This is a genomic window from Ruegeria sp. CL7 (assembly GCF_056536445.1).
Genome location: NZ_JBQFPQ010000001.1, coordinates 1 through 111,238 on the forward strand (window position 1 = coordinate 1; position 111,238 = coordinate 111,238).

Below are 111,238 nucleotides of genomic sequence, written 5' to 3' on the forward strand. Positions count from 1 at the left end.
GTCGGTCAGCCAAAACAGATCAGACATGTTCACCGCCCGTTTTTCGAACCGTGAGTCACGCAACCCCGCTGAAATCAATGGGTCCTGACCCTAGCTCGAGATCTCGACCCGACATTCGAGACCACCGAGGGTACTGGAAGCGCCCAAAATCAGATGGGTGTCATAAGCTTTCAGCAAATCGACTGCTATCGTCAGTCCTAGCCCGCTGCCGGTGACCGATGTGTCCAAACGACCGCCGGACCGAAGTGCATCGCGGCGGGCGTCTTCCGGAATCCCGGGGCCGTCGTCTTCGATGCTGATTTCGATGCAACCGGGGTTGCGCTTGGCCGTCAAGCGTACACTTTTCCGGCACCACTTGACTGCGTTGTCCAGCAAGTTGCCCAACACCTCTTCAATATCTTGTGCATCCATGCGTACCCAGAGACCGGGGTCACGCACGATCTGCAGAGATTTGCCTTCGCGATCCGCTATTGTTGCAAACAGCCGTTCCAGCCTGTCGATAGCGTTTGTCAAATCCGTTCTCGAATGGGTTAAGTCCGCGGTATGCAAGGCTCTCAATCTGGCGAGAGATCGGCTCAATTGAGCATCGATCCGGTCCAACGCCTCCCGCGCGGTGCCCGTTGCAACTCCTGCACCGGAAAGCGTTTCCAGTTCGTTCCGCAAAATTGTGGCAGGAGTTTTCAAAGCGTGGGCCAAGTCGGCTGCCTGACGGCGAGATCCTGACACGATCTCACGATTCCGACGCAGAAGTTTGTTCAGGTCTTCAACCAGTGGAGCGACCTCTTCCGGATAATCAGCTGGTCTGAGATCTTCATCCTGATCCCAGCGATGCGCGACATCGGAACGCAATCTTCTTAAAGGCCCAAGTATGATAGTCATCAATAGAAGAGATCCGGCCACCCCTATCAGACCGACAAGGGCAAATACGGGCAATAGGCTTTGTTGTGCGGCACGGCGTTCGGCGGCAAGTTGAACCCGACTTTCGGCGACACTTACGCCCCAGACAGAGCCGTCTTCGTATGTGATTTTTTGAAAGGCACTGCGCAGGACCTCACCTTCGGGGCCATTCGTAGTCCACAGCGTTGGCGTATCTGGGTTGCCGGAAGGCTCGGCGATAACTTCGTCAAACAGTGACGCAGACGTAAAGATTTCTCCTTCGTCGTTGCTAACTTGCCAGTATCTACCAGAGTATGGAGAACTGTAAGCCGGATCGAACATCAGATCCCGGAGTGAATCGGGGCTTTGGGTGGTGACGCTCAATCCCACTACAAGCTGTGTGTGGCGGTCCAACAAAGCAGTGTCGAAGCGATCTGATACGCGGTTGTTGATGTAAGAAAAGACGGCAAGTGTACCTAATCCAACAGACACGGCTCCGGATGCAAAGCCTCCTAACAATGCCCGTTGACGCAGTGACAACATCAGGCAGAGTCAATCATATATCCGCGGCCCCGTACCGTTGTAATCAAGTCGGAGCCAAGTTTTTTGCGCAGACGGGTTATGAAGACTGCAATGGTATTGGAATCCCGGTCGCCGTCGTATTCATAGATATGTTCAGAAAGCTCGGTTCTTGAAATCATGCGCCCGGCATTGAGGGCCAGATAGGTAAACACAGCGATTTCCTGAGCCGTTAGATCGATCGGAACGCCATCAACCGTCACTCGCCCGTTGCGCGTATCCAGAACGACGTTACCCATCTCGATCACCGGGTTCAACTGGCCACTTTGCCGCCGCAAAATGGCGCGGACCCGGGCCGCCAGTTCTGGCATGTGGAACGGTTTGGTCATGTAGTCGTCCGCACCGGCATCAAGCCCGTCGACACGCTCACTCCAGCCATCGCGGGCGGTAAGTATCAGAACCGGGGTTTGCACGCCCGAACCACGCCACTCGCGCAGCACCGAGATACCGTCCCGTTCCGGCAGGCCGATATCCAGAATGATCACGTCGTACGGTTCGGTCGCGCCCAGATGTAACGCGTCGAGACCGTTGTTCACCACATCCACTACGCGACCTTCGGCATTCAACAGCTTTTTGATCTGATCGCAGAGGTGCGGTTCATCTTCTGCAAGCAAAACTCTCATGCACCAGCACTATATGCGCGTGTCTCGAAGTTTAAACATCATCTTTTTCCGCCGCTGTTTCCCCCGCCATTACCGCCGGAGTTTCCACCACCGTTGCCGCCGGAGTTTCCACCACCGTTGCCGCCGCTGTTTCCCCCGCCATTGCCGCCGGAGTTTCCACCACCGTTGCCACCGCTGTTTCCCCCGCCATTACCGCCGGAGTTTCCGCCACCGTTGCCGCCGCTGTTTCCCCCGCCGTTACCGCCGGAGTTTCCGCCACCGTTACCACCGCTGTTACCGTTGCCGCCACGGTTTCCATTGATGCCATTGTTCGCCGACTTCCCTTGCGATGCAGCAGCAGGATTGCCTGGCGCTGTCTTGGCAGCTTCAGTTACCTGCCGCCCAACACTTGACCGATTGGGTACAACAACACCAGTTTTTGCATTGACGATAACGCTGATTATCTTTCCATTCGGCTTTTTGACCAGAATTCGATAATAGACTTCATCTGTCTGAAAGGCACGCGCATTAACTGGGGTGCCGCCAAAAACTCGCTCTACACCCTTGATAACCTTTTTAAGCCGAATGGCTTGTCCCGAACTTGTCGCCTTGCGTAACTCCGCCTGCTTCAGTTCGCGGGCAGCCGCATCGCTTTCTCCGGGCTGGAGAACCGCGAAAAGGCAGGCAAGGATCAAAAGCTTTTTCATCTTCGGTACTTTTTACGGCGCTGACGCCCGATCAACCTAACGAAGGTTACATGAACCGTTGATGAACGACCAGTTTCCCGTGGGTTCAACATCAATGGGGTTAGATGACAAAAACTAGGACAAGAACCCGGCAAGGACATACGGCCTGTCGGAATCAAGTTTGTAATAGCGCTGACGACAGAAACTCAAAATTGAACAACGAGAAACGCCATGAAAAACACAATGACCGGATTGTTGAAAACCTCAGCTGTTGCCATCGCCCTGATGAGTTCCGCCGCGCTCGTTGGGGCGGTCGCCTTTCCTGATTCTGCCTACGCGAAAGGCGGCAACGGAAAAGGCGGCGGCAACGGCGGAGGAAACAGCGGCGGCAACGGTGGCGGCAACGGAGGTGGTAACGGAGGCGGTAACGGTGGCGGTCACGGCGGAGGGAACTCTGGCGGTAATGGCGGTGGGAACGGAAATGGCCATGGTAGCGGAAATGACGGAGCCGGAAACAGTAGTGGCAAAGGTTTAGGAAAGGGCGCATCCAAAAATGCAGGAAAGTCTGCAACTGGCAAGACAAGTAACAAAGCAACTGGAATCTCAGGATCGCGATCCCAATCTTCAAAAGGGAAAAAATTCTCTTTGAAAGAGATATTTGGTGGCAGGAAGTCCAAGGCCAATAAACCCAAATCCAAAGCAACGAAAACCGCGCGAACAATCACGTCATCGCCTACGGTCACCAGTTCAGTGCGCCCGGAAAAGCGTCCGACAGGACACAAAATGGCTTTGTTACTTGGGGCTCATCCGTCAGAGTTGGGCGCGTTGAACGCAGCAAATGCGAGTGAGACGGCCCTACTGAACGCCGCACCCAACTCACGAGTCGGCCGAATTGCTACTTATCGTGAAACGGTATTGGCTGGCGATGATCTGCGGGCGGCGCTGGAGGAGCAGCAGGATCTTCTGGACGGGATGACGCCGCCAGATCGTTCTGTTTCTGAAATCGAACAGGATCTTGAAGCGGCACAAACTGATGTTCAGGAAAAGCAGGATCGTGTGACCGAACTTGAAGAGGCGCTGGAAGACGCTGGTGGCACCGACCCAGACATCGAGGCAGCGCTTGAGGAAGCAAACAACGATCTACAGGACGCCATCGACACGGCTGAAAGTTTGGAAACCGAGAAACAGGATGCTGTCGAATATGAAGAAGCGGTTGCTGAGGTCGAGGACTTGACTGAGGCCGTTGAAGATCAAGGGCTGACTGAACGCGAAGCACTGGAAAACGCGGCAAACAAGCCCGTTACAGACGAGGTTGAGGCGGCAGTAAAATCACTGCTTGGGTTAGATGGCTAACAGTATTGGCTTGTTATTCTGCAAGCCGATGGTGGCCGGGTCGACCATGTCTTTACCACGAGCATGGCCGGCCCGGCGTCGTGTCGACACCACCTGATTAGATGGATGGAGATACGCTTTTAGCGTCGTGAACGCATTGAGGTTTCTCAATAATAGACCCGCTCCGATACGGAGCGGGCTTTGCAGTATCCTGATTTGGTCGCCGTAACCTGGAAGCGTGATGGCTTGTAATCGTCGTTTCAGGCGTCCTTGTTTGTCTCATCCAGTCGCTTGTTGTTAATGATGTCAGTTAGTGCATTCTCGATAGGAGGGAAGCGATTGGTGCTCGATTTTTCGGCGTTGGAACGCGCGCCGTGAACGGCGACATTTGAGGACTGCATAGTTGCAGGAACACAAGGCTCAACCCCAATGGCAGACTTGATCATTCTTTTCCCCTTCGACAAAGACGGGCTTTTTTTAGATAGCCCTGCGGGGAGTAGTATGAGCTAAACACTTTGAACACTCAGAGAATACATTGTTCACGTTCGGTTAATGTTGTCGCCCCGGTGTGAACAAAAGGTTGGGGGTAATCTTGCTGCTTGGAATAACCCGCCAATCAGGCGAACCCATCCAGCAGTGGCATTATTTGAGCAGGACGGTTCAAAGAATGCTGTTGTTTTTAATCGGTATTGCGCTTCTTAGCTGGTACCGTTGTTCTGGATTCATGGAAACCGCCTTGCCAGCGGTGACATGTTTATTCGAGATGCTGCGGTATTTTATGTGGTACTCTTAGATTCAGATTATTAAAAATCTAATAAAAACATAAAATTATGATATTAATTCGAAGACTCCTCGGTCCGCCACTGGTTTCCTCTCGCCCAACGATTGGCGGCGACTTGCTGCGCCCAAATTCACAAGGCGCTGTTCTGCCTGTTCCTAAGCAAGTCCGGTGGCCAATCTTTGCAGGGCCGTCTCATTTTGATCTTTGTCAAGGTTGAACGCGGGCCGCCGAGATACAGTCACCAATGTATCAGGAGGTCTTGCATGGAAAGACTGGTCGAAATTGGGCGGACATTTGTTCAGGCGATGCGTGATCGCAATGGCTTGGCAAGTGTTGACGAGATGTACGCGGAAAACGCTCAGTCCATAGAGGCGGTTGTGCCTCCGGTGCGGCAATTTCGGATTACAAAGGGTCGCGACGCCATCAAGGCAAAGCGGGAAGATTGGCTGAAAACGCATGAAATCCAAACGCTTACGGCAGATGGCCCTTTTGTTCATCCGCCCAATCGCTTTGGGGTGCGTTTCAATGCCGAGGTCGTGCAGAAAGACACCGGACAACGAATGAACCTTAGCGAAATTGCCATTTATTCAGTTGAGGATGGCAAGATTGTATTGGAAGAGTTCTTTATGTTGCCAAAATAGCGAACGGTACCTGGCAACACGGCTTCCCAAGCGCTCGCTGCCATTTCAGGAAGCCTCGCCAGGTCCGGCGCTGCAATCAAGTACGTCCAATCAAAATGGGCGGTTGACTGGTCGGTCCGGGGCCTGGTGGGCAGATGGAATTAGGTTTGCAGCATACTAGCACTCTGCCCGGATCGGAGAACCTAGATGACCGAACTCTCACTTGACAAGCTGTCTGCCGAGGTCGGGGTTTGTGCGGCAGATACCGACGAGAATGCCCCGCCACACCCCTATGAGAAACTTGACCGCGCAACGCGCGCGGCCCTTGCCCGTGCCACCGCCGGTGTTTCCCCGCATTCGATAATGGCCACCTGGATCGATTGGGCCCTGCACCTGGGTCGTTCCCCCGGACGCCAGCTTGAACTGACAGAACGCGCGGCACGTGATGCGGCCAAACTCTGGGTCTATGCCCGCGAGATGGCGACCGGCGCGAAGGCCACTCCGCCTTTTCAGCCATGTAAGCAGGATCACCGTTTCAATGCGCCCGGCTGGCAGAAGGCGCCGTTTTCCCTTTGGCAGCAGGCCTTTCTGAGCGCGCAGGATTGGTGGCAGGCCGCAACGGACGAAATGCCGGGCATCGCCCCCCGCGACGCCGAACGCGCGCAATTTCAGATTCGCCAGGCGCTTGATCTTGTCTCTCCTTCGAACTTCCCGTGGTCAAACCCGGAAATCATCAATCGCACCTTTCAGACCGGCGGTCGCAATTTGATAGAGGGCGCCGCCCATTTCCTTGAGGATGTTGCCCATACCATAACGCAACAGCACGAACCTGCCCCTGAGGGTTATGAAATCGGTAAAGACATTGTCGCGACCCCCGGCAGGGTTGTTTATCGCAACGCGCTGTTCGAGCTGATTCAATACACACCAAGCACCAAGCGCGTGCAGGCGGAACCGATCCTTTTCGTGCCTGCATGGATCATGAAATATTATGTGCTCGATCTGTCCCCGGAAAACTCCATGGTGCGGCATCTGGTCGAGCAGGGCTTTACCGTGTTCATGATTTCCTGGGTCAACCCCACCGCTGATCAGGCTGATCTCAGCCTCGAGGATTATCGCCTGAACGGTGTCATGGCCGCGATCGAGGCCATCGAGAAAATCGTTCCGGGCCAAAAGATCCACGCCAATGGGTATTGCCTTGGCGGCACACTTCTGGCGGTTGCTGCCGCGGTGATGCAACGCGATGGCGATGACCGGCTTGCAAGCGTTACGCTGATGGCGGCGCAGGTTGATTTCGCCGAAGCCGGTGAGCTTTTGCTGTTTATCGATGACAGCCAGGTCGCTTTTGTAGAAGACCTGATGTGGTTGCAGGGCTATCTTGATCGCCCTCAGATGACACGAACTTTTACGACAATCCGCGCCGAGGATCTGATCTATGCCCGGGCTGTCCGTCGCTATTTTCTGGGTGAAGACGACCTGCCTACGGATCTGACCGTCTGGAACAATGACACGACCCGGATGCCGGCGCGAATGCATTCCGAATATTTGCGCGGTCTGTTCCTGGAAAACCGGCTGAGCGCTGGGCGCTTTTCTGTCGAAGGTCGGGTCGTTGCGCTCAAGGATATACGCGTACCCATGTTTGTGGTCGGAACGGAATCCGACCATATTGCCCCGTGGCGATCAGTGTACAAAATTCGGCTGTTTACCGACGGAGACCTCACCTTCGTGCTGACCAACGGTGGTCACAATGGCGGCATCCTGAGCGAGCCGGGGCACAAGCACCGCCACTATCGGTTGGGCCACAGGCCGGCGGACGCGCTGTATACCTCGCCGGATGAGTGGTTCGAGTCGGCCGAAGTAAAGCAAGGTTCCTGGTGGCCTGCGATGGTGGATTGGATCAAAGACCGTTCATCGGGCGAAACCGCGCCGCCGCCGATGGGCGGAAAGCGAAGGGGGGCTGAAAACCTGCCCAAAGCGCCGGGCAGCTGCATTCTTCAGGCCTGAAACCGGCGGCGAAGGTCAGACCCGTCAGTGCCCTGTCCATCTCCTTTGGACATCCTGCGCAAGCCCTTCAGGTGAAGTTGCGATTTTGGTCGCTCGGTTGGATCTGGGACTTTGCGATGGATCAAGCCTTGCTGCGGCGCAGGTGTGTTATCGTGCAGGTCGTCGAAACCCTGTGCCACATTTGCGGGTTAGTCGAAGGCCAAGCCCGCAATATGCAACGAAAAGAGGCAATACACAGATGATTTCGGGCGGATGTATCTGGAGAGTTGGACCATGACACGCGCAATGGTTTTGAACGAGGCCGGCCGCGCGCTGAGACTGGAAGACATGGAACTTCCGACGCCGGGCCCTCATGATATCGAGATCCAGATCGAGGCTTGTGGTGTTTGCCGAACGGATCTTCACATCGTCGATGGTGACCTCGAACATCCTGAACTTCCACTGGTTCCGGGCCACGAAATCGTTGGGCGGATCGTGCGAAAGGGGGATGCCGTTACAGGGCTGGATGCCGGTCAGCGCGTGGGTGTGCCATGGCTTGGATCCACATGTGGGAAATGTCCGTATTGCCATCGCGCACAGGAAAACCTATGTGACGCGCCGGTGTTCACGGGATACACGCGAAACGGAGGATTTGCCGAAGCCTGCCTTGCGGATGCACGGTATGTCTTTGCCCTGCCAGAGGTTGCCGATCCGGTTGCACTGGCGCCGTTGTTATGTGCCGGGCTTATCGGGTTTCGCTGTCTGCGAATGGCCCAGGATGCCAAGAATATCGGCTTTTATGGCTTCGGAGCTGCCGCGCATATCCTTGCACAACTGGCCGTCTGGCAGGGCCGGAATGTATATGCGCTGACCCGGCCCGGCGATATCGAGGCACAGGAGTTTGCGCGTGACCTTGGCGCGGTTTGGTCTGGTGGGTCTGACGAGCGACCACCGGTGGAACTGGATGCTGCAATCATATTCGCACCTCTCGGGACCCTTGTGCCCAAAGCGCTTCAAGCTGTCCGAAAGGGCGGCCGCGTGGTTTGCGGCGGAATTCACATGAGCGACATTCCGTCCTTTCCCTACAGCGATCTTTGGGGGGAACGCCAAATCCTGTCTGTCGCAAACCTGACGCGTCAGGATGGTGAGGCGTTTTTTGCAATGGCCCAAGCCGCTGGCATCCAGACACGGATCCAAAGATATTCACTGAAGGACGCCAACACAGCCCTCGCGGATCTGAGCGCCGGACGATTGCAAGGGGCAGCGGTTTTGGTTCCCTGACCAATGGTCTGTCGCGCCCCGCACCGGCTTGACAAGTCACAGCGGACGTCAGCATCCGAAATTAGGGTGGTGCCTTAGGCAAACGGATCCTGATCGTGGAATGGACGAAACACCGGAACACGAAAGACCGCTCAGCGTACTGGGATGTCGCCCACGCGTGCAGGATATGATCATACCGGCGGACTCGTGGACGATCATGCGCCAACAATCAAACTGGACCGTCAGATGAGCGAAGAGCTTGTTTCCATTCAGCGTGTTGAAAATGCTGGCTTTGTATTGCAAATCGGCTTTTGGTGCCGCAGAGAACGAATATTGGTGTCATGCCTGACAACCGTGTCATTGATATTTACATTTAAATATATGAAAAATATGTATTTAAATTAAATCAAACAAAAAAGTTTTTCAAATGATCTTGGTTTTCGTCAAGACGTTTACAAAATTTTGTTTCAAATCCAGTAATTTGTTGTGAAATTTTCCACCGCCTTTCCATTATTGAAATGCACATAAGTGCGCTTTCGTCTGCTGGAAGAGGAGCCAGACGACGAGAGAAAGGGAAATGGGAGGAATTAATGACCAATAAATCTGTCACACGCCGCGGCGTGTTGAAGTCTGGTGCCGTTGCAGGCACCGGTCTGGCCCTGCCTACGATCTTCACGGCTTCGTCGGCGGCCGCTTACACCAACGAACCAACCGGAGGGTCCGTGACCCTGGGCTTCAATGTTCCCCAGACCGGGCCGTATGCGGAAGAGGGCAATGACGAGCTGCTGGCGCAACAGCTGGCGGTGGAACACCTGAACGGAGAGGGTGACGGCGGTTGCCTGAACACCTTCACGTCGAAGGCGCTGAAGGGCAATGGCATCCTCGGCAAGAAGGTCGAGTTCGTCACAGGTGACACCCAGACCAAGTCAGACGCCGCACGTGCGTCCGCAAAGTCGATGATCGAAAAAGACGGTGCGATCATGATCAACGGCGGGTCGTCCTCGGGCGTGGCCGTTGCGGTTCAGGGCCTGTGTCAAGAAGCGGGTGTGATCTTTATGGCGGGTCTGACCCACGCCAACGACACGACCGGCAAGGACAAGAAGGCCAATGGTTTCCGCCATTTCTTCAACGCCTACATGTCGGGCGCTGCGCTTGCGCCGGTGCTGGCGGCCGAGATGGGCAACGACCGCCGCGCCTATCACCTGACGGCGGACTACAACTGGGGCTGGACCCAGGAAGAGTCGATCGTCGCCTCGACCGAAGCCCTGGGATGGGAAACGGTCAACACCGTCAAAACGCCGCTCGCGTCAACAGACTTCTCGTCCTACATCACTCCGGTTCTGAACTCGGGCGCGGATGTTCTGGTTCTGAACCACTATGGCGGCAATATGGTGAATTCGCTGACCAACGCGATTCAGTTCGGCCTGCTCGACAAAGTTGCCAACGGCAAGGACTTCAAGATCGTCGTGCCGCTGTATTCGGAGCTGATGGCCGCCGGTGCGGGCGAGAACATCAAGGGCGTGCTGGGTTCAATGAACTGGAACTGGCAGTTGCAAGATGAAGGCACAAAAGCCTTCGTGAAATCCTTCGGCGAGAAATACGGCAAGCCGCCGTCCAACTCGGCCCAGACCTGCTATGCCCAGGTTCTGCTGTACGCGGATGCGTGCGAGCGCGCCGGCACCTTCAACCCATGCGGCGTCGTCGAGGCCCTGGAAGGCTTCGAGTTCGACGGGCTGGGCAACGGTCCGACCCTGTACCGCGCCGATGACCACCAGTGCTTCAAAGACGTGCTGGTCGTGCGTGGCAACATGAACCCGACCAACGCCTATGACACGCTGGAGATCGTCGAGATCACCCCACGCGCGCAGGTCGAATACGATCCGGAGCATCCGATGTTTGCCGGTGGCGCACTGGGTGAGTGTAACCCGGGCGCATAAGACCGCGTATCAAAGTCTGGCTGCCAAAATGGTGGCCAGACATCTACAGCAGGGTTGATCCTGTTGTGCCACTCAATTCACACTGACCAACCCTGAGGTGGGCCAATGGACGCCATCCTATTGCAAATTCTGAACGGTCTGGACAAAGGGTCGGCTTATGCGCTGATTGCGCTGGGGCTGACGCTTATTTTTGGGACGCTCGGCGTTGTGAACTTTGCCCATGGGGCCCTGTTCATGATCGGTGCGTTCTGTGCCGTCACTTTGCAAAAGCTCATGAACCTGAGCTTTGTAACCATCGACGAGAGCCAAACCGACTTTCTTGGCAACCCGCTGAAAGTGGAAACCCCTTATGTCGAGGCATGGTTCGGCCCGGAGTTTGGTGCGACGATCATCGACTGGTCCGTTCCATTGGCAATCCTGTTTGCGATCCCGATCATGCTGGCGGTTGGTTATGTGATGGAACGCGGGCTTATCAAGCATTTCTACAAGCGCCCTCACGCGGACCAGATCCTTGTCACGTTCGGCCTGGCGATCGTGTTGCAGGAAATCGTAAAGTACTTCTTCGGTGCCAACCCCATTCAGACGCCGCCGCCCGACGCGCTGAGTGGCTCTATCGACCTTGGCACGATGATCGGGTTTGATCCCAACGCGATCATCTACCCGATCTGGCGCCTGGTCTATTTTGGCTTTGCGGTTGCCATTATCGGTGCCGTCTTCTCATTCCTGCAATTCACCACCTTCGGCATGGTTGTGCGCGCCGGCATGGCGGATCGCGAAACTGTGGGTTTGCTGGGGATCAATATCGACCGGCGTTTTACGATCATGTTCGGTATCGCTGCCGCGGTGGCCGGTTTGGCGGGCGTCATGTACGGGCCGCTCAACCCACCAAACTATCACATGGGGATGGATTTTCTGGTCCTCAGCTTCGTTGTGGTTGTCGTTGGTGGCATGGGGTCTCTTCCCGGCGCGGTGCTGGCTGGCTTTCTGCTGGGCATTCTCGAAAGCTTCGCCTCTACGACCTGGGCCACAACGACGATCCCGGGCATCAACCAAATCATCATCTACCTTGTTGCCATTATTGTGCTGCTCACACGCCCGCGCGGTTTGATGGGACGCAAAGGCGTGATGGAGGAATAATCGATGTTGGGACTGAACAAAAAAGACACCAGCCTGCTGATCATCGTCGGCATCCTGACGATGCTGGCACCCTTCATCCTGAATCCGTTCCCGGAAGGCAGCGCCATGGCGCAGTTCAACGCGGGCTATCCGGATCTGATGCAGCGTTTTGTGATTTTCGGCATCTTTGCCATCGGCTTCAACATCCTGTTCGGCCTTACCGGATACCTGTCATTCGGACACGCGGCCTTTCTGGGCGTTGGATCCTATTCCGCCGTATGGATGTTTAAGCTGCTGAGTTACAACATCATCCCGGCCATCGCACTCAGCGTTGTGGTCGCCGGGGTATTCTCATTGCTGATCGGATTTGTCAGCCTGCGCCGGTCGGGCATCTATTTTTCGATCCTCACGCTGGCCTTCGCCCAGATGAGCTTTGCGTTGGCTTACTCGGTGTTGTCCAACCCCAAGTTCAACTTGACGAACGGGGAAACGGGATTGCAGGTTTACGCGGATGATCCACAGATTCTGCAAGGGGCGAACTCGCCGGACCTGCCGCATCTGTTCGGGTTGCCGATGCGCGCAACCTACACGCTGGACGTGGGCGCATGGAGTTTTGATTTCAACGCGGGATACTATCTGTGTGCGGTGATCATGATGGTGGTATTCTATCTGTCCATCCGAATTTTTCGTTCACCTTTCGGGATGATGCTGCGGGCCGTCAAATCAAACCAGCAGCGGATGAACTACACTGGCCTGAACTCGAAACCGTACACGCTGGCAGCTTTTGTCATCTCGGGCATGTATGCCGGCCTGGCTGGTGGGCTGATGGCCGCAATGGACCCGCTGGCAGGTGCCGAACGCATGCAGTGGACCGCATCGGGCGAGGTCGTTCTGATGACGATCCTGGGCGGCACCGGCACACTGATCGGGCCGGTGCTGGGTGCAGGCTTCATCAAGTACTTCGAAAATATTTTCTCGAAGATCAACGACAACGTGTTGCACAGCTGGTTTGCATTCCTGCCTGACGGGCTGGAGGACGCTGTGGTTTTCTTGATCCATCCGTTCATCGGCAAGGGATGGCATCTGACGCTGGGCATTCTTTTCATGCTTGTCGTTATCTACTTGCCGGGTGGTCTTGTCGAAGGTGGTCAGCGTTTGCTGAACCGGCTCAAGCGCAAGAAATCAAAATCCGACGACGCGACGTCGGGCAAAACGGAACCGGCGGAATAAGGGGCGAGCCATGGCAATTCTAAGAGTCAAAGACGTCAGCAAGCGCTTCGGCGGCCTCAAGGCGCTCACGGATGTGAATCTCAGTGTCGAGGAGAATTCGGTTCACGCAATCATCGGGCCCAATGGTGCGGGCAAGTCGACCTTGCTGAATTGTCTGGTCGGCAAGCTCATGCCAGATACCGGGTCCGTATTGTTCGACAACGCATCGGTCTTGGGGCTTGAACCCTTCCAGATCAACCAGATGGGCATAAGCCGCGTGTTTCAAACACCAGAGATTTTTGGTGAATTGACGGTGATGGAGAACATGTTGATTCCGATCTTCGCCATGCGGGATGGCGCGTTCCGGATGCATGCATACGAGACCATCGCCAACGAAAAAGCTGTTGTTGAACAGGCCGAAGCCATGCTGGAAGAGATGAACATGGCCGACAAGCGTGAGATGCATGCGGCCTCGCTGTCGCGCGGCGACAAGCGCCGGCTCGAGATTGGCATGTGCCTCAGCCAGAATCCGAGGCTGTTGCTGCTGGACGAACCGACGGCGGGGATGGCGAGGGCGGATACCAACAACACGATCGACCTGCTGAAACAGATCAAGGAAGAACGCGACATCACCATCGCGATCATCGAGCATGACATGCATGTTGTCTTCAGCCTTGCCGAACGCATCACTGTTCTGGCCCAGGGGACACCCCTGGTTGAAGATACTCCTGAAAACATCCGCGGAAACCCAAAGGTTCGCGAAGCCTATCTGGGCGAGGCTGCGTAAGGAAACGCTATGAACGAGAAACCTGACTTTTCGAAAAACGCCAATCTGGCCAGCACCGCCCCTGCGTTTCTTTCCGTTTGGGATATGCACTCCTATTACGGAGAAAGCTATATCGTGCAGGGTGTCAGCTTCAATGTGCATGAAGGCGAGATTCTTGCTCTTCTTGGGCGAAACGGTGCGGGCAAAACCTCGACACTGCGCTCGATTGCAAGGGTCGCAGAACCCGAAGTAAGACATGGCGAAATCTGGTTGGACCACAAACCGCTGCACAACATGACAAGCTATGAAGCAGCAGCGGCTGGCCTTGGCCTTGTACCGGAAGACAGGCGCATTATTCCCGGCTTGACAGTCGAAGAAAATCTGCAACTTGCACAGATTGCTCCTCCGATCGGATGGTCCCTTGAACGGCTTTACGAGCTGTTTCCGCGTCTCGGTGAGCGCAGGAAGCAGGAAGGGATTACATTGTCGGGTGGCGAACAGCAGATGCTGTCAATCGCCAGAGCGCTTGCCAGGGACATCAAGGTACTGCTTTTGGATGAGCCGTATGAAGGTTTGGCGCCTGTTATCGTCGACGAAATCGAAAAAACCCTCATACATGTCAAGCAGCAGGGTATGACCACGATCATCGTTGAACAGAACGCCGTGCGCGCTTTGGAGTTGGCGGACCGCGCGATCATTCTTGACACCGGTACCATCGTGTTCGACGGAACGGCAAAAGAAGTGCTTGAGGACACCAGTCTTCGTGAGGAGTATCTGGCGATCTGAGCGTTGTTCTGATTGGCAAACAGACCCGATGGGTATCACCAGTTCGTGGCTCACCATGACCCGCGTTCAGGGCAGATACTGCCCATTCGCGCGATCAAAGGTGTTTCACCCCAAAAAATGATGATCGTCGGCTCAAACCCGAATGCGGGTTTGCGGCATTAGGTTCTGTCGGGCCTGCGCTGAATGCGCGCCTCATGCAACGCGCCCCAAAGGACGAGGGGCAAGTTTGCAATGCTTCGCGACATCCGCCACTGCGCCGACCAGAAGATTGCGCCGCGGTGTTCCAGGTCGTTGTGCAATGGATAAGAAAGTCAGGCTCTGCCCCTGGGCTGCCAGTGCCTTCGCCGCAGGGGCCTGCAAGCCGAACCTTCCCCAAATCATTTCGGGCAACCGTTTGATCGTGTGCCCATGGTTTCGATCGATCTGCAAACGCGCCGACGAAATCTGTGCCCGGAGTTGGGCAGTGGGTCTCGCTTTACTTCCGGCTTGTACTATCCGGCTGGCCCATTTCGGCTTCCGGTTCCCAGCACCTTCACTTCCAGCCAGTGGAACATCAGGGCAATAATACCGGCAACGAGAATGTAGAATACGGCCAGCAGGATGAGCGGCTCGTAGATGATGAACGTGTCGGACCGCACCCGCGATGACACGGCATAGATATCAACCACCGTAATCGTGGCGACCAAGGGCGTCGCCTTCAACTGGAGGATGGTTTCACCGCCCAGGGTTGGCAGAACGTTGCGGATTGCCTGCGGTAGCCAGATGCGGCGGAACATTGTCAGCCTGGGCATGCCAAACGCCCTTGCCGCCTCCAGCTGACCTTTGGCGACGCCTTTGAAGGCTCCGCGCATTACCTCACCTTCGTAGCCGGCATAAGAAAGCGTTAGTGCCAGCACCGCATAAGGCCAGGCCTGACGCAGATACGGCCAAAGCTCGGACGATCGTATCCAGGGGAATTGAGGGAACAATGAGCCGAGGCCATAATACAGCAACCAAAGCTGCAAAAGCAGGGGTGTGCCCCGAATGATGGTGCAAAACGCCTTGGCGGGGGCCGCAAGGTACCAGGGTCCAACGGCCTGGGCCAACCCGAGTGGTACGGCCAGCAGAAATCCGAGAACGACGGTGACAACAAGCAGCCAGAGCGTGGTCCAGATTCCCTGCAAGGCAAGCGGGGCGTATTTTGGCAACCAGTCCCATCGCAAAGACATGGCACACCAGATTACGATCCCGGAAAAGATCAGCATCATCACGATGCGATGGGGTTGCATCAAAGACCTGAGATCGATCATCTGCCACCTCCTTTCAGAGAAGGTTGACCGCGACGCGCCCATTTTTCGATCCGCGCGAAGATGGCGCCCGAAAACAGGGTGACCATGAGATAGAGAAAACCCGCCGCCAGAAAGAAGGTGAAATAGGCGCGTGTGCTGCTGGCGGCCTGCCGGGTTTCCAGTGTCAGTTCGTTGAATCCCACGACCGCGAGCAGGGCGGTGTCCTTGGTGGCGATCAGCCACAAGTTGGCCAGGCCGGGTACGGCAAAGCTCATCATGGCGGGGATCGTCACGCGGCGCATGGTCATGAAGGCGGGCATCCCGTAGGATTTGGCGGCCTCGATCTGTCCGGGTGGAACCGCCTGTATGGCTCCGCGCAGGATCTCGGTTGCATATGCGCCCTGTACAACGCCCAGAACCCAAATGCCCGCAGCGACGCCATTGACCTCGACCCGACCTCCACCCATTGCAGCAGAGATTTTGTTGATGATGTCAGATCCCACGTAATACAGGATCAGGATCAGGACCAGTTCCGGCACGGCCCGGATCACGGTCGTGTAGATGGCAAGAAGATCGCGCGTGACCTTCCCGCCATAAAGCTTGCCATAGGCTCCGAACAATCCGATCACGAGGCCGAGCGCATATGCACCAAAAGCGATCTGCAATGAGTGGGACAATCCGCGCAGCAGATTGCCCCCCCAACCCGGTGGCGACAGCGACAGAAGCTCTGCGCTCTGCGCCAATCCAAGCGATTCCAACAGTCCGGTCACGGCAGCCGCTTAGTAGATGCTGGCCGAGAAATAGTTCGAAGTGATCTTCTCGTGCGTTCCATCGGCAAGAATTGCCGCGATGCCCTTGTTCAGCGCTGCAAGCAGGTCATCGTCGCCCTTGCGAACACCCGCACCAACACCCCGGCCCAGGATGGCCGGATCATCTGCGACGGCGCCTTTGATTTCACAGCATACCCCGGCATCCGAGTTCACGAAGTCCGCCATGGCGATACTGTCGGCCTGAGTGGCGTCAATACGACCTGCGAACAGGTCCTGGTTGGCCTCATCCTGAGTTTGATAAACCTTCAGTTCGGAATCCTTGAAATATTCCTGCGCATAAGCCTGGTGGATGGTCGACGCCTGAACGCCGACAACCTTACCGGCCAGCGACTCGGGGGTCGCTTCGATATCCATCGATTTGTCCGCGACGATGACGGCAGGTGTGTTGTAGTAAGGATCGCTGAAATCAATGGTTTTCAGCCGCTCTTCGGTGATCGACATAGACGCCATGATGGCGTCGATCTGCTGTCCGGTCAGCGACGGGATGATACCATCCCAGGCGACCGGCGTGATAACACAGTCAAGTTCCGCAGCAGCGCAGACAGCATTGATGACATCGATCTCCCAGCCGACCCAATTGCCTGAACTGTCCAGCGACGCGAATGGCGGGTAAGGTTCGGCTGCGATGCCGATCTTGACCTCTTCTGCACTGGCGATACCAGCCGAAAGGACAGCGGCGGCAAGGCCGGACGCGAGCAGTTTCTTGACGTTCATTTTGATACTCCCTTTTGGTTCATTTTGTTTTTTAGGTTCAGGCGACCGAGCTGAGGAACTGCTTAAGGCGCTCTGATTTTGGGTTTCCGAAGACCTCGGCAGGTGGGCCCTGCTCTTCGATGCGGCCCTCGAAGAGATAGACAACGTGGTCTGCGACTTCGCGTGCGAATTTCATTTCATGGGTGACAAGCAGCATTGTGCGCCCTTCGGCGGCAAGATCGCGGATCACGGTCAGAACTTCGCCAACAAGCTCGGGATCAAGCGCCGACGTCGGTTCATCGAAAAGCATCACCGAAGGATCGACCGCAAGCGCCCGGGCAATGGCGGCGCGCTGTTGCTGACCACCCGAAAGATAGGCCGGATAGGTGTCAGCCTTGTCGCCAAGGCCCACCCGCGTCAGCAATTCATGCGCCCGTGCGATCGCCTGGGCCTTTGGCACCCTGAGCACATGCACTGGCACTTCGATCACGTTTTCCAGAAGCGTGCGGTGTGTCCACAGATTGAACTGCTGGAAAACCATGGCCAGACGCGTGCGGATACGTTCGATCTGGCGGCGGTTGGAGGGGCTGCCATCGGTGTGCATTTCAACGGGTTCCCCGCCGATGGTTATCTTTCCGGAACTCGGCGTTTCCAGAAAGTTGATGCAGCGCAGCATGGTGGATTTTCCAGAGCCTGACCCCCCGATAATGGCAACAACATCCCCCTTGTTTGCGGTCAGGGATACGCCTTTCAAAACCTCCAGCGTGCCAAAGGATTTGTGCAGATCCTCAACCTTGATCGCTTCGTCGGGCGTGGTTGTTTCGGGTGCGGGTGAAACTGCTTTGGCTGTGTCCATATCCAAGAATCTTCTGATTTCAGCTTGCAGTAAGCCCCGAATCTCGCAATTATGCAAGTGTATAATAACTCCGTGCCATGGATGACACTGACGTGCAGGACGAAAGCCGCAAATTCAAACGTGAGTCTGCCGAGGTTCGCCGCGAGGCGCTGATTCTGGCGACTTTGGACCTGATCGCCGAGATGGGCGTTCGGGGTGCCACGGTGCGCGAGATCGCAGCCCGTGCGAATGTGACCCAAGGTTTGATCCGGCACTATTTCTCATCCAAGGACGAACTGGTTCAGGCGGCATATGAGCACCACATGAATACGCTGACGGACCAGACAGCGGCGTCATCAGGAACCGGAAGCGCGGTTTCTCAGTTGACCAACTTCGTCGACGCGTCACTGCGACAGCCGATCGTCGATCCAAGCGCCGTGGCGTTGTGGGCGGGTTTCCTGAACAAGGTGCAGCATGACCCGAAAATGCAGCGCATTCACCAGCGAACCTATGACTATTTCCGGGATCACCTCGAGAAGCTGATCGTCGCGGCATTGCAGGAAGCCGGGCGTTCGGTTGACGCGTCAGAGGCAATGCAACTGGCCATCGCCTGCAACGCGGTGATCGACGGCCTGTGGCTGGAAGGGGGCGCGCTTCCGGATGCGTTTTCCGAAGGCCAGCTGGCGCGGATCGGTTTGGATTCCGTCAGCGCCATCGTCGGGATTCCATTGACCAAAGGGGTGGAGCAGTCATGAAGACCACATCGGTGACAGAACGGTTGGCGGGCTTGGGTGGCGCCAAATGGGGCGTACATCTGAAAGCCCGCGACCTTATCAAGGCCGGAGCGGACATCGTCGAAATGACGATAGGAGAACCGGACGTTCCGGTGCCGGACGTGCTGGTCGAAGCCACCGTTGCATCATTGCGGGCGCAGCGGACAGGGTACTCCAACGGGCGCGGTGAAGCAGGGCTGCTTGACGCTCTGGCTGCGCGCTATTCTGCCTCTCGCGGGCGGGCTTTCGAGCCCGGGAATTTTCTGTGCTTTCCCGGCACGCAAACCGCCCTTTTCGCAGCCATGGCCGGGGTCGCCGAGGCGGGCGACGAAGTTCTGGTCGGCGATCCGATGTACGCGACCTATGAAGGTGTCATTCGTGCATCCGGGGCCGAGATGGTACCCGTACCGCTGCGGCCCGAGAAAGGGTTTCGCATGCAGGCCGCAGATATCGCGGCCCGCATCACTCCGCGCAGCCGCGCCATTCTTCTGACAACACCGCATAACCCGACTGGCGCGATCCTGACCGCCGCGGACATTGCCGAGATCGGGCAGCTGGCGATTGCGCGTGATTTGTGGATCATCTCGGACGAGGTCTATGAAGAACTGATCTTTGACGGTGCACGATTTGTTTCACCATTGGCAGATCCGGAACTGGCGGATCGTGTCATTGGCGTATCATCCATCTCGAAGTCTCATGCCGCTCCGGGGTTCCGCAGTGGCTGGTGTGTCGGGCCCGCCGCGTTCTGCGAAGCGCTGCTGCCCTATTCCGAGACCATGCTTTTTGGCAATCAGCCGTTCATCGCGGACATGACCGAAAAAGCGATCCGTGACGGGTCCGAGGTTGCCCCCGGGATGGCCGCCCGCTTTTCTGGCCGCGCCACCCTGTTGGCCGATCGTCTTGAAGCTGAAACGGATCTGATTGTTCACCGGCCCGAAGCGGGAATGTTCGCACTCATTAATGTCTCTGCCACCGGGCTGGATGGCGAAGCCTATGCCTGGGATCTGCTACAGGCCGGGGTGGCCGTCATGCCGGGATCCGCCTTTGGTGACAGCCTGAAGGACTGGGTGCGGGTCGCTTTGACTATCAATGACACGGATTTTGGTACTGCGGTTTCCCGTATCATCGATCACGCCAACAGCAAATCACGCGAGGTCGCATGAGCAGTATGACAGTTGGCGAAGCTCTGGTTGCCGGGCTGCGCCAGCGGGATGTGACCTGCGTCTTCGGAATTCCGGGCGTTCACACGGTGGAACTGTACCGAGGGCTTGCGGCTTCGGGCATACGACATGTGACGCCCAGACACGAACAGGGGGCGGGTTTCATGGCCGATGGCTATGCCCGTGTGTCGGGCAAACCGGGTGTTGCCTTTGTGATCACCGGCCCCGGATTGACCAATACGCTGACGCCGATGGCGCAGGCGCGGGCCGATTCAATACCGATGCTGGTGGTGTCCGGCGTCAACAAAACCGGATCGCTTGGCAAGGGCTTGGGGCATCTGCACGAATTGCCGGACCAAATCGGGCTGGCGAAAACGGTTGCGTTGGTGTCCGAACAGGTCACCGGCCCCAGCGCTCTGGCCCCGGTTTTGGACCGCGTTTTTCACGGCCTCAGCAATGGTCGCCGCGGGCCGACGCATATCGAGGTTCCGTTGGATGTCGCAGCGGCGGACTATCAGGAAACAGCAGTCGAGACGCCTGACCCTGATCCTCCGGTCAGCCCGGAATTGATCAGACAGGCTGCAGGGCAATTGGCTGAGGCAAAGAAAGTCGTCATTCTGGCGGGCGGCGGCGCGAAACGTGCCGAGGCGGGATTGCAAGCACTGGCCGAAGCTCTGGGTGCCCCTGTTGTGCAAACCGTCAACGCGCGCGGCCTGATGCACGGACATGCCCTGACCGTTCCGGCCAGCCCCAGCCTGAACGCGGTGCGCGCATTGTTGGAAAGCGCCGATTGCGTTCTGGCCTTGGGAACCGAGCTGGGGCCGACCGATTATGACATGTATGCCACCGGCCAGTTTGCGAAACTGCCAAACCTGATACGGGTTGATCGGTGCAGCGATCAGCTTTCGCGGCACGAGGCAGCGATTGCCATTCAAGGTGACGTAGGCTTGGTTGTGCCAGCGCTGTGTAAGGCCTTGCCGCAGAGGGCACGGCAAAGCGACGGTGCGGACCGTGCCAGAAAAACGCGCGATGCGGCCTGGCAGGAGATTGGTCCGGATTATCGCCAACAGGTGGAGATACTGAATGCGATGCGCTCGGCGTCTCCGGATGCTCTGATGGTCGGGGATTCCACCCAGCCAATTTATGCCGGCAATCTTTACTATGACCACGACCGGGCTGGCGGCTGGTTCAATGCGGCAACGGGCTATGGTGCGCTTGGTTATGGCATACCCGCAGCCATCGGTGCGTCGATTGCCGATCCAACGGCGCGGGTAATATGCATCGTCGGTGATGGCGGGGCGCAGTTTTCTATGCCGGAAGCAATGGCCGCAGTAGACGAAAACCTGCCGGTCACGTTCGTGATCTGGAACAATCACGGGTACCGGGAAATCGCCACATCGATGCAGGATGCAGGCGTGACGGTCATTGGATGTGACCCCACACCCCCCGATTTTGCAGCAACGGCCAGATCCTTTGGCATTCCACACACCAGGGTTCCCGATAAGCCGCAGTCCATCGCGCAAGCGTTACGCGAAACGGCGTCCATGGGCGGGCCCGCGATGATCGAAGTCACCGCCCGAAAATTCGAACCTCAGAGAGATTGAAGCATGTCAGACCCAACTTTTGAGTTTTCCCGCGCCATCACCCGGCGCCCGGCACCGACCATCGCTGACGGATTGCGCGCAGAAGATATCGGAAACCCGGATTTCGATGGGATGACGGCCGCGCATGGGGCATACGTGGCAGCACTGAAAAGCACCGGGGCCGAGGTGATCGAGCTTGATCCCCTGGATGCGTTCCCTGACGCACAGTTTGTGGAAGATACGGCCCTGTGCCTGCCGCAGGGTGCTGTGCTGATGCGGCCGGGCGCGCCTTCGCGGATGGGGGAAGTGGCCGAGATCGCCCCGGCACTGCGGACCTGCTATGAAACGGTCACACAGATCAATGGTCCCGGCCATATCGAGGGTGGAGACATCCTTGTAACCGGCCGCGAAATTCTTGTGGGCCGGTCAGACCGCACTGACGCGGAAGGTGTTGAAGAACTGGCGAAAATCACCTCGGAATGGGGACACAAACTGCGGGAAGTGTTCACACCCGAGGGCGTTTTGCACTTCAAAACGGATTGTTCGCTGATGGATGCCGAGACGATCCTTGCGACCCGGCGATTGGACGCTTCGAGCTGTTTTGAAGGCTTCCGGGTGCTGCATGTAGCTGACGGCGAGGAGGCGGCGGCAAACGCGATTAGGTTCAACAATCTGGTGCTGATGGCCGCTGGGTTTCCGCGCACCGCAGAGATGCTGGACCGCGAAGGCTATGAGGTCGTTGAAATTGACAATACCGATTGTGCAAAGCTTGATGGTGGCATGTCCTGTCTTTCATTAAGGTTCTGAGGGGCAGCTGCAGGGTTCAGACCCCAGTGAATTCGGCAGGTCGCGTGTTGATGGTTCGAAAGACAGGCGGTGAGCAAGCTTGATTTCTTACGGTTGACCGGCGGGCAGGTGGCACTGTTTGAACCCTGTTTGCCAAAGCCCAATGGCTAGGCCCCACGGCAAGGGTCGGCAGGCCCTGAGTGGGATTGTCTTCCTTGTTCGCATCGGATCGTGCACCGCCGCTGCCGTTGCTGCACACTGCGCGCGCACCGGTGTCTGGCCCGCTCTAATGGCCCGAATTCGGAAGCGCCAGAACACTCGTGAGTGTTGCCGTTGTTGCCAGTACCACCAACACCATCAATGCCTCAACCTGGATGGAGCGGGCGAGGCGTTGCGCTGCATTGACCTCTCCACCTTGCATGGCCGGAACAAATCGGAGCTTGTTTGCGGCGGCAAGAAACAACAGCAGCGCCACAAAAAACACTTTGAGCAACAACGCCTGCCCGTAGCCAGTGAACAGCAGCTCTTGGACATTGCCGACAAGCAACCAGGCCATCCAAAGGCCCGCCACGATCAACGCCGGCACAAGCCAAGTGGCAGCTTGCCCAAAGACATGACCGAGTTCAGCAGCATCCTTCAGGTGTTCAGGAGCAAGGGCCATATTCCGCAGCGGGCTGAAGATGCCCACCCAGAAAGCTACACACAACAGGTGCAGCAGGAGCAGGAGCTGGATACCAAAGCTCTCCAGTTCCGGCACGTGCCCGATCTGCGCAAACGACCACAGAGCGATCGTGCCACCCAACAGCGCGATCCACTGACCAAAGCGAGGAACGGACAGCCCCACAAGGATCAACGATGCGCCAGAAAGGCGATAAACAAGTGCGTCGCCCACGGATGTCTGCCACAGCAGGCCAAGCATCTTCGGATCGACCATGCCGTCAACCCCGCCTGTCAAGGCGGCCCCACGAAGCAAGAAGCCAACTGCTGTCGCGACAAGAGCAAGCCATGCCAAGGCCCTGGCATGGCGCGTCATCGCAAGGTTCACCGGCGCGACAAGGCCGGAATAGAGGCATCCAACAATCACAAGCCCGGCGGAGCCCGCAAAGCCAATGTAGAGCACCAGCTTTGCGAGGATCGCGCCAATCGCCCAGATGTCTGGCATGCTCAATCCACGGTAAAGGAAAACGCGCCCTGCATCGCATGGCCGTCTTCACCCAAACCGCGCCATTCGATGACATAGGTGCCCGTTCCATTGCTCGGCAGTGGGATCGTGAACGCCTGACCAAAATTTGTCTGGTCACCCAAATCCAAGCTTACTGCCGAGTGTTCTTCATGGGCCATCTCTATCCGTGTCAGCCGGATGTTTTTTGAGAAGTTGAGGCCAATTTCAGCAGGCACATCCGTTATCCTGGAGCCGTTGGCAGGGGTTGTTTCTTCGACCTTGGAATGCGCCAGTGCGCCGTTGGCAAGCGCAACCATAAGCGCAAATGTCATGATCTTCTTCATTGGGTTACCCTCAGTTTATTCCGTTGGCACGCTGGATTTCGCGAATGTAGGCGATCACCATGGCAACGTCACCTCGTGTCAGCCCCTCCACGGGCGGCATGTCGCCAAATTGCCAATGGTGGCTTCTTACACCTTGTGAAACCGCCCTCTGAAAGGCTTCATCCGCATGGTGACTGGGTTCGTATATTTTGTGGATCAGGGGCGGCCCCGCACCCTCTACACCGACCGCGTTGGCGCCGTGGCATGACGCGCAGGAGACCTCAAAAACACGCTGGCCGATTGCGGCATTGCCTTCGATGGTCGGCATCCGAATTGCGACCATGGCGTCGCCTATGCGTGTTTCATGCGGTGTGGCTTCTTCGATTCCGCCGGGGCGAAGAGTTATGAAAGCGGCGACCGCAGCGACAGTGCATGCGCCGATTAGAAAGTGACTTTTATTCATGGATTGGTCCTGACATTTTGGAAGCTGGTAACGCTGCGGCACATCGCGAACAGCCGCACGTGCTGGTCGCGTACATCCGCAGGGATTCGTGCTGCTTCAAAGGTCAGGGGGCCTGTAGATTGCGCCCGGTTCACTCAGCTTGACTTGGGTTCCAGCATGGAGCTCCGGGTCAGTATCACGCCGACCCTTGGCATCTTCACTGACTTGGAACGGCAATGCAACGGCTTGGCAGATAAAGGGATTGCACTCTCCGGTTTCGGAACTCTCCGGATCATGATGATGACCTGAAGCCAAGACGTCTTCGCTCATTGCCAATGCAGAGTGTTCGGAAGGTTGCGTATGGTGCTCACAGTGAAGGCCCACGCAGCCCTTCGACAGCGCGTGCGCAACACCGCCAATGCCGGTCAGGATGACCAGAACGCCAACCAATAGAACAAGTGAATATCGCCGGATGACCATGGTGCAGGACGCTAATGCACGGGAGCGCCCGTGACAACGCCATACAGTTCATCCCCCCCGGAACAAGATCGCTTACTGGTGGTCTGAGATGCAAAAAAGCAAACCGTGTCTGCGATGCGGTTTTGTGCGCTGCATTCTCACCTTAGTCTTCATGGCCCAATTCGCAGTATCGAATGGTATCAATCATGCGCTCCCTCTGAGACTCATTGAAAAGGCTGAATTTATCCCACGCGCCTTTGTCCTTGCCAAAGCACTCTTGAGTTCCCGGGCATTATTGTGCGTAGTTCATGCCCGACTGTTATTTGTGCTTTTTGTCTGACGTCAGCGCCAATGGGACAGTTTAGGTCGATTTGATAAGAGAGGGTTTCTGGCACATTGTAACCACCAAGGAGTGGAGATGAGACAGAAACCCGGAACCAAGCAAAGCCACGGTGAGAAGGTCGTCAAAGACATCCGTCGCGCCACACGCAAACAGTATACAGCGGAGGAGAAGATCAGGATCGTGCTGGTCGGCCTGAAGGGCGAGGATAGCATTGCTGAGCTATGCCGCCGCGAAGGCATTGCCCAGAGCCTGTATTGCAGGGAATTCCTTGAGGCTGGAAAGAAGCGTCTGGCTGGCGACACGGCCCGTGCAGCTACTTCGACCGAAGTCAAAGACCTGCGTCGGGAATCCCGCGATTTGAAAGAGGCCGTCGCTGAGCAGGCCTTGGAACTTCGACTGCTCAAAAAAAAGCATGATTGCGCCCTCTCGGCAGCATACTTTGCATGCGCCTGTCAGGTGACAGATGGGGGCGACGACGAATGAGGTACCCCGCATCTGAGAAACTGGAGATCATCCGCCTCGTCGAAGGCTCGCACCTGCCGACAGGGCGCACGTTGGACAAGCTCGGTATTCCTAGAACGACCTTCTATCGCTGGTACGACCGGTATCTGGCCGGTGGCCCCGAAGCGCTTGAGGATCGCAGTCCCAAGCCATCGCGGGTCTGGAACCGCATTCCCGAGCCGGTTCGTGAGAAGGTCAAGGACCTGGCCCTGAAGGAAAGCGATCTGTCGCCACGTGAGCTGGCCGTGCGCTTCACCGACGTGGAAAAGTATTTTGTGTCAGAGGCTTCGGTCTATCGCATCCTCAAGTCCTACGACCTGATCACCAGCCCAGCCTATGTGGTTCTGTCCGCCGCTGACAAGTTCCACGACAAGACCACACGGCCGAACCAGCTCTGGCAGACCGACTTCACCTACCTGAAAGTGATCGGCTGGGGCTGGTTCTACCTATCGACGATCCTCGACGACTACAGCCGTTACATCATCGCGTGGAAGCTCTGCACGACGATGAAGGCCTGCGAAGTAACCGACACGTTGGACCTGGCGCTGCAAGCCTCAGGGGCGATCAGGCGACGGTCCTGCACAAACCAAGGCTGCTCAGTGACAACGGGTCCAGTTACATCCCCAGCGAGTTAGCCGATTGGCTGGAAGATCGGCAGATGGATCATGTTCGAGGTGCCCCGTATCACCCGCAAACTCAGGGGTAGATCGAGCGATGGCATCAGACTTTGAAAAACCGCATCCTGCTGGAAAACTACTACCTGCCCGGTGATCTCCGGCAAAAGATCGATGCCTTCGTCGATCACTATACAGTGACCGTTGTGAAAGGCAGCTTTGACGGGCCGCATTGCAGCATTACCCAAGCGAATCCAAAGTATGCTATGGGCCGGCCACAGAACTTTGCGGAGCCCGTTAGACGCCCGGCGGATCGGCGTCGCGAGAGTGAGGTAACGATAAACAGTGATCCCCTGACCACATGTGAAGCCATCCAGATGGCAACCTGTGTCGAATTCAGAATTTCACTGTCGCAATTCACCGGCGCCGGTCGGACAAGGGATGTGACTGTTCAACGCCTTCTCCCGGCCCGGATGATCAGGGCGCGAACAAACACGAGCCTACCAGAGATTCCAATGGCGTCTGGCTTCACCTCTCTCGGGTGGAGGTGGGTGGCGAAATCGGTCAGATCGGCATTGCCACGGTGCCCGAGTAGTTGGCTATCGAGAAGGAATTGATTTAACTGATTTCGATCTGCGTCATTCGCTTGCACAATTTGACCGATCGGCGTTGAATTTCACACATTGAGGTGAGTGGATTAAAAGCCTTGTCCTGGTGACTCTTTCGACTCGGGACTGGTCGCATCCGCAGAATACGGCCTCGGTGTTGTCTGGTTCAACGGGAACAGGCCCGATGGATTGTGGGCCGGCGTTTAGTGTGTAGCGATTTGCCACATCGTTAGAGTTCACTAAGCAATCAGGAAACCTTTTCATGAAAACGTCAAGAAGCTGCTCTGGTTCAACTCCGTCGGTTTTGAAATCCGAACAAAACAACAATGCAGTAGGTTTCCCAGACTCCCAGTCGACCGCTACTCCCTCGGAACGCATCAATGCCAACATATCGTTCGCATACGCATAACCGGGCCCGCCTTCTGAAACATCTCGGAATCGTGGATCGTATTGGGGCGGTTCCGATGGAAGAAGCAGTGCAAGTAATCCAGCTACTGAAGACCCCCCATAGAGAAAGAACTTTATAACTTCTTTGACGGCGTCATCTCTAATGTCCTGAAATATTTTGACTATGTACCAAATAAGGCGCTTGAACGGATTGCTCCAACTTGGGGGGGGATCGGGTGCGTGGTCTCCATCCCCGCCACCGTTACCATTGTCGCCACCCCCACCGTCGCCGCCGTGGCTAACTTCGTCTCGATCTCCTGTATCGCCGCTACCGCCTGTTTCACGGTCGGCTAATTTGGGGTTTTGTTCGATCGCATTGGGTTTCGACTTTTTTTCGTCTTCATCAGTCATCGGGAATTCTCTACCGGCAGGAAAAGGATTTCGACTGAACTTCCGCGCTCATTCACAAATACCAGTTGAGGTAGGAATAACTCTTCAACGGTCACATTGCCTTTCAAAAAACTGTTTAAGCTCTCCAAAGCATCCGGGGGAGACGCCACCCACGCACATCGTGCACCGAAAAAAGACAAGTCCGCATCATGGGCGTCTCCAAAGAAGATGGCTTGACCTTCCTTTAACGCAGTCATGCGAATGCAGGCTTCTATACCTTCTTGGGCTTCGCTCGTTAGTAGCTCGTCGTCAGGCGTATCCTCTGGTGATGCGGCAGCCAGCAACAGCGCGATGCTTTTTGCAATGTCTTCGGAGTTCGTTGAACTCCCACTCGAAATAGCGTTTCTAGCTAAATCGAGAGCATTGAATACCTCCGATTGGGGAGGGCTCCCTGCCGTCACACCTTCTACCGAGAAGCGACATATCTTACTGCTGGTATCGACGGCTATAGTCATGGAAAGACTGTCCGGCCATCCGATCCTTGCTTCACTGTCCACAGCATTGCACACGTCTCGGGCGGCATAAGCCTGGTCAAAGAAGATCGTAGAAAAAATAATTGTTAAGAGTCCAAAACAATATCGATACATTTAATCACCCAAAAAACAAAAAATTCTTAATTGCCTGAAATTACCACAAAACTCGGTAATTTGACACTTTCATCAGAGGACACCGTTCGTGACTGGCATCGTTTAAGGTTAACCTTGATAAAAGGAGTCCTGCCGATTCATAACTTGGCACAATAGAGAGGTGCACCCTACAAGATGTAGTGGCGCATTTTACGTTTCAGGGAGGCAGTTATGCACCCGCGCCGGGGAAAGCCCGACAATCCGAAATTCTCAGATTTCCATGGGGACGCGCCTCGGACAGTCCGTGGTCACAGATTCTCCGGGCGCGCAGGTAGAGTGGGCGACGGCCCTAGGTGCCAGAGGGGACGTGAAACAGGTCAGTAGGCACAGGTTGCTGGTTCAAGTCCTGCTCGCCATGGCGGTAGCTTAAGGGGATAGAGCGGTGCTGAATACCTGCCCATGAATTCCACCCCAACTAACTTGTTTGGGGTAGCCCGTCAGCCCTGGTTGGCGGGTTTTACTATTCAAAGCCAACCCTCCGGATTCTTCCCCTAGGTCACTGAGAACTGGCTTTGACTAACACAGTTGCGGGTCGCATGCAGCGCCCGAAAGGTCGCGTTGGCCAGAAAATGGAAGAAACACGCGAGTTAATGGAAGAACTATGGAGAGTTTTTCAAGTGCGGGATGGTGGAGCCTAGGGGAGTCGAACCCCTGACCTCTTGCATGCCATGCAAGCGCTCTCCCAACTGAGCTAAGGCCCCATCTAGGTACCGCTGATGCGGTGGACGGACGTTTAGGAGACAGTGACGACGAGTGCAAGTCCAAAAATGGAATCGAACGCGAATTTCCGCACTAAGCTGTCCGTGGAACGAAAAAGGCGACCCTGTGGTCGCCTTTGACTTGATCAGTTTTCGTCTTCCGAAGACATGTCGGTGATATCATCCAGCGACACGTCATCACTGGTGTCATCATCGTCATCCAGCAGATCGTCATCCAGTTCGACGTCGACAGAGTCGTCGTCATCCAGAACCAGGTCCTCTTCCGACGCGTTTTCACGCGCTTTGACCGAGGCGGCATCTTCTGCATCCGCCGCGATCATGCGGCTTTTGGATGTTTCAAGCTCCACGATCTCGCCAGTGTAGGGGCTGATGATCGGGTCCTTGTTCAGGTCGTAGAATCGCTTACCGGTGGTCGGGCAAACGCGCTTTACGCCCCATTCTTCCTTGGGCATGTCAAATCCCCTTGATATCAGGTGAGTCGTCTAAATGATTCAGCTCACCTGCCACAGGCAGAGAGCACTGTCAAAGTCTTTGCGCAAGAGAGGTCGCGATATGGGAGAGCATGCACTGCCAGGGACACCACCGGTGCCGCTGAGGCTGCGCAAATCCGCCCGGGCGCGGCGCATCAGTTTGCGAATTTCTCAACTGGATGGCAGGGTTACGCTGACCTATCCGGTCGGTGTGCCTGAATCCGAGGCGCTGAGTTTCGCACGTACCAAGGAAGAGTGGATTCGCCAGCATTTGCAGGACAGGCCGGAAACGGCCGTGGTGCAGTTCGGACAGAAGATACCGATTGAAGGCGTTGTCCGGCGAATCGTGCCCGCCAAGGGTCGGCGTGTTCAGTTGATGGCGGATGAGGTCGCAGTGCCCGAAGGGGCCGAGGCACGCAGATTGGCCCGGTTTCTGAAGGAATTGGCGCGGGACCGATTGATTGGCGCGTGTGATGATTACGCGGCAATGCTGGGGCGGTCGTACAGCACGCTCGGCCTGCGCGACACGCGGTCACGTTGGGGATCATGCAGTTCACAGGGTGGATTGATGTTCTCGTGGCGGCTCATTCTCGCGCCGTCCGAGGTGCTGCACTATGTGGCCGCGCATGAAGTGGCGCATCTTGTCGAGATGAACCACTCGCCCGCGTTCTGGGAACAGGTGGAAAGCATTTTCGGCCCCTGCCAGCAACCCCGCCGCTGGTTGCGTGACAATGGGGCAGAGCTGCATCGTTACAGGTTTGACGCAAAGCCGAGTTGACCTTGCACTGTTTTGTGATCACATAAGCGGATGTTGAGCACACGCCCGTCTGACACCCAAACTGCCACTCATGACCGGGTGTACCGAGCCCTGAGGTCTCGAATCATGCATGGTGAGATGGCGCCGGGACAGGCGCTGACCTTGCGTGGCATCGGCAAGGAATTCGGCGTCTCGATGACCCCGGCGCGAGAGGCCGTGCGCCGTCTGGCCGCCGAGGGGGCTTTGTTCCTGTCCAATTCCGGCCGGGTCTCGACACCTGAGTTGACCAACGACCGGATAGAAGAATTGGCGGCGTTGCGCGCGTTGCTGGAAGTCGAGCTGGCCAGCCGGGCTTTGCCCCGGGCGCATATTGCGCTGATCGACCGCTTGCAGACCATCAACATGACCGTTGCCGAGATGGTGACCAAGCGGGACGCGGTTGGGTACATCCGTTCAAATCTGGAATTTCACCGCACCCTTTACCTGCGCGCTCAGGCGCCCGCGATGTTGGCCATTGCCGAAACGGTCTGGCTGCAACTCGGGCCGACGATGAGGGCGCTTTACGGGCGTCTCAGGCGCACTGAGCCACCGCATTATCACAAGCTGATCATTGCGGCCCTCAAGGCCGGTGACGAACCGGGCTTGCGCCTGGCGGTCCGTTCGGACGTGACGCAGGGATTGCGCTTGCTGGTGAGCTGAGCGGCATCCCGCCGACATTCCCGCGCCTACTGCTCAAGGTTTCACCGTTCTGGCCTGTTCAGTCCGACTGGGTTACTCTTGAGGCAAATCACAAACAAGAGCAGACCACAGCCATGATCACTCGACGGACTTTTTCCATTTGCCTTGGATCAACATTGTTGGCCGCCTGCACGGGTGGCGGTGCGCCATCCAGCGCGCCTGCATCGCGTATGCGGGCTGTTCCCAATGCGGGTTGGGATGCCTGGGTTGCCGGGTTCAAGGGCAGGGCGGCATCGCAAGGTATTTCACAATCCACGATTGACCGCGCCTTTCAGGGGGCAGGGTATCTGCCCGATGTGATCGAGCGCGACCGCAATCAGGTAGAGTTCAAACGCTCGCTCGAAGACTACCTGGCCATTGCCGCCTCGGACGAGCGGATCAGCACCGGCCAGAAGATGCTGCGGCAATACAACGGGACGCTGTCGCAGATCGAGGCGCAGTACGGGGTGGACAAGGAAATCGTCGTTGCAGTGTGGGGGCTGGAAAGCCGCTATGGCGCGCGTCGCGGCGATGTGCCCGTTGTGTCAGCCCTGTCGACGCTGGCCTATGACGGGCGGCGTGGTCAGTTCTTTGAAAGCCAGTTGATCGCGGCGCTCAAGATCCTTCAGAATGGTGACACCACGCCAGACAGGATGACCGGCAGCTGGGCCGGTGCGATGGGGCACACGCAGTTCATTCCAACCTCTTACCTGGCCTATGCCGTGGATTTCACCGGCGACGGGCGGCGCGATATCTGGTCGGACGATCCGACGGATTCGCTGGCTTCGACCGCTGCTTACCTGTCGCGCGCAGGCTGGGTGCGGGGGCAGCCTTGGGGGGGCGAGGTCGGAACCGTTTCCGGCACGCCGGTCGCCGTGCTGCAACCGCAGAAACCCGGGCCGCGCATTGCCGTCTTCCGCAATTTTCAGGTCATCAAGCGCTATAACAATTCGGACAGTTACGCGATCGGGGTCGGTCATCTGGCGGACAGAATCGCCGGTGGCGCGCCGTTTCAGGCCTCGTTCGGGCCAGATGCAAACGGTCTGACATTGGACGACCGCAAGGAATTGCAACGGCGGCTGACATCCCAAGGGTATAATACGAAAGGCGCGGATGGGGTGATCGGCAAAAACACGACGTCTGCTATCAGCGCGTATCAAAGCGCCAATGGCCTGGCGGTCACCGGAGAACCCTCGGTTGCGTTGTTGCGCAGGTTGGGCGGCTGACGGTTACGCCGCCAACCCTTTCGAGCCGATATCGAGGAATTTTTGACGGCGGTCCTGTATCAGGGTCGCCGCGTCTTTGCCGTCCAGTTCCGCCAGCATATCGGTGAGAGCCGCGCGTACAGCCTCGACAGCGGCCGGACGATCGCGATGCGCGCCGCCCTTGGGTTCAGGGATGATCCGGTCGCAAACGCCAAGCTTGTGAAGATCCTGAGCGGTCAGACGCAGCGCCTCGGCCGCTTCACGCATCTTTTCTGCATCTTTCCAAAGAATCGATGCGCAACCTTCCGGCGAGATCACCGAATAGACCGAGTGTTCCAGCATTGCCACGCGGTTGGCGGAGGCAAAGGCCACGGCCCCGCCCGAGCCGCCTTCGCCGATGATGACCGACACCAGGGGCACGCCGATCTTCAGACACATCTGGGTCGAGCGGGCAATCGCTTCGGACTGACCGCGTTCCTCGGCGCCTTTGCCGGGATAGGCGCCCGCGGTGTCGATCAGGGTGATCACTGGCAGGCCGAACCGCCCGGCCATCTCCATCAGGCGCACGGCCTTGCGATAGCCTTCGGGACGGGCCATGCCGAAATTTCGTTCGATCCGCGATTTGGTGTCGCTGCCTTTTTCATGGCCGATCACCATGACGGGTTGATCGTTGAAACGTGCAAGCCCGCCGATCACCGCCAGATCATCGGCAAAATTGCGATCTCCGGCCAGAGGGGTGAATTCGGTGAACAGGGCATTGACGTAATCGTTGCAATGCGGGCGTTCCGGGTGTCGGGCGACCTGGCATTTCCGCCATGGGGTCAGGTCGGCATAAAGCTCATCCAGAAGCTTGGCGGCTTTGGCGTCCAGCGCGGCGGCTTCTTCGGTTACGTCCATCTCTTCGTTGGTGCGGGCCAACGCACGCAGTTCTTCAGCCTTGCCTTCAATTTCAGCCAGCGGTTTTTCGAAATCCAGATACTGGGTCATGACGCCTCTCAACGCGAAAGTTCCCTGCTATATGGCCTGACGGTGCTCCGGATGCAACTCGGCAAGATCCGAGTGGTGAAGATGTTCGATTTCAGATGGGTGAATGGAAAACCGGATACTGATGGCCACCGCCAAGAAAGACCCCGCGCTGCGCGCTCTGGCCTGCACCCACGACAAACTTACGCGGCGTCTGACCCTGTACCCACCCGACACCGCGCCCGAGGATGTGCTGGCCGAAACCTGTCTGGGTCAACTGGGCCAGAGAACGGGATAGAGCGAGGCCACAAGCAGCACCGCCATTGTCCAGTTGAACGCAACCAGCCTGCGCGGGTTCGTCAGCACCCGCGACATCTGCTGCCCGAGAAAGGTCCATGTGCTCACCGATGGCAGGTTGACCGCCCCGAAAACCAACGCCACAAGCGCAATCGCATGCAGGGTCTGATTGGGCGTGTAAGCGGTTGTGGCGGTCAGGGCCATGGCCCAGGCTTTGGGGTTCACCCACTGAAAGGCGGCGGCTTGCAAAAACGTCATGGGTGTCCCCGCTGCCAAATCGCCTGCGGCTGGCGCGGCATGCGCGATCTTCCATGCCAGATAAAGCAGATAGATCACCGATACGACCTTCAGCACTGAATAGCTGACCGGGTACTGGTCAAAGACCTGAACCAGCCCTGCACCGACCAGCAGCACCATGAGCGTGAAGCCAAGGCCAATGCCCAGCATATGCGGGATCGAACGCCGAAAGCCGAAATTCGCACCCGATGCCATCAGCATCAGATTGTTCGGCCCGGGCGTAATGGATGTCACGAAGGCAAAAGCGATGAGCGCCAGAAGGATGTCGTAAGTCATGCTGCGAAGTATCGTCTGACCGGCAGCAAATGAAATTGCTTTTTCGTGCGCATTTCCGCTATTTCTGCAACTTATGATGAAGAATGATCGGATAAATCGCCAGATATTGCACGAACTGACCCGTGATGGGCGCATCAGCAATCTGGAGTTGGCCGAACGGGTCGGGCTGTCTCCGTCCGCCTGCCTGCGTCGCGTTCAAGAGCTTGAGAAGGCCGGCGTAATCACAGGCTATCGTGCGGTTCTGAAACCGGCCGCGATGGGTGTCGGCTTTGTCGCCTATATCGGGGTCGGTCTTGGTGAACACACGAAAGCGGCGCAAGAGGGGTTCGAGCGGGCCCTGCAACAAGCCCCCGAAGTGGTCGAATGCCACAACATAACCGGTACAATCGAATACCTGCTGCGTGTCGAATGCGCCGATCTGCCGTCCTACAAGACCTTCCATACCGAGGTGCTGGGAACGCTGCCTCATGTCACGTCGATCACATCCTATGTGGTCATGGGGTCACCCAAGGATCTGCGTGCTTAACCACTGGAAATGTGAAGCCACACTCTCTTGCAGCGCAAATTTTCAGGGCCTAGTGTCATTGTAATGACGTTGCCAGGGGAAACGCCCAGCCAAAACGGTACGCAAACAGGGAGATTACGATGAAACTCGTTCGAACAGTGGCGACCGCAGTTGCCATCTCGGTCATTGCCGGGGCTGCTTTGTCTGCCCCGTTGAAACTGCAACCTGCCAATCCACAGCCATCTCCGAAGGCGGGGTTGAATGTCAAATACTCTGGTACAGGCAATCAACACAAGAAGATCCGGGATCTGAGTCAGGCAAAAAGCATGCTGTCTAAGGCGAAGCCCGGAAAGCCGTTGCGCGGGTTGGACTACAGGGACACCAGCAAGGGTGAGGATGTCTTGACCTTCGACCAAGCCTACAACGTTGCCGCCGAGGTCACAGGCTATATGCGCTTTGACTCACCTGGCGTTTACGAGCTGGAAACCTGGTCGAATGACGGGATAGAGGCTTGGGTTGGCGGTCAGCAGATTGGCCGGGTAAATGGCATTCAGGGCTGTGAAGCCAATCAACGCACCGAAGTGGAAGTGCCCAAGGCGGGCTGGTATCCATTGAAGATCGTCTATTTCCAGAAACTGGGAACCTCTTGCCTGATGATGAAGTCAGGAAAGAAGGGGGAACGCTTCACATGGACGCCCAATGACGTTTTTGGCCGTTGAAGAATTTGAAAGGGGCGCTCGATGGAGCGCCCTTTTTATGGCTTAGCAGCCCGCCGCAATCAGTTCGGCCTGCGCCACGATGACTTCGGCCTGCTTGATTGAGGCGATGTCGACAAGGCGGCCTTTATAGACGGTTGCACCCTCACCGTTGGCTTTGGCCTGTTCCATTGCGGCCAGGATTTCGCGCGCCTCGGAAACGGCCTCATCCGACGGGGTAAAGACCTGATTGGCCAGTGCAATCTGCTTGGGGTGGATCGCCCATTTGCCGACCATGCCCAGCGTGGCCGAGCGTTTCGCCTGAGCGATGTATCCCTCATCATCGCTGAAATCCCCGAATGGCCCATCCACTGGCAGCACCCCATGGGTGCGGCAGGCGGCAACGATGGCGGCTTGGGCCCAGTGCCACGGATCGGACCAGTGTTTTTCACCCTCGCGCAGCATGTAATAGTTTTCCTGTGTGCCGCCGATGCCCGTGGTCTGCATTCCCATCGAGGCCGCAAAATCTGCGGCTCCAAGGCTCATGGCCTGCAAGCGGGGAGAGGAGGCTGCGATCTCTTCCACATGCGCGATACCGGCTGCGGATTCGATAATGACCTCGAAGCTGATCGGTTTGGTCCGGCCCCTGGCGCGTTCAATGGCGGTGACAAGGGCATCCACGGCATAGACATCCGATGCGCAGCCGACTTTGGGAATCATGATCTGGTCCAGACGGTCGCCTGCCTGCTCCAACACGTCGACAACGTCACGATACCAATAGGGGGTATCCAATCCGTTGATGCGAACGGACATGTATTTGTTGCCCCAATCAACAGTGTTCAGGGCTTCGATGACATTGGCGCGGGCTATGTCCTTGTCCGAAGGAGCAACCGAATCCTCAAGGTCAAGGTTGATCACATCCGCAGCAGAAGCTGCCATTTTCGGGAACAGTTTGGTATTCGATCCCGGACCAAACAGTTGGCAGCGATTGGGTCGTGCAGGCGCGGCGGGTTGGATGCGAAAGCTCATCTGGACCTCGTGTGGGTAATGAAATTGCGATATTCTCGCCCAATGAGGTATTAAATTGCGCAACCTGGCGCAAGGGAGATTGTGCATCTGCGGCAATGCGGGTGCAGAATGCTGCGTGTCAGCAGCTGGGAAGTGGTGATTAAAGTTTAATCATTTTAAAAACTTCGAAGAATTTTGCGTCTTTTGTGTCCGTGGCGCAAGAATGTCGCGTACCTGCCGTGTTTGGCGGACCAAAACGCGAAACGCTCGTTTAAACGCTTCTCTAGCTTAGGCCGGAATCAAAGGAGTGACCGCAATGATCGAGACACCGTACCTGCTGTTTTTGGGCGATGCGCCCGACCAATTGGCGGCCAAAGTGGCTGTGGGCATCAAGGATTGGCGCCCGGAAAACGCCGTCGGCCAATATCGTATGGACGGCTGCAAGGCTGATCTGGGTCTGAAGGATATGACCCTGACCGAGGCCAAAGCGGCCGGCGCTAAAACGCTGGTTATCGGTGTCGCCAACCGTGGCGGTGTGATCAGCAACGCCTGGAAAGAAGTTTTGATTGAAGCGCTGGAAATGGGCTTTGATCTGGCTTCGGGCTTGCACAACCTGCTGCGCGATGAAGGTGATCTTGTTGCCGCGGCACAAACGCATGGTTGCACCTTGCATGACGTGCGTGTGCCGACTGTCGGATACCCGATCGCAAATGGCCGAAAGCGCACTGGCAAGCGTTGCCTCGCGGTCGGAACCGATTGCTCGGCCGGCAAGATGTACACGGCGATGTCGATGGATGCCGAGATGCGCAAGCGCGGCATGAAATCCACATTCCGTGCCACAGGCCAGACAGGCATCCTGATCACCGGGCAGGGTGTTCCGCTGGACGCGGTCATTGCAGACTTCATGGCTGGCTCGGTCGAATATCTGACACCGGACAATGACGAGGATCACTGGGACCACATTGAAGGGCAGGGGTCGCTGTTCCATGTCTCTTATTCGGGTGTGACCATGGCGCTGATCCATGGCGGGCAGCCCGACGCACTGATCCTGTGCCACGAACCGACCCGGACCCATATGCGTGGTCTGCCCGAGTATTCCCTGCCGACACTGGCGCAATTGCGTGACACGGCCCTGCCGCTGGCGCGGATTGCAAATCCGGCCTGTCAGGTTGCGGGTGTGTCGGTCAACACGCAGAACCTGAGCGAAGACGACGCCAAGGCTTATCTGGCCAAGGTCGAGGAAGAGCTGGGTCTGCCCGCAACCGACCCGTTCCGCTTCGGTGCCGGTAAGCTGGTGGACGCGCTGGCCGCAATGTGATCTGAACAATGCGCCGGTGGCGGGGGTGTTTCGCCTCCGGCGTGAGTATTCCGGAAAAGATGAAGGAGCGGGTGCGTGCAGATAGAGGTCTCTCGCGATGTGTTTCAGTTGGCGCAGGTGTTTACCATCTCGCGCGGGTCACGGACCGAAGCAAAGGTGCTGACGGTGCAGGTGTCGGACGGAACGCATCAGGGCTGGGGCGAATGCGTCCCTTATGCGCGTTATGACGAAACGCTCGAGTCGGTCGAGGCCGAGATCGCCGGTCTGCCTGCTGAGTTTAGCCGTCGGTCGCTGATGGACCTGCTGCCTGCCGGTGCCGCCCGGAACGCCGTGGATTGTGCTTTGTGGGATCTGGAAAGCAAGCGCGCAGGAAAACGCGCCTGGGATTTGGCGGGCCTGCCGGTGCCCGGACCCGAGATCACGGCCTATACTCTGTCGTTGGATACTCCGGAGGCAATGCAGTCTCAGGCGGCCGAGAACGCGCACCGCCCGCTTCTGAAGATCAAGCTGGGCACGCCAGATGACATGCCCCGGCTCGAGGCCGTGCGCGCAGGTGCTCCGAACGCCAGGATCATCGTGGATGCGAACGAAGGCTGGTCGGCCGAGGTTTACGCCGACCTCGCCCCGCATCTTGTGCGTTTGGGCGTGGCACTGGTCGAGCAGCCATTGCCGGCCGGTGACGACGACGCTTTGATCGGAATGGACCGCCCGGTGCCCGTCTGCGCCGACGAGTCCTGCCATGATCGCGCCAGCCTGCCCGGGCTTAAGGGGAAATACGATGTCATCAACATCAAACTCGACAAGACCGGTGGCCTGACCGAGGCGCTTGAACTGCGCAAAGCCGCAATCGCGGAAGGGTATGACATCATGGTCGGCTGCATGGTTGGCAGTTCGCTTGCCATGGCACCCGCGACACTGTTGGCGCAGGGTGCGGTGGTGACGGACCTTGACGGCCCGCTTCTGTTGGCCGAAGACCGCGACACCCCGCTGATTTTTGACGACGCCGGAGTTCACCCGCCCGAAGCGGCGCTCTGGGGCTGAGGAGACAAACATGACCCGAACCGTTTATGTAAATGGCGAATACCTGCCCGAGACCGAGGCCAAGGTATCCATCTTTGACCGTGGCTTCCTGTTTGCAGACGCGGTTTACGAAGTGACCAGTGTGCTGGATGGCAAGCTGATCGATTTCGAGGGTCACGCGGTGCGCCTGAAGCGGTCTCTGGACGAGCTGGAGATGGCCGAGCCCTGCACCAAGGAAGAGCTGCTGGAAATCCACCGCAAGCTGGTTGATCTGAATGGCATCGAAGAGGGCCTGGTTTACCTTCAGGTTTCGCGCGGCAGTGACGGCGACCGGGATTTTGTCTTCCCTTCGGCCGATACCAAGCCAAGCCTCGTTCTGTTCACCCAGAACAAGCCCGGGCTGGCTGACAGCCCGGCGGCACGGAAAGGTGCCAAGATCATCTCTATCGAGGACATCCGTTGGGGCCGCCGCGACATCAAAACCGTGCAACTGCTTTACCCTTCGATGGGCAAGATGATGGCCAAGAAAGCGGGGTGCGACGATGCATGGCTGGTCGAGGACGGCTTTGTAACCGAGGGCACCAGCAACAACGCCTATTTCGTCAAGAACGGCAAGATCGTGACTCGCCCGCTGTCCAACGACATCCTGCACGGGATCACTCGCAAGGCCGTGCTGCGCATGGCGGCCGAAGCACAGATGGAAGTTGAAGAGCGGCTGTTTACCATCGACGAAGCCAAAGAGGCTGATGAGGCCTTCACGACCTCGGCCAGTGCTTTCGTGATGCCGGTGGTTGAAATTGACGGAGTCACGCTGGGTGATGGTACACCCGGTCCGATTGCCAAACGCCTTCGTGAAATTTACCTGGATGAAAGCCGAAAGGCCGCGATCTGAAGAAATACCACGTTGGACGGCGTTGCGGTAAATTGCTGCGGCGCCGTGTCGACATCAGTCGGGTCCAAGGGGCCGTGAATTTCGCTGTAAATCCCGCCAAGCATGAGCAGTTCACATACGGCTTTCGGCCGAAAGGCAGGTCACTTACAAGGTTGAGCCGGAACACTGGTATTATCGTCGGACCAGTTCCTGCTGTGTCACAGGAATATGGTTGAAGGCGGGGTTACCCGACCTTGAAAGGGCTCAGGCTTTCCTGAAACTGTTCGATGAATTCCAGTGTTACCAATGACGGTTGCTTCAAAATTGGACGCACCAACGAGAGGGTATGCGTCAAGGACGGCTTGAACGGCCGATAACTCAATCCCCACGACGTGTATTGGACAGCATCCAGTTCGCTAACGACCGAGACACCAACACCTTCCAGCGCCAATTCACATGCTGCCGTGAACTGCCTGACCTCGATATGCGAGTTCAATTCGACATTGGCATGTTGAAACACTTTTGAAAGCCGCCCGAAAAAGTCGCTGTCGCGTCGGGTGTGGATGATTTTGCTGTGTGCAAGATCCGCCGGAGTAATTTCGGACAGGCCTTCCAACTCGTGCCCAGTGGGGAACACGCACACCGTGCGAACGTCGATGTTCCTGCTTTCTACGGCCGGATGACCGTGAAAGCTGTCAGTGATTCCGAAATCATACTGCTCGCCGATCATCCATTCCAGAATGCGTTCAGGTCTGTCAGGTTCGATCGTCAGGGTGACACCGGGCCGATCCTTCAGGAAACCGGCGACGACTTTGGGCAAATGGCTGGTGGCAAATCCCGGCAGGCACGCGACACGGATGTGCCCTGCTTTGCGTTGCGTGATATCCTGGCTGACATCCGAAATCTGTCTCATCAATTCGAGAACGCGCTCGACACTTGGCAAGAGATAGCGAACCTCCTGCGTTGGCACCAATCGGCCTTCCCGGCGGTCAAAAAGCTGAAACCCAAGCGATTTTTCAAGATCGGACAGCAATCTGCTGACAGCTGGCTGGGTCACGCCCAGATCAGCCGCTGCGGCCGTGACAGACCCGTTGGTGGTCACGGCCATCAGGGCCTCCAACTGCCGAACTCTCAGAATTTGACTCATTGCTGATCCCGATCTGCTGCGCCATTTCATAACACTATGTTATTTTTTCACCAAGTAGATAGGCCTTGAATTATATTTTTGTAACGTTAACGTCGTGAAATCGTCATGTGGGCCGTTTACGCGTTGCGGTCGGTATTCAACGAAGCATCAACCCTGATGCATGGGAGGAATCATGAAAAAGAATCTGCTTGGCGCTCTTGCCATCACCACGGCCTTGTCCCCCTTGGCGGCAATGGCGCAAACCGAAGTCCAGTTCTGGCATGCCTTCACCGGTCGCCTTGGGGAACTTGTCAAAGGACAGGTTGAAGAATTCAACGCCAGTCAGGATGAGTTCGTCGTGGTCGAAAGCCACAAGGGCAACTACTCGGAAACCCTGAATGCCGGGATTGCTGCATTCCGGGCCGGTGAACAACCACATATTCTGATGGTGTTCGAAGTCGGCACAGCGACAATGATGTCAGCCAAAGGGGCGATCAAGCCGGTCTATGAAGTGATGGCCGAAAGCGGCGCGTCTTTTGATCCCGACGCGTATATTGGCGCCGTCAAAGGCTACTACACAACCACTGACGGAGAGATGCTGTCGCTTCCCTTCAACTCCTCGACGCCGGTCCTGTGGGTCAACCGCGATGCCATGCAAGCGGCGGGTGTTGATCCGGACACGGATCTGTCCACTTGGGAAAAAGTCGGCGAAGTGCTCGAGCAGCTGAAGGCAGGTGGCGAGGATTGCCCGCTGGTGACAGCATGGCAAAGCTGGATTCACCTTGAAAACCTTTCAGCCTATCACGATGTTCCCTTTGCCTCACGGGACAACGGATTTGCCGGTCTGGATACCGAGCTGATGCTGAACGGTCCGGTGCAGGTTGCACATCTGACCGCGATGGGTGACTGGGCCAAGGACGGCAAGTTCATCTATACCGGCCGCAGAAACGAAGGTGGTGCGAACTTCCGGTCAGGCGAGTGCGCATTGTTCACCGAAAGTTCGGCCGGATACGCCGGCATCAAGGCAGAGGCCGAGTTCGATTTCGACGTGCGTCCGCTGCCCTATTGGGAATCCGTAACCAGTGAGCCGCAAAACACCATCATCGGTGGCGCGTCTCTTTGGGTAATGGAGGGTCATGAGCCGGAAGAGTACAAGGGCGTCGGAGAGTTCCTGAGCTTCCTGTCATCACCTGATGTACAAGCGGCCTGGCACCAGAACACCGGTTACCTTCCAATCACGACAGAAGCGGGTGAGGTTACGCGTGCCGCCGGTTTTTATGACGAAAACCCGGGCACCGACGTCGCAGTGATCCAGATGACCACGAAAGAGCCGACCGCAAATTCGAAAGGCTTGCGCTTGGGATCGTTCGACCAGATCCGGGGCATCATCGACGAAGAGCTTGAGGCGATCTGGTCCGGTGAGAAGACCGCTCAGGAAGCGATGGACAGCGCGAAGGAGCGCGGCGATGCGTTGCTGCGCCGGTTCGAATCCGCCAATCAATAAGTCGTAACGTCATGCGGGCCCTTTCGGGGCCCGCATTTTCTTTCTTCGGTGGGTTTTCAGGATGGAAAAACGCGTCACCTTTCGCGGCTGGCTGTTGCCATTGGCGTTGATCGCCCCTCAGGTCATCATTTCCGCTGTTTTCTTTTTCTATCCCGCCGGTCAGGCCATCTGGCAGTCGCTGTTCATACCTGACCCGTTCGGGCTGTCGTCCCAGTTCGTGGGGCTCGGCAACTTTGAATTCCTGCTGAGTGACAAGTTTTATCGCGCCTCCTTCGTGACGACGGCGGTGTTTTCCACGCTGGTCACGTTGTGCTCGATGATCCCTGCCTTGTTTCTTGCGGTCATTGCGGATCGATTGATCAAAGGGTCCGGGGTCTATCGGACGTTGCTGATCTGGCCCTACGCTGTTGCCCCTGCGGTTGCGGGCGTTCTGTGGCTGTTCATGTTCAACACGCGCGTCGGCGTCGTGTCATGGTATCTTGGCCAGCTTGGATATGACTGGAACCACGTTCTGAACGGCACCGAAGCCATGGGGCTGGTGGTCGTTGCCTCTGCCTGGGGGCGCATAAGCTATAACTTCCTGTTCTTTTTCGCTGCCCTGCAATCCGTTCCAAGATCCGTGATCGAGGCGGCGGCGATTGACGGCGCGCATTTCTGGCGCCGATTCTTCACGATCGTGCTGCCGCTGCTGTCGCCGACGGCGTTCTTCTTGCTGGTGGTGAACGTCGTTTATGCCTTCTTCGAGACCTTTGGCGTGATCCACACGATCACCGGCGGCGGGCCGCAACAGTCGACGACAATCCTTGTCTACAAGGTATTCTCGGACGGGTTTGTGGGGCAGGACCTCGGCTCGTCTTCGGCGCAATCGGTCATCTTGCTGATCGTCGTCGGCCTGTTGACGGTCATCCAGTTCAAATACGTGGAAAAGAGGGTGCATTACTAATGGCGGCCCAACAGCACGGAATGGTCGAAAAACGCGGCGCGGGCATCTGGTTGTCCCATGCCCTTATGATCCTCGGTGTCCTGATCATATTTTTCCCGATATGGCTTGCCTTCGTGGCTTCGACCGTGACCCAGGCCGAGATCGTCTCGCCACCGATGCCTGTCGTGCCCGGCGATCAGTTCTGGGTGAACTACAAGGCGGCGCTGTTTTCGGGGGTAAATGTGCCGGTTGCCACGATGCTGTTCAACAGTCTGGTGATGGCAATCGGAATTGCAGTCGGCAAAATCATCATCTCACTGCTGTCCGCTTTCGCGATTGTCTATTTCCGCTTTCCCGGACGAACGACGTTCTTCTGGCTGATCTTCCTGACCCTGATGCTGCCGGTCGAAGTCCGCATCGTTCCGACGTTCGAAGTTGTCGCCGGGTTCGGCATGCTCAACAGCTATTACGGGCTGATCTTTCCCCTGATTGCCTCGGCCACGGCAACCTTCCTGTTCCGTCAGTTCTTTCTGACCATCCCCGATGAGCTTGCCGAGGCAGCCCGGGTCGACGGCGCGCGACCGATGCGGTTTTTCATCGATATCGTCGTCCCCATGAGCCGGACCAACATCGCCGCACTGTTCGTGATCCTGTTCATCTATGGGTGGAACCAATATCTTTGGCCGCTGCTGATCACGACCGATCCCGAAATGAATACCATCGTGATGGGTATCAAGCAGATGTTCCCGTCCGGTGACGACTTTGCGCATTGGCCGACGATCATGGCGACGTCCATTCTGGCGATGATCCCACCGGTCATCGTGGTGGTGTCGATGCAAAAGCTCTTTGTCCGTGGCCTTGTCGATAGCGAGAAGTAAGAAATGGCAACAGTTACCCTAGAGAATGTCAAAAAGAGCTTTGGCCCGACGGATGTGATCCACGGCGTGGATGTCGATATCGCCGATGGAGAGTTCATCGTGATCGTCGGCCCGTCAGGCTGCGGCAAGTCCACATTGTTGCGGATGGTGGCGGGGCTGGAAACGGTCACGTCCGGGGAAATCCGGATCGGCGGTGAACGCGCCAATGACAAAGAGCCCATGGATCGCGACATCGCCATGGTGTTCCAGAACTACGCGCTCTATCCACATATGTCCGTGCGTCAGAACATGGGGTATGGCCTGAAGATCGCGGGGCTGCCCAAGGCTCAGATCGATCAAAAGGTGACCCAGGCGGCTAAGCTGTTGCAGCTTGAACCTTTGCTGGATCGCAAGCCCAGGCAATTGTCCGGCGGTCAGCGCCAGAGGGTCGCGATGGGCCGGGCCATTGTCCGCGAGCCCGCTGTTTTCCTGTTTGACGAGCCGCTCTCGAACCTGGATGCCAAGCTTCGTGTTCAGATGCGTCTGGAAATACGCGAACTTCAGGAAAAACTTGGGATCACGTCACTTTACGTCACGCATGACCAGGTCGAAGCAATGACGATGGCGGACAGGATGATCGTGATGAACGGCGGCATCGCCGAACAGATCGGCACGCCGCTCGAGGTCTATGAAACTCCACAAACGCTGTTTGCCGCGCAATTCATCGGCAGCCCGGCAATGAACATATTCGAAGCACGGCGCCAAAACGGGGCGGTCAAGATCGGAGAAATCGAAGTCGGCCCCTCTGGGGGTCCGGACTGCGCCGTGAAGCTTGGCATAAGACCGGAGCACCTGTTGTCGGATGACAACGGCCCGCTTGAAGCCGCGATTCAGATGGCTGAACCGCTTGGGGCCAACACGTTGCTGCACGGTCACCTGTCGGGCTCTGAAAGCGCGATCACGGCAAGCCTTCCCGGTGTCCACCCGATCGAAGGACGCCATCCGATTATGCGGTTCTCGGTGGCACCTGAGAACATGCATTTGTTTGACCACGCGACAGGCAAAAGGCTGGAAGGCTGATGGCGTCTCAACAGGTTGAGGCCTTTCGCGGCGGGGAGAACCTGATCCGGGTCGTGGGGCATCGAGGGGCACGGGGCGTGTTGCCTGAAAACAGCATGATCGGCTTCGACTTTTCACTTTCCATCGGCGTCCCGCTTCTTGAATTTGACGTTGTCCTGACAGCCGATGATGTGCCGGTCATTACGCACAATCATCGTCTGCATTCGGCCAGTTTCCGTGATTGCAATGGCCTGTTTCTGACCGGGGAAGAGCCAAAAGTTTCCTCGCTGACTTACGAACAGATCCGACAATTCGATATTGGGCGTCTGGACGGCCATTCCGCCTATGGCCAACGCTTCCCGGATCAGGCGCAAATAGACGATGTTCGTGTTCCAAGGCTGTTGGATCTGCTCGATTTGGTCAATGACCCGAATTACAGTGATGCCCATTTGATGCTCGAGCTGAAGTCGGACCCCGACGTGGCCCATGATGCGCTTTACCGGGAAAACTTTGTCCGCAGAGTACTTCGGGATGTTCGCGGCAAGGGTTTATCTTCGCGCGCGGTGCTTCACAGTTTTGATTGGAACCTGTTGGCGGAGTGTCAGAGGCAAGCTCCGGAAATACCTTCATCCTACCTAACGCAACTTCCAGATAATGCCGACGATGTTGGCGAGGATTCCTCAAAATCCGTTTGCCCGGACTTTCGTGGCCGTCGCGACGAAATTCCAAACTTGGTAAAGCAGGCTGGCGGTTTGCTTTGGTGCCCGTACTTTGCGGATGTAACACCCGAAAACGTCAAGCGCGCAAAAGAGCTGGGCCTGTGCGTCGTCGCGTGGACAGTCAATGAACACGAAGATATCGGCAGGATGATCGATCTGGGAGTGGACGCAATCGTATCCGACTATCCCGGGCGGGTTCAAAGACAACTGTCGGAGTCAGGCTTCCGTTGGCAGTAGCGTACCGGTGATTCCGGCACCCCGAGGGTGACGTGGATGAATTTCTTGCGCCGATTGAAAATTGCTTCAAACAAAGGCCCTTCAGCCCGTTATCGCTCAGGATCAGTATGTTTTTTCAACATGATTTGATGAGAGCCTTTGCTCAGGACACCGTTCTTGGGCCCGCGGCTGACGGAAATCCGGAACGCTGCCCCCATTTCTCTGAGCGTCACGCTTGCGGTTGTCGGGATAGTGTTCCGTACCATTGGGCGATGAAGAAGAATTGATACCTGCACATCAGTTCGTTCAATGCCATCAGGTTTTTTGGTATTGGTTTCGCCCATCGCTGGTCACAACCGTCATCGACGGGCCGGCGCCCCTGACGAACAGCGCCAAGAATTGAGTCACATTAACAACAATCTTGGGTTTGCTACAGTTCTGTCTCTTTTCCGCCGGAATTTGTGCTGATAAGGAAAAAATTGAGTGTTGGGGTGTTGGTAAGTGCGAGTGGGCAGATGAGAGCCGGAACAAACGGTCAAATAGCTATTACTTGGTGTCAGACGGAAATTGATGGGCTAGAAGACGCGCCCCTTTCCTGTATGACGGTCGGAGCAGCATGGTCATGGCGTGGACAAGCAATCGTCATGAGTGAGACTGCCGAGCAAAGCATCGGAAAAATCGGAAATGTCGGGGGCCTTTCCAGCCCGGTGACCAGCCACTTTCCTATTGTCCGTGAGATTTCGGGCGATGTGACCGGAACCCTTACCCTTACCAACGGTGCGCAGAAGTTCTCTGCCAAGCTTGTTGCCGATGGCAACGATACGTCGCGGGCTCTTGTGTTCGAAGGCGCTTGCCCGCCACGGGACGAAGAGTTCTGGATTGTCGAAGTGACCGAGCTTGCGATGATCCCAAACCCCGCCGCGAAAAGCGGCGCGACGGTAGTTTCTTTCCCGACCTCAAACTAGGACTTCAAGCCGCCGCCTTGCGGTTTGGGTGCGGAGCCCGGGCCGCTGGTTGTCTGCCCTGATCGTTTTTCTGAACTTTGCGGGATGTTGTATTGACTCCGCCAGCATTGCGGATATAAGCGCGGCTTCATTGGTGTTGGTGGCCCCCGCAAGGGGATGCCTGTCATGGGGGAGACCTCAAGAGGACAACGCCCTTCATAGTGGCCCGTCAGGGCTTCGACCTAACGAAGGAGATCAGCCGTGACCAAACGCACGTCTGCCAAGTACAAAATCGACCGCCGGATGGGCGAAAACATCTGGGGTCGTCCGAAATCCCCGGTCAACCGTCGCGAATACGGCCCCGGCCAGCATGGCCAGCGCCGCAAGGGCAAACTGTCTGACTTCGGTCTGCAACTGCGCGCCAAGCAGAAGCTGAAAGGCTACTACGGCGACCTGACTGAGAAGCAGTTCCGCCGCATCTACGCTGAAGCCGAGCGTGTAAAGGGCGACACTGGTGAGAACCTGATCGGCCTGCTGGAACGCCGCCTGGACGCTGTGGTCTACCGCGCCAAGTTTGTCGCAACTGTTTTTGCCGCGCGCCAGTTCGTGAACCACGGCCACGTCAAAGTGAACGGCAAGCGTGTCAACATCCCGTCCTACCGCGTCAAAGAAGGTGACGTGATCGAGGTGCGTGACAAATCCAAACAACTGGCTGTTGTCCTGGAAGCCGTCGCACTGGCCGAGCGTGACGTTCCTGACTACATCGACGCCGATCACTCGAAAATGACCGCGACGTTCGTGCGCGCGCCGGGCCTCAGCGATGTGCCTTACCCGGTCGTCATGGAACCGAACCTGGTCGTCGAATTCTACGCGAAGAACTAAAGTTCTCAGCGCAAAATTTGCGTAAAGCATTGGAAAGCCTCTCGAATTTCGAGGGGCTTTTTCTTTTGTTAGCGAAATGGTTAGCGTTTCGTGCAACTGCAAGTGGAAATCCAGAATCAAACCCCATTGATCCCCGAAAGGCGGTCGATAATTATTATCGACCGTAACCAATGGGGACCCGGACCCGATAAGCGCGGGGACCGTGGGAGACGCCGGACAGTGGGCCGGATCAAGCGCGGGGGCAGGGAAGGCGGCGAACCCGTCTGAGCCTGCTAGGGCGGCTGAGTTTTCGCTGCCCGTCAACCCTCTGTTGTTGCAGGCGAATAACCGCCTGTCGCGCTTACTACAGCCCCTTGTATTCGGTAAAATCTAAGAGGTAACGACAGGGGGAACCATTGATAGCTGAACTCCTGCTCACCGAAACCCGCGAAACAGTGGCCGACGCCATCGCGGATATGTACGGCTTAGTGATCCTGCGGCCTGATGATTACGACGCCCAAAAGGTCGTGTCGTACCTGTACCTTTGGGTCAACTGGACGCGCCTAGAAGCCCAAACCCCGCCATATCTGTATATCGGGTCGCGGAGGTTCGATGGTGATCCGTCAACCGACAACTATCGGGGGTCGAATGTCGATTTGAACCACGATCAGGATAAGGGTGACGACTTCGACCGATACATTATTGCGACCTTTGAAAGTGATCCGGGGAAAGAGGCGTATCAGCTTGAAGAGGTGATCTTGTGGGACATAGACGCAGCCGGATCAGCGGAGTTTTACAACCTTCGAAATGACGCTGATGGGTTTACGTCTGATGGTGCTCGGTTGCTGAATGAAAAGACTTGGTTTGGACCCGGCAATGAAGAACGCAGGGCGAAGATGTCAGCATTAAAGAAAGCAGCTCACGCCGACCCGAACTCAGCCTACAACTCGGATGAATACAAGGCGAAGAAGTCAGCAGCACAGAAAGAAGAAATGAGCAGGCCAGAACGCAGGGCGAAGCATTTAGCAGCAATGAAGGCATTATACGCCGACCCGAACTCAGCCTACAACTCGGATGAATACAAGGCGAAACATTCAGCAGCATTGAAAGAAGCAATGAACAGGCCAGAAACCAAGGCGAAGGTGTCAGCAGGGGCGAAAGAAAGCTGGCAAGACAAAAAGATAGCAGCCGCCAGAAACCGAACCTTCAAAGACGACCCATTTATACAGGCCCACATCCGATATTATCCAGAGTTCATCGAACGGGCCGAGACAGGCGATTTCGAACGCTGTGACGATTGCGACGCGGCGATCATTGTCGAACCGACCCGGAAAGATGGCCGGGTAATCTGTTTTGACTGCAACCCATTGTAAATAATAAATAAATCGCTCTGTCGCGCTTCCCGCAGCCTATCTTTACCCGATAAGATACCCCTAGGGCGGTTTAGCGTTCTAGGCGGGGATAGGTCCGAAAGGGGCTGTTCCCCCGTCTACGCGCGTTTCTAGGCCCCCGGAAACCGGGACAATCCCGTCCCGGTAAACGTAGGAGTTACAATGATAGACGAAGAAGAACTGACAGAAGCAGACCTGCGAGACGCAGCAAAAAAACTGTACGAAAAAGCAGCAACTGCCGAACTCACAGAAGATAGTCGCCAGTTTATGAGACGGTACGCAGCAGCCCTCGAAGATGTAGCTAATGATTTCGATAGCTGGCGTCCACGAGAATGCCCATTTACAGAAGAAGAACTGCGGGAAGCAGCAAAGAAAATTCTCGAAAAAGCAAACTGCGACTGCGGAGATACCGAAGGCCACAATCGAATGCGAGGGACTGCAATGAACTTAATCGGGGTAGCAGACGCAATAGCAAAAGGCCACGATATTCCACCAGAGGTCGTAGATGCGGTATTGCATCTAATCGCAGCCTACGAGTAAGAAAATAGCGTGCAGGGTGTGGGGTAAAGGCCAGGTGCAGTCCTACCCCCCATCAACCGTCAGGTAACGCGCCTACGCGACGTATATCCCTGTTCGAGCGATCTGCTAAAGGTTCCACTGCCTGTCTGCATATCTTTCGAATACTCGGTTTTCACTGCCGCCACACTCTTGCTGACAGCGATTTCGATCAACTCGTCATCTGCCCGTACAACCGACACATCGACGCCCGCAGTGTTGTTAATCGTAATGTTGGGTCCAGCCACGCCCAAATTACCTTGGCTATCCCGGCCCAAAGGCATAATCGCTTCAGGTCCAGCCTCACCCATCAGACCAGTCCGCCCACCGCCCATCGGGAAAGTCATCGGCCCGTTTACGACACCGCCTTTGGCGAAGGCTGCGGTGGGTTCGGCGGACGATGAAGAAACGATGCCGCCAGCGCCGAACGGGATTAACCCGCCTGCGCCACCTAATGCTTTCATTACTGTATTCAAAAGGACCGTTTGTAGGATCATCTTCGCCATATTCCGCAAGAAGTTCTTGGCGAAATCTTCAAAGGATGTATCCGCCGTGGCAATCCAATCGACAAAATCCGAAATGCCGCCTTCGACAACGCTTTTGAATCCGGAACCGAGATCATCGCGGATCGTTTCGGCAAGCGTCTTGTAATCGTCAATCGCCTTTCGGACCAGCGGAAGAAGGCGTTCAATTTCTTGCCGTTGCTTGTCGATTTCACTTGCGCCGCCGCCGCTCGATGCGCTCTTGTCCTCCGGCAGCTTGTATCCTTCTTGGAGCAGTTTGCGGGCCGCAGCTTGACCAGCGCCGTAACTTTGGCTGTCGAGTTGCTGTTGATAGCCGCCGATGAGTGCGCCTTCGGCTTTCGCGCGATTAACGACTGCTGTCACTTGTTCTTGCAGAACACCCAAAATCTTCTGTTGGGTTTCCAGTTCTGATGCGTAGATGTCGTTAAGTGCTTCGTTCGCAGCCGCCAAACCCTCAGTCGTGCCAGAAATATCGTTCAGTGCTTCCTTCTCGCGCTCAAGGAAGTCTCTGGTTTTGGCGATTTCCTTTAGGCGCTTCTGGATTTCGGCGCGTCGTTCCTGTTCGCTGCCGACCATTTCCTGAAGGATTTCATTAATGTCTTCCAGATCGGATTTGCTGCCGGAAAATCCCGAACGGACAGAAGCAATGACGCGTTCCAATTCTTCCAGTTCGCGCGTCAGGGCTTCCGCTTCGCGGCCCAGTGCGATTTCCTGTTCGGATGGCCCAAAGCGAAGTTCGTCAATTTCCAACCGCAGACTTTTAAGAGCATCCTCCAACTCTTTGGCGCCGTTTGCGTTCTGGAGGAAGGTGCTGAGCAGAAGGCCACCGACAGTGATAACGCCGCCGATCACAGCACCCAAAGGACCGAATGCGCCTGCCAGCTGCCCGCCTTGGATGGCGAAGGCGCGCAAGGCATCTTGGCCCTGCTGCATAACGATGGCGAAGTCGGCCACCTGAAACGATGCTTGCCCAATGTTCCTACGCCAAGTGTTCATATTGGCAGCTTGGGTCTTTGCCGCGCGTCCCATAGCTGCTGCTGATGCGCCCGTCTGGACCATCGCTTTGTTTTGCTTATTGATCGCGGCTTCGAATTGGCGGGCTTGGGTTATCGCTTGGGAGTTGTCGAGGCGGAACCGTGTTAGCAGGACTTGATTGGTCATTTAGTTCAGCCTTCCTTTAAACGTTGAGAGAAGGTATTCGTCTCGAATGGTAAGCAGGGCTTTGTGTACTGCGTTGGAAACCCGCTGGTCGTGGATAAGATCATCGGTCAAAGTTCCGGTCTTTTCGGCAAGCGCTGTTTCCGCACCGAACCTACTGGCTTCGGTTGCGATGTTGACCAGTGCGCTCTGGATTGCGTCCATATCCATCTTTGCCCCTTTCTTCGGCCAGTATTTCCTTCACCTTCCGTTCGACGTATTTCTTTGTGGCATTACGAAAGGACTTCGTGGGTCTTGTTCTGCGGGTTTTCACAGGCATTCAAATCCCTATAAAACTGACGTTTCTCTAACCTGCCACGCACCGATCTTGCCGCGATTTTCAGTCCAGCTTCGAACAAATCGTCTGCCCGCTTCGCTAACTCTGCGTCGGAAAGGTCGTCTAAGGCGCTGAGCGGGAACGGGTGGCCGTGGGCGATGGGTTTTCTCATTTGGCAACCTCCAAAAGCCTGTCTGCTTCGACTTCCGACCGGATCAGGGCCAAAAGTTCTTCCCTGCGCTCATTCAGCGGCCCATTGTCGACATCCTTGCCTTCTTTGGCGAGGCTGTATCCGTCTAAGACTGCCTGAGAGACTAAGCCCAAAATGGCGTCGTTTATCAGCGCATAGTCGATCACGGCGTCAAGTCTCCGGGTTTCACGTAGATGGGCCACCAATCGGCATCATCAGACCGTCCGTGGAGACTTTGGGAGCGGCCAAGCTGCACCATTTCAGTACCGGGAACAGTCTTGGATAGATCGAACATCGTTTCGTCTACAGGGTAATTTTGTTTCACCCCGAATTTGCTATACCTGTCGATCACGTTGTCACCTCCGCAGGAATAAGGTTTCGGGCGAGGATTTTGTTGTCCACGCCGTTGGCATTCTGGACGAAAATGATGGCTTCGGGAGATACACCCAAATTTCGCAGGGTTTCCCCAACAGTGTCGGCGTCGGATAGGGCGGCAATCGTTATCCCGTCCTTGGCGATGGTTACTGAACCGTTTCGGGAATGGGTTACTGAGATCATTGGGCATTCCTCTCGCGTTGGATTTCGGCCCAGTCGCTGTCCGCGATGAAACAGCCCAAATACTGATCGTTTATGTCGAGGGCTGGGGCGATGTGGACGGTTTGGTTGTCCTTTGTCACTATCGGACGGGTGAGAGGGCCGATGTCGAATATGCAATTCGAGGCTATGGCCCGTTTGAAGGCTCCGAACTTGGTATATCCAACGACAACTTCCGGCATTACCACCCCACACCCGTCAGATAGGCTGTGCCTTTCCGAACCTCACCCCAAGAGACGGGCAGGACGAACCGAAGCGCAGTGGCGGCTGTCTGGAACATTGACCGGACCTCAGTTGCCGGGACGGTCCCGGCTGCGTCGGAAACGTGAACGGAACCCGCGTTGTCTACTGCGTCGGCGGTTGTACCCGTCGCGGTCATCGTTGGGGCTACCCCGTCCGCGTCAAGCATTGCTAGGGTGACGGTTTGGGACGCGACAAATTCGGGCATATCCCGCGCCAGCATCAACGAACCAGCGTCCACGATAATTGCTTTGTCGGCGGGAACAGTGTCCGAGACGATCAGCGGAACCCCGAACAGATTTCCGTTTGCGATCATTGCTGCGAACGGGAAGGTGCCGCTGGCGCTGTCGAACAACATTTCGAGGCCCAAAGCGCGAAGTGTATTCAGGATCAGCACTGGCTTACGCGCGGCAACCTTCACCATTTCCCCGCGCAGGAATGCAAGATCAGTGGCGATGTTGGCCGGGGTGTTCCCGGCTGACGCTTGGTTCGGAGCGCCGTTCAGAAGTCCACCGGGGCGCAATGCCGGAACCGGGCCATTGTCGTCCAACAGGTATTCATCGACACCAGCCGCCGCGTCCTCAAGGAAGGATGAACGGACAACGGATGCGATAGACGGAATGGACGTTTGGAGCAGTTCGTCGGAGAATGCGGAAATCCCGGCCAGCTTGTAACGATGGATCGAAGTGGAGCCCAATGCGCCGTTGAGAACTGGAATTGTCGCGCCTTCTTGGACCCACGCGGGTTTCATATCGCCTTTATTGTTCGCTGCCCTCTGGGGGATTGTGACGGAGGCATATGGCCCAAAGGAGAATGTTGGTGCGTGTTGCTGTAAGGCGGCGAATACGCTGACTGGTGCAAGGTCCGAGTAGAATGCGCCAACCGTATGATCAACGAGTTCAGCGCCAGCCCCTGCGTCTGTGGTCGTCAGCGGATCAGTGGCGGATTTCAGGAACCGTTTCGCCATATTGCGGATCAGGCGGTTTTCATCCCCCGGCAGTGCTTTGCGCAGGGTTTCTTCAATTGGCGTCTTGTTCTTCCGACGATGGATTTCAGCGATAAGCCCAAAGGTGATGGGGTCGGAGTTTCGTGGCAGCTTGACGGTTTTTGGTTCGACTTTTTCCGGAAGCTTTGCTGTTACTGTGATGGGCCGTTCGACCTGACGCCGAAGTGTTTTGATCTCACCCAAAATCTCCGGCATTTCGTCCATCAACTCTAGCTTGGCGAGGTGGGACCGGGATTTGGCCTTTTCAGTTTCGTTTGCGCGAAATTCGGCACCGCGTTGCTGGATCTTCTTCACTTCGCGGGATGCGGAATTGCTCTGTGAGCGATGAAGGTTTGCAGGCATCTTATTCTTCTTCCTTGGTTGCGTTGTCGATCAGTTCGAGCACCATTTCCTCCAGTGCAGCGATTTTTCCAGAAAGGACGGCATTCGTGGCCTCCAGATCGGTGATCTGGCTGTTCAGTTTGGTGATTTCTTTTGATTGGTTGACGGATGCGGCCTTAATCCCGTCGATGATTAGGCCGGGGACAGCACCCAAAATGGCCTTGCGGGATTTGATAATGCTTTCGATCACCCATTTGCGGGTAATTGTGTCGGATTTGGGCTTTTCGGGATCGGTGCGGACTGACTGGAAATCAGGAATGTCGAAATCGGGAATTTCAGATGTGAATTCGCTATTGTCGTGTTTCATTTCGGCCATTCCTTCTTATTTTGCTTATCGAAAGAATAGCCGAAACTGATATTGATGCGTTACAGCTTTATTAGGCCAGCAATTCCGCCGCCATTTCGCTAGTTTTTAATTGTAGATAATGATTGGAGTAATCCGCTATTGCGCCTTGGAGTTGTGCTTCGGCCTTATCAATGTCGGACTGAGTGAATTTCTCCGGGTCGGCCATATGCGCCGTTTCGATGATGCCCAAAAACTTTGCTTTCGCGATTACTGTGCGCAGTGCCGTTGCTGCATTGGTCATTTGGTGTCTCCTAGACTGAGTTTCGTGTCGTAAAAGTTTGTGTCTGGTTTGCGCCGATTGATCTGGATGTTTTCGAGAAATGGTCCGCTGGTGTCCCGGCCCCAGTTGTCGAACATAAGGTCGTGGAAATCCTCCGCACGACGCAGGATGTACGACAGGTAATCTTTCCAGATTGCCGGGTTGCGTTCCCACGGGAAGTCTTTGTCGTCACTAAGACCGGATAGGACAGGGCCGATGGAACGGTCTGTGATTAGGGCCGCGCCCAGCGATGCGCCCAAACGTAGGTGTTCGATGCGTTCCCCGATGCGAGCGTGTTGGAGTTTGAATGCCACCTCACCGAATTCCCACGAATACTCTGGGATACGGGTGTGGTTACAGATCACCTGGACCCCGCGAACAACACCGGGAAGGTCTGCCGCGATCATCCCGTTGCGAAGGGTTGCTTGGGTGGACGATAAGGCGAGGCAGATGTTGATAAATCTGCGTTCGGCCAGTTCATTCGGGTCCATAGCTTCTTTTGCCTTTCAGTTGCTGGGCGACAAGGCGAGGAAACGGTTTGGTGGACCCTGCGTAGGGCTTGAGAAGCCGTTTCGTCCATTCTGGGTCTAAGCCCAAACTGTCGCAGATGCGGTAGAACTCACGGGACACCAGAAACGCCTTGCCTACCGGACCACCGTTGGATTCAGGCCTCTTGGCCCTTGTGCGGGCGATGATGCTTGCGATCCAAAGGTTGTACAGTCTATCCATTTCTGCCGGACCCAAAGTCATCCGATGGAAATCAGACTGTCGGTAGAAATGACTTAGACTTGGGGTGTCGGCTTCGAACGGCATTAGGCAAGCAAGCCGTGGTTGTCGTTGGCGTCGATTTCATCTTGCTTACGCTGCCAATCAGCGTCTTTCTTTGCCCCCTTGGGGTTGGCGATACCGCCGATGGCGATGCCGAGGCGTCGCATCATTGAACCTTGCTGTTGCTGCGCTTTGATCATTGAGGCCATTACTGGGTTGCTCACTGGCTGGCCCTTCGACCCAATGACGGTGATCCCGTCTGTGGCGATTGCGTCGGTAGCGTCCATAATGATGTCTTCGAGAATGCAAATCTGCGCCAAAACCCGAAGGTCAGATGCGTTCCACTCTGAATATGGCCGGGACTTCAGGTATTGCCCGAAGATAAAGTGGGTGCTTTCGCGGAAACGCGGCAAGAAATCTTTTGGCGGTTCGGGTGGCTTTGCGTCTAATCGGCGTTTCAATTGTGCGGGACTTTTGATTGGCATTTTATCTCTCCAAAACCAGTGGCTTTAACTCTTATATTCGGAAAAAACATTGGAGCGTTACAGAATATTAAATTGTAATTAATGACGCCATTTAATTGTAATTAAGAACAGCAATTCGGTGCGGATAAGGGGGGAAAGCGAGTTGGGGGGTTCGCCGGTGTTGTGTGTGTCTAGGTTTTTCACTGCCCCCGCCCCAAAGCATCCGACCCAATAAGATATGGACTGGACTGCGAAAGATTATTCTGCGGTCGATAGATTGTATGTAATAATGTTTCGGTGCGATTGTTCGCGACGTTAGCGATGATGGGGTTGCCGATCTGTTGTTTTGAGCAGCAGTGTGGGGAGCAGGAGTGCGGGGGTGGTCTCGCGTATGCGTGCGTGCGCGCGCTATGCCTATTCGATCAATGAACCGGACGGATAATTTCTCCGGCGAACAGGTTGGCTTTGTCGGTCCTGCCCTCCGTCGCTGAGGTGGCTTCTCTGCTTCGCTTAATATCCGGCTGTAGGAGAGGCGGTATGGGTTCGGTCAGTGGGTCGGTCTGGGGTAGGGCGTTAGCCCTAATTCTCGTGGCGGACGTTTGGCGGTTTGCGGGTGTAGAAACGTCGCCTGACCTAGACGGTATTTCGTCAGGGCCATCGGATGTACTGCGCGTCCGTACCGGAGCAAAATTATCCTATGCGCCTATAGGGGGAGGTAAACACTGCCCCCCTGAAATCGCTTTGGGGTGTATGTCACTAATTATTAGTGACATCCTCAGTGCTGCCGTTCGATAATAATTATCGAACGACCACGAGAGACACTGCCCCCCCTGAAATCTGTTTACTGGAGTTGCCCAAAACGCTTAGGGTTCGATCAATGGTCCTGACACGACAGAGAACCCGTAAGTTGACGCCCGTTGCTTGCGGGTTTTCTTTTCGCTTTACTCGACAACGGCGGATCGTCTAACCTAAACGGGAAGCGGCCATAGGGTCGCTTTTCTTGCTTCTTTCCCGCAGAAAAACCTGCGCGTCCTGCCCCGTCCTCAGTGCGTCCTAGGGCCGAGGACGCAGATTTATTCATAGAAAATAAACAGTTATTCACACCCCGAAACACTGCGTCCTGCGAAAAGCGAATTTCCGAAAACAAGAGCGTTCGGAGAGGTGTTTTCGGCATTTCTCCCCTTTCCGACAACTTTTCCTAAAAACCACGGGTCGCGCAGGACGCAGAGGTCGAATATCTATTTTATTATTATATATCATATATTTAAATAATATTATAGAATAGGACGCAAGAAGGACGGGATAGGACGAGACTAGAAGGCACCGTTGAGATCATTCGGATCAACCTTCCGCATTACCTCTGAGTTTTTCCCGACAAGCCACTGTACGGCCTTCGATATGCTTTCCTCTGTGGGCATAAACGTCAGCAGCTTCTCATCGACCACCCGGCAACGGCCAGACCACATCAAATTCTCGACAGCCTGCGGACTGAACAGAAGGTCCATCCTGCCAGATCGTTTGCGCTTCTCATCCTCCGACAACTGTCGATTGCTTTTCGTCGGGTCATATTGCGCCTCTGGCCTATATCGGGCCAGCTTTGTACGCCGCCCCTTATCGCCTTCCGCAGCGTAAGCCGTAGGAATGTGCCAGTAGCCACCACGAGCCATCTGTGCCAGCGTTTCTTCCTTTGACGGCATCTTGTCCCGGTAGCGTCCGTGGTTCTGATAGGTTTCGTACAGCTCATCAAACGACAGAACCCACTCGGCTGCGCCATCCGACAACCTGTCGAGGTATTCTAACATATCAGCAACAGCCTTCCCGGTTTGCCGCCGTATCAATTCCCGGCGCGAATTTGTCATCGGCGCATTCTCCTTGTCCCTGATGTAGCGCGGTTCGAGGGGATATGTCGGCTCACCTTTTCGGAGATATTCTTGCGGCAAGTCGTCAACCGACAGCGGTTCTTCGACAGGCGTCCCGTCGCTGTACTGTCCTTCGAAGTTAAGTGCCCACCAGAGCAACTTCGCATATCCGTCCGAATTGCGGAGCCATCGCGACAAGCGAACAACTGTCTCTTTCGGGATTTCACTGTCACGGAAAAACACGATAAGCAATCGGCGGTCACCGATCTCAATGAACACCGATTTCGACCTGTTTGATGCGATCAGAAGGACGCCGAAGTTAGAATTGCTGTATTCGTCAATCCCTTTCTTCTCAATGTTGATATCATCTTCGGTGATCATCGTCTTAATGTGGTTGTAGACGCTATCGTCACCATCATCCGTCTCATCCGCAAACCACAGCGTCTTATTCTCCAGCGAGGCATTAAAGCGCGATCCGATCTTGGTCCCTGATATTGCTATGAAGTGTTCCGGCCCGACCATCGGCTTCATAATCATCGTAGCGAGGGCAGATTTGCCAGTTCCCTGCGTTCGGGAATACATAAATGCGCCGAAGTGCTTTCGTTCCGGGTAGGCAATCTGCGTTGCCATAATCCGTCTCATTTGAAAGCGTTCGAACGGGTCAGGGATTGCTTCGGCAAGGAAGTCAGCCAGAAAAGCCATTTCTTCCGGGTCTGGCTCTTTCGGGTCGAAGGGCAAAGGCTTCCAGCGATTGAGCAACCTCATTCCGTTCTGTCCGATTATGACGCGATCTGCTTCGCCGGGAACAAAGGTCAACTGATTGTAGTTCGTATCCGGGTCAGAAGAAATCTTGTCCTTAACGGGCATCTTCTGTGCCGCGCTATGCTTTCGCGGGTGGAATTGCCGTTCGAATTTCTGCGGCGTAAAAATCTTGCCCATCGGTTGGTTGGCGTCGGTAAAGCCATCAATTTCGGATATGTAGGTCCACCCTGCAGGCTGTCCGCTGCGGATCGCATATTTAAGTTCCGGGTTGCCGTCTTTGTCTACGCCCCAGTAGGAGTAAGTTATCCACGTTATGTCCGACAGCATTGTCTCCGGCAACCGCCAGTCGACAAGCGACAACAATGGGCTGCCCTTTTCGACCTGTTCTTTTTCGAAGCGTTCGACAGCGCCGAACCCGTCAGCAAAGCCCCAGTTATCAGGGAACCCCGCAGGGTAGTGGAGAACAGCCTTTACCGGGAACTGTTTGTCGCAAAGCGCCTCTGAAATCCTGTAAGCTGCTTTTCGCCCCGGATCGTCGTTGTCGCAGATTATCGTCAGCGACTTTACATTCCGGCCCGTCAAAACCGACCAGTCTGATACGCGGACCCCGCCAGCCCCCCGCAGGTAGGAGAGAACAATCTTGCCACGCAGGAAGTTCGACCACTGATTGTCGAGCGCAGCTTTGCGTTCGGCGTCCGTCCGGCAGTAGCGATCCGGGTCAGCAACCTTTAGGGCAGCGCGTTGATCCTTCGGCCCTTCGACAAGAACAACATCCACAGGCCCCGCACTGGACAACAGCGGCGGCAAACCGACAAGCGGCAACTGCCCTTCCTCAGAATACCACATCCCGTCCGAAAACGGCTGGAACACCTGGCACAGCTTCCCTCCGTCTCGGAAGTCACAGCGCAATTCGAGCGCGACCAGACCATCCTTAGTGATAACGGGCGTCACTGTTACGCTGTCGGTGTTGTCGGTGTCGGTTAGGTCGTCAAGGTTGACGTAAGACCCCACCGCATATTTCGGAAAGCCGATGCCGCCTTTGAGATTGCCTTTCGGCCAAACGTCAACCGGCCCCGGAACACTGTCGAGTATCCCCCGCGCATCGTCCATAGATAGAGCAACCGGGGTAGGCCATTCGATTGCGTCCCGTGCGTTATAGATCGCAGACAGTTCTTCGTCAGTCGGCGCATATTCGGCCTCCTGACCGATTTTGTCGCCCTGCGCTACTACAGTTATGAACTTTTCCCGATCTGCGTCAGGATCGAAAGCAACTGTTACCTCGTATTCCTTGTAATTCCGGCTGTCCCACTCAGTTATGCGGGCTTTCCGCTTTCCGATTGGCTCTGCGCCTATTCGGTTGAGGTAGGATTGAACGGCTGGTAAGGCCCACAACCCGCTATTCCACAGTGTTGTTTCCTTAGCGACGTCAGCAAGGAACTCGTCAGCATTGACCTTTCCTTCGCCGCTGCGCCATCTTTCCTGTACGTCTTTCATTTTCGACATTCTGCCTGCCCCTTTAAATTACAGAAAAGGCGCAGTAGAATACCTGCGGGTTAGGCGGGGTATTCTGGTACCTTTTCGTGATTTCGGGTCGCAATGCGGCCCGTTTTCATTTTCGAGGGAGATTGGCTTTCGACTGAGCGCCTTTCATTCGCTCAATCGGAAATTAATCACCCTGCTCGCCCTTTAAACTCCCGCAAGTCTCGGACAACCTGTTCGTCCATTTCCGTCAAAATCCGTCCGACCTCAGTGCGGGGGATCACAATGCGGCGTCCGACTTTGAACCCGCGCAGGAAACCGCCGCGCCACATTCGGTAAACGTGGTCCCGGCTGACGTTTAGCCGCTTTGCTAATTCGTCTGGGGTTATGCAATCCGGCAGTTCTTCTGTATCGCTCATTCCGTCTCACCTTTCCTGCTAACTCTTTAGGTTAGTCCGTAAATCGTACCCGATCTAAGGCTGCCGAGTAAATATAAATAATCGCCTTAACATCCTGATTTATAAGTACATTATCTACAATTAAACAGTAGGCACTATTTTCGTGTAGTGACGCCACAGATTAGTTCTTATTATCTAAAAGCTAACAGTAGAGAAAAGGACGCATCGGCAGTGGCTTATACGATGAAGAAGTTCAGCAAGAAGCGCGGCACCTATTATCTGGCGGCGTGGCGGGCAAAGGACATCACCGGAAAGATGAAGGTCCACACTGAGCGATATGACGGCAAAGACGGAAAGCGCGGAGCCCAAAAGCTGGCGACGTTGCGCGAAGCAGAGGCGGCGAATGATTCTCTGACCGCCAACCGTCACCTGACCTTGAGCAAGTTCCTATTGGGCACCTGGCTTCCCCGGAACACATTGGGGAAAAGCTACAGCACCCGATACAGCAAGGAACGCATCTGTTTAGACATATCCGAGATTTTGGGTGACTTGCAGCTGTCGGAAGTAACAGCCTTCCACCTTTCGGATATTCAGGTCGCACTGAACAGACGCGGATTGGCATCCTCCACGATCAACAATTATATGAAGGTCGCGAAACGCGCACTGAGAGACGCCAGCACGTGGGGTCTTATAGATGGGCGTCCGTGGGAAGGTGTCCCAAAGGTAGAACAGAAGAAAGCACCGCCGCGCGTAGTGACCCGCGAACAGGCTCTCAGGGCCGAAGAACAGTTGCGGGAAGGTGGTGACGATTATTCCGCAGACCTTATCATACTGCTGACCTATACCGGATTGCGTCTCAGCGAGGCTTTGGGGCTACACTGGGAGGATATTGATTGGGGCGAAGAAACAGCCCGCATCTGGCGCATCACCGTTCGAACAGACGACACCCGGCAGCGGATAAAGGTCCAAGAACACCCAAAGACCAGCGCCGGACACCGTACATTGCCCTTAGCGAAACCTGTCATAGAAATGTTGAAACGGCGACAGACGACAACCGACAGCGAACTGGTATTCCCTGACCCGCGCGGGTTGCCGATGTATTCATCAGTCGCGACCAAGCCGATCAATAAGACATTTCGCGATTTGGGTGTCAGGGGGACAACACACGGCCTTCGGCACGGCGCATTGACCCGTTTTCTGGAAAAAGGGGTGCCGCTAAACCAAGTCAGCCGGATTGCGGGTCACGAAAGCACCCAGATCACCGCCCAAACCTATCTCGCGTGGGCCGACGACAGCGCGACGATAGGCGCAATGCGGGCGGTTATGGACGATTAAATGGTTAGCGTTGGTTAGCGCATCCGCAAAATCCTGAACCGCTTAGTCTCGAATTGATATAATTTATCTAATGAAATCAAGGGCAGGAAATATGAGTTGTCGCTGGTATCTAACGCGAAGAACTGATCTTCGCCGAAATCGAATTCCGAAAGGCCGCGCTTTTGCGCGGTCTTTTTTTTGGTTTGCCCATGGCGCAGCCGTCATCGCGACATTGCCTGCGACTCCTTAGGGTGTTTTTGGGCAAATGTAGTGCGTGTCAGATCGGCAGGGGCCTGCCTTCGGCGATCGCTTCCATCGCGAAATACGAGGTCACGCTGTCCAGCTCGACCTTTTCGATCAATCGTTGATAGACCTTGTCATATGACGACATGTCCTGCGTTACGACTTTCAGCTGATAGTCGTAATCCCCTCCGATCCGATGAAAATCCACGACTTCCGGGATTGTCAGAACATGGCTCCGAAACGCCTGAAGCCACTGGGCAGAGTGGTGTCGGGTGCGGAGCATGACGAAGACCACAAGGCTCAACCCCAGTTCTTCTCGTGCGATGCGGGCCGTGGATCCGATCAGCACACCGTTTTCGTTCAGGGCCTTCAAGCGCCGCCAGCAGGCATTCTGGGACAGGCCAACCCGATCCGCCAATTCCCGCTGTGACAGGGTGGCGTCCTTTTGCAGCTCTTTCAGTATGCGTGTATCAATTTGATCTATTTTTGATGCCATAACTGATCATATGACACAAAAATTCAAAAATCCACGCAAAGATATGTGAAGTTTCCTCGGGCCAGAAATATCACATTGGTATGGCAGTAAGGAGCCAATGCCATGACCCTGTCCAAATTCCGTGCGGAACTCTGTTCCACCGCTCACAATTCAAATCTGCGCGATGGGCTGATCGGCGAGAACGTTCTGATCCCGGGTCTGCTTGGAGACGTGCCGCTTGTCTATGCGGATTACGTCGCTTCGGGCCGCGCGTTGCGGCAGGTCGAGGATTTTGTGGCGCAGGACGTTTTGCCGTTTTACGCAAACAGTCACACCGAGGCCTCCTACTGTGGGTCCTACATGACACGTCTGCGCCGCGAAGCGCGGGCGGAAATAGCCCGCATTGTTGGTGCTCGGGAAGAGGACGCGGTGATCTTTACCGGGTCCGGCGCCACTGCGGGGCTCAATCGGTTGGTCAGCCTGCTAGGGGTGGCAGAGGCTGACCAGCCGATTGTCTTGATCGGACCGTATGAACATCACTCAAACATTCTGCCGTGGCGCGAAAGCAAGGCATGTGTCATCGAAATCCCCGAGGCCGAGGGCGGTGGCGTGGACCTGCATGCGCTGAAAGCCGCGCTGGAGGCCCATGTGGATGCCGATTTGGTGGTCGGATCGTTTTCTGCCGCGTCCAACGTAACGGGCATTGTCACCGATCCTGATCCGGTCACGCGGATGCTCAAGGCGTATGGTGCCTTGGCCGTTTGGGACTATGCCGGTGGTGGGCCTTATCTGCCGATGGACATGGGGTCCGAAGGGGCCCGCAAGGATGCGATCGTGGTTTCGCCGCACAAGTTTCCCGGTGGCCCGGGCGCGTCAGGCGTTTTGGTTGTGAACCAATCGGCCGTTAAACGGACCTGCCCCAGCTGGCCCGGCGGTGGAACCGTAAGTTTCGTTTCACCGTGGCGGCATGACTACAGCACCGATCTGTCCACCCGGGAAGAGGCCGGGACGCCCAACGTGATCGGAGACATTCGTGCGGCGCTGGCCTTCATCGTCAAGGATGTCGTCGGAACGGACGAAATCGCCCGGCGTGAGGCGCAGTACAATCAAATGGCGCTGGACGGCTGGAAGAACAACCCGAACCTGACCCTGCTTGGGGTCGAAAAAGCGCACCGTCTGCCGATCTTTTCCTTCCTGGTGCGCGACAATGCGGGCCAGCCCGTGCACCAGCAGCTGTTTACGCGGATGCTCAGCGATATCTACGGCATTCAGGCGCGGGGCGGCTGTGCCTGTGCCGGACCCTACGCCCACCGCTTGCTGGGGATCGATCAGGCAACGTCAGAGGCGCTGCACGCTGCCTTGTCCGCTGGGGAAGAAATGAAAAAACCCGGCTGGGTGCGCCTGAATTTCTCATATCTGATGAGCGAAGAGACGGTTCAGTTCATCATCGACAGCGTCAATGACCTGTCGCACCGGACCGAAGAATTCACGCCTTACTACAACGCTGACCCGGCAACAGCGCGCTTCAAGGCCGCATGAGGGAATTGCCGCTTTTCTCAACCCTTTGAGACAGGTATGAGAGGCCCATTCAACGGAGCCTCTCATGACCAAGATCACCCCACAACCCGGCATTATGGACATCGCGCTGTATCAGGGCGGTCAGTCGCATGTGGCGGGAGTGGAGCATGTGATCAAGCTGAGCTCGAACGAGAACCCGTTTGGACCCAGCCCCAAGGCCATAGAGGCGGTGCGCGACAGCGCGGCCACTCTGCATCGTTATCCCAGCACCGACCACGCGAGCCTGCGCGCGGCCATCGGCGCACGCCATGGGCTGGACCCGGCGCGGATCATCTGCGGTGTCGGCAGCGACGAGGTATTGCAATTCGTCGCCCAGGCCTACGCGGGGCCGGGGGACGAGGTGATCTATACCGAGCACGGGTTTTCCATGTACCCGATCATCGCCCGCATGGCCGGCGCGACGCCGGTCATGGTGGCCGAACGTGACCGCAAGGTGGATGTGGATGCCATTCTCGCCGCGGTGACGGGGCAGACGCGGATCGTGTTTGTCACCAACCCCGGAAATCCAACTTCGACCATGATCCCGAACGACGAACTGGAACGTCTGGCGCTGGGTCTGCCCGACACCTGCCTGATGGTTCTTGATGGCGCTTATGCGGAGTTTGTCGATGGGTTCGATGGCGGGGCGTCGCTGGTTGACGCCCATGAGAATGTAATCATGACGCGCACCTTCTCAAAAGTGTACGGGCTGGGCGGTATGCGTGTCGGATGGGGCTATGCGCACCGCCCGATCATCGACGTGCTGAACCGGGTGCGCCAGCCCTTCAACCTGTCAATGACCGCATTGGCGGCGGCTGAAGCTGCGGTAAACGATGTGGAATTCCTGACCTTCTGTCAGGCCGAAAACGCGCGCCTTCGTGTGTGGCTGGCCGATCAATTGGCCAAGACAGGCGTGCCGTCGGACCCGTCCTGCACCAACTTCATCCTAGCGCGTTTCGCCGATCAGGCCGAGGCCGAGGCCTGCGATGACTACCTGAAAACGCAGGGTTTGATTGTCCGCCGGGTTGCAGGCTACAACCTGCCGAACGCCTTGCGGATCACCGTGGGCGACGAAGAAGTCTGCCGCCGTGTGGTTGCGGCGATCACTGCATTCAAAGAGGGCGCAGCATGAGCCAGATTTACGACCGCGTTGCGCTGATCGGGCTGGGCCTGATTGCTTCGTCCATGTTCTGGGCGATGAAACGTGCAGGGCTGGCCGGGGAAGTGACGGGTTATGCCCGGTCTGAAAAGTCCCGTGAAACCGCGCGCAGGATCGGATTGTGTGACCGTGTTTGCGACACGGCACGCGAGGCGGTTGAAGGCGCCGATCTTGTCGTGCTCTGCGTGCCTGTGGGGGCTATGGGCGCAGTTGCAGAAGAAATTGCACCCGTGCTGAAACCCGGTGCCACCGTTACGGATGTGGGTTCGGTCAAGCGGGGCGTCATTCGGGCGGTACAGCCTCATATCCCCGACGGAGTGCATTTCGTTCCCGCGCATCCCTTGGCAGGGACCGAGCATTCCGGCCCTGAATCCGGGTTTGCCGAACTGTTTGACAATCGCTGGTGCCTGTTGGTCCCGGTCGAGGGTTCGGACCCGGATGCCATTGCCCGTCTGCGCGCGCTCTGGGAGGGCATGGGGTCGAATGTCGATGAGATGGATGCGGATCACCACGATCTGGTCCTCGCCGTAACGTCCCATGCGCCGCACCTGATTGCCTACACGATGGTTGGCGTGGCCGACGATCTGCGACGGGTAACCGACAGCGAAGTCATCAAATATTCGGCCGCCGGCTTCCGCGACTTCACCCGGATTGCCGCGTCCGACCCGATCATGTGGCGGGATGTGTTCCTGTCCAACAAGGATGCGACGCTGGAAATCCTGGGCCGGTTCACCGAAGAGCTTTTTGCCCTGCAACGCGCCATACGCACTGGCGACGGCGATCATTTGTTTGACTACTTCACCCGCACCCGTGCTATTCGTCGCGGCATCATCGATGCCGGGCAGGATACGGATGCGCCGGACTTTGGGCGGGGAAAGGCAAGTTCATGAGACTGCGCTGGGGGCATATTCTGATTGGGGTCGTTGCTTTGAGCGCCGCGCCGGTTCATGCCGCGCCCCTTGACCAGTCTTTGGTGCCCCTCATGCGCCCTTTGACTGTTCAGCAGGCTGTCAGCGCGCCTGCCCCTTCTGACATTGCCAACCTGCGTCCGGTTTCGCGTCCGGTTTCGCCGCAAGTCACGGCTGCGGCGGCGCGCCCGTCGGAGCTGCCACTTCTGGGGCCGGACACATCCTTGATGCCTTATTTGCGACCCGAGTCTGTCGAGCAGCAGGTGTTGTTCAAAAGGCGCAAGCTGCGCAAAGGGTCTGTTTGCGGGGATATTGCCATTCAAGGCAAACCTGTTGGCCGTGTGGGCAGCAAGAATTCAGCCTGTGGTGTCAAGGATGCGGTGCAGATCACCTCGGTTTCGGGTGTGATGCTCAGCCGCCCCTCGACGATGGATTGCGGCACCGCCATTGCGTTGAACAAGTGGGTCGACAAGACCGTCAAACCCACCTTCAAACGCCGCGGGCCCGTGGTCGAGCTGCAAATCGCCGCCCATTATGCCTGCCGAACCCGCAACAACCGCAAAGGTGCGCGGATATCCGAACATGGCAAGGGTCGTGCGATCGATATCTCAGGTTTCAAAATGGCTGACGGTGAGGTGGTGACCGTCCTGAACGGGTGGCGCAAGAACCCGTCTCAGAAACAGCTCAAGAAGATCTGGCGCGGGGCGTGCGGCCCGTTTGGTACCGTGCTGGGGCCGAATTCCGATCGCTATCACAAGGATCATTTCCACCTTGATACGGCCCGCTATCGCAGCGGACCTTACTGCCGTTAACGCAGGATCAGACGCGGGGCAGGGCCCAAAGGCAATGGCCCGAGCGCCACGAAACCATCGCGGAAATTCAGTTGCAGATCCAGCGCGTTGGGGTTTCCGGCCAGCCCTGCCAGAAAGTTCAGCCCTCGGGTGACGGGATCAACGGCCTGATCGGGCAGGGCACCCGCCGCGTTTGCCATTGCGATCATATCCCGCCAGTTTTCGGCTTTGACGGCAATCTCTCCGGTCGGGATACCTTGGGCGTCCACATCCAAATCGCCGGTCGCGAACAGGCGCAGCTCACCCCATTTGATCTCGGCCAGACGCAGATCGATGGCCACGGGCTGCGGACGGCTGTCTTCGAGGGCGGACCGGCTCCAAACCTTGTCGAAAGTGGTGACCATATCCAGTTCCAGCGTCTCAAAGCTTTGCGGTAATGAACTTGCGGAATGCATCAGGGCCCGCAGTTTTTCCCCCGGTGTAAACCCATCCGCGCGGGCCGTGATGGAATAGGCTTCTGAAATTGGCGTTTGTTCCATGATCAGGCTCAGTGTGTCGCCCGAGGCCAGCGTGGTGGAGTTTTCCGTCACCGACCAGGCCTCGGCCGTCAAAGCCATTTTCTCCAGCACGAGTGAGACGCCGGGCTGCAATTGCAGCTCGGCCAGCAATTCGTCGGCCACGATTGTTGATGTCTGGTCGAAATATGACAGGCGTTGCGGTGTGTCCGCGAACCGCAATATCTGACGGCCGGGCCAGATGGCGGGGCTTTTGAATTCGATCCAATCCGCGCTCCATGCCGTGCCGTTCACCGGATCCGCCAGCGCCGGATTGTTCAGACGGGTCATGTGGTGGGTCGGATAGCCCGCTGTCGCGACATTCGAGAAATCCGCTTGCCAGCCGCGCGCCTCCTGCTGTTCGAACCAGCCAGTGATCGCAGAGCGCAGGCCATACCCGGCCACGAACCAATAGGCGCTCCATGCCAGGGAAACAAAAATCAACACTCGTATTATACGCATTCGAAAGGCCCTTTTTCCCGCCTTGGAATTGATGTTTATAGGCCGAAACAGGCGAGGACCAGTGCAATGACGATGTGGGTATTCGGATATGGATCGCTGCTGTGGAATCCGGGCTTTCCGGTGGCACGCAGTGAACGCGCGACACTTCATGGTTATTCCCGCTCCTTCTGCATGAGCTCGATCCACCACCGCGGGACCGAAGAAAAACCGGGCCTGGTGCTGGCACTGGACGAACAGGAGAACGCCAGTTGCACCGGTTTGGCCCTTGCGGTCGAGGCGGGTCACGAAGACCGTACGCTGCACGAGCTGCGCGAGCGCGAGCTGATTTCCTCGGCCTATGTTGAACGTATGCTGGATGTGCACCTGGAAAACGGCCAAATCGTCAATGCCGTTACCTATGTGATCGATGCCGACCACGTCCAGTATTGCGGCGGGATGCCGTTGGAGGAACAGGCCCGGATCATCGCTCATGCGGTTGGCGGGCGCGGTCCGAATGATGAATATCTTTACAACACCGTAGAACATCTGGCCGAGATCGGGCTGCGTGACCATGATCTTGAGTGGTTGGCGCAACGGGTGCGCGACATTACCGCATAAACTCTTGGCGTCACGCGCGGAATCCCGCTAGATTCGACGCAAAGCAGGCAAATACCGGGAACCACGCGCATGGCGCAGGCACATCAGGGCGCGAGACCCCATTTCTCGCATCCCATTCGACAAATTCTGTTGATGTTGATGGCGATCGGCTTGTCCGGGCTGGGCGTGTTTCTGGCACTGCCTTACGTATTGCCGGTTTTCTATGCCAATCCGTATCTGAATGGTTTCATTCTGATCGTATTTCTTATCGGCGTCCTCGCTTGTTTTTATCAGGTCACGCAACTGATCGGGTCCGTGCGCTGGATCGAGGCCTTTGTCGGGGGCGTCGTTCGCGAAGATGCGCGTACACCGCAATTGCTGGCGCCTTTGGCTTCGCTGCTGCGGGAGAGAGGCGCGCGCTCACAGATCAGTTCCACCTCAACCCGGTCCATTCTGGACTCCGTGGCCGAGCGTGTCGAAGAAGAACGGGAAATCACGCGTTATATAACCAATGTTCTGATCTATTTGGGTCTGCTGGGTACGTTCTTTGGCCTGGCGACAACCGTTCCAGCCATTGTCGACACCATCCGCAGCCTGAACCCGCAAGAAGGCGAAGAGGGGCTGGCCGTCTTCAATCGCCTGATGACCGGACTCGAGGCGCAGTTGCAGGGGATGGGCGTTGCGTTCGGGTCCTCTCTGCTGGGTTTGGCGGGATCGCTGATCGTTGGTCTGCTCGAAGTGTTTGCCGGGCACGGGCAGAACCGCTTTTATCGCGAGCTCGAAGAATGGCTGTCCTCGATCACCCGCGTCGGATTTGCCGGTGGTGAAGAGGGCGGGGCAGAGATCGCCGTACTGACACCTGTGCTGGATGCCATGTCCGAACAGATGGATGCGTTGCAGGATCTGTTTGCCGCTCAGGAAAGTGAGCGGGCTAAGGTTTCGGCCAAGCTGGGGCAACTGGTCGATGTGATTGCCGAGATGAACAATCGCCAGGCCAATACCGAAAGCGTCACTTCGGCTCTGGAGCGTGTTGCGCTGGGGCAGGATGCGTTGCTTGACCACATGCGCGAACACGGTGCAGGCGATGGCATCGATGCCGAAAGCCGGATGCGCCTGCGCTCGATGGACGTGCAGTTGCTGCGCATTCTCGAAGAGATTTCGGCGGGTCGTCAGGAAAGCATGAACGAATTCCGCAAGGATATCGAACTGCTGGTCAAGGCCCTGACCCTGCCGCGAGGCGCGGTGCGCACCACGCCGGAAGGAGAGTAACCCATGGCGCTGTCCCGCCGCACCGGTCAACGCTTCCAGGGCTCGGTCTGGCCCGGATTCGTGGACGCGATGACCGGGCTGCTGATGGTGCTGACATTCGTTTTGACCATCTTCATGGTGATTCAGTTCGTTCTGCGCGAAACCATTTCGGGTCAGGAAGACGAACTGACGACGCTGGCAGACGAGGTTGCTGCGCTTGCGGGCGCGCTGGGTTTGGAAGAGCGTGAAAACAGCCGCTTGCAGGCAAGGCTGGGTGCGTTGAACACGACGCTGTCGCAGGCCGAAGACGATCTGGCGCAAGCGCAGTCGCTGATCGCCTCACTGACCACCGAACGCGACCGTCAGGCCGCCGCGCTGGATAAGGCGCAGACCCGGATCACGAATTTCGAAGCACAGGTTGCGGCGCTGCTTGCCGAGCAGGAACAGGCTTTGGGCGACATCGCAGCGCTTGAGGCTGAGCGCGAGCGATTGCTGACGGAACAAGAGGCGCTGAACCTTGCCCTTGCACAAAGTCGCGAGGAAATCGATGCGCAGACGGAAGCTGCCCGATTGGCAGCCGCCCGCCGCGAGGCACTGGAAGCATTGGTTGCGGATCTGGAGCAAAGCGGCGATGAACGCGCGGCGGAAATCGCCACCCTTGAACAGCAACTGAGCGATGAAGAAGCCGCCCGCCTGGCCGAAGCCGCTGCTGCCGAGGCATTGCGAAACCGCCTTCAGAATGCGGATGCCGAGCTGACGGCCATGACGCTCGCGTTGGAGGCACAACGCAAAGAGGCCGAAGATACGCTGACCCTTCTGGCCGCCGCGCAAGCCGCGCGGGCCGAGCTTGAGCGACAATTCGGCGACGTGAATCCTGATGAATTGCGCGCCCAGCTTGAAGCCGCCCTGGAGGCGCAAACGCAAGCGCAGGCGGATGCTGATGAACAACGCTCCCTGGCCGAACAAAGGCAGGCTTTGCTGGCTCTGGCAGAATCGACATTGTCGGAAGAGAAAGAAATCTCAGCCGAGGCCCAGCGTGAGGCGGCTCTTCTCAACCAGCAGATTGCCGCGCTGCGCGGGCAGTTGGGGTCCTTGCAGGCTCTGCTGGACGATTTCGAAGAGCGCAACGAGGCCGCCGAGATCCAAATCCAGACTTTGGGTCAGGACCTGAATGCCGCGCTGGCCCGTGCCGCTTCGGAAGAACGCCGCCGCCGCCTGCTGGAAGAAGCCGAACGCCTGCGTCTCGAGGCCGAGGCCGAAGCACTGGCCGGTCAGAATGAGGAACTGGCAGCGCAGGCGGAAGATCTGCAACGCTATCGTTCGGAATTTTTCGGACGTCTCCGGGATGTCCTTGGCGATCAGGAAGGTGTGCGGATTGAAGGTGACCGCTTTGTCTTTTCATCCGAGGTTTTGTTTCCGACAGGATCAGCCGTGCTGTCCGCGGAAGGGCAGCAGGAGGTTGCGAAAGTTGCGAACATCCTGCGCAGTGTCGCCGCTGAAATTCCGCCCGGTCTGAACTGGGTGATCCGGGTCGACGGCCATACCGACAACGTTCCGCTGGCCGGTTCGGGCCGATACCGGGACAACTGGGAACTCAGCCAGGGTCGCGCGTTGTCTGTTGTGCGCTATATGGTCGACGCGCTGGGCATCCCACCCAATCGTCTGGCGGCAAACGGGTTTGGTGAATTCCAGCCGGTCAATCCGGCTGACACGCCAGAGGCGCGGGCACAGAACCGCCGGATCGAGCTGAAACTCACGGAAAGATAGCAAACCCTTGCCTCTTGCATGGGTAATCTGCGTGATGGGGTCAAACCGATTACCGTCTGCCAAAGCGAAAGCTTTGATCCGGAGTGCCCATGAAGCAGCGGGGTACCACGGGGTAATCCTCGGTCAGAAAGTACGCATAGGTTCCTGAAGGGTATTCTGCTGAAACGGTGAAGGCGCCGTTGCATTGGTCCAAATTGCCGTGACCCTGAACAAAAACGTAGTCCTCGTTGAAGGTGCCGTCATGCCGCCCGCCCGGCGCAGCGCCACCCGGCCGGTTGCCGGGTTTCAGACGATAGGACGACGTCATTTCGGTCACTTTGCCCCCTACGACGCCAGTGACGGCATATATCGGGAAACCATCTGCGGCATAGCCGATCAAGGGTGAATGCTCGGACGGTGACCATCCCAGCAGCTTGACCAACCCCGTCGGTACACCGTGATAGTGATACTTTCCGTTCGGCTGTACATGCGCATAATTGGCGTCCAATCCCAAGGAAACAGCGCCACCCAGAGCATTGTAGGACCACCCGGACCTGGGGTCGCCATGCCAAAACTCGGCCGCCAGCGGGTCGAACACAACCCCGTTGAGTGACACGCCAAAGTTCCACCCCATTTGCAGCGGCGTGATTGCACCTTTGGTCGTTGGATTTGCAGGCAATTTCAACTTGACCTTCTGCTGTTCGATCTGGTGCGGATTGCCTTGGTTTGGAAACCGGCCAACCAGATGATCAGGAATGCCGTTGCCCGTCACTTTGATTTTTCCGCCTTTTTCTTTCACCGAGGCGCTGCTTTTCCCGGGGTTTTCGGTTGCTGGCACCAACCTCAGCGTTTCTGCAGTCGTTTCGTCGTGATAGCGAAACCTGTGCTGTGCAGTTGCCACAGCGGCAACGGTGGATAGGGCAAAGGCGGCGCCCCAGAGAATTGAAATTTTGCTCACGTGTCGATCCCTGTCTTGCGTTCATCATTGAAGATGACACGCGGCAGAAGTCTTTTTCCGTCGCACTTTATGCTGTCAGCAGAGAAAAAGCCCGGCGATGGGGATCGCCGGGCTTTGAAGGAGTTGTCTGTATTTTGGTCAGTCTGCCGTCAACAGAGGTGGTTTGTCTCCTGAAATGCGCCGTTGGTCCGGGCCAAGAATTTCAAGATCCAGTTCGCCCTTCTTGACCGAGACACGAACCACGCCGCCCTTGGCCAGCTTGCCGAACAACAGCTCTTCGGCCAGCGGCTTCTTAATGTGCTCCTGAATCACGCGACCCAGCGGGCGTGCACCCATCTTGTCGTCATATCCCTTGTCGGCCAGCCACTCGGCAGCTTTTGGGGTCAGGTCGATGGTCACGCCACGATCCAGCAGTTGTGCCTCAAGCTGTAGGACGAATTTCTCGACCACCTGCAAAATGACCTCTTTCGGCAGCGGTGCGAAGGAGATCACGGCATCCAGACGGTTGCGGAATTCCGGTGTGAACATACGCTCGATCGCGGCCGTGTCTTCGCCTTCGCGCCGATCGCGACCGAAGCCGATGGCGGCTTTGGCCTGTTCCTGCGCGCCCGCGTTCGAGGTCATGATCAGCACCACGTTGCGGAAATTCACCGTGCGGCCGTTGTGATCGGTCAACTCGCCATGGTCCATCACCTGCAGCAGGATGTTGAACACGTCCGGGTGGGCCTTTTCGATCTCATCCAGCAGCAACACGCAGTGCGGATGCTGGTCAACACCGTCGGTCAGCAAACCACCCTGATCAAACCCGACATAGCCCGGAGGGGCACCGATCAGGCGGCTGACGGCATGTTTCTCCATGTATTCCGACATGTCGAAACGCAGCAGTTCCACACCCAGGGTATCTGCAAGCTGTTTCGCCACCTCGGTCTTGCCAACCCCCGTCGGACCGGCAAACAGATAGTTGCCGATGGGTTTTTCAGGTTCGCGCAGACCGGCGCGGGCCAGTTTGATCGCGCTGGACAGCGCCTCGATTGCCAGATCCTGACCAAACACCACCCGTTTCAGCGATGCTTCGAGGTCTTTCAGCACCAACGCATCATCCTTGGTGACGTTCTTGGGCGGAATGCGCGCGATCTTGGCGACAACCGCCTCGATCTCTTTGACGCCAATGGTCTTGCGCCGCTTGCTTTCCGCGACCAGATGCTGCGCCGCGCCGGCCTCGTCGATCACATCGATGGCCTTGTCGGGCAGCTTGCGGTCGTTGATGTAACGCGCCGACAGTTCGACCGCCGTCTTGATCGCATCGGCGGTGTATTTGATGTCATGATGCTCTTCGAAATAAGGCTTCAGCCCGCGCAAGATCTTTACGCTGTCTTCTACCGAAGGCTCGTTCACGTCGATCTTCTGGAACCGGCGGCTCAGCGCACGGTCCTTCTCGAAGTGCTGACGGAACTCTTTGTAGGTGGTCGAGCCCATGGTGCGCAGTTTGCCGCCCTGAAGCGCAGGCTTCAGCAGGTTCGAGGCATCCATAGCCCCACCCGAGGTCGCCCCGGCACCGATCACGGTATGGATTTCGTCGATGAACAACACCGCGTCCGGGTGATCCTCCAGTTCGGTCACAACCGCTTTCAGACGTTCTTCGAAATCACCGCGATAGCGGGTTCCGGCCAGCAGCGCGCCCATGTCCAAGGAATAGATCGTGGTATTGGCCAGCACATCGGGGGCCTCGCCACCGACGATCTTGTGCGCAAGGCCTTCTGCGATGGCGGTCTTGCCCACACCTGGATCCCCCACCAGCAGCGGGTTGTTCTTGCGGCGGCGGCACAGCACCTGGATGCAGCGTTCCACCTCATCCGAGCGTCCGATCAGCGGATCGACATCGCCAGCTCGAGCCTTGGCGTTCAGATCCACGCAGTATTTTCCCAGCGCGCTTTCTTTCTGTTCGGCTTCGCCGGATGTGGTCTGGGCGTCTTCTTCCACCTGATCCGCACCGGATACCGAGCGGCTTTCGCCATAGGCAGGATCCTTGGCGACGCCATGCGCGATGAAATTGACCGCGTCGTAACGGGTCATGTCCTGCTCTTGCAGGAAATAGGCGGCATTGCTTTCGCGTTCGGCGAATATGGCGACCAGAACGTTGGCGCCGGTCACTTCGGTCCGGCCCGAGCTTTGAACGTGGATCGCGGCGCGCTGAATGACGCGCTGGAATGCTGCGGTGGGTACGGCTTCGGATCCGTCGATATCCGTGACCAGATTCGAAAGATCCTCGTCGATGAACTCCACCAAAGTGCTGCGCAGCTCGTCCAGATCGACACTGCACGCTTTCATGACGCGCACGGCATCGGGTTCTTCCAGAAGGGCCAGCAGCAAATGCTCCAGCGTTGCGAATTCATGGCGCCGTTCATTCGCAGCCGCCAGGGCCGCGTGTATGGCTTGTTCCAGTGTGCTCGAGAATGAAGGCACGCGGGTGCTCCTCTGTCTTGGGTCAGAAGGGGGCGGTTTCTTGGCCGGAACCCCATCCCAACCATGTCCTCATACTATTAGAGTTTGGTTGATCGTGGCCCGGCTTCAAGGGTTTTCTTTCACTTGACAGTCACATTTGTTGTGACCGTGGCTCTGAAGAGGAGCAAATAGGCATCAGAACCGGTCTTTTCTAGCCCGAATTTCGGCAAAAACGGCCTCGGGGTCAGCGCCCACCATACCCAATTTCGCCTGAATCGCCGGATCGGCGGCCCTCAGGAACGGATTTGTGGCCTTTTCAAGGGCCAGAGTCGAAGGAACAGTGGCTTTCCCGGCCGCACGCGCGCGGTCGATATCCGCAATGCGATCTTTCAAGGCTTGATTTTCGGGATCGACTGTAATCGCGAATTTGGCGTTGGATTGTGTGTATTCGTGCCCTGAACAGACCAAAGTGTCGTCCGGCAGGGCGGCCAGCTTGTTCAAAGAGGCCCACATTTGCGCGGGTGTGCCCTCGAACAGGCGCCCACAACCCAGCGCCATCAGGCTGTCGGCGGTGAACACCGCGGAACTCTTCGGCATGTAGAATGCGATATGGCCATCCGTGTGCCCGGAAACGTCCAGAACCTGAACCGGTTCGCCGCCGATCTCGAAACTGTCGCCCTCTTTGACCTGCTGATCCATCGGTGGCAGGCGGTTTGCGTCAGCGGCGGCCCCGATGACCTTTGCCGGTTGTTTGGCCAATATTCCCGCAAGCCCGTCCACGTGATCCCAGTGATGATGGGTCAACAGCACATATGACAGCGTCCACCCCCGGTCATCCAACGCCTTCAGGACCGGTGCGGTCTCGGGCGCGTCGATCAGGGCGGTCTGGCCAGTGACGGCGTCATGCGCCAGAAAGGCGTAATTGTCGCTCAGGCACGGGATTGTAACGATTTCAAGAGGCATGGCCTTTTGCCCTTTCATTGCTAGACTGCGCCCAGCTAAGCCGATTGACCGGATGTCCGCAATGCATCTTGATGTACAGGATCTGAGGAACTTCTATTACCGCAGCACGTTGGGGCGTGCGGCGCAGGCGGCTATTCGCGGGCGTCTGATCGAGCTTTGGCCCGAAGCAAAAGGCCAGACAGTGGCGGGATTCGGTTTCGCGGTGCCTTTGCTGCGCCCTTACCTGTCGGATGCGCGCCGGGTCATCGGGTTGATGCCGGGACCACAGGGCGTGATGCCATGGCCGGCAGGCATGCCCAACGTTTCGGTCCTGACCGAAGAAACCCTCTGGCCGATCGAGACCGGCCACGTGGACAAGCTTGTGGTGATGCATGGGCTGGAAACGTCGGAACGGCCAAACCAGTTGCTTGACGAATGTTGGCGCGTGCTGGGCCCCGGTGGCCGGGCCGTCTTCATCGTTCCAAACCGGGCGGGTCTGTGGTCACGGTCGGACAAGACCCCGTTCGGGTTCGGGCGCCCGTACTCTGCAACTCAGCTGGAAAACCAGCTTAAGGCGCATCACTTCCTGCCCGAGGTGCATTGCTCGGCCTTGTATATGCCTCCGTCGTTCCGGCGATTCTGGTTGAAATCCGGCAACCTGATCGAAAAGACCGGCCAGCGGATTCCGACGGTGATGGCGGGTGGGGTGCTGATGGTGGAAGTCAGCAAACATATCCGCCCGCCAAGCGGCAGCGTGACCAAAGACGCGGTCAAAAGACCGATCAAAGCGCTGGACGGCTTGCTGAAGCCCGCCTGAGACCCCGGGCAATTCCACGCGAAAAATTGAGGAAAAAAAGTCACAGGAATCGCAAAAACCTGCATATTCGTAACATTTTTCAACTGGGCCAATGTGTTCAAACCGTCGCACTTGCCGTAAGTTAATGAAAAATAACAATTTGTGGATAAATCCGTTACCGCTATAGCGTATTGCTTGGTTGGTTCGGCTCTGCTACATCCCCGGTGATTTTGATCCCCGACCGTCTGGCCGGGGTTTCTTCACGCCCCCGGGGTAGCTGCCGCACGCGAATTCGGGGCCCAAAATATCGGAAGGGTGGACGTGTCCGAACCAGCTTCGATTTCCACTGGCATCGCCGAGCGCTATGCCACCGCGGTCTTCGAGATCGCAAAAGAGAACAACGACCTTGCAGGTCTGGAATCCGGCATCAATGATCTGGCAGCCGCGCTGGACGACAGTGCAGAGCTGCGCGACCTGATCGCATCGCCGCTGGTTTCCCGCGCTGAACAGGAAGGCGCGATCACTGCGATCGCAGACAAGATGGGTCTGAACGCCATCCTGCGCAACACGCTGGGTCTGATGGCGCAGAAGCGTCGCCTGTTCGTCGTGCCGCAACTGCTGAAGGTTCTGCGCGACATGCTGGCTGATGAGCGTGGCGAAGTGACCGCGGATGTCGCCTCGGCCAAGGCGCTGACCAAGACGCAAATGGAAAAACTGTCCAAGACGCTGTCCGAGCGTGTGGGCAAGACCGTAACTATCAATGCGACCGTGGATGAAAGCCTCATCGGCGGTCTTGTCGTTAAAGTGGGCTCGAAAATGATCGACAGTTCGATCCGTTCGAAGCTGAACTCCCTACAGAATGCAATGAAAGAGGTCGGATAAATGGGAATCCAAGCTGCAGAGATTTCTGCAATCCTGAAGGACCAGATCAAGAATTTTGGTCAGGAAGCCGAAGTGGCCGAGATCGGTCGCGTGCTGAGCGTCGGTGACGGGATTGCCCGTGTATACGGTCTGGACAATGTGCAAGCCGGTGAGATGGTCGAATTCCCCGGCGGCATCATGGGCATGGCGCTGAACCTGGAAAGCGACAATGTCGGTGTCGTTATCTTCGGTTCCGACCGTGACATCAAAGAAGGTGACACCGTCAAGCGTACCAACTCGATCGTGGACGTTCCGATCGGTGACGAGCTGCTGGGCCGCGTTGTGGACGGTCTGGGCAACCCGCTGGACGGCAAAGGCCCGATCAACGCAACCAAGCGTGGCGTTGCAGACGTAAAAGCGCCCGGCATCATCCCGCGTAAATCGGTTCACGAGCCGATGGCAACCGGCCTGAAATCGGTTGACGCGATGATCCCGATCGGCCGTGGCCAGCGTGAGCTGATCATTGGTGACCGTCAGACCGGCAAAACCGCCGTCGCTCTGGACGCCATCCTGAACCAGAAAACCTACAACGACGCAGCAGGCGACGACGAGTCGAAGAAACTGTACTGCGTTTACGTAGCGATCGGTCAAAAGCGTTCGACCGTTGCGCAGCTGGTGAAGAAACTGGAAGAGTCCGGTGCGATTGAATACTCGATCGTTGTGGCCGCAACCGCTTCGGACCCGGCACCGATGCAGTTCTTGGCACCCTACGCCGCAACTGCGATGGCTGAATACTTCCGCGACAACGGCCGCCATGCGCTGATCATCTATGATGACCTGTCGAAACAGGCTGTGTCTTATCGTCAGATGTCGCTGCTGCTGCGTCGTCCGCCCGGACGTGAAGCCTATCCTGGCGACGTTTTCTACCTCCACTCCCGTCTGCTGGAACGTTCGGCGAAGCTGAACGAAGACTTCGGCGCGGGTTCGCTGACCGCTCTGCCGGTTATCGAAACTCAGGGTGGTGACGTTTCGGCGTTTATTCCAACCAACGTGATCTCGATCACCGACGGCCAGATCTTCCTGGAAACCGAACTGTTCTATCAGGGCATCCGTCCTGCCGTGAACACCGGTCTGTCGGTTTCGCGTGTGGGCTCTTCGGCCCAGACCAACTCGATGAAGTCGGTTGCGGGTCCGGTTAAACTGGAACTGGCTCAGTACCGCGAAATGGCGGCCTTTGCGCAGTTCGGTTCAGACCTCGACGCCGCAACCCAGCAGCTGCTGAACCGTGGTGCGCGTCTGACCGAGCTGATGAAACAACCGCAGTACTCGCCGCTGACCAACGCTGAAATCGTCTGCGTCATCTTCGCAGGTACCAATGGTTACCTCGACAAGATCGATGTGTCCGACGTTGGCCGTTACGAAGCTGGCCTGCTGGCGCACCTGCGTGGCAAGCACGCGGATCTGCTTCAGTGGATCACGGACGAAGACCCCAAGATCAAGGGTGACGCTTCCGACAAGATCAAGGCTGCGCTGGACGAATACGCCGCAACCTTCGCTTAAGGGAGAGGCGGGCATATGCCAAATCTTAAGGACCTCAAAAACAGGATCGAGTCGGTCAAATCGACCCGCAAGATCACCAAGGCCATGCAGATGGTCGCGGCTGCAAAACTGCGCCGCGCCCAGGAATCTGCCGAAGCCTCGCGCCCCTATGCCGAGCGGTTCAATGCCGTGATGGCAGGGCTGGCGGCTTCGGTCGGGGGCAGCGACAGCGCCCCCAAGCTGCTCCGTGGTACGGGCAGTGACGATGTCCATCTGCTGGTTGTCATGACAGCTGAACGCGGCCTCTGCGGCGGCTTCAACTCGAACATCGCCAAGCTGGCCCGCCAAAAGGCGGAAGAGCTGCGCCTGAAAGGCAAGACGGTCAAGGTTCTGACTGTCGGCAAGAAGGGCCGCGACGCGCTCAAGCGTGATTTTGGCGATCTGTTCGTTGGACATATCGACCTGAGCGAGGTCAAGCGCATTGGGTACAACAACGCGCAAGACATCGCCAAGGACGTCCTGTCTCGCTTTGACGCGGGTGAGTTCGACGTTGCCACGATCTTCTACTCGAAGTTCGTCAACGTCGTGACCCAGATCCCGACGGCGCAGCAGGTCATCCCCGCCTCGTTCGAGGGCGAAGCGGCGGGTGACGACAGCGGTGCCATCTTCGATTACGAGCCCAGCGAAGAAGCCATTCTGGCCGACCTGCTGCCCAAGGGGGTTGCGACTGCGATCTTCTCGGCTCTGCTCGAAAACGGAGCGTCTGAACAGGGTGCACGGATGTCCGCGATGGACAACGCGACACGCAACGCGGGTGAGATGATCGACAAGCTGACGATCCAGTTCAACCGCTCGCGTCAGGCCGTGATCACCAACGAGCTGATTGAAATTATTTCCGGCGCCGAAGCGCTGTAAGAAAACCGGAGACGAAACATGGCGAATGCAAAAGGCAAAGTCACACAGATCATCGGGGCCGTCGTCGACGTGCACTTCGAAGATCAGCTGCCTGAAATTCTGAACGCGCTGGAAACCACCAACAACGGCAAGCGCCTGGTGTTGGAAGTTGCTCAGCACCTGGGTGAAAACACTGTCCGCACCATCGCGATGGACGCGACCGAAGGTCTGGTCCGCGGCGAGGCCGTGACCGACACCGGCGCACCGATCTCGGTTCCGGTCGGCAACGCCACCCTGGGCCGCATCCTGAACGTGGTCGGCGAACCGATCGACGAAAAGGGCCCGGTCGAAGCCACCGAAACCCGCGCCATCCACCAGCCCGCGCCCGAGTTCGACGAACAGTCGACCGAGTCGGAAATTCTGGTGACCGGCATCAAGGTCGTTGACCTGCTGGCCCCCTACGCCAAAGGCGGTAAGATCGGCCTGTTCGGCGGTGCCGGCGTTGGTAAAACCGTTCTGATCATGGAACTGATCAACAACATCGCAAAAGTGCACTCGGGCTTCTCGGTGTTCGCGGGTGTTGGTGAACGGACCCGTGAAGGGAACGATCTGTACCACGAGATGATCGAATCGAACGTGATCAAGCCCGACAACCTGTCGGAAAGCCAAGTGGCCCTGGTGTACGGTCAGATGAACGAGCCTCCGGGTGCGCGTGCACGTGTCGCTCTGACCGGTCTGACCCTGGCGGAACAGTTCCGTGACCAGTCCGGTACCGACGTTCTGTTCTTCGTCGACAACATCTTCCGCTTTACGCAGGCGGGTTCCGAGGTGTCGGCTCTGCTAGGTCGTATTCCTTCGGCCGTCGGCTACCAGCCAACACTGGCCACCGACATGGGCGCCCTGCAGGAACGCATCACCTCGACCAAGTCGGGCTCGATCACATCCGTGCAAGCGATCTACGTGCCCGCGGACGACCTGACCGACCCTGCGCCGGCAACCTCGTTTGCGCACCTCGACGCGACCACCGTTCTCAACCGTGCGATCTCGGAAAAGGGTATCTACCCGGCGGTTGACCCGCTCGACTCGACCTCGCGTCTGCTTGACCCGGCCATCGTTGGTGAAGAGCACTACAGGGTTGCGACCGACGTTCAGCAGATCCTCCAGCGCTACAAGTCGCTACAGGACATCATCGCCATCCTTGGCATGGACGAACTGTCGGAAGAGGACAAACTGACCGTGGCCCGTGCCCGTAAGATCGAACGCTTCCTGTCGCAGCCGTTCGACGTGGCCGAAGTCTTCACCGGTTCGCCCGGCGTTCAGGTTCCTCTGGATGTGACCATCGCGTCGTTCAAGGCCGTTGTGGCCGGCGAATACGATCACCTGCCCGAAGCGGCCTTCCTGATGGTTGGTGGCATCGACGAAGTGATCGCCAAAGCGGAGAAGATGGCCGCAGAAGCCGCCTAAGGAGTATCCCTGATGGCAAACACGATGCAATTCGACCTCGTCAGCCCCGAGCGGAGCCTTGCTTCGCTTCAGGCGAGCGCGGTCCAGATTCCCGGCGCGGACGGGGACATGACGGCGATGCCCGATCATGCCCCCACCATCACCACGCTGCGCCCCGGTCTGCTCAAGGTCGAGGCACCCGAAGGGTCCAGCGAATACCTGGTCACCGGCGGGTTTGCCCAGATCAACGGCGACAGCCTGTCGGTTCTGGCCGAAAAGGCCATCCCGGTGGCGGAAGTAACCCGCGCGCATCTGGACGAGCTGATCGCCGAGGCACGCGCCTCGCACGAAGTGGCGAAGGAAAACGGCGAACAGACCATTGTCGACGATGCAGCCAAGCTGCTGGCCGACATGGAAGCGCTTGGAACGCATATGAGCCTGTAACGGGCCCACTAGTGAAAAATTTGAGCGGCCTCGCAATTGCGGGGCCGTTTTTTTGTCGTGCTTTTGCCGAAATGCCGGGGTAAGTTGCGGGGATTCAAGAATAATGATGATAAGATGAAAAAGTTTCTAACCCATCCCATTGGAATTGAGCAGGGTGAAAATGTCCTGTTCTCGGAGTTTGCCGAAGGCGGCGATATGTGGACCGGGCAGGGGCCGCGTGAACGCCGCGCAAACATTCGGTTCAAAGAAGCATTTCGGACCCCGCCTATGGTGCAGATCGGGATCTCGCTGTGGGATGTCGACACGTCCTCGGCGCTGCGCGCAGAGGTTCAGGCCGAACATATCACTGCCGAGGGTTTTGACGCAGTATTCCGGACCTGGTCCGACACTCGGATTGCCCGCATCCGGGCAAGCTGGACCGCGATAGGAGAGGTGGCACACCCGGACGACTGGAATATTTCCTGATCCGGGTTCGCCATGTTTTCAGGCGTTTGAACGACTGATTGGGTTCAGTCGTCCTGCGCTTCGATCATGTCCACGCGTGTGGCGTGGCGGCCGCCTTCGAATTCGGCATTCAGAAACGCGTCAACGATGTCCAGCGCCAGACCCTCACCGACAACCCGCGCGCCAATCGACAGCATGTTGGCGTTGTTGTGCTGGCGGATCATGCGGGCCGAGAATGCGTCGGAACAAACGCCACAGCGAATGCCGGGCACTTTGTTCGCAGCCATCATGATACCCTGCCCAGTGCCGCAGAGGACGATACCCAAGCTGCAATCGCCCGAGGCAACGGCCTGCGCTGCGGCCTTGCCGTGCTTGGGGTAATGGGTGCTTTCCGGGGTTGTCGGGCCGATATCAACCACGTCCCAACCTTGCTGTGCGATGTGGTTGGCCACGGACTGGCGCAGCTCGATCGCCGCGTGATCGCTGGAAAGAACAATACGTTTGTTGGCAGTCATGGAGGTGATTCCACTTGTGTCGCCGATCGCGCCCCATGGTCAGATATCCGCGCAATCGGTATTTCAGATATCAGGGGGCGACATGTTCGGTCGCCCCTGTTGCTCAATCCATCTGATACATGGATTCGTAGATCGGGGTCAGCGTCTTGTCTTCGAACAGCGAAGACACACTGGTTCCGTTCCAGATATTCAGGATCGCCTGGGTGAAGATCGGCGCAGTCGGAACGATGCGGATGTTCTTTGCCTTCAAAATCTCTTTGGTCGGCTGGATCGTGTCGGTCAGCACCAGCGACTTCATGACCGAGTTCGTCACCCGCTCGACCGCGGGGCCGCTCATGACACCATGCGTGATGTAGGAGTGAACTTCCTTGGCGCCATTGTCCAACAGGACCTGCGCGGCCTTGCAAAGTGTTCCGGCGGTGTCACACATATCGTCGACGATCAGGCAGATCTTGTCCTTCACATCTCCGATAACGGTCATTTCAGCGACTTCGCCTGCTTTCTCACGCCGCTTGTCAACGATCGACAAAGGGGCATTGATGCGCTTGGCCAGTTCACGCGCGCGCGCCACGCCGCCCACGTCGGGTGAAACCACCATGATCTCATCCAGATTGTCCTTGAACTGGTTTTTGACATCCAGCGCAAAGATCGGCGAGGCGTACAGATTGTCGACGGGCATATCGAAAAACCCCTGAATCTGCGCGGCATGAAGATCCATCGTCAGAATCCGCTCGATCCCTGCGCCGGTCAGCATATTGGCCACCAGCTTGGCGCTGATGGGCGTGCGGGCCTTGGTGCGGCGATCCTGGCGGGCATAGCCGAAATAGGGGATCACGGCCGTGATCCGTTGCGCCGACGAGCGGCGCAGTGCGTCGGCGATGATCAGCAGCTCCATCAGGTTGTCGTTGGCCGGGTTCGAGGTCGGCTGGATAATGAACATATCCTCGCCGCGTACGTTCTCGAACACTTCGACGAAGATCTCGCCATCGTTGAACCGTTCGACGCGTGCATCGACCAATCCCTGGTCGACACCGCGATACAGGCTCATGCGACGGGCGATGGTTTTGGCAAGTGGAAGGTTGGCGTTCCCAGCGATAAGCTTGGGTTCGTGAAGTGTCGGCATCGGCTGAGGTCCCCGGGCAGCAATGGCAATGTGACAGATTCGTGATGTTGACACCGCTTAGCATGGCCTTACCGTCCCGCAAAGGTAACGCAGCGGAGAAAGTGAACATGACCCGGATTGACTACTTTTTTGCGACAATTTCGCCCTACAGCTATCTTGCGGGGAACCGGCTGGAAGAGATTGCGGCGAAACACGACGCAACGATTAACTACAAGCCGCTGGACATCATGGCCCTGTTCGCACGTACCGGGGGCACGCCGCCGAAGGACCGTCATGTATCGCGCATCGAATACCGCGCTCAAGAGTTGCTGCGCCAATCGAAGAATCTGGGGATGGAGTTCAACCTGCAACCGGCGCACTGGCCGACCAACATGGCGCCGTCCTCCTATGCGATCATCGCCGCGATCAAGGATGGTTCGGGCGACGTGGGCAAGTTGTGCCAGTTGATACTGCGCGCCTGCTGGGCCGAAGAAAAGGACGTCGCTCAGGATGATGTGATCCGGGACTGCCTGGCAAATGCCGGGTTTGACCCGGAACTGGCCAACAGCGGTCTGCTGGTCGGGGCCGAAACCTATGCCGCCAATCTGGAAGAAGCCGTGGATCGCGGCGTGTTCGGCGCGCCGTTCTACATCACGCCGGATGGTCAACGCTTCTGGGGGCAGGATCGCCTGGATGATCTGGATCGGCATCTGTCCGAGATCGATGGATGACAGCCCCGACGGCGATGCAATCCGGTTTCGTGAGACGATTGGGTGACGGAGGGCGCAATTTGCTTGCCCTTCATTGCACCATTGCACATTCCGGCGCGTGGTCCGGCCTGGCCAAGGCATTGGATGGCAGCGTGTGTCTTGTTGCACCGGACATGCTGTCTCATGGGCGCAGTCCGGATTGGGACGGTCAAAGCGATTTCTTTGACGCTGTGACAGAGCTGGCGGCGGTCGAATTGACCGAGCCCACGGATCTGGTCGGCCATTCCTTTGGGGCGATCGTTGCGCTCAGACTGGCCATCGAGCACCCGGACCGTATTCGAAGTTTGACCCTGATTGAGCCTGTGTTCTTTGCGGTGGCAAAACAGGACGCGCCCGGTTTCTACGATCAGCACCTGCGAGAGTCCCAGCCGATTGAAGCAGCGTTCCAAGCAGGCGACGAAGCGCTGGCCGCGCGGTTGTTCAACCGGATGTGGAGCTCTGGCATCAGCCCCAAATGGCATGACCTGCCAGAGCGGACGCGCGCCAGCATGGTACGTGGGATTCATGTTGTTCCCGCGTCTTATCCCGTTCTGTACGATGACCGGGAAGGGTTGCTTGACCCCGACAGATGCAAGCGCGTATCGATGCCAACCCTGTTGCTGAGCGGATCAAAGACCCACCCGACGATCCCCGCAATCTGTAAAGGATTGCAGCGTCGTCTGCCGAACGCACGCCATGAAGTCGTTCAAGGTGCGGGGCATATGCTGCCCATTTCGCACCCCCTTGAAACCGCCGTGCTGCTTCAGGAGTTCTGGAAAGCTGGCCACGGGGCGGGTGTTACAACAGGCTGAGAAACTGATCGATCTCGGCTGTTCCGATCGACCAGTCGCAGACCAGTCTGCACGCAAGGCTTTCATCGTCATCGTCACCTTCCAGCTCGGCCCCCCAAAGGTGGTAGATTGCCCCGGCCTCATGCAGCTGTTTGTGCTTCGCGCGTGAAAAAGCGGCAAAGACCATATTGGCCTGCGGTTCGTGCAGGAACTCGGCCCCTTTTGCACGCAAGCCATCGGCCAGCCGGGCACAGTTTGCATTGGCCTGACGCGCCAGCTTTAGCCACAGATCATCATCAAGATAGGCCGCCATCTGAGCGGACAGGTAGCGATGCTTGGAAAACAGATGCGCCCCGCGTTTGCGCCGCAGCTCGAATTCCCAGGCCTTGCTCTCGTCAAAGAACACCACGGCCTCGACGCCCATCAGGCCGTTTTTGGTACCACCGAAGCTGACTGCATCCACCCCGGCTTTCCATGTCATGTCAGCCGGAGAGCAATTCAGGGCCACCAGGGCATTGCTGAACCGGGCCCCATCCAGATGGACGGGCAAGCCATATTCCTTTGCGACCCCGCACAGCGCCTGCAACTCCTCCAGCGAATAGACCGATCCGCGCTCGGTGACCTGGGTGATCGACACCGGCCCGCGCTGCGGCCCGTGAACACCACGGGTTTCTTCGCCCAAGATGGACCCGCGCAGCGCGTCCGGCGCCATCTTGTCACCGCCGGGAACAAGGGTCAGCTTGGCCCCGGTGTAAAACTCGGGCGCGTTGCACTCGTCTTCGTGAATATGGGCAACCGGAGAGCAGAAGATCGTTTCCCAAGGGTTGGACAATGTGGCAAGAGCCAGAGAATTTGCCGCTGTCCCCGTCGCCACCAGATAGACGGCCGCCCCCGGAGCTTCAAAGATGCTGCGAATGCGGTCACGCACCTCGTTCATCATCGTGTCGGCGCCATAGGCCATCTGATAGCCCTGATTGGCCTCGGCCAGTTTGGCCATGACCTGCGGGTGAACCGGCCCGGAATTGTCAGATGCGAAATACATCAGCTAGGCTCCTCGATAATGTAGTCTTCCCACTCTTCCATGGGGGTTTCGAACTCGGACACCGTGCGCCCTCGGACCGACACGCCTGCGGCGTGCACGGTTTCCGGCGTACCAGACAACAATGGGTGCCAGTCGTAAAGCGGTTTGCCCTCCCACAGCAGCCGATAGGCGCAGGTTTGCGGCAACCAATAGGCGTGTTCGTCGATATTGTCGGGCGTCATGACGATGCATTCAGGGACGAATTGATGCCGGATGTCGTATTGCGTGCAGCGGCAGCTTTCATCGTCCAGCAGGCGGCAGGCGACGCAGGTCAGGGCAACTTCGCCCGAGTCTTCATCTTCCAGCTTGTTGAGGCAGCACTTGCCGCAGCCGTCACACAGGGCCTCCCACTCGCGCTGGTTCATCTTGCGCAGCGGTTTGCGTTCCCAGAACCGGGCGGGCAGGCCGGTGCGTTCAATCGGATCGGCGCTCATAGGGCGGCCAGAACGCCCCGGGCCTGTTCACAATCGGCATTCATCTGCGCGATCAGACCATCCAGCCCGTCAAATGTCATTTCAGGGCGCAGGAATTCGATCAGCCCCACCGACAAGGTCGCCCCGTACAGGTCGCCGGAAAAGTCGAACAGGAAGGTTTCGATATTTGGCACTTCGCCATGGAACATCGGGCGGACCCCAACCGACGCCGCGCCGTTATAACTGCCCTGATGCGGGCCATCCAGCACGTCGACCAATACGGCGTAGACACCGAACTTGGGCGGGTGGAGCCCTTCGATGGACATGTTCGCGGTTGGGAAACCCAGCTCCCTCCCGCGCTGCTCGCCCCCGATCACCTCGCCTTCGATCCTGTGCCAATGGCCCAGCATCGCGGCGGCATCCTTTGGGCGACCCTCGCTCAACGCGGTTCGGATGGCGGTTGACGAGACCACGTTTTCCGACCGCTGCATCAAAGGGGCGATCGTCACGCCAAATCCCATCTCTTGCCCGAACCGAACCAGATCGTCAGCCGTCCCGCTGCGGCCCTTGCCAAAACAGAAATCGGCCCCGACCACGACATGGGACAGGCCCAGCCCGTCACAAATCACGTTGCGCGCGAATTCATCGGGGGAAAGCCCGGCCAGCGCCGCGTTGAACGGCAGTTCATACAGTTTCTTCACACCCAGTTTCTCAAGCCGATGCGCCCGCGCATTGCCGCGCATCAGGCGGAACGGAGGAGAGTCCGGCGCAAAGTATTCACGCGGATGCGGCTCGAAGGTCATGACCCCCAGTGGCGCATCCGGGGCCGCGTCGCGGGCCAGTTCGATCACCGACTGGTGCCCCACATGAACGCCATCAAAATTCCCGATCGCAACGCTGGCGCCGCGATCTTCTGGCTCGACAAACTGGAAATCCCGGATGATGTGCATAGGCGATTGCGTAGCGTTGCGTTGCGATTTGTTCAAGCGGCAGTTTGAATTCAAGGCACCGGTCCTGGCGAAACACACCAAAACCATTTGCCGGACATGATTGCACACGGGGCATCCCTGGAATGCTGTACAACATTTGGTCAACTGCTTGATCCAAAAAAAATACTGGGTGTAGACTGGGTTTCCGGCCCTCGGACCACGCTGGGCGGCGGACGATGGCCCGGCCAGGTTCAAATGAACCCAGCACAGGAGGCAGACCCATGTATCGATTGCGACTGTTCGCGATTCGCAACGCCCGTGCGTTCGAATGGATTTACAAATGTGTCGAACGGGGCATGGTCGCGATGGATCCGGTCTTTGCAAAGATCGGCTACAACCGCGTTGAACGCCCCATCGCGCTGGTCGAAAAAGGCGTCAAAAGTCTTTTGTTTGATTGCAAGATGTGCGGACAATGCGTTTTGTCTTCGACGGGTATGTCTTGCCCGATGAACTGCCCCAAGCAACTGCGCAACGGCCCGTGCGGCGGTGTACGTCCCGGTGAGTTCTGCGAGGTGAAGCCCGATATGAAATGCGTCTGGGCTTTGGCCTGGGACGGCGCCAGCCGCATGCAACACGGGGGCAACAAGATAAAAGAGGTTCTTCCGCCCGTGGAACACACGTTGAAGGGATCATCATCCTGGCTGCGGGTCAGCCGCGAGATCGCCGCACGGGAACGCGAGGCCCGGGACGCTGCCCGCGAAACGCTTGCGCAGGCGTTCCCGGAGGCGCGTGAAAACGAACCCTCTGCGGCACCTCTGGCTGCAGAACCCCCCAACGCGGTGAACCGGGAGCTGAAGAAATGAATGATGCCCATCGCAGCGAGGTCGAGCCGATCGGCTATGTACCTGTTCCCGAAGGCTATGTCTCGCACAGTCGATTGGAAAGAGTTCTGCGTTCGGGTCGCTTTGCGGTGACTGCTGAACTTAACCCGCCAGACAGTGCTGACCCCGAGGATGTGTTTCAGGCGGCACAGCCGCTGGGCGAAGTGGCGGATGCGATCAATGCAACCGATGCGTCTGGTGCCAACTGCCACATGTCTTCGATAGGGATCTGTGCGTTGTTGACCCGCGCAGGGTATTCTCCGGTCTATCAGATTTCCTGCCGAGACCGGAACCGGATCGCCATTCAGGGGGATGTTCTGGGGGCTGCTGCGCTGGGCGTCAGCAACGTGCTGTGCCTGACGGGCGACGGTGTCGGGGTTGGGGATCAACCGGGCGCAAAACCTGTGTTTGACTTTGATTCCCTGACCTTGCTGCGGACGATCCGAACGATGCGCGATCAGGGAAAGTTTCTTTCCGGCCGCAAGATCACGCGCCCCCCTCAACTGTTTTTGGGTGCAGCGGAAAACCCCTGTATACCGCCCTATGACTGGCGCCCGGAACGTCTTGCAAAGAAGGTCGAGGCGGGGGCCGAGTTTATTCAGACCAACTATATCTACGACATTCCGCTCTTTGAAAGGTTCATGGACCGGGTTCGGGATGCCGGTCTGGACGAAAAAGTATTCATCATCGCGGGTGTCGGCCCAATCGCTTCGGCACGCGCGGCACGCTGGATGCGCAGCAATGTGCCCGGAATTCACATACCGGATCATGTCATCGAGCGGATGGAAAAGGCCGAAAAGCCCGCGGAAGAGGGCAAGAAGATCTGTATCGAACTGATCCAGCAGATCCGGGACATCGCCGGTGTTTCCGGGGTTCACGTGATGGCCTACAGGCGTGAACACGTGGTGTCGGAAATCATTCTGGAATCAGGTGCGCTGAAAGGGCGAAAACGAACCCGTTCTTCCTGACGACCTTGTGTGCATTTGAGTGCCCAAACAATAAAGGCGCCGGTCCGGCGCCTTTTGCGAGACTGTGTTTGCCAGTCAGTCGAACTTGCGCGACGGGGCAAGCACCATCGCTTCGCCGATCAGGACCTTCTTGCCCTCGACCGAACAATGGCAGTCCAGCTTGACGCGGCGCTTGGCAAAATCGATGTCGATCACTTTCACCTCGGCATAGACCATGTCACCCGGACGCACAGGTGCCAGGAACTTCAGTGACTGACCCATGTAAACGGTGCCATGACCCGGCAGTTGTTCACCAATCACGGCCGAGATCAGACCCGCCGTCAGCATTCCGTGGGCAATACGGCCTTCGAAGATCGTATCGCGGGCATAGTCGTCGTCCAGATGCACCGGATTCCGGTCGGTCGAGACCTGCGCGAACATTTCGATATCTTCATCCGTCACCACTTTGCGCAGGTTGCGGGACATGCCCATTTCGATGTCTTCGATACAGATCGTTCCGCGCGGAAGATTGTCCAACATGTTGCCCTCACTCGAAATCGGCCGTGAAAGAAAAAACCATCATTTGGCCAAGGTTGGCAACTTTATTACTTCGCAGTTGCAGAAAATCAAGTCTTTTCTTATTACCTCAAGCGCCCGATCGTGTAGGTTGGATTGATCTTTTCCCTTTCAATATAGGCGGTTAGAGATTCGTGGTGCGGATGATGCGACGTTTTTGTTTCTGCCGCGGCCAATCCGCCCGAGATGAACAGAGAATCAATGCCCTCTCCCATGCCGCCCAGAATGTCCGTGTGGGGGCCGTCGCCGATCACCAGAATGTCGCTGTCGGGGGTGTCGTGCCCCAGTTCCTGCAACCTGCGGCGGGCTAGATCATAGATCGGGGGATGCGGTTTGCCGAAATACAGGCTCTCGCCGCCCATTTCGGTGTACAGCCTGGCCAAAGCACCGGCGCACCATTCGCGCACCTCGCCGCGGTCCACGACAATATCAGGGTTCGCACAAAGCAGTTTCATCCCCATCTGCTTGGCGTACAGGAAATCCGGCCGGTTCACATCCGGGTCGGCCATCGGGTCGAACGGACCGCAGCAGACAATACCCTCGGCTTCCTTCAGCGGCACACGCTCGATATGGATGGGGTGATCCAACAGTTTCAGCGGTTCGAAAAAGCCCGCATCGCGCTGCCACTCGCCCATGAAGTAAACCTTGTGCCCCACAGCACCCCGGAACATCGCAGATCGCGCGGAATCCCCGCTGGTGGCGATGGTGTCATACGCGTCGGCAGGGACGTTGAATTGCACGAGCTGCTCTGCCACCCCGGCGCGAGGTTTGGGAGAGTTCGTGACCAAGACCACCAGTCCACCCTTAGCGCGATAGGCCTTCAGCGCTTCGACCGCCTCGGGGTAGGCCGTGATGCCGTTGTGAACACAGCCCCAAAGGTCGACGAACAATGCCTTGTAACGGTCCGAGATCTCGGAAAGCGAGGAAACGATCTGGGTCATGGGTGCCTCTGGGTCTGATATCGCGCTGGCGACAGCTATGGCAAAGCTTGGGCCCGAACACCATCCCGCATTCCCGTTTGCGCCAAGGAATGGGTGAATCTGCTACTCGTCTTCGGTAATTTTCGTGACATCCGGGGCCTGCTGAACGTTTTCCGTTCCCAGGATGATCTGGGCCCCGATACGCGGCTGATACCGGATAATGGCCAAGTATCCGGGTCCTAGTTCCTCCTCCAACACCCCGACCAGAGGGGTCTCACGCAGCTTGGGTGGCAGCAAACCGGCAATGGAAGAAACCTTGAACTGCGCTTCGGCCGGCAGATCGACGATCAGCCAAACCTCGGCCCGCTTGCGCTGAGCGTTGACGTCGATGCGGATGATTTCCACGGAAACCGGATCGGCCCATGCACGAATGGACTCGGCCAGTTGCGCCTCGGTCCGCGTTTCCAGATAACGGTTGTAGGTGGACTTCCCAAGCTGCAGGACGACGACGACCAGAAACGCGATCGCGACAAAGACGCTGGCGGTAAAGTTCAGTTTGCGCTTTCCCTTGCTGAAAACCACGGAGCGCGCGGCATAGACAAGATAAACCGCGCAGGCTGACAGAATGATCGCGCCAAGGTTCGTCGCGAAAAGCAGCCCTGCCTCATAGGCCTCGGCGGGTTCGTCAAAATATAAAAGAATGCCCGAGGCCGACAGCGGGGGAACAAGCGAAACACCGATGGCCGCGCCGGGTAGAAGGCTCAATTCGGACTTGTTGATCTGAACATAGGCCCCGGCCACACCGGCAGCGAGCGCGACGATCAGGTCTTCGGTGCCGGGATCGGTACGCGCCAGGACCTGGTCGGGGATCAAAATGCCACGGGGAACATCTGCGACATAAACCAGAAACCATGCCATCATCACGCAGACAATGGCAGCCAGGCAAACCGTAAGCGCCAGCGTCACCGCGCGTTTCAACCATCCCATGACCATCGCGGCGGCCACCCCGAGGATCGGGGTCATCAACGGCGCCACAAGCATGGCCGCGATCACGACAGCGCTTGAGTTGCGCAGCAAACCCATGGTGGCAATCACGACCGACAGCGTCAGCAACATTGCAAAACGTCGCCAATACGCCGCCTTGTCGGCACCTTCAAAAAGAAGGATGCTGCGGGTGGTGCTCAGTTTTCGTACGACCATTGCATTTACCTGACCTGGGATAGGCTTTTGACCCCCGGTCAGACTAACAACCGGCAACGCCTCCGCAAATGGCTGTCAGCAAAGAAAAAAGGCGCCCGAATTGGACGCCTTCATATTTGGGTCGCTTGAGGATCAGACCTTCAGGTTCGGAATGATCTGCTTTTTACGGCTCATGATGCCGGGCAGAACTACGGCGTCGCCGTCCACGGTTGCGCCAAAGCTTTTCTCGGCCACGGTTTTGACCAGATCATTGGGGACCAGCAGCGTGGCCTCTTCGTTCAGGATATCAACCACGAACAGCAGCACCTGCTCGACGCCGTCTTCCTTGGCAACGGCCACCATCGAGTCCGCCAGGCTGGCCTTGCGGTCCAGAACGACGCCGGGAGCGGTGGTTTCCAGAACCGAGACCCGGAATTTGGTGCCGTCGACCTCGTATTCTTTACTGTCCATGCGGATCAACTCGGCGTCCGAAAAGGACGAGACATCCGATTTCGCCGCGAACATGTCTGCGGCATATGCCGAAATGTCCAGCTCGAGCTCGGCCGCCAGACGTTCTGCAACCTCGCGGTCATGCGCCGTGGTGGTGGGTGAGCGGAATTCCAGAGTATCCGACAGAATGCAGGTAAGCGCGGCGCCCTTGATGGCGTCGGGCATCTTGGCCGCATCTTCGCCCATCAGATCAACCATGATGGTGGCGGTGCAGGCCAGGGGGCGCACTGTGATGTCGATCGGGCCTTTGGTTTCCAGGCCACCGACCAGCTTGTGATGGTCGATGATGGCGCGGATGTCCGCGTCGTTGATGTTGGCCGGCAGTTCGGCGGGGTTGTTGGTGTCGACGATAACCACCGGCGTTTCCGCGGGCAGGTCCTCAAGGATCCGCGGCTTGGGCAGGTCCCAGTTTTCCAGCATGAATGTTGCTTCGGTGTTGGGTTCACCCAGCAGTACGGGTTCGGTCTGCTCACCCTTGACCTCGTTCAGGTACCACGACCACAGGATCGGCGAGCCTGTGGAATCTGTGTCGGGGGATTTGTGGCCAAATACTAGCGTCGTCATGTCAGTGTCCTGCGGAATGGAAATTTGCGCGCCTTATAGGGCGGCTAAAGGCCGTTGTCACGCCGCTGAGCACTGTCTGCGACGCTTGGTCTGAAAACCACTGGGTCCGTTCAGAATTCGGCGCGTGTCAGAACGTATCCGGCCTGCTCCAGCTGATTCAGCAGGCCGTAATCATCGCTCAGGTGTCCCGCTCCGACCGCAATCACAACCGTCTGATCCCTGATGTCCAGAATCTGCGCCATCCAGTTGGCATTTCGCTGCACCAGCAATTGCTGCTCGAAATCCTGCCATTCCGCATCGAAGGCTTCGGGGCTCAGGCCCGACTGCTCCAGCCCCTGTAAACGGGCAAGCTGTAAGATCTCGGCGTGCTTTTCTTCAAGATACGCGTTGGCCATGGTGGCCAACTGGTCTGCATTGCCCTGCATCGCCCTGGACAGGCGCACAAGCGACTCGACCTGTTTCTCAAGCGGATAACTGTCGAACATTGCCATAAGGTCTTGGATTCGTTCCAGCGAGTGCTGCGGGATACCTTTTTCAACGGCCAGATCGTTCAGGCGGGCGTCCATTCCATAAGTTGAATTCGGGTCCTCGATCATGCAGGGCGGAATGCTCAGCATCATGGTCAGGAACCACGGACGCATCTTCGCAGCCATCCAGCCGGGGATGCCGCGCTGGGCCAGGGCTGCGGACAGCGCATCCCAGTCGTCTTCCTCCATCAGATCGATCAACGTAGGGCCCGAGGTAATCATTACCGCACTCAGGTCGTTGGCCATCGTCTTTTCGAAGGCGTCCATGTCGTGCTGAGTGACTTCGAAATAAAAGGCGTCCGCTTTGCTGAGTTCGGGCGACAGGCGGTCAATCACGTCTTCCATGCGCGGATCGTAACTGTGCAACGTGCCGATGATGTGCAAAACCGTGTCGCCCTTGCGTGCAATCCAGTGATTGCCTTCGGGATAAGCGATCTGGCCCACTGCACTTTGCAATTTTGTCCGGGTTTCCTCGGGCAGTTGTGGCCGCAGGTCCACCCCCTCGCACGCGGCCTGAGCCGAGATCGGAAACAGAAGGAACGCAAGAAACGTGAGCAAACGCATGGGGCCAGCCTGAATGGTGTCAAGAAGTTGAACCCAGACTTAGCCACGCCACCTGCCGATGTTCAAGCCGCCCGTCTGGTATTCCCTGGCAATCTGCGTAGCATGGCCACATGAACCGCGAGCAGGATCTCTATCCCCCGGTCAAGGCGCTGCTGGAGCGTCAGGGATACACCGTCAAGGGTGAAGTCGGCGCAGCCGACATCGTGGCAGTGCGCGATGGGGATGCGCCGGTGATCGTCGAACTGAAACTGCGGTTCACACTGTCCCTGTTTCATCAGGCGATCACCCGGCTGAAACTCACCGATCTGGTCTATGTTGCCGTCTGCAAACCCACCGGCCGAACGGCCCGGCGGGCGCTGAAAGATAATCTGGCACTGTGTCGTAGGCTCGGCTTGGGCCTGATCACCGTGCGGGCTGATGGTACGGTCGAGGTTCAGTGCGATCCCGGCCCCTACGCGCCCCGAAAGAACAAAGCCAGGGCCGCACGGTTGCTGCGCGAATTCGACCGGCTGCAAGGTGACCCGAACGCTGGGGGCGCGACGCGCCATGGTATCGTGACGGCGTATCGGCAGGATGCGCTGAAATGTGCGGCCTATCTGGCCGAGAATGGCCCGTCCAAGGGGGCGGACGTCGCCAGATCGGTCGCGGTCCCGGTCGCGACCCGGCTGATGCGGGAAAACCACTACGGGTGGTTCGAGAAGGTTGAAAAGGGCATCTATGGGCTTACGTCAGAGGGCGCAGAAGGGTTGAAGCATTGGGCCTATAGCTGGGAACAGGCTGACTGATCCAAGTTGCAAAAAAATCTCTCACAAATTGTTGACTCGGACTTTTAGACTCCCTAGCTATGCGTCGTTATCACTCACACACCCCGAGTGCTAACGCCTCGTCGAAAGGCGGGGGGAGGATAGATAAACTTTGAGCCCAAGGAGCTACAAAGATGGCATTGAAACCGCTTCATGACCGTGTGCTGGTTCGCCGCGTAGAGAGCGAAGAGAAAACCGCAGGCGGCCTGATCATTCCTGACAGCGCAAAAGAAAAGCCAAGCGAAGGCGAAGTCGTCGCAACCGGCGAAGGTGCGCGCAAGGACAGCGGCGAACTGATCGCAATGGCTGTCAAGGCTGGCGACAAGATCCTGTTCGGCAAATGGTCGGGCACCGAGGTTCAGGTCAACGGCGAAGAGCTGCTGATGATGAAAGAAAGCGACATCATGGGGATCATCGAGTAAGCGCGCGCTTTCTCTGATCTTCATTTCAAATCAATTTCTCAAGGAGAAACGACATGGCTGCAAAGGACGTCAAATTCGACACCGATGCCCGCAACCGTATGCTGAAGGGTGTGAACATCCTGGCCGACGCGGTTAAAGTGACCCTGGGCCCCAAAGGCCGCAACGTGGTTCTGGACAAATCCTTCGGCGCGCCGCGCATCACCAAAGACGGTGTTTCGGTTGCCAAGGAAATCGAACTGGAAGACAAGTTCGAAAACATGGGCGCGCAGATGGTGAAAGAAGTCGCCAGCCGCACCAATGACGAAGCCGGCGACGGCACCACCACGGCAACCGTTCTGGCACAGGCGATCGTAAAAGAAGGCCTGAAGCAGGTTGCAGCTGGCCTGAACCCGATGGACCTGAAGCGCGGCATCGACCTGGCAACTGCCAAGGTTGTTGAAGGCATTAAAGCTGCGTCGCGCGAAGTCAAAGACTCGGCAGAAGTCGCTCAGGTTGGCACAATCTCGGCCAACGGCGAAGCGGAAATTGGCCAGCAGATCGCAGACGCGATGCAGAAGGTTGGCAACGAAGGCGTTATCACCGTCGAAGAAAACAAAGGTCTGGAAACCGAGACCGACGTTGTCGAAGGTATGCAGTTCGACCGCGGCTACCTGTCGCCTTACTTCGTCACCAACGCAGACAAGATGATTGCAGAGCTCGACGACTGCATGATCCTGCTGCACGAAAAGAAACTGTCCTCGTTGCAGCCGATGGTTCCGCTGCTGGAGCAAGTGATCCAGTCGCAGAAACCGCTGCTGATCATTGCCGAGGATGTTGAAGGCGAAGCGCTGGCAACTCTGGTTGTCAACAAACTGCGCGGCGGCCTGAAAATTGCTGCTGTCAAAGCACCTGGCTTCGGCGATCGCCGTAAGGCCATGTTGCAGGATATCGCAATCCTGACCGGCGGTCAGGTTATCAGCGAAGATCTGGGCATGAAGCTCGAGTCCGTGACCATGGACATGCTGGGCACCGCCAAGAAAATCGAAATCACCAAAGACGAAACCACCATCGTCGACGGTGCTGGCGAGAAAGCCGAGATCGAAGCACGTGTTGCTCAGATCCGCACTCAGATCGAAGAAACCACCAGCGACTACGACCGCGAGAAGCTGCAAGAGCGCGTTGCCAAACTGGCAGGCGGCGTTGCCGTTATCCGCGTCGGCGGCATGACCGAAGTCGAAGTGAAAGAGCGCAAAGACCGTGTGGACGATGCTCTGAACGCAACACGCGCTGCCGTTCAGGAAGGCGTTGTTGTGGGCGGTGGTGTTGCTCTGGTCCAGGCCGGTAAAGCACTGGAAGCTCTGAAAGGTGCAAACGCCGATCAGGACGCAGGTATCAACATCGTTCGCAAGGCAATCGAAGCGCCGCTGCGCCAGATCGCCGAGAACGCAGGTGTCGACGGCGCGGTTGTGGCCGGCAAGGTCCGTGAATCGTCGGACGCAGCATTCGGCTTCAACGCGCAAACCGAAGAATATGGCGACATGTTCTCGTTCGGTGTGATTGACCCGGCCAAAGTGGTTCGGACTGCTCTGGAAGACGCTGCATCGGTTGCTGGCCTGCTGGTCACCACCGAAGCAATGGTTGCCGACAAGCCGGCCAAGGAAGGCGCGGCACCTGCCGGCGGCATGCCCGACATGGGCGGTATGGGCGGCATGATGTAAGCACGTCGAATTTGCCCCGGCGAATTCTGACGACCCGACAGGCGCTTGGCGGTATCGCCAAGCTGCCGAGAGGGGAGCCGTAGAGCTAAAGAACGGGGTCGCCTTCGGGCGGCCCCGTTTTGTATTGACGGTTCTGTTTTCAAGGCGTGTTTAGACGCTGCTTTGTCCGGCGCCGGATGTCTGTTCCCACAACCTTCGCGAAAGTGAGTGTGCAAATCCCGCCCAAACGGCTATGCGGATGGCATGAGATTGTTTTTGCTCACCGCCCTGACCATGTGTGCCTTTGCGGCGAACTCCATTCTGAACCGGTTGGCCATCGACAGCGGAGCCAGCGATCCGACCGGATTTGCCATCGTTCGGGTTTTGGCGGGGGCCGTGGTCCTGGCCGCTCTTGTGCTGGCACGCGGAGGGCGCCTTCCGCTGCGCAATCGAAGGCGGATCATTGGCGCGGGGTCGTTGACGCTCTACATGATCGGATTTTCAATCGCCTACCTGACGCTGGATGCAGGCTTGGGTGCATTGATTCTGTTCGGCGTGGTGCAAATTACGATGTTTTCTGTCGGCGCATTGACGGGTGCTACTCCGACCGCCCGGCAGGTGGCAGGGGCAGGGGTTGCGCTTGCAGGTCTTGCCTATGTGCTGTGGCCGAATGGCGCCGTTCAGGTCGACTTGGCTGGCGCGGCTTTGATGGCCGCCGCCGGTATTGGTTGGGCCCTTTACTCTATAACGGGTCGATCAGAAACAAACCCGCTGGAGGGAACGGCCGCCAATTTCATCGTCGCATTGCCGTTGACTGCCCTGGCGATGCTTGCCGGCGGCAGCGTCTGGCAGATGAGCGGGGCGGGATATCTGCTGGCCGTCCTGTCCGGCGCGGTAACATCCGGGCTTGGCTATGCTTTGTGGTATCGTGTTTTGCCTCAATTGGCCCCGTCCGTGGCGGCTGTCGTTCAACTCAGCGTGCCGGTGATCGCAATTCTCGGCGGTGTCGTCTTTCTGGGCGAGATTGCCGGAGCACGGCTGATCATCGGCGCCACGCTTGTTTTGGGCGGTATCGCGCTGGCCGTGCTGCGACGTCATCGGGGCTAGGGCTTTTATCAAAGGCTGATAGGCTTTATCTGGCGGTTATGAAACTTTTGATTGCCTTGCTCTTCTGCCTCGTTCCTGCCGCAGCCAGTGCGAAATGTGTGATTCTTCTGCACGGCCTTGCGCGCACCGAGGCCTCGTTCACCGTGATGGAGCAGCTGTTCAAGGCGCATGACTATACCGTAGTGCGCCACGGGTATCCATCGACCGAAATCGGTATTCCGGAACTGGCAAGGCAAACCATACCGGACGCGCTTGCGGCATGTGGCGATGACAAAGCCAATGTCGTTGCGCATTCCATGGGCGGTATCCTGTTGCGCTATTGGCTCAAGGACCATCGGCCCGAAAACCTGGGTCGTGTCGTCATGCTCGGCCCGCCCAATCAGGGCAGCCAGTTGGTCGATGAGCTGAGCGCATGGGAAGTGTTCGGGTATCTGAACGGCCCGGCGGGCCTGCAATTGGGCACAGGTCCCGAAGGCATTCCGCGCCGCCTGCCGCCGGTGGATTTTGAACTGGGGGTGATCGCGGGTGAGAATTCGCTCAACCCGCTGTTTTCCTCGCTGATCGACGGGCCGGATGACGGCAAGGTTTCGGTTGAAACCACCAAGGTCGAAGGGATGAAGGATCATCTTGTTCTGCCGGTGACCCACACCTTCATGATGAACAACCCACGCGTTATGGCACAGGCGCTGCATTTTATCGAATTCGGCCGCTTCGATCGGCAGATCACCTGGCTGGACGGCGTGATGGAGATAATCGATGAGATCTGCATCGGGCAGGATTGCTCGGAACCTGACTCGGAGCCCACACAATGACTTTTCTGGATCTGACGTTGACCGGCGCAGAGGTTCTGTTGCCGGAGGATGGGCTGTTGCGCTGCGATCTCTCGATGGCGGAGGGCGTTATTCAGCAAGATCGGACCAGGCGCAGGGTTGACCTGACCGGTTATCTTGTCCTGCCCGGTATCGTCGATCTGCACGGGGACGGGTTCGAACGCCACATCGCCCCGCGCCGGGGCGCAATGAAGCAAATGAACGAAGGTATTCTGGCAGCCGAAGCCGAACTGGCCGCCAATGGCATCACCACCGCGGTGCTGGCGCAGTTCTACAGCTGGGAAGGTGGCGTGCGCGGCCCCGAGTTTGCCGCGCAGGTATTTCGGGCCATCGCTGCGGTCAAGAACAGCACCGTCACGGATCTGATCCCACAATTGCGGTTCGAGACCAACATGCTGGAGGACTACGAAGGTCTGGCCCATCGTATCGCCGAATGGCAGGTGCCCTATGTGGTGTTCAATGATCACCTGCCGCATGATCGTTTGGCGCAGGGCAAAAAGCCGCCGCGCCTGACCGGGCAGGCGTTGAAGGCCGGACGCAATCCGGATGCGCATTTTGAGATGCTGCTCAATATGCATGCCCGCAGGAACGAGGTTCCCGCTGCCGTCGAAGCACTCAGCGCCGAACTTGTCTCAATGAGGGTGCGTTTGGGCAGCCATGATGACGCGACCGCCGAGACTAGGGCATGGTGGCGCGACCGGGGCGTGCGCATTGCCGAATTCCCCGAAACGCTTGAAGCCGCCGAAGCCGCGCGTTCTGCCGGGGATCACGTTATCCTCGGTTCTCCCAACGTCGTGCGGGGCGGATCACACAAGGGGAACGCAAGCGCCGTCGAACTGATCGCCATGGGGCTCTGTGATGCGTTGGCCTCGGATTATCACTATCCCAGCCCGCGCCGCGCGGCGCTGATGCTGGCCAAAACCGGTCTGCTGGATCTGGCCAGTGCCTGGGCGCTGGTCTCGTCCGGCCCCGCGCGGGTGCTGGACATGCAGGACAGGGGCACGCTCGTGCCGGGAAAACGCGCGGATCTGGTCATCCTGGATGCGGACACCCATCGCGTTGCAGCCACCCTGGCCGGTGGGCGCGTCAGTTACATGTCAGGCGACATCGCCGCCCGGTTTCTGGATTAGGCACCGCAAAACCTTCATCTTTTCCCAAATACTCTCGCCGAAGGCGTCGCGCGCAGGCGCGATAGCCTCAACGTTTGATGCGGTTGAAGTGCCCCATCTTGCGCCCGGCCTTTACCTCGGCCTTGCCATAGAGATGCAGCGCCACATCCCGCTCGCGCGCCAGCTCAGGCACGCGGTCCATGTCGTCGCCGATCAGGTTCTCCATCACCACGTCCGAATGGCGCTGCCCGTCCCCCAAAGGCCAGCCCGCCACCGCGCGGATGTGCTGTTCGAACTGATCGACAGCACAGCCGTTCTGCGTCCAGTGGCCCGAGTTATGCACGCGCGGAGCGATCTCGTTCACGATCAGTCCGCCGGGTGTCACGAACAGCTCAACGCCCATCACGCCGACATATTCGAGAGCGTTCAGAATATTGGCCGCCAGCAGGATGGCATCGCTGCGCTGGGCGGGGGACAGGCGGGCAGGGATGGTGGTGGTGTGCAGGATACCGTCTCGATGCACATTCTCACCCGGATCGAAACAGGCGACCTGACCGTCCAGACCGCGGGCCGCGATGATCGACACCTCGTGCGAGAAATCCACGAACCCTTCCAGAATGGCCGGTGCCCCGGCCATATCGGCCAGAGCGGCCTCGGCATCCTCAGGCTTGCGTAGCCGGGCCTGCCCCTTGCCGTCATAGCCAAAGCGACGGGTTTTCAGGATGGCGGGTGTCCCGATCTGTTCGATCGCCGCATTCAGGCTGTTCAGGTCGGCGATATCCGCAAACGGGGCCGTCTTCAGGCCCAGCTCTTGCAGAAATGTCTTCTCGGTCAACCTGTCCTGGCTGACGCGCAAGGCCTCGCGCCCGGGGCGGATCGGGCGGTGCGCTTCCAGAATGTCCAGCGCTTCGGTCGGGATGTTCTCGAACTCGTAAGTGATGACATCGACCGCATCGGCAAAGGCTTTCAGCGCGTCTGCATCGTCATAGGCCGCAGTGGTGACGCGATCCGCAACCTGCCCCGCAGGTGGGTTCGCACCCGGCTCATAGATATGGCTGACAAAACCCAGCCTGGCGGCTGCCACGGACAGCATCCGGCCCAGCTGACCACCCCCCAGAATCCCGATCACTGCACCTTGGGCGAGCATTTCCACCATCTTCAACTCTCCAAACGTTTGCCAATTGCCCCAAGCGCGGAACGCAGCGCCTTGTGCGCGCCCCCGTCTTTCAGGGCGTCCGTCATTTGCAGGCTCAGCGTGCCCTCCGTCGCCAGCGCGTCACGCTCCTGCGCCAACCGCCCGGAAGTGCCTTTTTCCATCGAGGCCAGAAAACCCGCCATCAACTGCGTTGTATAGAACTCGGCCCCGTCCGCATCACCGGTTGCGTCACCCAGCCATTCGGCACCCGTTGCCATCAGGTCCAGAATGCCGGGAACCATGGCACAAATGGCGAAATGCGCGTTCAGCGCGGCTTCATCCGCAACCTTGATCACCGGGTTCTCGGGCTCGAACAGTTCCGCTAGCAGGCGATCATTGCCAAAGGCGGCCATCGGGCAGCCGCCGGTTTCCAGAAAACCCAGCGGGATGGTCTGCACGAAATCCGACGCCGGGGCGCAAAGCGCGGCCAGATGCTCGGCCGAAACCGCCGCCATGACCGACACGATCTGCTGATCGGCGCGGAATGTCAGCGGGTCCAGAGCCTCGGCCGCGATATGCGGGCGCAGGCACAGGAACACGATGTCCGAGGTGTCAATCACGGCCTGAGGCGCAGCGACGGTCACGCCCAGTTCGGCCTTCAAGGCGGCTGAAACCTTGGCGTTGCGCTCGGTCACGCTGATCTGGTGCCCCTTGGCGGCCATCAGCCGCGCAATCGGCGCGGCGATATGGCCGGTGCCGATAAAGCCGATCCGGCTCATCCCTGCGGTTCCTGGGGGATCGAGGCTGACAACGCGTCACGCCATCTGTCCAGCCGTTCGGCCAAAGCATCATCCTGCAATGCAAGAATGCCCGCCGCCATCAGGCCGGCATTGGCCCCGCCGGCGGACCCGATCGCCATGGTCGCCACCGGAAATCCCTTGGGCATCTGCACGATGGAATACAGCGAATCCACGCCCGACAAGGCACGGGTCTGCACCGGGACGCCAATCACAGGCACCCGCGTTTTCGACGCCATCATGCCCGGAAGATGCGCAGCCCCACCTGCACCTGCAATGATCACCTGCAACCCACGCGAAACAGCGGTTTTGCCATAGTCCCACAGCCGGTCCGGCGTGCGGTGAGCCGATACGATGCGTGCTTCGTAGGCGACGCCCAGTTCGTCCAGAATATCCGCGGCCTCCTTCATCGTGGGCCAGTCCGACTGGCTGCCCATGATGATCCCTACTTTCACATCGCTCATCCGCATACGTCCCCGCGCTCAGAAAGAGCGCGCACTATAGCCAAATCCGGTTGGCTGGCAATGCGGTACAGGGCGTTCAGGCGATGATATCGGGCGTCAGGCGGTCTTCGATCAGGCGGATGATGTCTTTCAGGCGCAGTTTCTCTTTTTTCAGGCGCCGCAAGGTCAGTTGGTCGGCCGTTCCCTTGTCATGCAATGCCTGAATCGCCTCGTCCAGATCGCGGTGCTGTCGGCGGAAGACCTCAAGCTCAACACGCAATACTTCATCTGTTTTCATCGAAAGATCGGTAGGCGCGTTCATTGGCGACTCGAGTTGGTTGTGGTGCTTGGCCAACAAGATAGTGTGTCAGACGTTATCGCGCCAGACCTTGTGGACATCCTGGTTTCTTCCCATATTCTATTGCAGGCGGTTGCCAGAACGGGGCCGCACACCACGTCGCTTTTACAAAGAAGGACGAAAATACGTGTCGAAACTTACTCTTGGCTCATACCCGCATCTTTTGGGGTTCGAGCAGTTGGAACGCCTTCTGGAACGGTCTGCAAAGGCCGGAAATGAGGGATACCCGCCCTATAACATCGAACAGACCTCGGATTTTTCCTATCGCATCACTCTTGCGGTGGCCGGGTTTGCCGAAGAGGATCTGTCTATCACGATCGAGGATCGCCAGTTGGTGATCCGGGGCCGTCAGCGCGACGACAGCGAGGGGCGCATCTTCCTGCATCGCGGCATTGCGGCGCGTCAGTTCCAGCGCATGTTCGTGCTGGCCGATGGCGTCGAAGTGGGCGAGGCGATCATGGAAAACGGTCTGCTGCATGTGGATCTGACCCGCGCCGTGCCGGAAACCGTGGTTCAGACGATCAACATACGGAAGGGGTAAGAGCAATGAATACACCGATTGAAATCAACGCCCAGGGCAACCGTATTGTCTATGTCAAAACGGTTGAAGTATCTGAGTTGCCTCGGGAAGTTCGTGAACAGGCCGGCGATCTGGATCAGCTTTACGCCGTCCACGATTCCGACGGGCAGCAACTGGCGCTGGTCGCTGACCGCAAGCTGGCCTTCGTGCTGGCGCGCGAACATGACCTGTCTCCGGTGGCGGTTCACTAGGCGGCCTGAAACACTGCTGAAAAAACGTGACATTCTCCGCCTATGCAGTGATCGTGCCACAAATGCTAAAGCAGGAGTGGCTTCATGGGCTGGTTTGACTTTGACTGGGTGGACGCCTTCAGTGATCGCGCCTTCGGTGGCAACGGATGTGCCGTCGTCCATGAAGGTGCGTGCCTGACACAAGAGGTCTGCATGGCCTATGTGCGCGAAACCTCTCTGGTCGAATGCACCTTTACCGGGCCGTCCGACGTGGCCGACATCCGCGTTCGCTACTTTCTGGCCAGCCGCGAAATTCCCTTTGCGGGGCATCCGACTATCGCCACCGTCGCGGCGATGCGATCCCGCGGCATGATCTCGGGCGATGGTCTGACGCTGGAAACCGGTGCCGGCCTGGTGTCGATCCGGTTGCAGGGGGATCAGATCGAAATGACTCAGGTCGCACCGCAATTCGGTACGCGCGTTCCCGCGGAACTGGTGGCGGCAGCGGTCAGTCTGCCAACGGGAGCCATCATTTCTCCGCCTCAAATGGTTTCGACCGGCTTGCCGTTCTGCATCACTGTTCTGCGGGATCATGCGGCCTTGCGGGCCGCTCAACTGGTTGAAGGCCCGTTGCGCAAAGTGGCTGAAACTGCTGGGTATTCCGGCTCGGACATGGCCGAGCCGTTTCTTGTCACGCTGCAAGGGGCAACCGATGAGGGGGATACGTTTTCGCGCCTTCTCATGGCACCGCCCAGCCCGCCCGAAGATCCGTTTACCGGGTCTGCCACCGGTGCGATGGCCGCCTATTTGTGGAAACATGGCTTGATGCAAAAGGAAAGCTTCATCGCCCAGCAGGGTCACGATATGGGCCGCCCCGGGAAGGCCATCGTCACGCGTGTCGGCCCGCCTGATGCGATGACGGGCATCAGGGTTTCTGGTCAGGGGCATATCCTGATGCGCGGGCAGGTCGACCTGCCGGAAACGCCGACACACTAGGCGGGCGTTTACCAAGGGCTGACCCGCGAAACCCTGGCCGGATGCGACGGGCTACATCCAGGCCAATCGCAGAATCGGGGCCGTACTTGGTTCGATCCCATGTCGTTTGCACAACCTGTCCAGATATGACCCTGAAACCGGCAGCCCGCCCATCCGGTTGGCCATCAGTTTCTTCTGATGGCCGTAGATGTGTACCGAATGCACGGTTTCGGTTTCGATTTCATTCGTCCTGATGCGCGGATCGTGTAGCTTCCACAATTCCTCCTGCGCCAGCGGATAAAAGGTTTCAGCAGTCATGGCATGGCGGTCCTCTGCCGTCTGGCGCAGGAAATGGCCAAAGGCTTTGGGCCCCGAACTGGCCCAGGGCAGGGCTTCGATGCCCCAGCGTTCCCCTCTTGCGGTTCGTTCCCGATTGTGGCGCTGCAATCTGCGTCCACGCCAGGGTTGGGACGGGTTAGACGACATGACAAATTTCAGCATCTGTTCCAGGGTCGCCGATCTTGTGGGCAGGCGCAGCACACCCGTCGGGAAGTCGCCCCGCCTGGAGCGACCGAACACGAAATCCGTCGAAAAGTCGAACGCCCGTACGCAATAGGCATCCAGATCGACCCAGATCACCTCGCTTTGCCGCATCAAGTGCAGCCGGAAAATATCCGAGAAGACGGCAACGCCCTGCCTATCTTCGGCATCGACCACAAAAGGTGGCGGCCAGAAAACGTCGCTGGCAAGGCGGGTTTCGACACCTGCCGGAATGCCTTTTACTTCGTGCGCGACATACAAGACGAAGCGGTGGCCATGATCCAGAAAAGACTGAAGGCAGAGTTGCTCCAACCAACTCAGATCGGATCCAAACCAGAAACTGGCAATGGTCGGAGACTTGTTCGTCATCTCAGTTTCATACCCGTCTTGAGGTCCTGAACAGCATCAGGACCAGCGGCAATTGTCAATTGGTGACCAAAAAAGGAACGGCCCCCGGAATGACCGGGGACCGCCAAAACAAAGTCTGATGAGACTGTTAGCCGTTTGCTGCGATCAGGCCCATGCTTTCCAGTTTCAGCAGCACCTGATGGGCGCAGTTGTCGACCTCGACATTTTCGGTCTCGACCCGCAGCTCGGGGCTTTCCGGAACATCGTATGGGTCCGAGATGCCGGTGAACTCTTTGATCTTGCCCTCGCGCGCCAGCTTGTACAGACCCTTGCGGTCGCGGCGTTCGCATTCCTCGATGCTGGTGGCCACATGAACCTCGCAGAAGGCACCGAACTGTTCGATCTCTTCCCGCACGGCACGGCGCGTGGTGGCATAGGGCGCGATCGGGGCGCAGATGGCGATGCCGCCGTTCTTGGTGATCTCGGACGCCACATATCCGATGCGGCGGATGTTCAGGTCGCGGTGTTCCTTCGAGAAGCCCAGTTCCGAGCTGAGATTCTTGCGCACGATGTCGCCATCCAGCAGCGTCACCGGGCGGTCGCCCATCTCCATCAGCTTGACCATCAGCGCGTTTGCGATGGTCGACTTGCCCGAGCCCGAAAAGCCGGTGAAGAACACGGTGAAACCCTGCTTGGAGCGCGGCGGGAAGCGGCGGCGCAGTTCCTCGACCACTTCGGGGAACGAGAACCACTCGGGGATTTCCAGCCCTTCACGCAGGCGGCGGCGCAGTTCGGTGCCCGAGATGTTCAGGATCGTGACGTTGTCCTTGTCGAGAATCTCGTCATTCGGTTCGTACTGGGCGCGTTCCTGCACATAGACCATGTGCTTGAAGTCTACCATTTCAACGCCGATTTCGTCCTGGAACTGTCGGAACAGATCCTGCGCGTCATAGGGGCCGTAGAAATCCTCACCTTTGCTGTTCTTGCCGGGGCCCGCGTGGTCGCGGCCGACGATGAAGTGGGTGCAGCCGTGGTTGGCGCGGATCAGCCCGTGCCAGACGGCTTCGCGCGGGCCAGCCATGCGCATGGCCAGGTTCAACAAGCTCATAGAGGTGGTCGAAGCGGGGTACTTGTCCAGCACCGCCTCGTAACAGCGCACGCGGGTGAAATGATCGACGTCGCCCGGTTTGGTCATGCCCACGACCGGGTGGATCAGCAGGTTGGCCTGTGCCTCTTTGGCGGCGCGGAAGGTCAGCTCCTGATGCGCGCGGTGCAGCGGGTTGCGGGTCTGGAAGGCCACGATGCGGCGCCAGCCCAGCTTGCGGAAATAGGCGCGCAATTCGTTCGGGGTGTCGCGGCGCCCACGAAAATCGTAGTGCACGGGTTGTTGGATTCCGACCACCGGTCCGCCCAGATAGACCTTGCCGGCCACGTTGTGCAGATAGTTCACTGCCGGGTGGGCATCGTCATCGGCGCCAAAGACCTTCTCGGCCTCGCGGGACTTGTCCGGAGTCCAGCGGTCGGTCACGGTCATGGTGCCCAAGATCACGCCTTCCTGATCGCGCAGAGCGATATCCTGCCCAAGTTCGATCAGATCCGCGAAGTCTTTGCTGACATCCAATGTGATGGGCATTGGCCAAAGCGTTCCATCGGCCAGGCGCATATTCTCGACCACATTGTCGTAATCCGCTTCGCTCAGAAATCCCTTGAGCGGGTTGAACCCGCCATTCATCAGCAGTTCCAGGTCGCAGATCTGACGCGGGCTCAGATCCCAGCTGGTCAGGTCGGCCGCTTCCACCTTCAGCTTCTGCGCCGAATCGTATGACACATACAGTTCGGGGATCGGGGCCAGATTGCTTAACATCGTCATTGGAATTCTCTTGTCGCAGTGTTGATTTGCCAGTGGATATCAGGCGGTTTCGAGGCGTTTGCACCGACTGACAGGCGAAGTCCACAGGCGGGAATGTAACAAAGGAGGATATGCGCCGAATATTTTTGAATTGGAAGGAATTTCTAATTCACAAGTCAAATCGATGATCTGATCCTAACGATCAGAGGTTATTGCTTCATGCAGAGAATTCCTGTTCCTGTTTTGTGGCGTTCTGCTCAAGTGTGGATGCACGGGTGACGGGCAGGGCGGGAATCGGTTCAGACACGCCGCGCAGCTGGAACAATCTGATATCGTCCTGGGGCACGACTACACCGGCGGCCTCCAGCAACTCTTGCGAGACCAGCAGTTCGACCTGCAGCGCCTTGGTTTCGCTTTCCAGACGACTGGCGACATTGACGGCGTCGCCGATTATGGTTTTTGACGCATGGCCCGCGGCGCCGATCTCACCCACCACCAGATCCCCAAGATGCAGACCCATCCCGATGCGAATGCCGTGGCTGCCTTCGGCCTCGAGCTGTGCGTTGAATTCATCAAGGGCGTGACTGATGTCGATGGCGGCTTGCAACCCGGCACGGGCGGACGCCGCCGCATTCGGCTTTTCAAAAACGGCAAGCAGCCCGTCTCCCATATATTTGTCCACGACACCGCCTTCCTTGGTGATGGCAGGCACGACCGCATCGAAAAACCGGTTCAGCAGGAACACGATGTCATAAGGCAATTGGCCGGTCGTACGCGCAGTAAAGCTGCGCATGTCCAGAAACAAAACAGCCAACTGACGTTCCTGACCCTGGCTGGCATGCCCGCGTATGCGCCCGCCATCTGGCCTGAAAACCCGAAAAACGGTGGTGGGTTCCGTAGGGCGTATCTGGCAGGCCAGTCGCGTCTGCGGCGAGGCGCCCACAGCAGCAAGGCTGCGTGCTTCGACGTCGCCGGGCGGGGGCAGGGCGTCGTTGCCATCCTCTACGATGACTCGGCATGTGGTGCAGCGCCCCTTTCCACCGCACAGGGCGGCGTGCGGTACGCCGTTCACCTGCGAAATCTCAAGCAAAGTCATGCCTTTTTCCGCGACCACCTCGGGCCCTTTGGCGTAATTCACGCGCACCGAATGCCTGCGCCGCCACAGTTTGCGCCCGATGTAAACCAGACCCGTCGCCCCCAGAGACAGCCAGAAGATCAAAAGGCCATAGTCTTTTACACTGAACAGGGTCTGGAAGGTCTCGGGCGATGGCCAATTGTAGTGCTCGATATATTGCTCGCGCAGGAATTCATCAGCAAAGTCGGCCCATATGCGTCGACCTTCGGTCAGCAATCCGGCCAACGCGAATAATGGCACGAAAACCGCAACGCCGATCAGATAGGGCACGACCTGCGACCACCGCCGGGTCAGCCGCAGCCACATATGCAAACCGATGCAGCCGTGTATCCAAACAATCAGCAGCAAGGCGCTTTGCATCCATACGGCGATACTGGGCCACATCAGGATGATGATATATCCCATCTCGTCATTGACGTCATAGACTTCGTGCGCGACCCGCGTCTGCACGATGTGCGAGATCAGTTGCAGCGGAATCAGCAAACCCAGAACGACCTGCAACGCCGTGCTGAATGGCATGCGCAGGGTTCTGCGTTGCGCGATCGATGTCAGGGCCAGACCTGCATGCGTGAACAGGGCAGCATAGAAAAGCACGCTCATGACATCGTGGCGTGTGACGGCCTTTCGACCGTCCTGCATCCCGTGCAGGTAATCCGTGTGAAACAGGCCCAAGCCAATATTTATGAAATGAAAGAATGCGAACACAAACAACACAAGACCACTGACGATCCTGAGTCGGGTTGACCACCCGCCGCGCCAAAGAGCGTTGTTCAAATGTTCACCTGTTTTTCGCTTTTCCCTCAGCAATCCTGATACGCCGCTGGCTGGGGGTCAAGGGATTGGCAGGTGGCATCGGCTGCCGATCAGTGATTGCAGCGCAGCGTATGCTTTGCAGTGCCCCCTTAAACCCCGGGGGCACTGTACTGAAAAGGCTGACGGCCTTCGGATCTGAATTCACCGGGGCAGCCCTGCAAAATTCAGTCTTCGCGTTATTCGGTTTCCGCCAGGAACCGTTCGGCATCCAGTGCCGCCATGCAGCCCATACCGGCGCTTGTGACCGCCTGACGATAGACGTGATCGGTCAGATCGCCCGCTGCGAACACGCCCGGAACCGAGGTTTCCGTGCTGCCCGGTTTGGTGACGACATAGCCACCCATATGCGTTTCAAGCGTGTCCTTGACCAGCTCGTTCGCGGGTGCGTGGCCGATGGCAACAAACACGCCTTTACAGGGGATTTCAGTGATCTCTCCGGTTTTGACATGCTTGACGCGAACGCCCTCGACGCCCAGCGGCGCGTCGGTGCCGATCACTTCTTCCAACTCGTGGAACCACAGTGGCTCGATTTTGTCGTTCTTCATCAGCCGGTCTTGCAGGATCTTTTCCGCGCGCAGCTCATCGCGGCGATGGATCAGAGTCACCTTGCTGGCGAAATTGGTCAGGAACAGGGCCTCTTCCACGGCCGTATTGCCGCCGCCGATCACCACAATTTCCTGTCCACGATAGAAGAACCCGTCGCAGGTGGCGCAGGCTGAAACGCCAAAGCCCTTGAACTTCTCTTCCGACGGCAGGCCCAGCCACTTGGCGCGCGCGCCGGTCGCCAGAATGACGGCGTCCGCCGTATAGGTGGTGCCGCTGTCGCCCTTGGCGGTGAAGGGGCGCTGGCTGAGGTCCAGATCGTTGATGATGTCTCCGATCACTTCGCAACCCATGGCCTTGGCATGATCCTGCATCCGGACCATCAGGTCGGGGCCCTGTACCTCGGTGTCGCCGGGCCAATTCTCGACCTCGGTCGTTGTCGTCAGCTGGCCGCCGGGCTCGATACCCTGCACCAGGATGGGTTCCAGCATGGCGCGGCTTGCGTAAACGCCCGCAGTGTATCCTGCTGGCCCCGATCCGATGATCAGAACCTTGGTGTGTCGTGTGTCGGCCATGGTAACTCCGCTCGAATTGCCTGAATTGGGCTTTTGGCCCGTCGCCCCGATATAGCGACCGACAGACCCGGCTTAAAGCCCCTTACTGTTCAAGCCCATTCAAGCCACCTTGCGCAGGGTGAGGGCGAAATGAGAGATTTGAAAACAAAGAAAATTGCGCATGTACGAAACATTATTGCGCGCGCGTGGGGGGCTGATATAAGAACCGCAAAAATCAGGAGCATTTGATGGTCACGACTCGGCTGGATGATATCGACCGCAAAATTCTGGCGGAACTACAGGCAGACGGTCGGATGACCAATGTGGAACTTGCCAAACGGGTCGGAATTTCGGCGCCGCCCTGTCTGCGCCGGGTGCGCACCCTGGAAGAATCCGGCTATATCACCGGTTACCACGCCGAGGTGAATTCCCGCGAGCTGGGATTTGAAGTGCAGGTGTTCGCCATGGTCGGTCTTGACAGTCAAGCCGAGACCGAGCTGCGCGCGTTCGAAGAACGCTGCCGCGAATGGCCTCTGGTCCGTGAATGCCACATGCTGAACGGCGAGGTGGACTTCATCCTGAAATGCGTCGCACCCGATCTCAGCAGTTTTCAGCAGT

The 111,238-nt window shown here is 57.6% G+C and carries 113 protein-coding genes, 1 tRNA gene and 1 pseudogene (1 of these 115 cut by a window edge); 61 read left to right on the forward strand and 54 right to left on the reverse strand.

Annotation, left to right across the window (positions count from 1 at the left end; translation table 11 throughout):
• Window positions 1-90 precede the first annotated feature (90 nt).
• The 3 genes from ACR0LI_RS00005 to ACR0LI_RS00015 are packed head-to-tail and all read right to left on the reverse strand — an operon-like array spanning window position 91 to window position 2,764.
• Window positions 91-1,419, reverse strand: coding sequence for a sensor histidine kinase (locus ACR0LI_RS00005; RefSeq protein ID WP_171634614.1), 1,329 nt, complete (start codon window positions 1,417-1,419; stop codon window positions 91-93).
• Entirely contained in the window at window positions 1,419-2,078 is a 660-nt protein-coding gene (locus tag ACR0LI_RS00010) for a response regulator transcription factor (RefSeq protein ID WP_171634612.1), read from the reverse strand. The genes ACR0LI_RS00005 and ACR0LI_RS00010 overlap by 1 nt, the downstream gene beginning before the upstream one ends.
• 38 nt (window positions 2,079-2,116) lie before the next feature.
• Window positions 2,117-2,764, reverse strand: coding sequence for a hypothetical protein (locus ACR0LI_RS00015; RefSeq protein WP_210092777.1), 648 nt, complete (start codon window positions 2,762-2,764; stop codon window positions 2,117-2,119).
• A gap of 210 nt (window positions 2,765-2,974) precedes the next feature.
• On the opposite strand from ACR0LI_RS00015, the gene ACR0LI_RS00020 reads away from it, so the two are divergent.
• Window positions 2,975-4,096 carry a hypothetical protein gene (locus tag ACR0LI_RS00020; RefSeq protein WP_480717792.1) on the forward strand — a complete coding sequence of 374 codons (1,122 nt, stop codon included), beginning with the start codon at window positions 2,975-2,977 and terminating at the stop codon, window positions 4,094-4,096.
• A gap of 239 nt (window positions 4,097-4,335) precedes the next feature.
• Here the strand turns inward: ACR0LI_RS00020 and ACR0LI_RS00025 are convergent, their stop codons facing one another.
• On the reverse strand, window positions 4,336-4,521 hold the full coding sequence (locus ACR0LI_RS00025; protein ID WP_480717793.1) for a hypothetical protein: 186 nt from the start codon (window positions 4,519-4,521) through the stop codon (window positions 4,336-4,338).
• A gap of 598 nt (window positions 4,522-5,119) precedes the next feature.
• On the opposite strand from ACR0LI_RS00025, the gene ACR0LI_RS00030 reads away from it, so the two are divergent.
• The 8 genes from ACR0LI_RS00030 (at window position 5,120) to ACR0LI_RS00065 (ending at window position 14,530) form a co-directional block, all read left to right on the forward strand.
• Entirely contained in the window at window positions 5,120-5,497 is a 378-nt protein-coding gene (locus ACR0LI_RS00030; protein ID WP_171118898.1) for a nuclear transport factor 2 family protein, read from the forward strand.
• 186 nt (window positions 5,498-5,683) lie between these two features.
• On the forward strand, window positions 5,684-7,477 hold the full coding sequence (locus tag ACR0LI_RS00035) for a PHA/PHB synthase family protein (protein WP_480717794.1): 1,794 nt from the start codon (window positions 5,684-5,686) through the stop codon (window positions 7,475-7,477).
• A 273-nt stretch (window positions 7,478-7,750) separates the two neighbouring features.
• Window positions 7,751-8,737 carry a zinc-dependent alcohol dehydrogenase family protein gene (locus ACR0LI_RS00040; RefSeq protein ID WP_480717795.1) on the forward strand — a complete coding sequence of 329 codons (987 nt, stop codon included), beginning with the start codon at window positions 7,751-7,753 and terminating at the stop codon, window positions 8,735-8,737.
• A gap of 569 nt (window positions 8,738-9,306) precedes the next feature.
• Window positions 9,307-10,653, forward strand: coding sequence for a substrate-binding protein (locus ACR0LI_RS00045; protein WP_171634601.1), 1,347 nt, complete (start codon window positions 9,307-9,309; stop codon window positions 10,651-10,653).
• 105 nt (window positions 10,654-10,758) lie between these two features.
• The gene (locus tag ACR0LI_RS00050; RefSeq protein WP_171118891.1) at window positions 10,759-11,790 is read left to right on the forward strand and encodes a branched-chain amino acid ABC transporter permease; all 1,032 of its coding nucleotides are present in this window, start codon (window positions 10,759-10,761) and stop codon (window positions 11,788-11,790) included.
• Window positions 11,791-11,793: 3 nt separating this feature from the next.
• A complete protein-coding gene (locus ACR0LI_RS00055) occupies window positions 11,794-12,999 on the forward strand; it encodes a branched-chain amino acid ABC transporter permease (RefSeq protein ID WP_171118889.1) in 1,206 nt (401 codons plus the stop codon).
• Between the two features lie 10 nt (window positions 13,000-13,009).
• Entirely contained in the window at window positions 13,010-13,765 is a 756-nt protein-coding gene (locus tag ACR0LI_RS00060; RefSeq protein WP_152459074.1) for an ABC transporter ATP-binding protein, read from the forward strand.
• 9 nt (window positions 13,766-13,774) lie between these two features.
• Window positions 13,775-14,530, forward strand: a complete 756-nt coding sequence (locus tag ACR0LI_RS00065) for an ABC transporter ATP-binding protein (protein ID WP_171634599.1) — start codon at window positions 13,775-13,777, stop codon at window positions 14,528-14,530.
• Between the two features lie 491 nt (window positions 14,531-15,021).
• On the opposite strand, the gene ACR0LI_RS00070 is transcribed toward ACR0LI_RS00065, so the two are convergent.
• Genes ACR0LI_RS00070 through ACR0LI_RS00085 form a run of 4 tightly spaced genes read right to left on the reverse strand, consistent with a single transcriptional unit; the run spans window position 15,022 to window position 18,177 of the window.
• A complete protein-coding gene (locus ACR0LI_RS00070; protein ID WP_480717796.1) occupies window positions 15,022-15,819 on the reverse strand; it encodes an ABC transporter permease in 798 nt (265 codons plus the stop codon).
• Window positions 15,816-16,568 carry an ABC transporter permease gene (locus tag ACR0LI_RS00075; RefSeq protein WP_152459071.1) on the reverse strand — a complete coding sequence of 251 codons (753 nt, stop codon included), beginning with the start codon at window positions 16,566-16,568 and terminating at the stop codon, window positions 15,816-15,818. The genes ACR0LI_RS00070 and ACR0LI_RS00075 overlap by 4 nt, the downstream gene beginning before the upstream one ends.
• A 9-nt stretch (window positions 16,569-16,577) precedes the next feature.
• The gene (locus ACR0LI_RS00080; RefSeq protein ID WP_171722710.1) at window positions 16,578-17,342 is read right to left on the reverse strand and encodes a transporter substrate-binding domain-containing protein; all 765 of its coding nucleotides are present in this window, start codon (window positions 17,340-17,342) and stop codon (window positions 16,578-16,580) included.
• A gap of 37 nt (window positions 17,343-17,379) precedes the next feature.
• Window positions 17,380-18,177: an ABC transporter ATP-binding protein gene (locus ACR0LI_RS00085; protein WP_171634592.1), complete on the reverse strand. Its 798-nt coding sequence runs from the start codon at window positions 18,175-18,177 to the stop codon at window positions 17,380-17,382.
• 77 nt (window positions 18,178-18,254) lie between these two features.
• Between ACR0LI_RS00085 and ACR0LI_RS00090 the strand changes: the two genes are divergently transcribed.
• From ACR0LI_RS00090 to ACR0LI_RS00105, 4 genes are read left to right on the forward strand one after another with little or no spacing between them, the layout of a single operon-like run.
• Window positions 18,255-18,911 (forward strand): TetR/AcrR family transcriptional regulator, encoded by a 657-nt coding sequence (locus ACR0LI_RS00090; protein WP_216598219.1) that lies wholly within the window; start codon window positions 18,255-18,257, stop codon window positions 18,909-18,911.
• Window positions 18,908-20,092 (forward strand): pyridoxal phosphate-dependent aminotransferase, encoded by a 1,185-nt coding sequence (locus ACR0LI_RS00095; RefSeq protein ID WP_480492191.1) that lies wholly within the window; start codon window positions 18,908-18,910, stop codon window positions 20,090-20,092. Before ACR0LI_RS00090 ends, ACR0LI_RS00095 begins: the two co-directional genes overlap by 4 nt.
• Window positions 20,089-21,693 carry a 5-guanidino-2-oxopentanoate decarboxylase gene (locus ACR0LI_RS00100; protein ID WP_480717797.1) on the forward strand — a complete coding sequence of 535 codons (1,605 nt, stop codon included), beginning with the start codon at window positions 20,089-20,091 and terminating at the stop codon, window positions 21,691-21,693. Before ACR0LI_RS00095 ends, ACR0LI_RS00100 begins: the two co-directional genes overlap by 4 nt.
• A gap of 3 nt (window positions 21,694-21,696) precedes the next feature.
• Entirely contained in the window at window positions 21,697-22,479 is a 783-nt protein-coding gene (locus tag ACR0LI_RS00105; RefSeq protein WP_480717798.1) for a dimethylarginine dimethylaminohydrolase family protein, read from the forward strand.
• Window positions 22,480-22,744: 265 nt separating this feature from the next.
• On the opposite strand, the gene ACR0LI_RS00110 is transcribed toward ACR0LI_RS00105, so the two are convergent.
• The 3 genes from ACR0LI_RS00110 to ACR0LI_RS00120 are packed head-to-tail and all read right to left on the reverse strand — an operon-like array spanning window position 22,745 to window position 24,406.
• Window positions 22,745-23,620: a copper resistance D family protein gene (locus ACR0LI_RS00110; RefSeq protein ID WP_480717799.1), complete on the reverse strand. Its 876-nt coding sequence runs from the start codon at window positions 23,618-23,620 to the stop codon at window positions 22,745-22,747.
• A 2-nt stretch (window positions 23,621-23,622) separates the two neighbouring features.
• Window positions 23,623-23,964: a copper resistance CopC family protein gene (locus tag ACR0LI_RS00115; RefSeq protein ID WP_171634580.1), complete on the reverse strand. Its 342-nt coding sequence runs from the start codon at window positions 23,962-23,964 to the stop codon at window positions 23,623-23,625.
• Window positions 23,965-23,974: 10 nt separating this feature from the next.
• Window positions 23,975-24,406 (reverse strand): c-type cytochrome, encoded by a 432-nt coding sequence (locus ACR0LI_RS00120; protein ID WP_171634577.1) that lies wholly within the window; start codon window positions 24,404-24,406, stop codon window positions 23,975-23,977.
• Window positions 24,407-25,262: 856 nt separating this feature from the next.
• Between ACR0LI_RS00120 and ACR0LI_RS00125 the strand changes: the two are divergent.
• A pseudogene (locus ACR0LI_RS00125) lies at window positions 25,263-26,496 on the forward strand (IS3 family transposase); the annotation flags it as partial.
• A 444-nt stretch (window positions 26,497-26,940) separates the two neighbouring features.
• Here ACR0LI_RS00125 and ACR0LI_RS00130 read toward each other — a convergent pair.
• The 4 genes from ACR0LI_RS00130 to ACR0LI_RS00145 all read right to left on the reverse strand — a co-directional run bounded on the left by ACR0LI_RS00130 (window position 26,941) and on the right by ACR0LI_RS00145 (window position 29,544).
• On the reverse strand, window positions 26,941-27,708 hold the full coding sequence (locus tag ACR0LI_RS00130) for a hypothetical protein (protein ID WP_480492183.1): 768 nt from the start codon (window positions 27,706-27,708) through the stop codon (window positions 26,941-26,943).
• Complete coding sequence (locus ACR0LI_RS00135; RefSeq protein WP_171722717.1) at window positions 27,705-28,334, reverse strand: hypothetical protein; 630 nt, start codon at window positions 28,332-28,334, stop codon at window positions 27,705-27,707. Before ACR0LI_RS00135 ends, ACR0LI_RS00130 begins: the two co-directional genes overlap by 4 nt.
• Window positions 28,335-28,998: 664 nt before the next feature.
• Window positions 28,999-29,074 (reverse strand) — tRNA-Ala (locus tag ACR0LI_RS00140).
• A gap of 143 nt (window positions 29,075-29,217) precedes the next feature.
• Window positions 29,218-29,544 carry a TIGR02300 family protein gene (locus ACR0LI_RS00145; RefSeq protein WP_171634574.1) on the reverse strand — a complete coding sequence of 109 codons (327 nt, stop codon included), beginning with the start codon at window positions 29,542-29,544 and terminating at the stop codon, window positions 29,218-29,220.
• Window positions 29,545-29,644: 100 nt separating this feature from the next.
• On the opposite strand from ACR0LI_RS00145, the gene ACR0LI_RS00150 reads away from it, so the two are divergent.
• The 3 genes from ACR0LI_RS00150 (at window position 29,645) to ACR0LI_RS00160 (ending at window position 32,262) form a co-directional block, all read left to right on the forward strand.
• Complete coding sequence (locus ACR0LI_RS00150; protein ID WP_245217951.1) at window positions 29,645-30,340, forward strand: M48 family metallopeptidase; 696 nt, start codon at window positions 29,645-29,647, stop codon at window positions 30,338-30,340.
• Between the two features lie 30 nt (window positions 30,341-30,370).
• Window positions 30,371-31,018, forward strand: a complete 648-nt coding sequence (locus ACR0LI_RS00155) for a GntR family transcriptional regulator (protein ID WP_170346010.1) — start codon at window positions 30,371-30,373, stop codon at window positions 31,016-31,018.
• Between the two features lie 113 nt (window positions 31,019-31,131).
• Window positions 31,132-32,262, forward strand: coding sequence for a lytic murein transglycosylase (locus ACR0LI_RS00160; RefSeq protein ID WP_480717800.1), 1,131 nt, complete (start codon window positions 31,132-31,134; stop codon window positions 32,260-32,262).
• 3 nt (window positions 32,263-32,265) lie between these two features.
• Here ACR0LI_RS00160 and ACR0LI_RS00165 read toward each other — a convergent pair whose 3' ends face one another.
• A complete protein-coding gene (locus tag ACR0LI_RS00165) occupies window positions 32,266-33,228 on the reverse strand; it encodes an acetyl-CoA carboxylase carboxyltransferase subunit alpha (protein ID WP_210092762.1) in 963 nt (320 codons plus the stop codon).
• A gap of 103 nt (window positions 33,229-33,331) precedes the next feature.
• Here ACR0LI_RS00165 and ACR0LI_RS00170 point away from each other — a divergent pair, with 103 nt between their 5' ends.
• Complete coding sequence (locus ACR0LI_RS00170; RefSeq protein ID WP_480492181.1) at window positions 33,332-33,502, forward strand: hypothetical protein; 171 nt, start codon at window positions 33,332-33,334, stop codon at window positions 33,500-33,502.
• On the opposite strand, the gene ACR0LI_RS00175 is transcribed toward ACR0LI_RS00170, so the two are convergent.
• On the reverse strand, window positions 33,478-34,074 hold the full coding sequence (locus ACR0LI_RS00175; protein ID WP_209832242.1) for a LysE family translocator: 597 nt from the start codon (window positions 34,072-34,074) through the stop codon (window positions 33,478-33,480). The two genes, ACR0LI_RS00170 and ACR0LI_RS00175, sit on opposite strands and share 25 nt — an antisense overlap.
• A 73-nt stretch (window positions 34,075-34,147) precedes the next feature.
• Between ACR0LI_RS00175 and ACR0LI_RS00180 the strand changes: the two genes are divergently transcribed.
• The gene (locus ACR0LI_RS00180) at window positions 34,148-34,600 is read left to right on the forward strand and encodes an Lrp/AsnC family transcriptional regulator (RefSeq protein ID WP_171634561.1); all 453 of its coding nucleotides are present in this window, start codon (window positions 34,148-34,150) and stop codon (window positions 34,598-34,600) included.
• Between the two features lie 119 nt (window positions 34,601-34,719).
• Window positions 34,720-35,298 (forward strand): PA14 domain-containing protein, encoded by a 579-nt coding sequence (locus ACR0LI_RS00185; RefSeq protein WP_171722721.1) that lies wholly within the window; start codon window positions 34,720-34,722, stop codon window positions 35,296-35,298.
• Window positions 35,299-35,340: 42 nt separating this feature from the next.
• Here the strand turns inward: ACR0LI_RS00185 and ACR0LI_RS00190 are convergent, their stop codons facing one another.
• Window positions 35,341-36,303, reverse strand: a complete 963-nt coding sequence (locus tag ACR0LI_RS00190) for an L-malyl-CoA/beta-methylmalyl-CoA lyase (RefSeq protein ID WP_171722722.1) — start codon at window positions 36,301-36,303, stop codon at window positions 35,341-35,343.
• 295 nt (window positions 36,304-36,598) lie between these two features.
• On the opposite strand from ACR0LI_RS00190, the gene dgcN reads away from it, so the two are divergent.
• The 3 genes from dgcN (at window position 36,599) to ACR0LI_RS00205 (ending at window position 39,512) form a co-directional block, all read left to right on the forward strand.
• Window positions 36,599-37,600, forward strand: coding sequence for an N-acetyltransferase DgcN (gene dgcN / locus ACR0LI_RS00195; protein WP_210092758.1), 1,002 nt, complete (start codon window positions 36,599-36,601; stop codon window positions 37,598-37,600).
• 75 nt (window positions 37,601-37,675) lie between these two features.
• Entirely contained in the window at window positions 37,676-38,641 is a 966-nt protein-coding gene (dgcA, locus tag ACR0LI_RS00200) for an N-acetyl-D-Glu racemase DgcA (RefSeq protein ID WP_171722724.1), read from the forward strand.
• Between the two features lie 10 nt (window positions 38,642-38,651).
• Entirely contained in the window at window positions 38,652-39,512 is an 861-nt protein-coding gene (locus ACR0LI_RS00205) for a D-amino-acid transaminase (RefSeq protein ID WP_152459035.1), read from the forward strand.
• A gap of 223 nt (window positions 39,513-39,735) precedes the next feature.
• Here ACR0LI_RS00205 and ACR0LI_RS00210 read toward each other — a convergent pair whose 3' ends face one another.
• Window positions 39,736-40,638 (reverse strand): LysR substrate-binding domain-containing protein, encoded by a 903-nt coding sequence (locus tag ACR0LI_RS00210; protein WP_210092756.1) that lies wholly within the window; start codon window positions 40,636-40,638, stop codon window positions 39,736-39,738.
• Between the two features lie 172 nt (window positions 40,639-40,810).
• Here ACR0LI_RS00210 and ugpB point away from each other — a divergent pair, with 172 nt between their 5' ends.
• From ugpB to ACR0LI_RS00255, 9 genes are all read left to right on the forward strand, one after another.
• Window positions 40,811-42,121 carry a sn-glycerol-3-phosphate ABC transporter substrate-binding protein UgpB gene (gene ugpB, locus ACR0LI_RS00215; protein ID WP_209832246.1) on the forward strand — a complete coding sequence of 437 codons (1,311 nt, stop codon included), beginning with the start codon at window positions 40,811-40,813 and terminating at the stop codon, window positions 42,119-42,121.
• Window positions 42,122-42,182: 61 nt separating this feature from the next.
• Window positions 42,183-43,064, forward strand: a complete 882-nt coding sequence (gene ugpA / locus ACR0LI_RS00220; RefSeq protein WP_152459032.1) for a sn-glycerol-3-phosphate ABC transporter permease UgpA — start codon at window positions 42,183-42,185, stop codon at window positions 43,062-43,064.
• Window positions 43,065-43,084: 20 nt separating this feature from the next.
• Complete coding sequence (gene ugpE, locus ACR0LI_RS00225) at window positions 43,085-43,921, forward strand: sn-glycerol-3-phosphate ABC transporter permease UgpE (protein ID WP_152459916.1); 837 nt, start codon at window positions 43,085-43,087, stop codon at window positions 43,919-43,921.
• A 3-nt stretch (window positions 43,922-43,924) separates the two neighbouring features.
• On the forward strand, window positions 43,925-44,980 hold the full coding sequence (locus ACR0LI_RS00230; protein WP_171722727.1) for a sn-glycerol-3-phosphate import ATP-binding protein UgpC: 1,056 nt from the start codon (window positions 43,925-43,927) through the stop codon (window positions 44,978-44,980).
• On the forward strand, window positions 44,980-45,915 hold the full coding sequence (locus ACR0LI_RS00235) for a glycerophosphodiester phosphodiesterase family protein (protein WP_209832247.1): 936 nt from the start codon (window positions 44,980-44,982) through the stop codon (window positions 45,913-45,915). The genes ACR0LI_RS00230 and ACR0LI_RS00235 overlap by 1 nt, the downstream gene beginning before the upstream one ends.
• A 623-nt stretch (window positions 45,916-46,538) precedes the next feature.
• Window positions 46,539-46,859, forward strand: coding sequence for a hypothetical protein (locus tag ACR0LI_RS00240; RefSeq protein ID WP_480485612.1), 321 nt, complete (start codon window positions 46,539-46,541; stop codon window positions 46,857-46,859).
• A gap of 240 nt (window positions 46,860-47,099) precedes the next feature.
• Window positions 47,100-47,720: a 30S ribosomal protein S4 gene (gene rpsD, locus ACR0LI_RS00245; protein ID WP_152459028.1), complete on the forward strand. Its 621-nt coding sequence runs from the start codon at window positions 47,100-47,102 to the stop codon at window positions 47,718-47,720.
• A gap of 395 nt (window positions 47,721-48,115) precedes the next feature.
• The gene (locus ACR0LI_RS00250; protein WP_480717801.1) at window positions 48,116-49,072 is read left to right on the forward strand and encodes a GIY-YIG nuclease family protein; all 957 of its coding nucleotides are present in this window, start codon (window positions 48,116-48,118) and stop codon (window positions 49,070-49,072) included.
• A 180-nt stretch (window positions 49,073-49,252) separates the two neighbouring features.
• Window positions 49,253-49,630: a hypothetical protein gene (locus ACR0LI_RS00255; RefSeq protein WP_480717802.1), complete on the forward strand. Its 378-nt coding sequence runs from the start codon at window positions 49,253-49,255 to the stop codon at window positions 49,628-49,630.
• A gap of 59 nt (window positions 49,631-49,689) precedes the next feature.
• Here ACR0LI_RS00255 and ACR0LI_RS00260 read toward each other — a convergent pair whose 3' ends face one another.
• The 12 genes from ACR0LI_RS00260 to ACR0LI_RS00315 all read right to left on the reverse strand — a co-directional run bounded on the left by ACR0LI_RS00260 (window position 49,690) and on the right by ACR0LI_RS00315 (window position 60,410).
• Entirely contained in the window at window positions 49,690-51,330 is a 1,641-nt protein-coding gene (locus ACR0LI_RS00260) for a phage tail tape measure protein (protein WP_480717803.1), read from the reverse strand.
• Entirely contained in the window at window positions 51,331-51,537 is a 207-nt protein-coding gene (locus ACR0LI_RS00265) for a hypothetical protein (RefSeq protein ID WP_480717804.1), read from the reverse strand.
• 62 nt (window positions 51,538-51,599) lie between these two features.
• Window positions 51,600-51,815, reverse strand: a complete 216-nt coding sequence (locus tag ACR0LI_RS00270) for a hypothetical protein (RefSeq protein ID WP_480717805.1) — start codon at window positions 51,813-51,815, stop codon at window positions 51,600-51,602.
• Window positions 51,812-52,000 (reverse strand): hypothetical protein, encoded by a 189-nt coding sequence (locus ACR0LI_RS00275; RefSeq protein WP_480717806.1) that lies wholly within the window; start codon window positions 51,998-52,000, stop codon window positions 51,812-51,814. The genes ACR0LI_RS00270 and ACR0LI_RS00275 overlap by 4 nt, the downstream gene beginning before the upstream one ends.
• A gap of 181 nt (window positions 52,001-52,181) precedes the next feature.
• Window positions 52,182-52,391, reverse strand: a complete 210-nt coding sequence (locus ACR0LI_RS00280) for a hypothetical protein (RefSeq protein ID WP_480717807.1) — start codon at window positions 52,389-52,391, stop codon at window positions 52,182-52,184.
• A gap of 217 nt (window positions 52,392-52,608) precedes the next feature.
• Window positions 52,609-54,015 carry a phage major capsid protein gene (locus tag ACR0LI_RS00285; RefSeq protein WP_480717808.1) on the reverse strand — a complete coding sequence of 469 codons (1,407 nt, stop codon included), beginning with the start codon at window positions 54,013-54,015 and terminating at the stop codon, window positions 52,609-52,611.
• Between the two features lies 1 nt (window position 54,016).
• Entirely contained in the window at window positions 54,017-54,361 is a 345-nt protein-coding gene (locus tag ACR0LI_RS00290) for a hypothetical protein (RefSeq protein WP_480717809.1), read from the reverse strand.
• A gap of 70 nt (window positions 54,362-54,431) precedes the next feature.
• Window positions 54,432-54,641, reverse strand: coding sequence for a hypothetical protein (locus tag ACR0LI_RS00295; RefSeq protein WP_480717810.1), 210 nt, complete (start codon window positions 54,639-54,641; stop codon window positions 54,432-54,434).
• Entirely contained in the window at window positions 54,638-55,150 is a 513-nt protein-coding gene (locus ACR0LI_RS00300; protein WP_480717811.1) for a hypothetical protein, read from the reverse strand. The genes ACR0LI_RS00295 and ACR0LI_RS00300 overlap by 4 nt, the downstream gene beginning before the upstream one ends.
• 321 nt (window positions 55,151-55,471) lie before the next feature.
• Window positions 55,472-55,912: a P27 family phage terminase small subunit gene (locus tag ACR0LI_RS00305; protein WP_480717812.1), complete on the reverse strand. Its 441-nt coding sequence runs from the start codon at window positions 55,910-55,912 to the stop codon at window positions 55,472-55,474.
• Window positions 55,913-57,204: 1,292 nt separating this feature from the next.
• The gene (locus ACR0LI_RS00310) at window positions 57,205-59,289 is read right to left on the reverse strand and encodes a DUF5906 domain-containing protein (protein WP_480717813.1); all 2,085 of its coding nucleotides are present in this window, start codon (window positions 59,287-59,289) and stop codon (window positions 57,205-57,207) included.
• 893 nt (window positions 59,290-60,182) lie between these two features.
• Entirely contained in the window at window positions 60,183-60,410 is a 228-nt protein-coding gene (locus tag ACR0LI_RS00315; protein WP_480717814.1) for an excisionase family DNA-binding protein, read from the reverse strand.
• 147 nt (window positions 60,411-60,557) lie between these two features.
• On the opposite strand from ACR0LI_RS00315, the gene ACR0LI_RS00320 reads away from it, so the two are divergent.
• The gene (locus tag ACR0LI_RS00320) at window positions 60,558-61,724 is read left to right on the forward strand and encodes a tyrosine-type recombinase/integrase (RefSeq protein WP_480717815.1); all 1,167 of its coding nucleotides are present in this window, start codon (window positions 60,558-60,560) and stop codon (window positions 61,722-61,724) included.
• A gap of 256 nt (window positions 61,725-61,980) precedes the next feature.
• On the opposite strand, the gene ACR0LI_RS00325 is transcribed toward ACR0LI_RS00320, so the two are convergent.
• A complete protein-coding gene (locus ACR0LI_RS00325) occupies window positions 61,981-62,442 on the reverse strand; it encodes an Lrp/AsnC family transcriptional regulator (protein WP_171634539.1) in 462 nt (153 codons plus the stop codon).
• A 102-nt stretch (window positions 62,443-62,544) separates the two neighbouring features.
• On the opposite strand from ACR0LI_RS00325, the gene ACR0LI_RS00330 reads away from it, so the two are divergent.
• From ACR0LI_RS00330 to ACR0LI_RS00345, 4 genes are all read left to right on the forward strand, one after another.
• On the forward strand, window positions 62,545-63,960 hold the full coding sequence (locus tag ACR0LI_RS00330; protein WP_480492173.1) for an aminotransferase class V-fold PLP-dependent enzyme: 1,416 nt from the start codon (window positions 62,545-62,547) through the stop codon (window positions 63,958-63,960).
• Window positions 63,961-64,024: 64 nt separating this feature from the next.
• Complete coding sequence (gene hisC / locus ACR0LI_RS00335) at window positions 64,025-65,110, forward strand: histidinol-phosphate transaminase (RefSeq protein WP_480492171.1); 1,086 nt, start codon at window positions 64,025-64,027, stop codon at window positions 65,108-65,110.
• Window positions 65,107-66,027, forward strand: a complete 921-nt coding sequence (locus ACR0LI_RS00340) for a prephenate/arogenate dehydrogenase family protein (RefSeq protein ID WP_171634530.1) — start codon at window positions 65,107-65,109, stop codon at window positions 66,025-66,027. The genes hisC and ACR0LI_RS00340 overlap by 4 nt, the downstream gene beginning before the upstream one ends.
• The gene (locus tag ACR0LI_RS00345) at window positions 66,024-66,857 is read left to right on the forward strand and encodes an extensin-like domain-containing protein (protein WP_171634528.1); all 834 of its coding nucleotides are present in this window, start codon (window positions 66,024-66,026) and stop codon (window positions 66,855-66,857) included. The genes ACR0LI_RS00340 and ACR0LI_RS00345 overlap by 4 nt, the downstream gene beginning before the upstream one ends.
• Here ACR0LI_RS00345 and ACR0LI_RS00350 read toward each other — a convergent pair.
• Window positions 66,854-67,852, reverse strand: coding sequence for a DUF2125 domain-containing protein (locus tag ACR0LI_RS00350; RefSeq protein WP_480717816.1), 999 nt, complete (start codon window positions 67,850-67,852; stop codon window positions 66,854-66,856). The two genes, ACR0LI_RS00345 and ACR0LI_RS00350, sit on opposite strands and share 4 nt — an antisense overlap.
• A gap of 66 nt (window positions 67,853-67,918) precedes the next feature.
• On the opposite strand from ACR0LI_RS00350, the gene ACR0LI_RS00355 reads away from it, so the two are divergent.
• The 3 genes from ACR0LI_RS00355 (at window position 67,919) to ACR0LI_RS00365 (ending at window position 71,443) form a co-directional block, all read left to right on the forward strand.
• A complete protein-coding gene (locus tag ACR0LI_RS00355) occupies window positions 67,919-68,449 on the forward strand; it encodes a gamma-glutamylcyclotransferase (RefSeq protein WP_480717817.1) in 531 nt (176 codons plus the stop codon).
• A gap of 69 nt (window positions 68,450-68,518) precedes the next feature.
• On the forward strand, window positions 68,519-69,697 hold the full coding sequence (locus ACR0LI_RS00360; RefSeq protein WP_480621275.1) for a biopolymer transporter ExbB: 1,179 nt from the start codon (window positions 68,519-68,521) through the stop codon (window positions 69,695-69,697).
• A 3-nt stretch (window positions 69,698-69,700) separates the two neighbouring features.
• The gene (locus tag ACR0LI_RS00365) at window positions 69,701-71,443 is read left to right on the forward strand and encodes a peptidoglycan -binding protein (RefSeq protein ID WP_480717818.1); all 1,743 of its coding nucleotides are present in this window, start codon (window positions 69,701-69,703) and stop codon (window positions 71,441-71,443) included.
• 49 nt (window positions 71,444-71,492) lie between these two features.
• Here the strand turns inward: ACR0LI_RS00365 and ACR0LI_RS00370 are convergent, their stop codons facing one another.
• From ACR0LI_RS00370 to gloB, 3 genes are all read right to left on the reverse strand, one after another.
• Entirely contained in the window at window positions 71,493-72,380 is an 888-nt protein-coding gene (locus ACR0LI_RS00370) for a YHYH protein (RefSeq protein WP_480717819.1), read from the reverse strand.
• 138 nt (window positions 72,381-72,518) lie between these two features.
• Entirely contained in the window at window positions 72,519-74,843 is a 2,325-nt protein-coding gene (gene clpA, locus ACR0LI_RS00375) for an ATP-dependent Clp protease ATP-binding subunit ClpA (protein WP_171168952.1), read from the reverse strand.
• Window positions 74,844-75,017: 174 nt separating this feature from the next.
• Entirely contained in the window at window positions 75,018-75,785 is a 768-nt protein-coding gene (gene gloB, locus ACR0LI_RS00380) for a hydroxyacylglutathione hydrolase (protein WP_480717820.1), read from the reverse strand.
• Between the two features lie 61 nt (window positions 75,786-75,846).
• On the opposite strand from gloB, the gene ACR0LI_RS00385 reads away from it, so the two are divergent.
• The 7 genes from ACR0LI_RS00385 to ACR0LI_RS00415 all read left to right on the forward strand — a co-directional run bounded on the left by ACR0LI_RS00385 (window position 75,847) and on the right by ACR0LI_RS00415 (window position 82,206).
• A complete protein-coding gene (locus tag ACR0LI_RS00385; protein ID WP_171634510.1) occupies window positions 75,847-76,581 on the forward strand; it encodes a class I SAM-dependent methyltransferase in 735 nt (244 codons plus the stop codon).
• 300 nt (window positions 76,582-76,881) lie between these two features.
• Window positions 76,882-77,442, forward strand: coding sequence for a F0F1 ATP synthase subunit delta (locus ACR0LI_RS00390; protein WP_171722736.1), 561 nt, complete (start codon window positions 76,882-76,884; stop codon window positions 77,440-77,442).
• On the forward strand, window positions 77,443-78,981 hold the full coding sequence (atpA, locus tag ACR0LI_RS00395) for a F0F1 ATP synthase subunit alpha (protein WP_152459013.1): 1,539 nt from the start codon (window positions 77,443-77,445) through the stop codon (window positions 78,979-78,981). It abuts the gene before it with no gap.
• 15 nt (window positions 78,982-78,996) lie between these two features.
• The gene (locus ACR0LI_RS00400) at window positions 78,997-79,875 is read left to right on the forward strand and encodes a F0F1 ATP synthase subunit gamma (RefSeq protein ID WP_171634503.1); all 879 of its coding nucleotides are present in this window, start codon (window positions 78,997-78,999) and stop codon (window positions 79,873-79,875) included.
• A gap of 18 nt (window positions 79,876-79,893) precedes the next feature.
• A complete protein-coding gene (gene atpD, locus ACR0LI_RS00405) occupies window positions 79,894-81,318 on the forward strand; it encodes a F0F1 ATP synthase subunit beta (RefSeq protein ID WP_480717821.1) in 1,425 nt (474 codons plus the stop codon).
• A gap of 12 nt (window positions 81,319-81,330) precedes the next feature.
• Window positions 81,331-81,741 (forward strand): F0F1 ATP synthase subunit epsilon, encoded by a 411-nt coding sequence (locus ACR0LI_RS00410; RefSeq protein ID WP_171168948.1) that lies wholly within the window; start codon window positions 81,331-81,333, stop codon window positions 81,739-81,741.
• 114 nt (window positions 81,742-81,855) lie between these two features.
• Complete coding sequence (locus tag ACR0LI_RS00415; protein WP_171634501.1) at window positions 81,856-82,206, forward strand: H-type lectin domain-containing protein; 351 nt, start codon at window positions 81,856-81,858, stop codon at window positions 82,204-82,206.
• A 44-nt stretch (window positions 82,207-82,250) separates the two neighbouring features.
• Here ACR0LI_RS00415 and rpiB read toward each other — a convergent pair whose 3' ends face one another.
• Entirely contained in the window at window positions 82,251-82,700 is a 450-nt protein-coding gene (rpiB, locus tag ACR0LI_RS00420) for a ribose 5-phosphate isomerase B (protein ID WP_171634498.1), read from the reverse strand.
• A 103-nt stretch (window positions 82,701-82,803) separates the two neighbouring features.
• A complete protein-coding gene (locus ACR0LI_RS00425; protein WP_117872500.1) occupies window positions 82,804-83,823 on the reverse strand; it encodes a ribose-phosphate pyrophosphokinase in 1,020 nt (339 codons plus the stop codon).
• Between the two features lie 107 nt (window positions 83,824-83,930).
• Between ACR0LI_RS00425 and ACR0LI_RS00430 the strand changes: the two genes are divergently transcribed.
• Together ACR0LI_RS00430 and ACR0LI_RS00435 are read left to right on the forward strand one after the other, a co-directional pair.
• Window positions 83,931-84,533, forward strand: a complete 603-nt coding sequence (locus ACR0LI_RS00430) for a 2-hydroxychromene-2-carboxylate isomerase (RefSeq protein ID WP_171722737.1) — start codon at window positions 83,931-83,933, stop codon at window positions 84,531-84,533.
• Window positions 84,530-85,363, forward strand: coding sequence for an alpha/beta fold hydrolase (locus ACR0LI_RS00435; RefSeq protein ID WP_480492160.1), 834 nt, complete (start codon window positions 84,530-84,532; stop codon window positions 85,361-85,363). Before ACR0LI_RS00430 ends, ACR0LI_RS00435 begins: the two co-directional genes overlap by 4 nt.
• On the opposite strand, the gene ACR0LI_RS00440 is transcribed toward ACR0LI_RS00435, so the two are convergent.
• From ACR0LI_RS00440 to ACR0LI_RS00450, 3 genes are read right to left on the reverse strand one after another with little or no spacing between them, the layout of a single operon-like run.
• Window positions 85,350-86,384 carry a threonine aldolase family protein gene (locus ACR0LI_RS00440; protein ID WP_171722739.1) on the reverse strand — a complete coding sequence of 345 codons (1,035 nt, stop codon included), beginning with the start codon at window positions 86,382-86,384 and terminating at the stop codon, window positions 85,350-85,352. The genes ACR0LI_RS00435 and ACR0LI_RS00440 overlap by 14 nt on opposite strands.
• Window positions 86,384-86,857, reverse strand: a complete 474-nt coding sequence (locus ACR0LI_RS00445; RefSeq protein ID WP_171206268.1) for a YcgN family cysteine cluster protein — start codon at window positions 86,855-86,857, stop codon at window positions 86,384-86,386. Before ACR0LI_RS00445 ends, ACR0LI_RS00440 begins: the two co-directional genes overlap by 1 nt.
• On the reverse strand, window positions 86,854-87,786 hold the full coding sequence (locus tag ACR0LI_RS00450) for a bifunctional riboflavin kinase/FAD synthetase (protein ID WP_480717822.1): 933 nt from the start codon (window positions 87,784-87,786) through the stop codon (window positions 86,854-86,856). Before ACR0LI_RS00450 ends, ACR0LI_RS00445 begins: the two co-directional genes overlap by 4 nt.
• Before the next feature lie 260 nt (window positions 87,787-88,046).
• On the opposite strand from ACR0LI_RS00450, the gene ACR0LI_RS00455 reads away from it, so the two are divergent.
• Window positions 88,047-88,628: a methylenetetrahydrofolate reductase C-terminal domain-containing protein gene (locus tag ACR0LI_RS00455; RefSeq protein WP_171634484.1), complete on the forward strand. Its 582-nt coding sequence runs from the start codon at window positions 88,047-88,049 to the stop codon at window positions 88,626-88,628.
• Window positions 88,625-89,614: a methylenetetrahydrofolate reductase gene (locus tag ACR0LI_RS00460; protein WP_152459000.1), complete on the forward strand. Its 990-nt coding sequence runs from the start codon at window positions 88,625-88,627 to the stop codon at window positions 89,612-89,614. The genes ACR0LI_RS00455 and ACR0LI_RS00460 overlap by 4 nt, the downstream gene beginning before the upstream one ends.
• Window positions 89,615-89,689: 75 nt before the next feature.
• Here the strand turns inward: ACR0LI_RS00460 and ACR0LI_RS00465 are convergent, their stop codons facing one another.
• From ACR0LI_RS00465 to ACR0LI_RS00485, 5 genes are all read right to left on the reverse strand, one after another.
• Window positions 89,690-90,133, reverse strand: coding sequence for a MaoC family dehydratase (locus ACR0LI_RS00465; RefSeq protein ID WP_480717823.1), 444 nt, complete (start codon window positions 90,131-90,133; stop codon window positions 89,690-89,692).
• Window positions 90,134-90,234: 101 nt separating this feature from the next.
• On the reverse strand, window positions 90,235-91,110 hold the full coding sequence (locus ACR0LI_RS00470; protein ID WP_480717824.1) for a TIGR01459 family HAD-type hydrolase: 876 nt from the start codon (window positions 91,108-91,110) through the stop codon (window positions 90,235-90,237).
• 102 nt (window positions 91,111-91,212) lie between these two features.
• Window positions 91,213-92,289 carry a DUF389 domain-containing protein gene (locus tag ACR0LI_RS00475; RefSeq protein WP_480717825.1) on the reverse strand — a complete coding sequence of 359 codons (1,077 nt, stop codon included), beginning with the start codon at window positions 92,287-92,289 and terminating at the stop codon, window positions 91,213-91,215.
• 132 nt (window positions 92,290-92,421) lie between these two features.
• The gene (locus ACR0LI_RS00480; RefSeq protein ID WP_171634476.1) at window positions 92,422-93,342 is read right to left on the reverse strand and encodes a manganese-dependent inorganic pyrophosphatase; all 921 of its coding nucleotides are present in this window, start codon (window positions 93,340-93,342) and stop codon (window positions 92,422-92,424) included.
• A gap of 110 nt (window positions 93,343-93,452) precedes the next feature.
• Entirely contained in the window at window positions 93,453-94,433 is a 981-nt protein-coding gene (locus ACR0LI_RS00485) for a TraB/GumN family protein (RefSeq protein ID WP_480717826.1), read from the reverse strand.
• A 110-nt stretch (window positions 94,434-94,543) separates the two neighbouring features.
• On the opposite strand from ACR0LI_RS00485, the gene ACR0LI_RS00490 reads away from it, so the two are divergent.
• The 6 genes from ACR0LI_RS00490 to ACR0LI_RS00515 all read left to right on the forward strand — a co-directional run bounded on the left by ACR0LI_RS00490 (window position 94,544) and on the right by ACR0LI_RS00515 (window position 100,401).
• Window positions 94,544-95,218 (forward strand): DUF2161 domain-containing phosphodiesterase, encoded by a 675-nt coding sequence (locus tag ACR0LI_RS00490; RefSeq protein ID WP_171118784.1) that lies wholly within the window; start codon window positions 94,544-94,546, stop codon window positions 95,216-95,218.
• A gap of 152 nt (window positions 95,219-95,370) precedes the next feature.
• Entirely contained in the window at window positions 95,371-95,658 is a 288-nt protein-coding gene (groES, locus tag ACR0LI_RS00495) for a co-chaperone GroES (protein ID WP_010441779.1), read from the forward strand.
• Between the two features lie 53 nt (window positions 95,659-95,711).
• Complete coding sequence (gene groL / locus ACR0LI_RS00500; protein WP_171634470.1) at window positions 95,712-97,355, forward strand: chaperonin GroEL; 1,644 nt, start codon at window positions 95,712-95,714, stop codon at window positions 97,353-97,355.
• 243 nt (window positions 97,356-97,598) lie between these two features.
• Window positions 97,599-98,441 (forward strand): DMT family transporter, encoded by an 843-nt coding sequence (locus ACR0LI_RS00505; RefSeq protein ID WP_480717827.1) that lies wholly within the window; start codon window positions 97,599-97,601, stop codon window positions 98,439-98,441.
• Between the two features lie 38 nt (window positions 98,442-98,479).
• Entirely contained in the window at window positions 98,480-99,253 is a 774-nt protein-coding gene (locus ACR0LI_RS00510) for an alpha/beta fold hydrolase (RefSeq protein WP_480717828.1), read from the forward strand.
• Window positions 99,250-100,401 carry an alpha-D-ribose 1-methylphosphonate 5-triphosphate diphosphatase gene (locus ACR0LI_RS00515; RefSeq protein ID WP_480717829.1) on the forward strand — a complete coding sequence of 384 codons (1,152 nt, stop codon included), beginning with the start codon at window positions 99,250-99,252 and terminating at the stop codon, window positions 100,399-100,401. Before ACR0LI_RS00510 ends, ACR0LI_RS00515 begins: the two co-directional genes overlap by 4 nt.
• A 67-nt stretch (window positions 100,402-100,468) precedes the next feature.
• On the opposite strand, the gene ACR0LI_RS00520 is transcribed toward ACR0LI_RS00515, so the two are convergent.
• The 4 genes from ACR0LI_RS00520 to ACR0LI_RS00535 all read right to left on the reverse strand — a co-directional run bounded on the left by ACR0LI_RS00520 (window position 100,469) and on the right by ACR0LI_RS00535 (window position 103,077).
• A complete protein-coding gene (locus ACR0LI_RS00520; RefSeq protein ID WP_480717830.1) occupies window positions 100,469-101,536 on the reverse strand; it encodes a 5-(carboxyamino)imidazole ribonucleotide synthase in 1,068 nt (355 codons plus the stop codon).
• Window positions 101,537-101,538: 2 nt separating this feature from the next.
• Complete coding sequence (locus tag ACR0LI_RS00525) at window positions 101,539-102,294, reverse strand: NAD(P)-binding domain-containing protein (protein WP_171634456.1); 756 nt, start codon at window positions 102,292-102,294, stop codon at window positions 101,539-101,541.
• Window positions 102,291-102,776 carry a 5-(carboxyamino)imidazole ribonucleotide mutase gene (purE, locus tag ACR0LI_RS00530; RefSeq protein WP_171634452.1) on the reverse strand — a complete coding sequence of 162 codons (486 nt, stop codon included), beginning with the start codon at window positions 102,774-102,776 and terminating at the stop codon, window positions 102,291-102,293. The genes ACR0LI_RS00525 and purE overlap by 4 nt, the downstream gene beginning before the upstream one ends.
• A 76-nt stretch (window positions 102,777-102,852) precedes the next feature.
• Window positions 102,853-103,077, reverse strand: coding sequence for a YdcH family protein (locus ACR0LI_RS00535; protein WP_152458986.1), 225 nt, complete (start codon window positions 103,075-103,077; stop codon window positions 102,853-102,855).
• A 163-nt stretch (window positions 103,078-103,240) separates the two neighbouring features.
• Here ACR0LI_RS00535 and ACR0LI_RS00540 point away from each other — a divergent pair, with 163 nt between their 5' ends.
• The 3 genes from ACR0LI_RS00540 (at window position 103,241) to ACR0LI_RS00550 (ending at window position 104,859) form a co-directional block, all read left to right on the forward strand.
• Complete coding sequence (locus ACR0LI_RS00540) at window positions 103,241-103,654, forward strand: Hsp20 family protein (RefSeq protein ID WP_058275530.1); 414 nt, start codon at window positions 103,241-103,243, stop codon at window positions 103,652-103,654.
• A gap of 5 nt (window positions 103,655-103,659) precedes the next feature.
• Entirely contained in the window at window positions 103,660-103,884 is a 225-nt protein-coding gene (locus ACR0LI_RS00545; RefSeq protein ID WP_171168916.1) for a DUF1150 family protein, read from the forward strand.
• An 84-nt stretch (window positions 103,885-103,968) separates the two neighbouring features.
• Window positions 103,969-104,859 carry a PhzF family phenazine biosynthesis protein gene (locus ACR0LI_RS00550; protein WP_480717831.1) on the forward strand — a complete coding sequence of 297 codons (891 nt, stop codon included), beginning with the start codon at window positions 103,969-103,971 and terminating at the stop codon, window positions 104,857-104,859.
• Between the two features lie 51 nt (window positions 104,860-104,910).
• Here ACR0LI_RS00550 and ACR0LI_RS00555 read toward each other — a convergent pair whose 3' ends face one another.
• From ACR0LI_RS00555 to trxB, 4 genes are all read right to left on the reverse strand, one after another.
• Window positions 104,911-105,747: a hypothetical protein gene (locus ACR0LI_RS00555; RefSeq protein ID WP_480492148.1), complete on the reverse strand. Its 837-nt coding sequence runs from the start codon at window positions 105,745-105,747 to the stop codon at window positions 104,911-104,913.
• 127 nt (window positions 105,748-105,874) lie between these two features.
• A complete protein-coding gene (locus ACR0LI_RS00560) occupies window positions 105,875-107,596 on the reverse strand; it encodes a bifunctional sulfate adenylyltransferase/adenylylsulfate kinase (RefSeq protein ID WP_480717832.1) in 1,722 nt (573 codons plus the stop codon).
• Between the two features lie 196 nt (window positions 107,597-107,792).
• Window positions 107,793-109,484: an adenylate/guanylate cyclase domain-containing protein gene (locus ACR0LI_RS00565; RefSeq protein ID WP_480717833.1), complete on the reverse strand. Its 1,692-nt coding sequence runs from the start codon at window positions 109,482-109,484 to the stop codon at window positions 107,793-107,795.
• A 215-nt stretch (window positions 109,485-109,699) separates the two neighbouring features.
• Complete coding sequence (gene trxB / locus ACR0LI_RS00570; RefSeq protein WP_171634439.1) at window positions 109,700-110,641, reverse strand: thioredoxin-disulfide reductase; 942 nt, start codon at window positions 110,639-110,641, stop codon at window positions 109,700-109,702.
• A 227-nt stretch (window positions 110,642-110,868) separates the two neighbouring features.
• Here trxB and ACR0LI_RS00575 point away from each other — a divergent pair, with 227 nt between their 5' ends.
• Window positions 110,869-111,238, forward strand: the 5' portion of a protein-coding gene (locus ACR0LI_RS00575) for an Lrp/AsnC family transcriptional regulator (protein WP_152458979.1). It continues 131 nt past the right edge of the window; only the first 370 of its 501 coding nucleotides appear in the window; the start codon lies at window positions 110,869-110,871; its stop codon lies off the right edge, out of view.

Excerpts from the sequence above, each read along its gene's own strand:
- ACR0LI_RS00315 (WP_480717814.1), bottom strand. The coding sequence starts at position 60,410 with ATGAGCGATACAGAAGAACTGCCGGATTGCATAACCCCAGACGAATTA.
- ACR0LI_RS00360 (WP_480621275.1), top strand. The coding sequence starts at position 68,519 with ATGGCGCAGGCACATCAGGGCGCGAGACCCCATTTCTCGCATCCCATT.
- ACR0LI_RS00210 (WP_210092756.1), bottom strand. The coding sequence starts at position 40,638 with ATGAGTCAAATTCTGAGAGTTCGGCAGTTGGAGGCCCTGATGGCCGTG.
- ACR0LI_RS00030 (WP_171118898.1), top strand. The coding sequence starts at position 5,120 with ATGGAAAGACTGGTCGAAATTGGGCGGACATTTGTTCAGGCGATGCGT.
- ACR0LI_RS00085 (WP_171634592.1), bottom strand. The coding sequence starts at position 18,177 with ATGGACACAGCCAAAGCAGTTTCACCCGCACCCGAAACAACCACGCCC.
- ACR0LI_RS00130 (WP_480492183.1), bottom strand. The coding sequence starts at position 27,708 with ATGACTGATGAAGACGAAAAAAAGTCGAAACCCAATGCGATCGAACAA.
- ACR0LI_RS00035 (WP_480717794.1), top strand. The coding sequence starts at position 5,684 with ATGACCGAACTCTCACTTGACAAGCTGTCTGCCGAGGTCGGGGTTTGT.
- ACR0LI_RS00510 (WP_480717828.1), top strand. The coding sequence starts at position 98,480 with ATGAAACTTTTGATTGCCTTGCTCTTCTGCCTCGTTCCTGCCGCAGCC.
- ACR0LI_RS00525 (WP_171634456.1), bottom strand. The coding sequence starts at position 102,294 with ATGAGCCGGATCGGCTTTATCGGCACCGGCCATATCGCCGCGCCGATT.
- ACR0LI_RS00520 (WP_480717830.1), bottom strand. The coding sequence starts at position 101,536 with ATGGTGGAAATGCTCGCCCAAGGTGCAGTGATCGGGATTCTGGGGGGT.
- ACR0LI_RS00430 (WP_171722737.1), top strand. The coding sequence starts at position 83,931 with ATGACCCGGATTGACTACTTTTTTGCGACAATTTCGCCCTACAGCTAT.
- ACR0LI_RS00535 (WP_152458986.1), bottom strand. The coding sequence starts at position 103,077 with ATGAACGCGCCTACCGATCTTTCGATGAAAACAGATGAAGTATTGCGT.
- ACR0LI_RS00435 (WP_480492160.1), top strand. The coding sequence starts at position 84,530 with ATGACAGCCCCGACGGCGATGCAATCCGGTTTCGTGAGACGATTGGGT.
- atpA (WP_152459013.1), top strand. The coding sequence starts at position 77,443 with ATGGGAATCCAAGCTGCAGAGATTTCTGCAATCCTGAAGGACCAGATC.
- ACR0LI_RS00180 (WP_171634561.1), top strand. The coding sequence starts at position 34,148 with ATGATGAAGAATGATCGGATAAATCGCCAGATATTGCACGAACTGACC.
- ACR0LI_RS00090 (WP_216598219.1), top strand. The coding sequence starts at position 18,255 with ATGGATGACACTGACGTGCAGGACGAAAGCCGCAAATTCAAACGTGAG.
- ACR0LI_RS00400 (WP_171634503.1), top strand. The coding sequence starts at position 78,997 with ATGCCAAATCTTAAGGACCTCAAAAACAGGATCGAGTCGGTCAAATCG.
- ACR0LI_RS00410 (WP_171168948.1), top strand. The coding sequence starts at position 81,331 with ATGGCAAACACGATGCAATTCGACCTCGTCAGCCCCGAGCGGAGCCTT.
- ACR0LI_RS00460 (WP_152459000.1), top strand. The coding sequence starts at position 88,625 with ATGAATGATGCCCATCGCAGCGAGGTCGAGCCGATCGGCTATGTACCT.
- ACR0LI_RS00120 (WP_171634577.1), bottom strand. The coding sequence starts at position 24,406 with ATGAATAAAAGTCACTTTCTAATCGGCGCATGCACTGTCGCTGCGGTC.
- ACR0LI_RS00455 (WP_171634484.1), top strand. The coding sequence starts at position 88,047 with ATGTATCGATTGCGACTGTTCGCGATTCGCAACGCCCGTGCGTTCGAA.
- ACR0LI_RS00230 (WP_171722727.1), top strand. The coding sequence starts at position 43,925 with ATGGCAACAGTTACCCTAGAGAATGTCAAAAAGAGCTTTGGCCCGACG.
- ACR0LI_RS00285 (WP_480717808.1), bottom strand. The coding sequence starts at position 54,015 with ATGCCTGCAAACCTTCATCGCTCACAGAGCAATTCCGCATCCCGCGAA.
- ACR0LI_RS00150 (WP_245217951.1), top strand. The coding sequence starts at position 29,645 with ATGGGAGAGCATGCACTGCCAGGGACACCACCGGTGCCGCTGAGGCTG.
- ACR0LI_RS00100 (WP_480717797.1), top strand. The coding sequence starts at position 20,089 with ATGAGCAGTATGACAGTTGGCGAAGCTCTGGTTGCCGGGCTGCGCCAG.
- ACR0LI_RS00155 (WP_170346010.1), top strand. The coding sequence starts at position 30,371 with ATGTTGAGCACACGCCCGTCTGACACCCAAACTGCCACTCATGACCGG.
- ACR0LI_RS00255 (WP_480717802.1), top strand. The coding sequence starts at position 49,253 with ATGATAGACGAAGAAGAACTGACAGAAGCAGACCTGCGAGACGCAGCA.
- groES (WP_010441779.1), top strand. The coding sequence starts at position 95,371 with ATGGCATTGAAACCGCTTCATGACCGTGTGCTGGTTCGCCGCGTAGAG.
- trxB (WP_171634439.1), bottom strand. The coding sequence starts at position 110,641 with ATGGCCGACACACGACACACCAAGGTTCTGATCATCGGATCGGGGCCA.
- ACR0LI_RS00060 (WP_152459074.1), top strand. The coding sequence starts at position 13,010 with ATGGCAATTCTAAGAGTCAAAGACGTCAGCAAGCGCTTCGGCGGCCTC.
- ACR0LI_RS00450 (WP_480717822.1), bottom strand. The coding sequence starts at position 87,786 with ATGCACATCATCCGGGATTTCCAGTTTGTCGAGCCAGAAGATCGCGGC.
- ACR0LI_RS00485 (WP_480717826.1), bottom strand. The coding sequence starts at position 94,433 with ATGCGTTTGCTCACGTTTCTTGCGTTCCTTCTGTTTCCGATCTCGGCT.
- ACR0LI_RS00345 (WP_171634528.1), top strand. The coding sequence starts at position 66,024 with ATGAGACTGCGCTGGGGGCATATTCTGATTGGGGTCGTTGCTTTGAGC.
- ACR0LI_RS00015 (WP_210092777.1), bottom strand. The coding sequence starts at position 2,764 with ATGAAAAAGCTTTTGATCCTTGCCTGCCTTTTCGCGGTTCTCCAGCCC.
- ACR0LI_RS00515 (WP_480717829.1), top strand. The coding sequence starts at position 99,250 with ATGACTTTTCTGGATCTGACGTTGACCGGCGCAGAGGTTCTGTTGCCG.
- ACR0LI_RS00355 (WP_480717817.1), top strand. The coding sequence starts at position 67,919 with ATGACGATGTGGGTATTCGGATATGGATCGCTGCTGTGGAATCCGGGC.
- ACR0LI_RS00055 (WP_171118889.1), top strand. The coding sequence starts at position 11,794 with ATGTTGGGACTGAACAAAAAAGACACCAGCCTGCTGATCATCGTCGGC.
- ACR0LI_RS00385 (WP_171634510.1), top strand. The coding sequence starts at position 75,847 with ATGCATCTTGATGTACAGGATCTGAGGAACTTCTATTACCGCAGCACG.
- ACR0LI_RS00145 (WP_171634574.1), bottom strand. The coding sequence starts at position 29,544 with ATGCCCAAGGAAGAATGGGGCGTAAAGCGCGTTTGCCCGACCACCGGT.
- ACR0LI_RS00115 (WP_171634580.1), bottom strand. The coding sequence starts at position 23,964 with ATGAAGAAGATCATGACATTTGCGCTTATGGTTGCGCTTGCCAACGGC.
- ACR0LI_RS00135 (WP_171722717.1), bottom strand. The coding sequence starts at position 28,334 with ATGTATCGATATTGTTTTGGACTCTTAACAATTATTTTTTCTACGATC.
- ACR0LI_RS00175 (WP_209832242.1), bottom strand. The coding sequence starts at position 34,074 with ATGACTTACGACATCCTTCTGGCGCTCATCGCTTTTGCCTTCGTGACA.
- ACR0LI_RS00490 (WP_171118784.1), top strand. The coding sequence starts at position 94,544 with ATGAACCGCGAGCAGGATCTCTATCCCCCGGTCAAGGCGCTGCTGGAG.
- ACR0LI_RS00080 (WP_171722710.1), bottom strand. The coding sequence starts at position 17,342 with ATGAACGTCAAGAAACTGCTCGCGTCCGGCCTTGCCGCCGCTGTCCTT.
- ugpE (WP_152459916.1), top strand. The coding sequence starts at position 43,085 with ATGGTCGAAAAACGCGGCGCGGGCATCTGGTTGTCCCATGCCCTTATG.
- ACR0LI_RS00185 (WP_171722721.1), top strand. The coding sequence starts at position 34,720 with ATGAAACTCGTTCGAACAGTGGCGACCGCAGTTGCCATCTCGGTCATT.
- groL (WP_171634470.1), top strand. The coding sequence starts at position 95,712 with ATGGCTGCAAAGGACGTCAAATTCGACACCGATGCCCGCAACCGTATG.
- ACR0LI_RS00105 (WP_480717798.1), top strand. The coding sequence starts at position 21,697 with ATGTCAGACCCAACTTTTGAGTTTTCCCGCGCCATCACCCGGCGCCCG.
- ACR0LI_RS00265 (WP_480717804.1), bottom strand. The coding sequence starts at position 51,537 with ATGGATATGGACGCAATCCAGAGCGCACTGGTCAACATCGCAACCGAA.
- ACR0LI_RS00065 (WP_171634599.1), top strand. The coding sequence starts at position 13,775 with ATGAACGAGAAACCTGACTTTTCGAAAAACGCCAATCTGGCCAGCACC.
- ACR0LI_RS00270 (WP_480717805.1), bottom strand. The coding sequence starts at position 51,815 with ATGAGAAAACCCATCGCCCACGGCCACCCGTTCCCGCTCAGCGCCTTA.
- ACR0LI_RS00305 (WP_480717812.1), bottom strand. The coding sequence starts at position 55,912 with ATGCCAATCAAAAGTCCCGCACAATTGAAACGCCGATTAGACGCAAAG.
- ACR0LI_RS00470 (WP_480717824.1), bottom strand. The coding sequence starts at position 91,110 with ATGACCCAGATCGTTTCCTCGCTTTCCGAGATCTCGGACCGTTACAAG.
- ugpB (WP_209832246.1), top strand. The coding sequence starts at position 40,811 with ATGAAAAAGAATCTGCTTGGCGCTCTTGCCATCACCACGGCCTTGTCC.
- ACR0LI_RS00475 (WP_480717825.1), bottom strand. The coding sequence starts at position 92,289 with ATGGTCGTACGAAAACTGAGCACCACCCGCAGCATCCTTCTTTTTGAA.
- ACR0LI_RS00025 (WP_480717793.1), bottom strand. The coding sequence starts at position 4,521 with ATGATCAAGTCTGCCATTGGGGTTGAGCCTTGTGTTCCTGCAACTATG.
- ACR0LI_RS00170 (WP_480492181.1), top strand. The coding sequence starts at position 33,332 with ATGGAAAACCGGATACTGATGGCCACCGCCAAGAAAGACCCCGCGCTG.
- ACR0LI_RS00005 (WP_171634614.1), bottom strand. The coding sequence starts at position 1,419 with ATGTTGTCACTGCGTCAACGGGCATTGTTAGGAGGCTTTGCATCCGGA.
- ACR0LI_RS00040 (WP_480717795.1), top strand. The coding sequence starts at position 7,751 with ATGACACGCGCAATGGTTTTGAACGAGGCCGGCCGCGCGCTGAGACTG.
- ACR0LI_RS00160 (WP_480717800.1), top strand. The coding sequence starts at position 31,132 with ATGATCACTCGACGGACTTTTTCCATTTGCCTTGGATCAACATTGTTG.
- ACR0LI_RS00545 (WP_171168916.1), top strand. The coding sequence starts at position 103,660 with ATGAATACACCGATTGAAATCAACGCCCAGGGCAACCGTATTGTCTAT.
- ACR0LI_RS00325 (WP_171634539.1), bottom strand. The coding sequence starts at position 62,442 with ATGGCATCAAAAATAGATCAAATTGATACACGCATACTGAAAGAGCTG.
- ACR0LI_RS00010 (WP_171634612.1), bottom strand. The coding sequence starts at position 2,078 with ATGAGAGTTTTGCTTGCAGAAGATGAACCGCACCTCTGCGATCAGATC.
- ACR0LI_RS00050 (WP_171118891.1), top strand. The coding sequence starts at position 10,759 with ATGGACGCCATCCTATTGCAAATTCTGAACGGTCTGGACAAAGGGTCG.
- ACR0LI_RS00240 (WP_480485612.1), top strand. The coding sequence starts at position 46,539 with ATGAGTGAGACTGCCGAGCAAAGCATCGGAAAAATCGGAAATGTCGGG.
- ACR0LI_RS00555 (WP_480492148.1), bottom strand. The coding sequence starts at position 105,747 with ATGACGAACAAGTCTCCGACCATTGCCAGTTTCTGGTTTGGATCCGAT.
- ACR0LI_RS00425 (WP_117872500.1), bottom strand. The coding sequence starts at position 83,823 with ATGCCGACACTTCACGAACCCAAGCTTATCGCTGGGAACGCCAACCTT.
- ACR0LI_RS00235 (WP_209832247.1), top strand. The coding sequence starts at position 44,980 with ATGGCGTCTCAACAGGTTGAGGCCTTTCGCGGCGGGGAGAACCTGATC.
- ACR0LI_RS00020 (WP_480717792.1), top strand. The coding sequence starts at position 2,975 with ATGAAAAACACAATGACCGGATTGTTGAAAACCTCAGCTGTTGCCATC.
- purE (WP_171634452.1), bottom strand. The coding sequence starts at position 102,776 with ATGAGCGATGTGAAAGTAGGGATCATCATGGGCAGCCAGTCGGACTGG.
- rpiB (WP_171634498.1), bottom strand. The coding sequence starts at position 82,700 with ATGACTGCCAACAAACGTATTGTTCTTTCCAGCGATCACGCGGCGATC.
- atpD (WP_480717821.1), top strand. The coding sequence starts at position 79,894 with ATGGCGAATGCAAAAGGCAAAGTCACACAGATCATCGGGGCCGTCGTC.
- hisC (WP_480492171.1), top strand. The coding sequence starts at position 64,025 with ATGACCAAGATCACCCCACAACCCGGCATTATGGACATCGCGCTGTAT.
- ACR0LI_RS00070 (WP_480717796.1), bottom strand. The coding sequence starts at position 15,819 with ATGATCGATCTCAGGTCTTTGATGCAACCCCATCGCATCGTGATGATG.
- ACR0LI_RS00110 (WP_480717799.1), bottom strand. The coding sequence starts at position 23,620 with ATGCCAGACATCTGGGCGATTGGCGCGATCCTCGCAAAGCTGGTGCTC.
- ACR0LI_RS00280 (WP_480717807.1), bottom strand. The coding sequence starts at position 52,391 with ATGATCTCAGTAACCCATTCCCGAAACGGTTCAGTAACCATCGCCAAG.
- ACR0LI_RS00205 (WP_152459035.1), top strand. The coding sequence starts at position 38,652 with ATGACCCGAACCGTTTATGTAAATGGCGAATACCTGCCCGAGACCGAG.
- ACR0LI_RS00550 (WP_480717831.1), top strand. The coding sequence starts at position 103,969 with ATGGGCTGGTTTGACTTTGACTGGGTGGACGCCTTCAGTGATCGCGCC.
- dgcN (WP_210092758.1), top strand. The coding sequence starts at position 36,599 with ATGATCGAGACACCGTACCTGCTGTTTTTGGGCGATGCGCCCGACCAA.
- ACR0LI_RS00260 (WP_480717803.1), bottom strand. The coding sequence starts at position 51,330 with ATGACCAATCAAGTCCTGCTAACACGGTTCCGCCTCGACAACTCCCAA.
- ugpA (WP_152459032.1), top strand. The coding sequence starts at position 42,183 with ATGGAAAAACGCGTCACCTTTCGCGGCTGGCTGTTGCCATTGGCGTTG.
- ACR0LI_RS00560 (WP_480717832.1), bottom strand. The coding sequence starts at position 107,596 with ATGACGATGTTAAGCAATCTGGCCCCGATCCCCGAACTGTATGTGTCA.
- ACR0LI_RS00190 (WP_171722722.1), bottom strand. The coding sequence starts at position 36,303 with ATGAGCTTTCGCATCCAACCCGCCGCGCCTGCACGACCCAATCGCTGC.
- ACR0LI_RS00095 (WP_480492191.1), top strand. The coding sequence starts at position 18,908 with ATGAAGACCACATCGGTGACAGAACGGTTGGCGGGCTTGGGTGGCGCC.
- ACR0LI_RS00445 (WP_171206268.1), bottom strand. The coding sequence starts at position 86,857 with ATGAGCGCCGATCCGATTGAACGCACCGGCCTGCCCGCCCGGTTCTGG.
- ACR0LI_RS00415 (WP_171634501.1), top strand. The coding sequence starts at position 81,856 with ATGAAAAAGTTTCTAACCCATCCCATTGGAATTGAGCAGGGTGAAAAT.
- ACR0LI_RS00330 (WP_480492173.1), top strand. The coding sequence starts at position 62,545 with ATGACCCTGTCCAAATTCCGTGCGGAACTCTGTTCCACCGCTCACAAT.
- ACR0LI_RS00365 (WP_480717818.1), top strand. The coding sequence starts at position 69,701 with ATGGCGCTGTCCCGCCGCACCGGTCAACGCTTCCAGGGCTCGGTCTGG.
- ACR0LI_RS00505 (WP_480717827.1), top strand. The coding sequence starts at position 97,599 with ATGAGATTGTTTTTGCTCACCGCCCTGACCATGTGTGCCTTTGCGGCG.
- ACR0LI_RS00440 (WP_171722739.1), bottom strand. The coding sequence starts at position 86,384 with ATGTATTTCGCATCTGACAATTCCGGGCCGGTTCACCCGCAGGTCATG.
- ACR0LI_RS00300 (WP_480717811.1), bottom strand. The coding sequence starts at position 55,150 with ATGGACCCGAATGAACTGGCCGAACGCAGATTTATCAACATCTGCCTC.
- gloB (WP_480717820.1), bottom strand. The coding sequence starts at position 75,785 with ATGCCTCTTGAAATCGTTACAATCCCGTGCCTGAGCGACAATTACGCC.
- ACR0LI_RS00295 (WP_480717810.1), bottom strand. The coding sequence starts at position 54,641 with ATGACCAATGCAGCAACGGCACTGCGCACAGTAATCGCGAAAGCAAAG.
- ACR0LI_RS00045 (WP_171634601.1), top strand. The coding sequence starts at position 9,307 with ATGACCAATAAATCTGTCACACGCCGCGGCGTGTTGAAGTCTGGTGCC.
- ACR0LI_RS00480 (WP_171634476.1), bottom strand. The coding sequence starts at position 93,342 with ATGACGACGCTAGTATTTGGCCACAAATCCCCCGACACAGATTCCACA.
- ACR0LI_RS00350 (WP_480717816.1), bottom strand. The coding sequence starts at position 67,852 with ATGCGTATAATACGAGTGTTGATTTTTGTTTCCCTGGCATGGAGCGCC.
- ACR0LI_RS00165 (WP_210092762.1), bottom strand. The coding sequence starts at position 33,228 with ATGACCCAGTATCTGGATTTCGAAAAACCGCTGGCTGAAATTGAAGGC.
- ACR0LI_RS00290 (WP_480717809.1), bottom strand. The coding sequence starts at position 54,361 with ATGAAACACGACAATAGCGAATTCACATCTGAAATTCCCGATTTCGAC.
- ACR0LI_RS00465 (WP_480717823.1), bottom strand. The coding sequence starts at position 90,133 with ATGTTGGACAATCTTCCGCGCGGAACGATCTGTATCGAAGACATCGAA.
- ACR0LI_RS00340 (WP_171634530.1), top strand. The coding sequence starts at position 65,107 with ATGAGCCAGATTTACGACCGCGTTGCGCTGATCGGGCTGGGCCTGATT.